110 protein-coding genes, 3 tRNA genes, 1 pseudogene, 1 riboswitch and 1 other annotated feature (2 of these 116 only partly in view) are annotated in these 112,887 nt (G+C 72.4%); of the genes and pseudogenes, 74 read left to right on the forward strand and 40 right to left on the reverse strand.

Features of this window, described 5'->3' with window-relative positions:
* Positions 1-438 carry the 3' portion of an FABP family protein gene (locus DAA34_RS04715; RefSeq protein WP_106817827.1) on the forward strand. Its footprint begins 60 nt before the window's first position, so only the last 438 of its 498 coding nucleotides appear in the window; the start codon falls outside the window, past its left edge; it ends in the stop codon at positions 436-438.
* Between the two features lie 25 nt (positions 439-463).
* Here the strand turns inward: DAA34_RS04715 and DAA34_RS04720 are convergent, their stop codons facing one another.
* Positions 464-1,561: an LCP family protein gene (locus DAA34_RS04720; RefSeq protein ID WP_234354107.1), complete on the reverse strand. Its 1,098-nt coding sequence runs from the start codon at positions 1,559-1,561 to the stop codon at positions 464-466.
* 90 nt (positions 1,562-1,651) lie between these two features.
* Here DAA34_RS04720 and DAA34_RS04725 point away from each other — a divergent pair, with 90 nt between their 5' ends.
* Both DAA34_RS04725 and ygfZ read left to right on the forward strand, forming a co-directional pair.
* Positions 1,652-2,092 carry a Fur family transcriptional regulator gene (locus tag DAA34_RS04725; RefSeq protein WP_234354108.1) on the forward strand — a complete coding sequence of 147 codons (441 nt, stop codon included), beginning with the start codon at positions 1,652-1,654 and terminating at the stop codon, positions 2,090-2,092.
* On the forward strand, positions 2,089-3,048 hold the full coding sequence (gene ygfZ / locus DAA34_RS04730; protein WP_106817830.1) for a CAF17-like 4Fe-4S cluster assembly/insertion protein YgfZ: 960 nt from the start codon (positions 2,089-2,091) through the stop codon (positions 3,046-3,048). The genes DAA34_RS04725 and ygfZ overlap by 4 nt, the downstream gene beginning before the upstream one ends.
* Positions 3,049-3,059: 11 nt before the next feature.
* Here ygfZ and DAA34_RS04735 read toward each other — a convergent pair whose 3' ends face one another.
* On the reverse strand, positions 3,060-3,908 hold the full coding sequence (locus DAA34_RS04735; RefSeq protein ID WP_106817831.1) for a BKACE family enzyme: 849 nt from the start codon (positions 3,906-3,908) through the stop codon (positions 3,060-3,062).
* Between the two features lie 110 nt (positions 3,909-4,018).
* Here DAA34_RS04735 and DAA34_RS04740 point away from each other — a divergent pair, with 110 nt between their 5' ends.
* Genes DAA34_RS04740 through dtd form a run of 4 tightly spaced genes read left to right on the forward strand, consistent with a single transcriptional unit; the run spans position 4,019 to position 7,092 of the window.
* Positions 4,019-4,567 (forward strand): helix-turn-helix domain-containing protein, encoded by a 549-nt coding sequence (locus DAA34_RS04740; protein WP_106817832.1) that lies wholly within the window; start codon positions 4,019-4,021, stop codon positions 4,565-4,567.
* Between the two features lie 19 nt (positions 4,568-4,586).
* Positions 4,587-5,600: a hypothetical protein gene (locus DAA34_RS12265; protein WP_199847421.1), complete on the forward strand. Its 1,014-nt coding sequence runs from the start codon at positions 4,587-4,589 to the stop codon at positions 5,598-5,600.
* A 55-nt stretch (positions 5,601-5,655) separates the two neighbouring features.
* Positions 5,656-6,645: an asparaginase gene (locus DAA34_RS04750; RefSeq protein WP_234354109.1), complete on the forward strand. Its 990-nt coding sequence runs from the start codon at positions 5,656-5,658 to the stop codon at positions 6,643-6,645.
* A complete protein-coding gene (gene dtd, locus DAA34_RS04755; RefSeq protein ID WP_106817834.1) occupies positions 6,646-7,092 on the forward strand; it encodes a D-aminoacyl-tRNA deacylase in 447 nt (148 codons plus the stop codon). It begins immediately after the preceding gene.
* A 6-nt stretch (positions 7,093-7,098) separates the two neighbouring features.
* Here dtd and DAA34_RS04760 read toward each other — a convergent pair whose 3' ends face one another.
* Entirely contained in the window at positions 7,099-7,998 is a 900-nt protein-coding gene (locus DAA34_RS04760; protein ID WP_106817835.1) for an NAD(P)H-binding protein, read from the reverse strand.
* Positions 7,999-8,043: 45 nt separating this feature from the next.
* Between DAA34_RS04760 and DAA34_RS04765 the strand changes: the two genes are divergently transcribed.
* The gene (locus DAA34_RS04765) at positions 8,044-8,352 is read left to right on the forward strand and encodes a DUF2516 family protein (RefSeq protein ID WP_106817836.1); all 309 of its coding nucleotides are present in this window, start codon (positions 8,044-8,046) and stop codon (positions 8,350-8,352) included.
* A 15-nt stretch (positions 8,353-8,367) separates the two neighbouring features.
* Here the strand turns inward: DAA34_RS04765 and DAA34_RS04770 are convergent, their stop codons facing one another.
* Positions 8,368-8,913, reverse strand: a complete 546-nt coding sequence (locus tag DAA34_RS04770; protein ID WP_158707615.1) for a hypothetical protein — start codon at positions 8,911-8,913, stop codon at positions 8,368-8,370.
* Positions 8,914-9,499: 586 nt separating this feature from the next.
* Between DAA34_RS04770 and DAA34_RS04775 the strand changes: the two genes are divergently transcribed.
* Positions 9,500-9,865, forward strand: a complete 366-nt coding sequence (locus tag DAA34_RS04775; protein ID WP_106817838.1) for a phosphomannose isomerase type II C-terminal cupin domain — start codon at positions 9,500-9,502, stop codon at positions 9,863-9,865.
* A 13-nt stretch (positions 9,866-9,878) separates the two neighbouring features.
* On the opposite strand, the gene DAA34_RS04780 is transcribed toward DAA34_RS04775, so the two are convergent.
* A complete protein-coding gene (locus DAA34_RS04780; RefSeq protein WP_106817839.1) occupies positions 9,879-10,694 on the reverse strand; it encodes a class I SAM-dependent methyltransferase in 816 nt (271 codons plus the stop codon).
* 40 nt (positions 10,695-10,734) lie between these two features.
* On the opposite strand from DAA34_RS04780, the gene mshA reads away from it, so the two are divergent.
* The 3 genes from mshA to DAA34_RS04795 are packed head-to-tail and all read left to right on the forward strand — an operon-like array spanning position 10,735 to position 13,296.
* On the forward strand, positions 10,735-12,030 hold the full coding sequence (gene mshA, locus DAA34_RS04785) for a D-inositol-3-phosphate glycosyltransferase (protein WP_106817840.1): 1,296 nt from the start codon (positions 10,735-10,737) through the stop codon (positions 12,028-12,030).
* Complete coding sequence (locus DAA34_RS04790) at positions 12,027-12,542, forward strand: type III secretion system chaperone family protein (protein WP_106817841.1); 516 nt, start codon at positions 12,027-12,029, stop codon at positions 12,540-12,542. Before mshA ends, DAA34_RS04790 begins: the two co-directional genes overlap by 4 nt.
* 22 nt (positions 12,543-12,564) lie before the next feature.
* Entirely contained in the window at positions 12,565-13,296 is a 732-nt protein-coding gene (locus tag DAA34_RS04795) for a phosphoglyceromutase (protein WP_106817842.1), read from the forward strand.
* A gap of 257 nt (positions 13,297-13,553) precedes the next feature.
* Here the strand turns inward: DAA34_RS04795 and DAA34_RS04800 are convergent, their stop codons facing one another.
* Positions 13,554-13,949: a RidA family protein gene (locus DAA34_RS04800; protein ID WP_106817843.1), complete on the reverse strand. Its 396-nt coding sequence runs from the start codon at positions 13,947-13,949 to the stop codon at positions 13,554-13,556.
* A 150-nt stretch (positions 13,950-14,099) separates the two neighbouring features.
* Between DAA34_RS04800 and DAA34_RS04805 the strand changes: the two genes are divergently transcribed.
* The 4 genes from DAA34_RS04805 to DAA34_RS04820 all read left to right on the forward strand — a co-directional run bounded on the left by DAA34_RS04805 (position 14,100) and on the right by DAA34_RS04820 (position 16,385).
* Positions 14,100-15,050, forward strand: coding sequence for a helix-turn-helix transcriptional regulator (locus tag DAA34_RS04805; protein ID WP_267894606.1), 951 nt, complete (start codon positions 14,100-14,102; stop codon positions 15,048-15,050).
* 279 nt (positions 15,051-15,329) lie between these two features.
* Positions 15,330-15,494: a hypothetical protein gene (locus tag DAA34_RS04810; protein ID WP_234354111.1), complete on the forward strand. Its 165-nt coding sequence runs from the start codon at positions 15,330-15,332 to the stop codon at positions 15,492-15,494.
* 10 nt (positions 15,495-15,504) lie between these two features.
* A complete protein-coding gene (locus DAA34_RS04815; RefSeq protein WP_106819810.1) occupies positions 15,505-15,750 on the forward strand; it encodes a hypothetical protein in 246 nt (81 codons plus the stop codon).
* Between the two features lie 26 nt (positions 15,751-15,776).
* Positions 15,777-16,385: a hypothetical protein gene (locus DAA34_RS04820; protein WP_106817846.1), complete on the forward strand. Its 609-nt coding sequence runs from the start codon at positions 15,777-15,779 to the stop codon at positions 16,383-16,385.
* A gap of 7 nt (positions 16,386-16,392) precedes the next feature.
* On the opposite strand, the gene phoU is transcribed toward DAA34_RS04820, so the two are convergent.
* Positions 16,393-17,109: a phosphate signaling complex protein PhoU gene (phoU, locus tag DAA34_RS04825; RefSeq protein WP_234354112.1), complete on the reverse strand. Its 717-nt coding sequence runs from the start codon at positions 17,107-17,109 to the stop codon at positions 16,393-16,395.
* Positions 17,110-17,241: 132 nt separating this feature from the next.
* On the opposite strand from phoU, the gene DAA34_RS04830 reads away from it, so the two are divergent.
* Together DAA34_RS04830 and DAA34_RS04835 are read left to right on the forward strand one after the other, a co-directional pair.
* Positions 17,242-18,414 carry a sensor histidine kinase gene (locus DAA34_RS04830; RefSeq protein WP_106817847.1) on the forward strand — a complete coding sequence of 391 codons (1,173 nt, stop codon included), beginning with the start codon at positions 17,242-17,244 and terminating at the stop codon, positions 18,412-18,414.
* Positions 18,411-19,094 carry a response regulator transcription factor gene (locus DAA34_RS04835; RefSeq protein WP_106817848.1) on the forward strand — a complete coding sequence of 228 codons (684 nt, stop codon included), beginning with the start codon at positions 18,411-18,413 and terminating at the stop codon, positions 19,092-19,094. Before DAA34_RS04830 ends, DAA34_RS04835 begins: the two co-directional genes overlap by 4 nt.
* A gap of 74 nt (positions 19,095-19,168) precedes the next feature.
* Here DAA34_RS04835 and DAA34_RS04840 read toward each other — a convergent pair whose 3' ends face one another.
* Positions 19,169-19,747, reverse strand: a complete 579-nt coding sequence (locus DAA34_RS04840) for a hypothetical protein (protein ID WP_106817849.1) — start codon at positions 19,745-19,747, stop codon at positions 19,169-19,171.
* Positions 19,748-19,831: 84 nt separating this feature from the next.
* Between DAA34_RS04840 and DAA34_RS04845 the strand changes: the two genes are divergently transcribed.
* The 14 genes from DAA34_RS04845 (at position 19,832) to DAA34_RS04910 (ending at position 31,887) form a co-directional block, all read left to right on the forward strand.
* A complete protein-coding gene (locus tag DAA34_RS04845; RefSeq protein WP_106817850.1) occupies positions 19,832-20,314 on the forward strand; it encodes a CarD family transcriptional regulator in 483 nt (160 codons plus the stop codon).
* Between the two features lie 11 nt (positions 20,315-20,325).
* Positions 20,326-20,994 carry a 2-C-methyl-D-erythritol 4-phosphate cytidylyltransferase gene (gene ispD, locus DAA34_RS04850; protein WP_234354113.1) on the forward strand — a complete coding sequence of 223 codons (669 nt, stop codon included), beginning with the start codon at positions 20,326-20,328 and terminating at the stop codon, positions 20,992-20,994.
* A 70-nt stretch (positions 20,995-21,064) separates the two neighbouring features.
* Positions 21,065-22,561 (forward strand): C2 family cysteine protease, encoded by a 1,497-nt coding sequence (locus DAA34_RS04855; RefSeq protein WP_158707616.1) that lies wholly within the window; start codon positions 21,065-21,067, stop codon positions 22,559-22,561.
* The gene (locus tag DAA34_RS04860) at positions 22,558-22,953 is read left to right on the forward strand and encodes a hypothetical protein (RefSeq protein WP_158707617.1); all 396 of its coding nucleotides are present in this window, start codon (positions 22,558-22,560) and stop codon (positions 22,951-22,953) included. The genes DAA34_RS04855 and DAA34_RS04860 overlap by 4 nt, the downstream gene beginning before the upstream one ends.
* A gap of 1 nt (position 22,954) precedes the next feature.
* Positions 22,955-23,437: a 2-C-methyl-D-erythritol 2,4-cyclodiphosphate synthase gene (gene ispF / locus DAA34_RS04865; protein WP_106817853.1), complete on the forward strand. Its 483-nt coding sequence runs from the start codon at positions 22,955-22,957 to the stop codon at positions 23,435-23,437.
* Between the two features lie 372 nt (positions 23,438-23,809).
* Positions 23,810-24,898 carry an S-(hydroxymethyl)mycothiol dehydrogenase gene (locus DAA34_RS04870; protein ID WP_106817854.1) on the forward strand — a complete coding sequence of 363 codons (1,089 nt, stop codon included), beginning with the start codon at positions 23,810-23,812 and terminating at the stop codon, positions 24,896-24,898.
* On the forward strand, positions 24,898-25,530 hold the full coding sequence (locus tag DAA34_RS04875) for an MBL fold metallo-hydrolase (protein WP_106817855.1): 633 nt from the start codon (positions 24,898-24,900) through the stop codon (positions 25,528-25,530). Before DAA34_RS04870 ends, DAA34_RS04875 begins: the two co-directional genes overlap by 1 nt.
* Positions 25,531-25,610: 80 nt before the next feature.
* A complete protein-coding gene (locus DAA34_RS04880) occupies positions 25,611-26,507 on the forward strand; it encodes a hypothetical protein (RefSeq protein WP_106817856.1) in 897 nt (298 codons plus the stop codon).
* Positions 26,504-28,078, forward strand: a complete 1,575-nt coding sequence (locus DAA34_RS04885; protein WP_106817857.1) for a WXG100 family type VII secretion target — start codon at positions 26,504-26,506, stop codon at positions 28,076-28,078. Before DAA34_RS04880 ends, DAA34_RS04885 begins: the two co-directional genes overlap by 4 nt.
* A 20-nt stretch (positions 28,079-28,098) precedes the next feature.
* The gene (locus DAA34_RS04890; protein ID WP_106817858.1) at positions 28,099-28,521 is read left to right on the forward strand and encodes a hypothetical protein; all 423 of its coding nucleotides are present in this window, start codon (positions 28,099-28,101) and stop codon (positions 28,519-28,521) included.
* Between the two features lie 70 nt (positions 28,522-28,591).
* Positions 28,592-30,028 (forward strand): cysteine--tRNA ligase, encoded by a 1,437-nt coding sequence (cysS, locus tag DAA34_RS04895; RefSeq protein ID WP_106817859.1) that lies wholly within the window; start codon positions 28,592-28,594, stop codon positions 30,026-30,028.
* Complete coding sequence (gene rlmB / locus DAA34_RS04900) at positions 30,028-30,978, forward strand: 23S rRNA (guanosine(2251)-2'-O)-methyltransferase RlmB (RefSeq protein ID WP_106817860.1); 951 nt, start codon at positions 30,028-30,030, stop codon at positions 30,976-30,978. The genes cysS and rlmB overlap by 1 nt, the downstream gene beginning before the upstream one ends.
* Before the next feature lie 115 nt (positions 30,979-31,093).
* Positions 31,094-31,429, forward strand: coding sequence for a CD225/dispanin family protein (locus DAA34_RS04905; RefSeq protein ID WP_106817861.1), 336 nt, complete (start codon positions 31,094-31,096; stop codon positions 31,427-31,429).
* Between the two features lie 5 nt (positions 31,430-31,434).
* Complete coding sequence (locus tag DAA34_RS04910) at positions 31,435-31,887, forward strand: DUF2752 domain-containing protein (RefSeq protein ID WP_106817862.1); 453 nt, start codon at positions 31,435-31,437, stop codon at positions 31,885-31,887.
* Positions 31,888-31,894: 7 nt separating this feature from the next.
* Here the strand turns inward: DAA34_RS04910 and DAA34_RS04915 are convergent, their stop codons facing one another.
* Genes DAA34_RS04915 through DAA34_RS04935 form a run of 5 tightly spaced genes read right to left on the reverse strand, consistent with a single transcriptional unit; the run spans position 31,895 to position 36,796 of the window.
* Positions 31,895-32,515 carry an RDD family protein gene (locus DAA34_RS04915; protein ID WP_106817863.1) on the reverse strand — a complete coding sequence of 207 codons (621 nt, stop codon included), beginning with the start codon at positions 32,513-32,515 and terminating at the stop codon, positions 31,895-31,897.
* Positions 32,516-32,566: 51 nt separating this feature from the next.
* Positions 32,567-33,802, reverse strand: a complete 1,236-nt coding sequence (locus DAA34_RS04920; RefSeq protein ID WP_106819817.1) for a DUF4032 domain-containing protein — start codon at positions 33,800-33,802, stop codon at positions 32,567-32,569.
* A gap of 5 nt (positions 33,803-33,807) precedes the next feature.
* Positions 33,808-34,482 carry an ABC transporter ATP-binding protein gene (locus tag DAA34_RS04925; protein ID WP_158707618.1) on the reverse strand — a complete coding sequence of 225 codons (675 nt, stop codon included), beginning with the start codon at positions 34,480-34,482 and terminating at the stop codon, positions 33,808-33,810.
* 56 nt (positions 34,483-34,538) lie between these two features.
* Positions 34,539-35,318, reverse strand: a complete 780-nt coding sequence (gene otsB / locus DAA34_RS04930) for a trehalose-phosphatase (protein WP_106817865.1) — start codon at positions 35,316-35,318, stop codon at positions 34,539-34,541.
* Complete coding sequence (locus DAA34_RS04935) at positions 35,315-36,796, reverse strand: alpha,alpha-trehalose-phosphate synthase (UDP-forming) (RefSeq protein ID WP_106817866.1); 1,482 nt, start codon at positions 36,794-36,796, stop codon at positions 35,315-35,317. The genes otsB and DAA34_RS04935 overlap by 4 nt, the downstream gene beginning before the upstream one ends.
* Before the next feature lie 143 nt (positions 36,797-36,939).
* Between DAA34_RS04935 and DAA34_RS04940 the strand changes: the two genes are divergently transcribed.
* The 5 genes from DAA34_RS04940 (at position 36,940) to DAA34_RS04960 (ending at position 43,059) form a co-directional block, all read left to right on the forward strand.
* Positions 36,940-37,368: a CBS domain-containing protein gene (locus DAA34_RS04940; RefSeq protein ID WP_106817867.1), complete on the forward strand. Its 429-nt coding sequence runs from the start codon at positions 36,940-36,942 to the stop codon at positions 37,366-37,368.
* A gap of 56 nt (positions 37,369-37,424) precedes the next feature.
* Entirely contained in the window at positions 37,425-39,167 is a 1,743-nt protein-coding gene (locus DAA34_RS04945; protein WP_106817868.1) for a protein kinase domain-containing protein, read from the forward strand.
* Positions 39,164-40,693, forward strand: coding sequence for a threonine/serine exporter family protein (locus DAA34_RS04950; protein ID WP_106817869.1), 1,530 nt, complete (start codon positions 39,164-39,166; stop codon positions 40,691-40,693). The genes DAA34_RS04945 and DAA34_RS04950 overlap by 4 nt, the downstream gene beginning before the upstream one ends.
* Positions 40,694-40,906: 213 nt before the next feature.
* The gene (locus DAA34_RS12655; protein WP_106817870.1) at positions 40,907-41,629 is read left to right on the forward strand and encodes a transglycosylase family protein; all 723 of its coding nucleotides are present in this window, start codon (positions 40,907-40,909) and stop codon (positions 41,627-41,629) included.
* A gap of 68 nt (positions 41,630-41,697) precedes the next feature.
* A complete protein-coding gene (locus DAA34_RS04960) occupies positions 41,698-43,059 on the forward strand; it encodes an FAD-binding oxidoreductase (protein WP_106817871.1) in 1,362 nt (453 codons plus the stop codon).
* Between the two features lie 168 nt (positions 43,060-43,227).
* Here DAA34_RS04960 and DAA34_RS04965 read toward each other — a convergent pair whose 3' ends face one another.
* On the reverse strand, positions 43,228-43,815 hold the full coding sequence (locus DAA34_RS04965; RefSeq protein ID WP_234354114.1) for a DoxX family protein: 588 nt from the start codon (positions 43,813-43,815) through the stop codon (positions 43,228-43,230).
* A gap of 139 nt (positions 43,816-43,954) precedes the next feature.
* A tRNA-Thr gene (locus DAA34_RS04970) sits at positions 43,955-44,027 on the reverse strand.
* A 112-nt stretch (positions 44,028-44,139) separates the two neighbouring features.
* On the opposite strand from DAA34_RS04970, the gene DAA34_RS04975 reads away from it, so the two are divergent.
* Positions 44,140-45,006: a glycerophosphodiester phosphodiesterase gene (locus DAA34_RS04975; RefSeq protein WP_158707619.1), complete on the forward strand. Its 867-nt coding sequence runs from the start codon at positions 44,140-44,142 to the stop codon at positions 45,004-45,006.
* A gap of 56 nt (positions 45,007-45,062) precedes the next feature.
* On the forward strand, positions 45,063-46,394 hold the full coding sequence (gabT, locus tag DAA34_RS04980) for a 4-aminobutyrate--2-oxoglutarate transaminase (RefSeq protein ID WP_106817873.1): 1,332 nt from the start codon (positions 45,063-45,065) through the stop codon (positions 46,392-46,394).
* 22 nt (positions 46,395-46,416) lie between these two features.
* Here gabT and DAA34_RS04985 read toward each other — a convergent pair whose 3' ends face one another.
* Together DAA34_RS04985 and DAA34_RS04990 are read right to left on the reverse strand one after the other, a co-directional pair.
* Complete coding sequence (locus DAA34_RS04985; protein ID WP_106817874.1) at positions 46,417-47,181, reverse strand: SDR family NAD(P)-dependent oxidoreductase; 765 nt, start codon at positions 47,179-47,181, stop codon at positions 46,417-46,419.
* A gap of 28 nt (positions 47,182-47,209) precedes the next feature.
* Complete coding sequence (locus DAA34_RS04990) at positions 47,210-47,785, reverse strand: hypothetical protein (RefSeq protein ID WP_106819821.1); 576 nt, start codon at positions 47,783-47,785, stop codon at positions 47,210-47,212.
* 79 nt (positions 47,786-47,864) lie between these two features.
* Between DAA34_RS04990 and DAA34_RS04995 the strand changes: the two genes are divergently transcribed.
* Positions 47,865-48,971, forward strand: a complete 1,107-nt coding sequence (locus DAA34_RS04995) for an LCP family protein (protein WP_158707620.1) — start codon at positions 47,865-47,867, stop codon at positions 48,969-48,971.
* A gap of 22 nt (positions 48,972-48,993) precedes the next feature.
* Here the strand turns inward: DAA34_RS04995 and DAA34_RS05000 are convergent, their stop codons facing one another.
* The 6 genes from DAA34_RS05000 to DAA34_RS05025 all read right to left on the reverse strand — a co-directional run bounded on the left by DAA34_RS05000 (position 48,994) and on the right by DAA34_RS05025 (position 52,934).
* Positions 48,994-49,860, reverse strand: a complete 867-nt coding sequence (locus DAA34_RS05000; protein ID WP_407657005.1) for an SGNH/GDSL hydrolase family protein — start codon at positions 49,858-49,860, stop codon at positions 48,994-48,996.
* The gene (locus DAA34_RS05005) at positions 49,857-50,534 is read right to left on the reverse strand and encodes a uracil-DNA glycosylase (RefSeq protein WP_106817876.1); all 678 of its coding nucleotides are present in this window, start codon (positions 50,532-50,534) and stop codon (positions 49,857-49,859) included. Before DAA34_RS05005 ends, DAA34_RS05000 begins: the two co-directional genes overlap by 4 nt.
* A 102-nt stretch (positions 50,535-50,636) precedes the next feature.
* Entirely contained in the window at positions 50,637-50,858 is a 222-nt protein-coding gene (locus DAA34_RS05010; RefSeq protein ID WP_106817877.1) for a three-helix bundle dimerization domain-containing protein, read from the reverse strand.
* Between the two features lie 89 nt (positions 50,859-50,947).
* Positions 50,948-51,388, reverse strand: a complete 441-nt coding sequence (locus tag DAA34_RS05015; RefSeq protein WP_199847422.1) for an arsenate-mycothiol transferase ArsC — start codon at positions 51,386-51,388, stop codon at positions 50,948-50,950.
* A complete protein-coding gene (arsB, locus tag DAA34_RS05020) occupies positions 51,385-52,470 on the reverse strand; it encodes an ACR3 family arsenite efflux transporter (protein WP_106817878.1) in 1,086 nt (361 codons plus the stop codon). Before arsB ends, DAA34_RS05015 begins: the two co-directional genes overlap by 4 nt.
* On the reverse strand, positions 52,467-52,934 hold the full coding sequence (locus DAA34_RS05025) for an ArsI/CadI family heavy metal resistance metalloenzyme (RefSeq protein ID WP_106817879.1): 468 nt from the start codon (positions 52,932-52,934) through the stop codon (positions 52,467-52,469). The genes arsB and DAA34_RS05025 overlap by 4 nt, the downstream gene beginning before the upstream one ends.
* 81 nt (positions 52,935-53,015) lie before the next feature.
* On the opposite strand from DAA34_RS05025, the gene DAA34_RS05030 reads away from it, so the two are divergent.
* The 8 genes from DAA34_RS05030 (at position 53,016) to DAA34_RS05065 (ending at position 62,331) form a co-directional block, all read left to right on the forward strand.
* Positions 53,016-53,354 (forward strand): ArsR/SmtB family transcription factor, encoded by a 339-nt coding sequence (locus DAA34_RS05030; protein ID WP_234354115.1) that lies wholly within the window; start codon positions 53,016-53,018, stop codon positions 53,352-53,354.
* An 18-nt stretch (positions 53,355-53,372) separates the two neighbouring features.
* Positions 53,373-54,254: an N-acetylglucosamine-6-phosphate deacetylase gene (locus DAA34_RS05035; protein WP_106817880.1), complete on the forward strand. Its 882-nt coding sequence runs from the start codon at positions 53,373-53,375 to the stop codon at positions 54,252-54,254.
* Positions 54,255-54,264: 10 nt separating this feature from the next.
* Entirely contained in the window at positions 54,265-54,924 is a 660-nt protein-coding gene (locus DAA34_RS05040) for an HAD family hydrolase (protein WP_106817881.1), read from the forward strand.
* A 126-nt stretch (positions 54,925-55,050) separates the two neighbouring features.
* The gene (locus DAA34_RS05045) at positions 55,051-56,394 is read left to right on the forward strand and encodes a pyridoxal phosphate-dependent decarboxylase family protein (RefSeq protein WP_234354256.1); all 1,344 of its coding nucleotides are present in this window, start codon (positions 55,051-55,053) and stop codon (positions 56,392-56,394) included.
* A gap of 165 nt (positions 56,395-56,559) precedes the next feature.
* The gene (locus DAA34_RS05050) at positions 56,560-56,856 is read left to right on the forward strand and encodes a DUF3263 domain-containing protein (RefSeq protein WP_106817883.1); all 297 of its coding nucleotides are present in this window, start codon (positions 56,560-56,562) and stop codon (positions 56,854-56,856) included.
* Positions 56,857-57,086: 230 nt separating this feature from the next.
* Positions 57,087-58,712, forward strand: a complete 1,626-nt coding sequence (gene groL, locus DAA34_RS05055) for a chaperonin GroEL (RefSeq protein WP_106817884.1) — start codon at positions 57,087-57,089, stop codon at positions 58,710-58,712.
* A 290-nt stretch (positions 58,713-59,002) separates the two neighbouring features.
* Positions 59,003-59,782 carry an ABC transporter ATP-binding protein gene (locus DAA34_RS05060; RefSeq protein WP_106817885.1) on the forward strand — a complete coding sequence of 260 codons (780 nt, stop codon included), beginning with the start codon at positions 59,003-59,005 and terminating at the stop codon, positions 59,780-59,782.
* A gap of 2 nt (positions 59,783-59,784) precedes the next feature.
* On the forward strand, positions 59,785-62,331 hold the full coding sequence (locus tag DAA34_RS05065) for an ABC transporter permease (protein ID WP_106817886.1): 2,547 nt from the start codon (positions 59,785-59,787) through the stop codon (positions 62,329-62,331).
* 60 nt (positions 62,332-62,391) lie between these two features.
* Here DAA34_RS05065 and DAA34_RS05070 read toward each other — a convergent pair whose 3' ends face one another.
* The 8 genes from DAA34_RS05070 to DAA34_RS05105 all read right to left on the reverse strand — a co-directional run bounded on the left by DAA34_RS05070 (position 62,392) and on the right by DAA34_RS05105 (position 72,113).
* Entirely contained in the window at positions 62,392-62,691 is a 300-nt protein-coding gene (locus DAA34_RS05070) for a WXG100 family type VII secretion target (protein WP_106817887.1), read from the reverse strand.
* Positions 62,692-62,704: 13 nt separating this feature from the next.
* Positions 62,705-64,606 (reverse strand): DUF2339 domain-containing protein, encoded by a 1,902-nt coding sequence (locus tag DAA34_RS05075; RefSeq protein ID WP_106817888.1) that lies wholly within the window; start codon positions 64,604-64,606, stop codon positions 62,705-62,707.
* Between the two features lie 105 nt (positions 64,607-64,711).
* Complete coding sequence (locus DAA34_RS05080) at positions 64,712-66,184, reverse strand: sensor histidine kinase (protein WP_234354116.1); 1,473 nt, start codon at positions 66,182-66,184, stop codon at positions 64,712-64,714.
* The gene (locus tag DAA34_RS05085; protein ID WP_106817889.1) at positions 66,181-66,924 is read right to left on the reverse strand and encodes a response regulator transcription factor; all 744 of its coding nucleotides are present in this window, start codon (positions 66,922-66,924) and stop codon (positions 66,181-66,183) included. Before DAA34_RS05085 ends, DAA34_RS05080 begins: the two co-directional genes overlap by 4 nt.
* 187 nt (positions 66,925-67,111) lie before the next feature.
* Positions 67,112-67,762 carry an HAD family hydrolase gene (locus tag DAA34_RS05090; protein ID WP_106817890.1) on the reverse strand — a complete coding sequence of 217 codons (651 nt, stop codon included), beginning with the start codon at positions 67,760-67,762 and terminating at the stop codon, positions 67,112-67,114.
* 51 nt (positions 67,763-67,813) lie between these two features.
* Positions 67,814-69,445: a DNA repair helicase XPB gene (locus DAA34_RS05095; RefSeq protein WP_106817891.1), complete on the reverse strand. Its 1,632-nt coding sequence runs from the start codon at positions 69,443-69,445 to the stop codon at positions 67,814-67,816.
* Between the two features lie 4 nt (positions 69,446-69,449).
* The gene (locus tag DAA34_RS05100) at positions 69,450-69,815 is read right to left on the reverse strand and encodes a hypothetical protein (protein WP_158707621.1); all 366 of its coding nucleotides are present in this window, start codon (positions 69,813-69,815) and stop codon (positions 69,450-69,452) included.
* 57 nt (positions 69,816-69,872) lie between these two features.
* Positions 69,873-72,113, reverse strand: a complete 2,241-nt coding sequence (locus DAA34_RS05105) for a helicase-associated domain-containing protein (RefSeq protein WP_106817893.1) — start codon at positions 72,111-72,113, stop codon at positions 69,873-69,875.
* Positions 72,114-72,252: 139 nt separating this feature from the next.
* On the opposite strand from DAA34_RS05105, the gene DAA34_RS05110 reads away from it, so the two are divergent.
* The 4 genes and pseudogenes from DAA34_RS05110 (at position 72,253) to DAA34_RS05125 (ending at position 76,283) form a co-directional block, all read left to right on the forward strand.
* A complete protein-coding gene (locus DAA34_RS05110) occupies positions 72,253-72,648 on the forward strand; it encodes a cold-shock protein (protein WP_106817894.1) in 396 nt (131 codons plus the stop codon).
* 1 nt (position 72,649) lies between these two features.
* Positions 72,650-73,390, forward strand: a complete 741-nt coding sequence (locus DAA34_RS05115) for a DUF3027 domain-containing protein (protein ID WP_106817895.1) — start codon at positions 72,650-72,652, stop codon at positions 73,388-73,390.
* A 26-nt stretch (positions 73,391-73,416) separates the two neighbouring features.
* A pseudogene (locus DAA34_RS05120) lies at positions 73,417-74,915 on the forward strand (NCS2 family permease).
* Positions 74,916-74,984: 69 nt separating this feature from the next.
* The gene (locus DAA34_RS05125; protein WP_106817896.1) at positions 74,985-76,283 is read left to right on the forward strand and encodes an MFS transporter; all 1,299 of its coding nucleotides are present in this window, start codon (positions 74,985-74,987) and stop codon (positions 76,281-76,283) included.
* A 204-nt stretch (positions 76,284-76,487) separates the two neighbouring features.
* Here the strand turns inward: DAA34_RS05125 and serC are convergent, their stop codons facing one another.
* Complete coding sequence (gene serC / locus DAA34_RS05130; protein ID WP_234354117.1) at positions 76,488-77,624, reverse strand: phosphoserine transaminase; 1,137 nt, start codon at positions 77,622-77,624, stop codon at positions 76,488-76,490.
* Between the two features lie 224 nt (positions 77,625-77,848).
* Here serC and DAA34_RS05135 point away from each other — a divergent pair, with 224 nt between their 5' ends.
* Entirely contained in the window at positions 77,849-78,853 is a 1,005-nt protein-coding gene (locus DAA34_RS05135) for a PDDEXK family nuclease (RefSeq protein ID WP_106817898.1), read from the forward strand.
* 118 nt (positions 78,854-78,971) lie between these two features.
* On the opposite strand, the gene DAA34_RS05140 is transcribed toward DAA34_RS05135, so the two are convergent.
* Positions 78,972-80,087, reverse strand: a complete 1,116-nt coding sequence (locus DAA34_RS05140; RefSeq protein WP_106817899.1) for a citrate synthase 2 — start codon at positions 80,085-80,087, stop codon at positions 78,972-78,974.
* A gap of 204 nt (positions 80,088-80,291) precedes the next feature.
* Between DAA34_RS05140 and DAA34_RS05145 the strand changes: the two genes are divergently transcribed.
* The 12 genes from DAA34_RS05145 (at position 80,292) to DAA34_RS12440 (ending at position 96,894) form a co-directional block, all read left to right on the forward strand.
* Positions 80,292-82,379 (forward strand): acyltransferase family protein, encoded by a 2,088-nt coding sequence (locus DAA34_RS05145; protein WP_106817900.1) that lies wholly within the window; start codon positions 80,292-80,294, stop codon positions 82,377-82,379.
* Between the two features lie 43 nt (positions 82,380-82,422).
* Positions 82,423-83,160, forward strand: coding sequence for a pyridoxine/pyridoxamine 5'-phosphate oxidase (locus tag DAA34_RS05150; RefSeq protein WP_106817901.1), 738 nt, complete (start codon positions 82,423-82,425; stop codon positions 83,158-83,160).
* Positions 83,157-84,356, forward strand: a complete 1,200-nt coding sequence (locus tag DAA34_RS05155; RefSeq protein WP_158707622.1) for an MFS transporter — start codon at positions 83,157-83,159, stop codon at positions 84,354-84,356. The genes DAA34_RS05150 and DAA34_RS05155 overlap by 4 nt, the downstream gene beginning before the upstream one ends.
* Positions 84,357-84,369: 13 nt before the next feature.
* Positions 84,370-85,074: a metal-dependent transcriptional regulator gene (locus DAA34_RS05160; RefSeq protein ID WP_106817903.1), complete on the forward strand. Its 705-nt coding sequence runs from the start codon at positions 84,370-84,372 to the stop codon at positions 85,072-85,074.
* Positions 85,075-85,235: 161 nt separating this feature from the next.
* Positions 85,236-85,408, forward strand: a riboswitch (cyclic di-AMP (ydaO/yuaA leader).
* A gap of 2 nt (positions 85,409-85,410) precedes the next feature.
* Positions 85,411-86,313 carry a C40 family peptidase gene (locus DAA34_RS05165; protein WP_106817904.1) on the forward strand — a complete coding sequence of 301 codons (903 nt, stop codon included), beginning with the start codon at positions 85,411-85,413 and terminating at the stop codon, positions 86,311-86,313.
* Positions 86,314-86,597: 284 nt separating this feature from the next.
* Positions 86,598-87,278 carry a 4a-hydroxytetrahydrobiopterin dehydratase gene (locus DAA34_RS05170; protein ID WP_106817905.1) on the forward strand — a complete coding sequence of 227 codons (681 nt, stop codon included), beginning with the start codon at positions 86,598-86,600 and terminating at the stop codon, positions 87,276-87,278.
* A 179-nt stretch (positions 87,279-87,457) separates the two neighbouring features.
* Positions 87,458-88,333 carry an Abi family protein gene (locus DAA34_RS05175; protein WP_234354118.1) on the forward strand — a complete coding sequence of 292 codons (876 nt, stop codon included), beginning with the start codon at positions 87,458-87,460 and terminating at the stop codon, positions 88,331-88,333.
* Between the two features lie 100 nt (positions 88,334-88,433).
* Positions 88,434-90,374 (forward strand): type I restriction-modification system subunit M, encoded by a 1,941-nt coding sequence (locus tag DAA34_RS05180; protein ID WP_106819832.1) that lies wholly within the window; start codon positions 88,434-88,436, stop codon positions 90,372-90,374.
* A gap of 29 nt (positions 90,375-90,403) precedes the next feature.
* Entirely contained in the window at positions 90,404-91,606 is a 1,203-nt protein-coding gene (locus tag DAA34_RS05185) for a restriction endonuclease subunit S (protein WP_158707623.1), read from the forward strand.
* Positions 91,606-94,626: a type I restriction endonuclease subunit R gene (locus tag DAA34_RS05190; protein ID WP_106817907.1), complete on the forward strand. Its 3,021-nt coding sequence runs from the start codon at positions 91,606-91,608 to the stop codon at positions 94,624-94,626. The genes DAA34_RS05185 and DAA34_RS05190 overlap by 1 nt, the downstream gene beginning before the upstream one ends.
* Before the next feature lie 164 nt (positions 94,627-94,790).
* A protein-coding gene (locus DAA34_RS05195) for an IS3 family transposase (protein ID WP_234354119.1) occupies positions 94,791-96,046 on the forward strand; the annotation gives its coding sequence in 2 pieces (ribosomal slippage) (positions 94,791-95,076 and positions 95,076-96,046; 1,257 coding nt in all).
* A 476-nt stretch (positions 96,047-96,522) separates the two neighbouring features.
* A complete protein-coding gene (locus DAA34_RS12440; protein WP_234354120.1) occupies positions 96,523-96,894 on the forward strand; it encodes a PIN domain-containing protein in 372 nt (123 codons plus the stop codon).
* 186 nt (positions 96,895-97,080) lie between these two features.
* On the opposite strand, the gene DAA34_RS05205 is transcribed toward DAA34_RS12440, so the two are convergent.
* Positions 97,081-97,152: transfer RNA gene (locus DAA34_RS05205), tRNA-Arg, on the reverse strand.
* 59 nt (positions 97,153-97,211) lie between these two features.
* On the opposite strand from DAA34_RS05205, the gene DAA34_RS05210 reads away from it, so the two are divergent.
* Genes DAA34_RS05210 through DAA34_RS05220 form a run of 3 tightly spaced genes read left to right on the forward strand, consistent with a single transcriptional unit; the run spans position 97,212 to position 102,363 of the window.
* Complete coding sequence (locus DAA34_RS05210) at positions 97,212-98,447, forward strand: MFS transporter (RefSeq protein ID WP_234354121.1); 1,236 nt, start codon at positions 97,212-97,214, stop codon at positions 98,445-98,447.
* Between the two features lie 59 nt (positions 98,448-98,506).
* Positions 98,507-102,085, forward strand: a complete 3,579-nt coding sequence (locus DAA34_RS05215; protein WP_106817909.1) for an AAA domain-containing protein — start codon at positions 98,507-98,509, stop codon at positions 102,083-102,085.
* The gene (locus DAA34_RS05220) at positions 102,085-102,363 is read left to right on the forward strand and encodes a hypothetical protein (protein WP_106817910.1); all 279 of its coding nucleotides are present in this window, start codon (positions 102,085-102,087) and stop codon (positions 102,361-102,363) included. The genes DAA34_RS05215 and DAA34_RS05220 overlap by 1 nt, the downstream gene beginning before the upstream one ends.
* A gap of 79 nt (positions 102,364-102,442) precedes the next feature.
* Here the strand turns inward: DAA34_RS05220 and DAA34_RS05225 are convergent, their stop codons facing one another.
* The 5 genes from DAA34_RS05225 to DAA34_RS05245 form a co-directional block, all read right to left on the reverse strand.
* On the reverse strand, positions 102,443-102,802 hold the full coding sequence (locus DAA34_RS05225) for an MscL family protein (RefSeq protein ID WP_106817911.1): 360 nt from the start codon (positions 102,800-102,802) through the stop codon (positions 102,443-102,445).
* A gap of 170 nt (positions 102,803-102,972) precedes the next feature.
* On the reverse strand, positions 102,973-103,605 hold the full coding sequence (locus DAA34_RS05230) for an SAF domain-containing protein (RefSeq protein WP_106817912.1): 633 nt from the start codon (positions 103,603-103,605) through the stop codon (positions 102,973-102,975).
* Positions 103,606-103,647: 42 nt separating this feature from the next.
* Complete coding sequence (locus DAA34_RS05235) at positions 103,648-103,878, reverse strand: FmdB family zinc ribbon protein (protein WP_106819834.1); 231 nt, start codon at positions 103,876-103,878, stop codon at positions 103,648-103,650.
* A gap of 2 nt (positions 103,879-103,880) precedes the next feature.
* On the reverse strand, positions 103,881-105,476 hold the full coding sequence (locus tag DAA34_RS05240; RefSeq protein WP_106817913.1) for a potassium/proton antiporter: 1,596 nt from the start codon (positions 105,474-105,476) through the stop codon (positions 103,881-103,883).
* A 44-nt stretch (positions 105,477-105,520) separates the two neighbouring features.
* Positions 105,521-106,138, reverse strand: a complete 618-nt coding sequence (locus tag DAA34_RS05245) for a 5-formyltetrahydrofolate cyclo-ligase (RefSeq protein WP_234354122.1) — start codon at positions 106,136-106,138, stop codon at positions 105,521-105,523.
* A gap of 64 nt (positions 106,139-106,202) precedes the next feature.
* Here DAA34_RS05245 and DAA34_RS05250 point away from each other — a divergent pair, with 64 nt between their 5' ends.
* Genes DAA34_RS05250 through DAA34_RS05260 form a run of 3 tightly spaced genes read left to right on the forward strand, consistent with a single transcriptional unit; the run spans position 106,203 to position 109,304 of the window.
* A complete protein-coding gene (locus tag DAA34_RS05250) occupies positions 106,203-107,591 on the forward strand; it encodes a UTP--glucose-1-phosphate uridylyltransferase (protein ID WP_106817914.1) in 1,389 nt (462 codons plus the stop codon).
* Positions 107,588-108,283 (forward strand): GNAT family N-acetyltransferase, encoded by a 696-nt coding sequence (locus DAA34_RS05255; RefSeq protein WP_106817915.1) that lies wholly within the window; start codon positions 107,588-107,590, stop codon positions 108,281-108,283. Before DAA34_RS05250 ends, DAA34_RS05255 begins: the two co-directional genes overlap by 4 nt.
* 40 nt (positions 108,284-108,323) lie before the next feature.
* A complete protein-coding gene (locus DAA34_RS05260) occupies positions 108,324-109,304 on the forward strand; it encodes a hypothetical protein (protein WP_106817916.1) in 981 nt (326 codons plus the stop codon).
* Positions 109,305-109,327: 23 nt separating this feature from the next.
* Here the strand turns inward: DAA34_RS05260 and DAA34_RS05265 are convergent, their stop codons facing one another.
* Positions 109,328-110,569 (reverse strand): AI-2E family transporter, encoded by a 1,242-nt coding sequence (locus DAA34_RS05265; RefSeq protein ID WP_106817917.1) that lies wholly within the window; start codon positions 110,567-110,569, stop codon positions 109,328-109,330.
* 97 nt (positions 110,570-110,666) lie between these two features.
* Here DAA34_RS05265 and DAA34_RS05270 point away from each other — a divergent pair.
* From DAA34_RS05270 to DAA34_RS05285, 3 genes are all read left to right on the forward strand, one after another.
* Positions 110,667-110,739: transfer RNA gene (locus DAA34_RS05270), tRNA-Ala, on the forward strand.
* 255 nt (positions 110,740-110,994) lie between these two features.
* Positions 110,995-112,262, forward strand: a protein-coding gene (locus tag DAA34_RS05280) for an IS3-like element ISTesp1 family transposase (protein WP_106817918.1) whose coding sequence is annotated in 2 segments (ribosomal slippage) — positions 110,995-111,304 and positions 111,304-112,262 — 1,269 coding nt in all. Because the reading frame shifts where the segments join, the coding sequence is not laid out codon by codon here.
* Positions 111,298-111,428, forward strand: a sequence feature (AL1L pseudoknot). (Overlaps the previous gene by 131 nt.)
* Before the next feature lie 398 nt (positions 112,263-112,660).
* Positions 112,661-112,887, forward strand: the 5' portion of a protein-coding gene (locus tag DAA34_RS05285; RefSeq protein ID WP_158707624.1) for a hypothetical protein. The gene runs 172 nt beyond the window's last position; only the first 227 of its 399 coding nucleotides appear in the window; the start codon lies at positions 112,661-112,663; its stop codon lies beyond the right edge, outside the window.

A 112,887-nucleotide genomic window follows, 5' to 3' on the forward strand; every position in this document is an offset into this window, starting at 1 on the left:
CGGTGGGAGGGTGCCGGTGTCGTCGGCTACCCGACGATGGAGGAGTCGGCGAACTTCGGCCAGGAGCTGGTCGTCGAGCACGACGGGCGGCCGTTCCTGTCGTGGACGAGCCGGACGTGGATCCTCGACGAGTCCGGTCAGAAGGTCCGCCCGTCCGCCAGCGAGTCGGGCTACTGGCGCGCGGCGGGGGAGGGCGAGGTCGAGCTGCTCCTGGCCCACCCGACGGGGATCGTCGAGATGTACTACGGCACGGTCGAGCCCGCCAGGATCCAGGTGCGCACCGACTCCGTCGTGCGCAGCCCGTCCGCCAAGGAGTACACCGCCGCGGCCCGGATGTACGGGCTCGTCGGCGGGAACCTCATGTGGGTGATGGACATGGCGGCGATGGGCGAGACGACGACGAGCCACGTCTCCGCCGAGCTCAAGCGCGTCGGCTGACGGGGCCTGCCCCCGCGGTGGCCCCTCAGCGCGACCGCGCCTCGTACGTCGACATCGAGTCCTTCCGCAGGGCGACGGCGAGGTCGTGCATGCCGGCGTCGTCCATGACGACGATCGACATCCCGCGCGCCGTGCCGAGCCCGCTGTAGGGGGCGGTGACGAAGTGGATGTCCTCGCCTCGCACCTTGCGCATCGACAGGGCCTGCGAGCGCAGCGTCGACCGGTCGAAGCTCTCGTCGACCGTCGTGTTCTTCGTCCCGACGTCGACGAGCCGGCTGAACTTCACGGGGTTGAGCAGGGTGTCGCGGTCGAGCACCTTGAGCATGAGCGCCTTGAGGAAGGCCTGCTGGCGGCGCCCGCGGGAGATGTCGCCCTGGCTCAGCTGGTAGCGCTCCCGGACGAAGGCGAGGGCCTGCTCGCCGTTCAGGTCGTTCCAGCCCTGACGGATGGCGACCGGCCCGCCGTTGCCGCGGCCGTTGCTCGCCTCCTCGGCGTACACCCGGACCCCACCGACCGCGTCGGTGATGTTCTTGAAGCCCTCGAAGTCCGTCTTGACGACGTGGTCGACCTTGACACCGACGAGGTTCTCTAGCGTGCGCACGAGCAGCGGCGCGCCGCCGTAGGCGAAGGAGTGGTTGATCTTGTCGCGCCCGGCCCGGCCCGGTATCGGGACGAAGAGGTCGCGCGGGAAGTGGATGAGGTCGACCCGGGTGCGGGCGTCGTTCACGTGCGCCAGGACGATGACGTCGGAGCGGCTGACGGTCTCGCCGGGACGCGCGTCGGACCCCAGGAAGAGGATGTTCTCGCCCTCGCCGGTGACCAGCGTCCCTGCCTTCTTGCCACTCCTCGGGTCCCGCCAGCCGGCGCCGCCGCCGGTCGAGTCGTCGGGCAGCATCGCCTCGCGCCGGAGGTTGTCGTTCGCCGTCGACTCGACGTAGTAGCCGTAGCTGACGAATGCGACGAGCAGTGCCGTCCCTGCGCACAGCAGCGCGATGAGGGCACGGCGCAGCCGCCGACGTCGGGGCGGCTCGGCGTCGCTCGCGGAGCGACGGCTCGCGCGGGTCACGACCGGCGCGAGCGGGTCCTCCGGTCGGTCGAGGTCGTCGAGACGGTCGCTGCGCACGGGCGTCATCGTACGGCGGGGATGCTGGACGAACCCCGTGATCGACGGTGCCGTGACCACGCCCACGGCGCCGCTGCCTACAGTGACCGGGTGGGCGAGCACGACGAGGCGTTGCGGGCGGCCGGGCTGCGGGCGACGCTGCCGCGCCGCCGGGTGCTCGAGGTCCTCGCCGACCGCGCGCACCTCACCCCCGACGAGATCGCCCGCGCCGTCCCCGACCGGGAGTGCGGCCCCGTCCCGCCCTCGACGGTCTACCGCGCGCTCGACGCGCTCGAGGGGGCCGGGCTCGTCGACCACACCCACCTCGACCACGGGCCGCCGACGTACCACCTCGCCGACCACGAGGGACACCTGCACCTCGTGTGCCGGACGTGCGGGACCGTCACCGAGCTCGCGGCGGGGCTCGCCGCCGACCTCGCCGCCCGCCTGCGGCGCGAGACCGGGTTCGACGCCGACCTCACCCACATGGCGATCCACGGCCGCTGCGCCTCCTGCGCCGACGAGCTCCACCGGAAGGACCCCGCAACATGACCGTCCCCCACCACGGCGACCCCGCCCGCGAGCAGCGTCTCCTCGAGGAGGGACTGGCCGTCGTCGACCTGTCCGACCGCGGTGTCGTCACCGTCTCCGGGCCCGACCGACTCTCGTGGCTGCACTCGCTGACGACCCAGCACCTCCTCGACCTGCCGCCGCGCACCTCGCGCGAGTCGCTGATCCTCAGCCCGAAGGGACACGTCGAGCACGCCCTGCACGTCGTCGACGACGGCGAGCGGACGTGGCTGCTCACCGAGCCCGAGGCCGCCGCGCCGGTCGTGGCCTGGCTCGACTCGATGCGCTTCATGCTGCGGGTCGAGGTCGAGGACGTCTCCGACCGGTACGTCGTCCTCGGGGAGCCGATCGGGCGGGAGTCGGTCGACGGCGAGGACGTCGCGTGGGTCGACCCGTGGCCGGGCCCGGTCGGGGACACGGCGCTCTACGGGCCGGCGACGGAGGACCACCCTGCGCGGGGTCGGGCCTGGCGGGAGCTCGTCGTGCCGCGGGACCGGTTCGATGAGGCCGTCGCCGGTCGACCGCTCGCCGGGACGTGGGCCGCGGAGGCGCTGCGGGTCGCCGCGTGGCGGCCGCGGGTCGGTGCCGAGACCGACCACCGGACGATCCCGCACGAGCTCGACTGGCTGCGCACGGCCGTGCACCTGCACAAGGGCTGCTACCGCGGGCAGGAGACGATCGCGCGGGTGCACAACCTCGGTCGGCCGCCGCGTCGGCTGGCCTTCCTCCACCTCGACGGGTCCGAGCACGTCCTGCCCGACCCCGGCGCGGAGGTGACGCTCGAGGGGCGCACCGTCGGTCGGCTCACGTCGGTCGCGCGGCACCGCCTCGACGGTCCCATCGCGCTCGCCGTGCTCAAGCGGTCGACGCCGGTCGGTGTCGACCTCCTCGTCGGCACGACGACCGCCGCCCAGACGGAGATCGTCCCCCGCGACTGACGGGGTCCCGCTCAGCGGGTGCCGAGCAGGCGGCGCGCCTGGTCCGGCGTCATCGCCGGGCGCTGCAGGAGCGTCGCCAGCTCCGCGGCCCGCTGCACGAGTCGGACGTTGTCGGCCTTCTCGCCCCGCGCGAAGGTCGTGACGTCCTCGATCCCGACGCGTGCGTGGCCGCCGGCGGCGAGCGCCGTCGCCATCACCGGCAGGTGCGAGCGGCCCACGCCCGTCGCCGACCACGTCGTCACCTCGGGCGGGAACGCGGCGAGCGCGGCCATGAGGGCCTGCGGCGTGCCGGGCAGGCCGCCGGGGACACCGAGGACGAGGTCGACGTGGACACCTTCGCCGAACGGCAGGCCGTGGGTGTCGAGGAGCCGGCGCAGGGTCCACAGGTGGCCGACGTCGAAGACCTCGAACTCGGGGACGACCCGGCGCTCGCGGGCGAGGAGGAAGAGGTCCTGGATGAAGCCCCACGGGTTGTGGAAGACGTCGTCGCCGAAGTTCAGGGTGCCAAGGGTGAGGCTGCACGAGTCCGGTGCGGTGTCGAGGACGGCGAGCCGGGCGGCGAAGGGGTCATGGACGCCGCCGCCCGTCGAGAGCTGGACGACGAGGTCGCTCGCCTCGCGGATCGCGGCCACGCACTCGCGCAGCAGCCCCGGGTCGAGCGAGGGTGCGTGCTGCTCGTCCCGGGCGTGGACGTGGATCATCGCCGCGCCCGCGGCCTGGCACGCCGCCGCGGTGGATGCGAGCTCCTCCGGTCCGGACGCGATGGCGGGGACGGCGGCTCGATCGTGCTCGGCGCCGGTCGGCGCGACGGTGAGGAGGGTGCCGTCGACGGGGGGTGAGGCCGAAGGATCTGCGGTCATGCACGGAGTCTGGCAGGAGATCGTTCGGCGCACGAGCGTGTTTGGTCCGTACCGGGTGATGCTAACCACAATGGTTTGCACTGCTAACCAAAGTTAGCAATACTGGAGGCATGCCCAAGGACCTTCTCGGCGCCTACCTGCGGGAGCAGCGCCTCTCCGCCCGGCTGTCGGTACGGCAGCTGTCGGAGCTCGCGGGCATCTCCAACCCCTATCTCTCGCAGATCGAGCGCGGCCTCAAGCGGCCGAGCGCCGAGATCCTCCAGCGGATCGCGACCGGGCTCCACATCTCGGCCGAGACGCTCTACGTCCAGGCGGGGCTCCTCGACCCCGAGGACCACATCCGGACCGACCGGCCCACGACCAGGGATGCCATCCGCGCCGACCAGGCGCTGACGGCCAAGCAGCGGCAGGTGCTGCTCGACGTCTACGACTCGTTCGTCGGCAGCGAGGAGGACGCTCCCGAGGGTGCGTCGGCACCGGAGCCGCAGCCCGCCGAGGCGAGCGCCGTCGAGAAGAAGGCCCCCGCCAGGAAGACCACCCAGAAGAAGGCGACGGCGAAGAAGGCCGCGCCCAGGAAGACCGCGGCGAAGAAGGCCGCCACCAAGAAGACCGCGGCGAAGAAGACCGTCGCGACCAAGACCACCCGACCGGACGCCTGACCCGACCCCAGGAGAGATCATGGCTGACACCACCACCGCCAAGAAGACGACCACCAAGCGCACGACCGCGCGCACCACGGCGGCGAAGAAGCCTGCCACGAAGACGGCCCCCAAGAAGACGACGACCCGCAAGGCGGCGACGCGCACGACGACGGCGGGCAAGGCGACGGAGACCGCCGCGCAGAAGGCGGCTCGTCGGACGCGCACCGCGAAGAGCGCATCGAAGGCCACGACCTCGCGCTCGACCACCCGCACCACGACGACCCGCACGGCCGCCGTGAGCACGCCGGAGACGTCGGTCGAGGCGAAGGTCACGACCCCGCGCGTCGACCTCGGCCGCGTCACCACGCCGACCTACGCCCTCATCGGCGCGACCGACCTCGCCGTCGAGCGCGCGCGCCGCCTCACGGCGGACCTCGTCGCCCTCCCGGGCCGGACGGTCAACGGGATCATCTCCGCGCCGGGCGCCGTCCTCGCCGCCGGCCTCACCTCGGTCAGCCGCGCGCAGCGCGGGTACGAGGATCTCGCCGAGCGCGGCGAGAACCTCACGACCCGCGTCGTCGAGCAGACCGCGACCCAGCAGCTCGCCTCCCAGGCCGGCGCCACCCTCGCCCTCGGCAAGGGGGCCGTCACCTCGGCCCGCCGGTCGGCCAGCGAGGTCGAGCGCTCGGCGAAGGCACTCCTGACGACGACGCGCAACGAGACCGCGCACGCCGCCGAGGCCATCGCCGGGTCCGTCCACCTCTCGGTCGACACCGACGCCGCGGCGAAGGCCGTCAAGGACTCGGCCCGCCGCACGAAGTCGGCCGCCAAGCGCACCGCGACGACGGCCCGCACGTCCGCCGCCCGCACGAAGTCGGCCGCCAAGCGCGTGACGACCGGCGCGACCAACACCGCGGACGCCGCGACGACGGCGACCGGTGCCGCCGCGGGCAAGGTCGGCGACCCGAAGAATGCGCCGGCCACCGCGGCCGACACGACGCCGGCGACCGCCGAGGTCGCCGTCGAGGCGAAGGTCGACGCGAAGGCCTGACGCACGACCGATCGGGCGCCGGGGCGCACGGAGCACGACCGTTAGGGTCGCCGCCGTGACCCCGGCGCCCGTTCCGTTCCCCGGCGAGCCCGACGCCCCGCCGTCGGCGCTGCACCGCACCGTCCCGATCGCCCGCGTGACCCGCGGTGGGTTCGTCGAGTCCGTCCACCACGGCCTCGCTGTCGTCACCGAGCCCGACGGCGGGACGTTGCTCGCCCTGGGTGACACCACCGCACCCGTGCTCCCGCGCTCGTGCCTCAAGCCGGTGCAGGCCCTGGCGATGGTGCGGCTGGGCCTCGACCTCCCGCCCGAGCAGCTCGCCCTCGTGTGCTCGAGCCACTCGGGCGACCCCGGTCACCTCGACGGGGTCCGGGCGATCCTCGCCGCCGGCGGTCTGCGGGCCGGCGATCTCGAGACGACCCCGTCGTTCCCGTACGGCGTGGCGGAGCGGGACGCCTGGGTCGCTGCCGGGCGGGGCCCGGAGCCGATCGGCCACGACTGCTCGGGCAAGCACGCCGGGATGCTGCGGACGTGCCTGGTCAACGGGTGGCCGACCCGCGGGTACCTCGAGCCGTCCCACCCCCTCCAGCGGGCGATCCTCGCCACCGTCGCGGACGAGGTGGGGCCGTGCGGCGGCGTCCTCACCGTCGACGGGTGCGGGGCGCCGGTCCCCGCCGTCCCGCTCGACGGGCTGGCCCGCGCCATCGGACGGATCGCCGCCGGTGCCGACGACCCCGACCGGCGCCGGGTCGCCGACGCGATGCGGGCGCACCCCCACCTCGTCGGAGGTGCCGGGCGCGAGGCGACGGTCCTCATGGAGGCCCTGCCGGGTGTGCTCGCCAAGGACGGGGCGGAGGCGGTGTTCGTCGTCGGCCTGCCCGACGGCCGGGGCATCGCGGTGAAGGTCGCCGACGGGTCGACGCGGGCGTTCCGTGCCGTGCTCCGGGCTGTCCTCGCCCGGCTCGACCTGGACGGCGCCGCCCTCGGCGAGGTCGAGATCCTCGGGCACGGGCAGCCGGTCGGGACGATCGAGGCGGTGGTCTGAGTGCGCACCGTCCTGCAGCGGGCGGACGGCGCGAGCGTCACCGTCGACGGTGAGGTCGTCGCCGCGTTCGAGGGCCAGGGGCTCGTCGCGCTCGTCGGGGTGACCCACGGTGACGGGCCGCAGGAGGTCGCGACGACCGTGCGGAAGATCGCCGAGCTGCGCATCCTCGACGGCGAGCGCTCCGTGCTCGATGCCGGAGCCCCGGTCATCGTCGTCAGCCAGTTCACCCTTCACGCCGACGTCCGGAAGGGACGTCGCCCGTCGTGGAACGCCGCCGCGCCGGGGTCGGTCGCCGAGCCGGTCGTCGCGCAGGTGTGCGCGCAGCTGCGCGAGCGCGGGATCGAGGTCGGGAGCGGCGTGTTCGGTGCCGACATGCGGGTCGCGCTCGTCAACGACGGCCCGGTGACGATCGTCCTCGACGTCCCGCCGTCGCAGCCGGCGGGCTGACCGGCCTCAGGTCGTCGCGTCGGCGTCCCGGTCGGCGAGGGCGCGTTCGACCGCCGCGCGGTAGTCCATCGGCTCGAACGGGACGACCTGCCGGATCGAGTCGTCGGTGACGAGCACCTCGACGTCCATGGAGTCGATGAGGTTGCGGCCCGTGGTCGTGTCTACGTCGGTGACGAGCGAGAGCCACCGCGCGGACAGCTGCGGGGTGAGGACCGGGACGGGGACGATCGGCGGCTGGCGACGGCCCTCGACCTGCGCGGCGACCTTGAGCATCTCGGTGTACGTCAGCCGGTCCGGCCCGCCGACCTCGAAGACCTTCCCGATGGCGCCCTCGTTGTCGGCGACCCCGACGAGGTACCGGACGATGTCGTCGAGGGCGATGGGCTGGGTCCGGGTCTGCGCCCACCGTGGGACGACCATCGCCGGGAGGTTCTTCACCAGCTGCCGGGTGATCTCCCACGAGATGCCACCGTCCCCGACGATGACGGCCGCGCGCAGCACGGTGACGGGGACGCCGGCCTCGCCGAGAAGGGTCTCGACGGCCCGCCGGGAGCGCAGGTGCGTCGACAGCTCGTCGTCGTCCGACCCCAGGCCCCCGAGGAAGACGATCTGCCGCACGCCCCCGCGCGCCGCGGCCTCGCCGAAAGCGCGCGCCGAGGCCGCCTCGGTCTCCTCGAAGTCGTCCTGGTCGAGGGAGTGGACGAGGTAGTACGCGACCTCGACGCCCTGCAGCGCCGGGCCGAGCGTGTCGGGATCCTGGACGTCGGCCCTCACCGGCTCGCCGGGGCCGTCGTAGCGCTCGGGGTGCCGGGTCATCGCTCGGACGTCGTGGCCGGCCTCGACCAGCGCGGGGACGAGTCGGCGTCCGACGAAACCGGTCGCACCGGCGACGAGCATGCGGGTCATGGCACCAACCTAGCGACCCCCGGCGGACCCCCTAGGCTCTCGGCCATGCAGATCCTCCTCGGCGTGCAGAACCTCGTAGCCCTCGTCCTCGGGGTGACCGCGTTCGCCGTCGAGGTCTTCGCGCTCGTCCACGCCGCGCGGCAGCGGCCCGACGCCTTCGTCGCGGCCGGGAAGTTGACGAAGAAGGTGTGGCTGCTCATCCTCGGGGTGTGTGCGCTCGTCGGCTTCGTCTCGTTGTGGAACGTGCTCTCGCTCTTCGGGCTGCTCGCGATCGTCGGCGCGGGGGTCTACCTGGCCGACGTGCGCCCGGCGATCGCCCAGGTCCTCGGCCGCGCCCGCGCCAACCGCTGGTAGCGGGAGCCGAGCCGATCAGCCCGCGGTCGGCCGGACGCCGGGGTCCGTCCCCCTGTTGGCGCCAGTCGAGGTGTTGTAGAGCATGAAGGTGCCGATGATGACTCCGCCCTGGATGACCTCGAACACCGTTCCGACGGGGCGACCGTCCGAACCGTGCCGGAGATAGCCCGAGGCTGAACCGTCGTTGAGGCGGATCTGGCCGTTTGCGTCCGTCGTGAGCGTGACGCTCTGCAGCTGATTCGCGCGCTGCTGCGCGACGGTGGAGGAGATTTTCGGGTCGGGCACGAACCAGAACGTGTCGTAGTTGTTCGCCAGCGGACGCTGCCAGTTGTCGTCCTTCACCTTGATGGTGAGCTGTGCCCCAGAGATCGTCGACTGGCCGGTCGAGTTCGTGAGGGTGATGACCACGCCCTGGGCGATGTATCCGTCTCCCGCGTTGTCGGTCCACTTGCCGCCGGTCGGACCGACGTCGACCTTGATCGAACGGGGGGACGCGGCAAACGCCGGCGCTGCTGCGGCCACGGTGATAGTGGGAACGGTCCACGCGGCGCCGATGGCCACGGACCGGCGCGAGATGGACGACGTCATGGGTGTTCCTTTGCCTCGGGGAGGACCGCAGCTCCTCTGCTGACTCTGCGGTCGGCGGATCGCGGAGGCGACCGCCTGGATACCAATGGTAACCCCGCGGCCGGCGGCGCGTGGGCCGTTCGAAATCCGCATGCCGAACCGTCCGCCTCACCTCCTACATTCGCCGCACCTCCTGCATTTGCGCGCGCAATTGCCATCTGCGCGCGATATCTCACGCGCAGATGCACCATGTGACGCGCGGATTCACGAGGGTCGGGCGGGCGGCTGCGACGTGGACCGGGAGGACGCGGCGGTCGCCTGCGCGTCGCGCGCGTCGCCGGCCACGTGGCGGTCTCGTCCCACGGGCAGGCAGTTCGCCTAGCGGGCGACGCAGCCGAGCGGGTTCGGGGTGCTCGAGGGTGCGAACTGCCTGTCGCACGCACTGCTCCGCGCCAGGACCGTCCCCCGCGACGGCGGACCGCTCGGGGGTGAGCGCTCGCACCACCCGCGCAGCCGGGCGAGGGTGGGCCACAATGGAGAGGGGCGCACCGCCCGAGCCGCAGCACGACGAGAGGGAAGCATGAGCCAGCCGTCCGACCCGCGCGGGTCGATCTTCACCAGCCAGCGGCCCTGGGGTGGCTTCGAGCAGTTCACCCTCAACGAGCCGACGACCGTGAAGATCATCACCGTGCAGCCCGGCCAGCGACTGTCGCTGCAGACCCACGAGCAGCGGGGCGAGCTGTGGCAGGTCCTCGACGGGACGTTCGAGATCACGCTCGACGACGAGGTCTTCCCCGCGGCCAAGGACGACCGCATCTGGGTCGCCCGCGGCGCGCGCCACCGGATGCACAACACGGGTGAGACGCCCGCCCGCATCCTCGAGATCGCGTACGGCACGTTCGACGAGGACGACATCGTCCGCATCGAGGACGACTACCAGCGCTGACCCGCGGCCCCGGTCACCCGGGCGGTGCGGGGGCGACGGCCGCCCACGGGAGGGTGATCTCCCCCAGGCGCCACCGGCTGGGGCCGGGTTCGACGGGCCACCGGCCGCGGACGTCGTCGACCGTCGCGAGGAAGCGCTGCCGCACGCCGAACCCGCCGTGCCCGGCGGCCCGCTCCCACGCCGCGTCGAGGTCGCGCAGGAGGGCGTGCACGGGCTCACCGTCGACGTTGTGGTGGATGAGCGCCTTCGGCAGGCGTTCGGCGATGACCGACGGGCGGCCCAGCCCCCGCAGCCGCCACGAGAGGGTGAGCGAGCGCGGGCCGTGCACGGTCACCTCGACCCAGGTCGCCAGCCGGCCGAGCTCGTCGCACGTGCCGTCGACGAGCACCCCGCCGGGGGCCAGGCGGTCGGCGGTCGTCGCCCAGGCGCCGGGGACCTGCGACTCGTCGTACTGCCGCAGGACGTTGAAGGCGCGCACCAGGCCCGGACGCCGCCCGTCGAGCGGCACCTCGAAGCCCCCGCGACGAAACGTCAGCCCGGGCCGCTCGAGGGGGCGCGCCGCCGCGACCCGCGCCGGGTCGATCTCGATGCCGACGACCTCCAGCCCCGGGACGTGCGGCCGGAGGCGGTCATCGAGCTCGAGCGCGGTGACCGGGCTCGCGCCGTACCCGAGGTCGACGACGACCGGCTCGGGCAGGCCGCGCAGGTAGCGGGCGTGCCGGGCGACGATCCACCGGTCGCAGCGGCGGAGGCGGTTGGGGTTCGTCGTGCCGCGCGTGACCGTGCCGACGACCGCGCCGGGGCGTGAGGTCAGCGGGCGGCCGGGCACCGGTCGATCGTAGGCGGGCGCCGACTACCGTGGGCACACCATGACCGGTGCCCCTCCGACCGACGAGACCCTGCGGCGCGTCGTCATGCTCAGCGTCCACACCTCGCCGTTGGCGCAGCCGGGCACGGGAGACGCCGGCGGGCTCAACGTGTACGTCGTCGAGTCGGCGCGCGAGCTCGCGCGGCGGGGGACCGAGGTCGAGATCCTCACCCGCCGGACCGCGGGGGACCAGCCGGACCGGGTCGAGCTCACCGACGGGGTGGTCGTCCGGCACGTCGACGCCGGGCCGTACGAGGGGCTGGCCAAGGAGGACCTGCCGGGGCAGCTGTGCGCGTTCACCGCGGGGACGATGCGGCTGCTCGCGCACGAGCCGGAGGGTGCGTGGGACGTCGTCCACTCGCACTACTGGCTGTCCGGGCAGGTGGGGTGGGTGCTCTCCCAGCAGTGGGACGTGCCGCTCGTCCACACGATGCACACGATGGCGCGGGTGAAGAACCTCCACCTCGCCGACGGCGACGCCCCCGAGCCGCCCGGGCGGGAGATCGGCGAGGCGCAGGTCGTCGGCACCGCCGACCGGCTCGTCGCGAACACCCCGACCGAGGCGCGCGAGCTGATCGACCTCTACGAGGCCGATCCCGACCGGGTCGTCGTCGTCCCGCCCGGTGTCGACCTGGGCACCTTCCACCCGGCGGACCGGGCCGGCGCCCGGGCCGCGGTCGGCATCGCCCCCGACGCGGTGCTCCTGCTGTTCGTCGGGCGTATCCAGCCGCTCAAGGCGCCGGACGTCCTCGTCCGGGCCGCCGCGGACCTCCTGGCCCGCCGGCCGGAGCTGCGCGACCGGCTCGTCGTCGGGATCCTCGGCGGGGGAAGCGGATCGGGTCTGGCGATGCCCCGCGCGCTGGCCGACCTGGCCCGGGACCTCGGCGTGCCCGTCCGGTTCGAGCCGCCGGTCGACCGCCCCACCCTCGCCCAGTGGTACCGCGCGGCGGACCTCGTCGCGGTGCCCAGCCACAGCGAGTCGTTCGGGCTCGTCGCCGTCGAGGCACAGGCGTGCGGGACGCCGGTGGTGGCCGCCGACGTCGGGGGGCTGTCGCTCGCCGTCGGTGACGCCGGGGTGCTCGTCGACGGGCACGACCCGGCGCGCTGGTCGGCGGAGATCGAGGGCCTGCTCGGACGGCTGTCGGACCAGGCGCAGGCGCGACGGCTGCGGGCGGAGGCCGCCGAGCACGCGCGCACCTTCGGGTGGGACCGGACCGCCGGGCGGCTGCTCGACGTCTACCGTGGAGCGGTCCGCGAGCGCGCGAGACGGGAGCACCGACGATGGGAGCACCGATGACCGGGTCCGAGCGGGAGCGGGTGGTACGGCTGCTGCAGGAGCACCTCGACCAGGCCGAGCTGCCGTGGGAGGCCGGCAGCCGGGACGGCGAGGTCGTCGTCACCCTGCCGGGCGAGAAGAAGCTGAAGACCGTGGTCTCGCTGCGGGTGGGTGAGCACGACCTGTCGGTGTCCGCGTTCGTCATCCGCAACGCGGACGAGAACCACGCCGAGTACCACCGCTTCCTCCTGCGCCGGAACCTGCGGATGCGGGCGCTCGCGTACGCCATCGACAGCGCGGGCGACGTCTACGTCACGGGGCGTTTCGCGCTCGCCGGGGTCGACGCCGACCGGCTCGACGAGATCCTCGGCGGGGTGCTCGAGGCGGCCGACCAGCCGTTCAACGAGCTGCTGCTCATCGGGTTCCGCACGTCGATGCAGAAGGAGTGGGACTGGCGGGTGAAGAACGGGGAGTCGCTGCGCAACCTCGAGGCCTTCCGCCGGTTCCTCGACCACGGGGACGCCACGGGCTGAGCGGCAGCTCTAGGGTGGGGCCATGGCCACTCTCATCCTGCTGCGTCATGGTCGTTCCGACTGGAACGAGAAGAACCTCTTCACCGGCTGGGTCGACGTCGACCTCATCGACCGGGGCCGTGAGGAGGCGGTCCGTGGCGGCGAGCTGATGAAGGAGGCGCAGGTCCTGCCCGACGTGGTCCACACGTCGCTGCTGCGCCGCGCGATCACCACGGCGAACATCGCGCTCGATGCGTGCGACCGGCACTGGATCCCCGCCCGCCGTGACTGGCGGCTCAACGAGCGGCACTACGGCGCGCTGCAGGGCCTGGACAAGGCGGCCACCCGCGAGAAGTACGGCGACGAGCAGTTCATGCTGTGGCGCCGGTCGTTCGACACCCCGCCGCCGGAGATCGACCCGGGCAGCGAGTGGTCGCAGACGGACGACCCGCGGTACGCGGGCATCGACGTCCCGCGCACCGAGTGCCTCAAGGACGTCATCGAGCGGCTCATGCCCTACTGGGAGGGCCCGATCGCCGAGGACCTGCGCGCCGGGAAGACCGTGCTCGTCGCGGCGCACGGCAACAGCCTCCGGGCGCTGGTCAAGCACCTCGACGGGATCAGCGACGAGGACATCGCCGGCCTGAACATCCCGACGGGCATGCCGCTCGTCTACGACCTGGGCGACGACCTCATGCCGACGAAGCCGGCGGAGTACCTCGACCCCGAGGCCGCCGCTGCCGAGGCCGCGAAGGTCGCCAACCAGGGCAAGTGATCGTCGGTCGGCTCGTTCCAGTGGGTAGGGCCCCGACTTGATGGCCTCAGATGAAGGGCCCCCAACGAGTTCCAAGCACTTCACACCACGCCGCTGACCGCGGCATGATCACTACACCAAGAATGTCCGGGAAACCGGGTCAGGATCCGAAGCCGTAGACGCCGATCGTCATGGTTGTGGGCATTGGACGTTCCCCCGTCTGCCTGCTGCTCGCGTGGACTAGGCCGACGCGAGCAGCAGGAGCGGCAAGGGTCGCCTTACGCGACGGCGGTTCCTTCGAGCTCGACCATCTGGCCGGGGATTGCGAGACGGGTGACCCCGAGCATCGTCGTGGTGGGCGCGACTCCTGCTGCTCCGAGCCGTCCGGCTAGAACGCCGTAGTGCGGGAACAGCGCGTCCACATCGGTGGTGTAGACGTTGAGGCGGACGAGGTTCGCCAGCGACATGCCGGCCTCGGCCAGGACGGCTTCGAGGTTGTCTACCGCGAGGGCGAGCTGGGCTGCGATGTCCCCGTCGTGCTCGGGACGTCCGTCGGTGCTCATCGCGGTCTGCCCCGAGATGTAGAGGGTCCGGGTCTCTCCTGAGATGACCTCGCCCTGGTTGAAGCCCATCTCCAGCGACCACGTCACCGGGTTGACTGCTGTCCGTTCCATTGCCACTCCAATCGTTGCGAATGCGGGCGCCCGGCGATCTGGTGACCACCGTCATCGACGCCCGCATGACCAGCCTTTCAACAAATCACGACACCTTGTGTCGTGATTTTTGATATGAATGAAACTATGCGTGCGGATCGGTTGGTCTCGATGGTGCTGCTGCTGCGCCAACGAGGTCGGATGACCGCGGACGAGCTGGCCGGCGAGCTGGAAGTGTCCGCGCGCACCGTGCTGCGCGACATCGATGCCCTGTCCACGGCCGGTGTCCCGGTGTACGCCGACCGTGGCCGGCGCGGTGGGTTCTCCCTGCTGCCGGGGTTTCGCACCGAGCTGACCGGCCTGAACCACGATGAAGCTCTCGCGCTGCTCACTGCCGGCTCGGGACGCGGCGAGAAGGTCTTCGGCCTCAGCACGGCGCTTGCCTCCGCAATGCGCAAGGTGGTCGACGCGCTGCCCGAAGGGCACCGTGCAAACTTGGACGACGCCGCCCGGCGGTTCCTGGTCGAGCCCGAGACAGACCTGCTCTCCCGGCGACTGACAACCGAGGACATGGCCGACGGGGTGATGAGTGAGGTCCGCCACGCGTTGCTCACCGGGCACAAGCTCCGCTTCGACTACGCCGCCCCCGACAAGAAGCCTCGCTCCCACACTGTCGACCCGATCGGTCTGGTCACGGTCCGCGACAGGACCTATCTGCTGGCTGCCAAGGCCGGTGAGGACCGCACCTACCGGCTGTCGCGGATGCTGACCGCCGAGGAGCTTCCCGAACTGGCAGAACGTCCCGCGCAGGTCGATCTCGACCGCATCTGGGCCGAGCGCAGCGCCCAGTTCCTCTCGGAGAACCACATCCCCGTTCTCGTCAGGGTCGCGCCATCAAGACGAGAAGAACTGCTGAACGCCGCGCGCGCCGTTCGCGCCGAAGAGTCAGAAGCAGATGGCTGGGCCCGACTCGACGTGACCTTCGAGGACCTGCGACACGCCGTATGGGCGATCTGGCAACTCGACACCGCCGCCGAAGTCCTCGCCCCAGACTCGTTGCGCCTGGCGCTCCACGATCGCGCCAAGATCCTCGCAGCCCGGTACGAGATCTCCCGAGGTTAAGTCACCCAGACCTTCAGCAGTCCCGGCCCGCTCCGGGGAGCGGGCGACCGGCCCGCACGAGTTGTCCACCTGCTCCTGCGACCCCTCAATGAAGGGCCCGCTCCGAGGAGCGGGCGACTCGGACTTCCGGCAGGTCCAGATGCGCCCGGCGACGTCACAGTGGGGGTGGCTTTCGGGGAGGGAGTGTTGTCAAGTATGATTGACAGTCCAGCGGTGTTGAGATCTGCGCTCAAGCATGGAGTCGATTCAGCGGACGTTCACCACGCATGGGTCAATGCAGTGCGGTTGGTCGAGTACGAGTACGACGGCGAGGAGCGCCTCCTCGTCATCGGACCGGATCGGCTCGGGCGCCTGCTGGAGCTCGTGGCGGTCCCGGTGACGGAACCGTCGAGGATTATCCACGCCGACCGGCTACGACCGAAGTTCTTCGACTACCTGAGGTGAGGTGAGCACGATGACCGGACCACGGATCGCCATCGAGGAGACGGGCCTCGACCTGATCGACCCTGCCACGCATCCCGCCCGCGATGCCGCCGCGTTTCGGCGGATCGTTGCCGCCCGCGCGGCTCTCGAGCGGGACGAGACGGAGCTGCGGGACGCCGTTGCTGCGGCGCGCGCGGCCGGTGACTCGTGGACGGTCATCGGTGCGGCACTCGGCGTCTCGCGCCAAGCAGCGCAGCAGAGGTTCCGGGACATCTGAGCTGCCCCTTCGGCCATGCTCGACGCATGACGAGCGCCGAGCAGGGGCCCCACCCCGAGATCGTCCTGCGGACGACCGCCTGGAGCGTGCTCCGCGCCGGTGGCGCGGGCGTGCTGCTGTGGACCGCCATCGCGCTCGCCGGTCTCCTCGCGTGGCGGCTGGCGGGGAGCGACGCGGGCCTGCTCGTCGCCCTCGCGGCCGGGTGGTTTGCGGTCGGGACCGGCGTCGCGATGGCCGCCTACCTCGGCTACGTCACGGTCCGCCGCCGGCCGGTCCTCGTTCTCGGCCCCCACGGCGTCACCCTGCGCACGGTGCCTGGCGAGATCCCCTACGACCGGGTGCGGCTCATCCTCACGTGGTGCGTCGTCAACCACGCCCTGGAGACCGGGCCGTTCCACTACCTGGCCGTCGTCCCCGAGGAAGCCATCCCCGCGGTCTACGCCGCCCCCCGCCCACGGATGCCGGACCTCCTCGGGCCGTACTGCGTCAGCGGCGCCCCGCCGGTCCTCCACGCGTGGACCGTCCGCATCCCCGGCATCCTCCTCGCCCGCCGTGACGAGATCGTCGCCGAGCTCGCCCGTCGCTGCCCGACCGCCCGGGTCGAGGACCTCGGCGACCTCCCTTACGCCGAGTGAGCCAGCGCTACTGCCCGCCCCGCGCTACGACCTCACCGACCGTTCCCTCGAGCCATCCGTCCCGCTCGCCCGTGACGAGGTAGCGCACCCGCCGCGCGACGGACACCCCGTGGTCACCGAAGCGTTCGTAGTACCGGCTGAGCAGCGTGACGTCGACCGCGGCCTGGGTGCCGTGCGTCCAGTCCGGCCCGAGCATCCGCGTGAACAGCTCCCGGTGCCGGTGGTCGAGCTCGTCGTCGACCGCCTCGATCCCGTCCACGGCCGACCCGTCGCGGCTGGCGATGACGTCCCCGGCCATGCCGACGATCCGCCCGCACGCATCGGCCATCTCGAGGATGGTCGCCGTGAGCTCGTCCGGCACCGCGCGCTCGGGGTAGCGCATCCGCGTCACCAGCGCGACGTGCCGAGCGAGGTCGCCCATCCGCTCGAGGTCCGCCGACATGCGCATCGACGTGACGATCGTCCGTAGGTCCGTCGCGACCGGCGCCTGCCGCGCAAGGAGGTCGATCGAGCGGGCGTCGACGTCTTCCCGGAGCGCGTCGAGCTCGACGTCGGCCGCGATGACGGCGTCCGCCAGCGTCACGTCCGCCTCGACCAGGCTGCGCGTGGCGCGCTCGATCGCCGTCCCCGCCATCCGCGTCATGACGACGAGGTCGTCGAGGACGGCACGCAGATCCGCGTGAAAGGTCGATCGCATGAAGGTCCTCGTCGTCGTGGTGGGCATCGATCCTGCCCCCCTCGGGACCGGGGTTCGGTGAACTGCAGCCGACCTCCCGGTGAACACGATTGTCCCACCCCTGAGGGGAGAGCGGCCCCCTCGCCTGCTGCGCCCGCCGAGCACCTACCCTGAGCCACTGTGGAACCCACGGTCGCGGCAGTCCTCGGTGTGGTCGCCGGGCTCGGCGTGGCGCTCCTGGCGATCGCGGCGATCTGGCTGTCCGACCGCGGCCAGGACGAGGACGACCCGGGGACGAGCAGACGGATCCCCGACGGGGTCGCCGACGTGCTCGCCGTCCTCCGCTCCAGCGGGATCGTCCTCGATTCCGACGGCACGGTCGTCAACAACTCCCCACCGGCCGTCGCCTACGGCCTCGTCCGACGGGGGCAGCTCGTGCCCGAGGAGCTGCGCGACCTCGCGCGCCGCACCCGCGAGGACGGCGTCATCCGCGAGGTGGAGCTCGACCTGCCGCGCGGCCCCGTCGGCCGGGGGATGGTCAACGTCCGCGCCCGCATCGCCCCGCTCGGCGCCCACCACGTCCTCGTCCTCGTCGAGGACCACACCCAGGCCAAGCGCGTCGAGGCCACCCGCCGCGACTTCGTCGCCAACGTCAGCCACGAGCTGAAGACCCCCGTCGGCGGCATCTCCCTCCTCGCCGAGGCCGTCCTCGACGCCAAGGACGACCCCGAGGCCGTCAGCCGCTTCGCCGCCCGGATGAAGATCGAGAGCGAGCGACTGGTCAAGCTCGTCCAGGAGATCGTCGATCTGTCCCGGCTGCAGGCGAACGAGAACGTCGGCGAGCCCGAGCTCGTCGACATCGAGGCCGTGATCCGAGAGGCGGTCGACCACCAGAACGTCGCGTCCACGGCGAAGGACATCGACGTGCGTGACCGCGTCGAGGGCGACGTGCACGTCTACGGGGACCGCAACCTCCTGGTCACCGCGGTCGGCAACCTCGTCGGCAACGCGATCGCGTACTCGGGGGAGGGCACGCGCGTCGGTGTCGGTGCCCGCCGCACGGAGGACGTCATCGAGATCTCCGTGACCGACCAGGGCCCCGGCATCGCGGCCGAGGAGCAGGAGCGGATCTTCGAGCGTTTCTACCGTGTCGACAGCGCTCGCTCCCGGTCGACGGGCGGTACGGGACTGGGCCTGTCCATCGTCAAGCACATCTGCGCCAACCACGGCGGGGACGTGTCCGTGTGGAGCGAGGAGGGCCACGGCTCCACCTTCACCATCCGACTGCCCGCTGCACCCGACCGGGTGGAGCACACTGAGGACATCACCGCACAAGGAGATCCGAACCGATGACGCGCATCCTGGTCGTGGAGGACGAGCAGTCCTTCTCGGACCCCCTGTCCTACCTCCTGGTGAAGGAGGGGTACGACGTCTCCGTGGCGGAGAACGGGCCGGACGCCCTGATCGACTTCGACAAGGAGGGGGCGGACCTGGTCCTGCTCGACCTCATGCTCCCCGGACTCTCCGGTGTCGACGTGTGCCGCGCCCTGCGCCAGCGCTCGAGCGTCCCCGTCATCATGCTCACCGCCAAGGACAGCGAGATCGACAAGGTCGTCGGTCTCGAGATCGGCGCGGACGACTACGTGACGAAACCGTACTCCTCCCGCGAGCTGCTCGCCCGGATCAAGGCGGTCCTGCGCCGCAACAGCGAGCCGGAGGACCTCGTCCCCTCCACGCTGGAGTCCGGCCCGGTCCGGATGGACGTCGAGCGGCACGTCGTCACCGTCAACGGGACGCACGCGCAGCTGCCGCTCAAGGAGTTCGAGCTGCTCGAGATGCTCCTGCGCAACGCCGGGCGCGTGCTCACCCGGATGCAGCTCATCGACCGCGTGTGGGGCAGTGACTACGTCGGCGACACCAAGACGCTCGACGTCCACATCAAGCGGCTGCGCGCAAAGCTCGAGCCGGACCCGGCCGCGCCGAAGCACATCGTCACCGTGCGCGGGCTGGGCTACAAGTTCGAGGCGCACTGACGGCTGGCGCACCCACGGACGACGGCGGCCCGACCCCGGGATGGGGTCGGGCCGCCGTCGTTCTGCGGGGAGCGTCAGCTCGCGGGGCTCGTCTGCGACGTCGGCTCGGCGCCGGGCGTCTCGTCGGTGCCCTGGTCGGTGCTCGCCTTCTTCCGCGGCGCGGACGGGGAGGAGGTCGGCGAGAGGGACGTGTAGTACCCGTCGGCCTCGACGACCGGCACCTCGACGGGGCTGCCGTCGGTGCTCGTCGACGACACGGTGAGCGTCGCGAGCTCGCCCGGCGTGGCCTCACCCGGGTCGACCTGGACCTGCGCGCCCTTGCCGGGCAGCACGGTCGACTGACCGGGCGCGACCTTCACCGACGCCGGGGCGCCGCCCTTTTCGGAGGCGATCTCGACCGTCTCGGCCCTGTCCCCGTTGTTCACCACCTGCGCGGAGACCGTCGCGGGGCCGTCCTGCTCGCCGGCGACGAGGACGAGGTTGCGGACCTCGACGTCCCCGAGGTCGACGGCGACACCGTCGGCCGGCTGGTAGGGGACGTCCGTCTGGCGCGGCGAGAACGCGGCGCAGCCGGAGAGGACGAGGAGGGCGACCGGGGCGCTCGCCAGCGCACGGCGCGCGCGGCCGGATCGGGTGAGGGCGTCGAGGATCACGCCGTGATCGTACCGGGGGTCTCGACCGGACCGGCCGCGCGGCCCCGTGTTAACCTGATGCCCCGCGAAAGGGGATAACACCACATGGTCTTCAAGGTCGGCGAGACGGTCGTGTACCCGCACCACGGGGCGGCCAAGATCGAGGAAATCAAGGCGCGCACCATCAAGGGCGTCGAGAAGCTCTACCTCAAGCTCAAGGTCGCCCAGGGCGACCTGACGATCGAGGTCCCGGCGGAGAACTGCGACCTCGTCGGTGTGCGGGACGTCGTCGGCCAGGAGGGGCTCGACAAGGTCTTCGAGGTCCTGCGCCGGGAGCACGTCGAGGAGCCGACCAACTGGTCGCGCCGGTACAAGGCCAACCTCGAGAAGCTCGCCTCCGGTGACGTCATCAAGGTCGCCGAGATCGTCCGCGACCTGTGGCGCCGGGAGCAGGACCGCGGCCTGTCCGCCGGCGAGAAGCGCATGCTGGCCAAGGCCCGCCAGATCCTCGTCTCCGAGCTCGCCCTCGCCGAGAAGACCGACGAGGACAAGGCCGAGGTCATGCTCGACGAGGTCCTCGCGTCCTGAGCGCCGATGCCGTGACCGACGCCCACCCCGTGCACGGGGTGGGCGTCGTCGTCGTTGCCGCCGGTGCGGGCACGCGCCTCGGCGCGGGGATCCCCAAGGCGTTCGTCGAGATCGCCGGGCGGACGATCCTCGACCGAGCCCTCGACGGGGTCGAGGCCGCCTGCCCGGGGGCGTCCGTCGTCGCCGTCGTCCCCCCGGACCGCGTCGACGCCTGCGCGGCCGTTCGTGCCGGGGTGACCTTCGTCGCGGGCGGTGCCGCGCGGTCCCGGTCGGTCGCGCAAGGCCTCGCGGCCCTCGGCGACGGCGTCGACGTCGTCCTCGTCCACGACGCGGCCCGGTGCCTCACCCCGCCGGAGGTCTTCGCGCGCGTCATCGACGCCGTCCGGTCCGGGGCCGCGGGCGCGATCCCCGGCCTGCCCGTCACCGACACGATCAAGGTCGTCGACGACCGGGGCGTCGTCACGACGACCCCGCCGCGGGCGAGCCTGCGCGCGGTGCAGACCCCCCAGGGGTTCGACCGTGCGGTCCTCGACGAGGCGCACGCGAGCGGCGCCGACGCCACGGACGACGCGGCGCTCGTCGAGCAGCTCGGCCGCGCGATCGTCGTCGTCGACGGTCACGCCGCTGCGCTGAAGGTGACGACCCCGGCCGACCTCCGGGCGATCACCCACCATCTCTGAGGGGACCGCTCCCCATGGCCCGGGCGACGGACCCGACCTACGGTCGGACATGCTGCGAAAGGGGATCGGCATGGGACTGACGCACGGCGCCGACGTCGAGCGGCTGCGCGGGGTCGCAGACCGGATGGACGGGATCGTCCGGCTGGTGGCTCAGACGGCTGGGGATGTGCGCGCCACCGGATCGATGATCCTCGCTGCCTGGGACGGCCCGGACAGCGAGGAGTTCGAGCGCAGCGGGGACCACGCGGCGCGGACCCTCGAGCACGCGGGCGAGCGTCTGGCTGCCTTCGCGCTCGTCCTCCGCTCGAACGCCGACCAGCAGGAGCGGACGAGCGGCGGAGGCGGGCTCGGGTCCACCGGGGCGCCGGGGGGCCCGCTACCCGACGGCCCCGGGCGCGGCGGCGACTCGAAGGAGCCTGTCCGGTACGTGCCGCCCGGCCCTCTCGATCAGGGAAAGGTCGACGACCTGGCCCGGGACATCAGGGCTTTCGACCGCGACGGGGGTTTCAACGGCAACCGCGACGAGCTCGAGAGGCTGGCCGAACGGATCCGCAGCCTCAGCCCGGCGGAGGCGGAGTCGCTCGTGAGGTCGCTGAGCCCGGAGGAGCTCGCTGCGCTCAACGCGGTCATCACGGACACCGGCGACACCTGGCTGAACCCGATCGACCACAACGGCCTCGAACCCTGGCAGCGCCAAGAGCTCTCGAGCTCGCTGCTGGCGAAGCTCACCCCGGAGCAGCAGGCGAAGCTCCAGGCGGCGATGCCGTGGACGCAGCCCGGGTTCGACACGACGGACGTCGCCCTCGACGGGCAGAACTCCCAGACGGGGGAGCAGGCCGACGGCATGCGCTACGGCCCGCCGCCGGACAAGCCCCTCTTCCACGACGGCGTGGCCGGGACGGACATCAACCAGGGCAGCTTCGCCGACTGCTGGGCGCTGGCCTCCCTCGCCGCCCTCGCGCAGCAGGACCCGGCGTACGTGCAGTCCGGCTTCCGGGAGAACCCGAACGGGACGATCTCCGTCCGGCTCTTCGACAAGGACGGCCACGAGCGCTGGGTGACGGTGACGCGCGACCTCCCCGTCACCGCGGACGGATCGCTCGCGGGCGCGCAGAACGGCAGCTCGAACGAGCTCTGGCCCGCGTACTACGAGAAGGCCTTGGCGCAGATGTACCAGGACGACACCGGGGGGGCTCCCGACGGCCGGGCGGGCAACCCCGTGTACGACCGCGCCGAGAACGGCACGTACGCCGGTCTCGAGTGGGACTACACCGACAAGGCCCCGCCGTACATCACCGGGCAGGCCTCCCATGACGTCCACGGGTTCGACGGGGTGCGTGAGGCGATCGCGAGCCAGGAGGGCGTCCTCGTCGCGACCCTGGGCAGCAAGCCGGACGGTGCCCCGGGCGCGTACCACGCCCGCCACGTGTACTACGTCAAGGGCTTCGAGGGTGACAAGATCGTGCTCGGCAACCCGTGGGGCCCCGGCCACCCGGACATGACGCTGACGGAGGACGAGTACACCCGGTGGATGACGGACGCGCAGGGCATCGGACCACGCCGGTGAGACCGTGGACGAGGCGCGCCGTCCGGGTGGTGCTCGCGCTCGGCCTGACGACGGCGGGCCTGACGGCCTGCGGAGGGAGCACGACCGTGGAAGAGACCTCGACAGCCGCATCGTCGGGCGGACGGTGCACCCCCGAGCCCGGGCAGACGCTCCTGGCTCCGGGGTCCAACCGGCCGGTGGACGGGGTGGCGGGATTGCGGGGCATCTACACCGATGCCCCCTCCTCGACCGACCCCTTGGCGTACGACGTCGCGTTCACGATGGACGGCGCCGGACCCGGCACCGCGCAGACGGTGACCCTCCGGGAGGGCGAGACGGTCACCGTCTTCGAGACGCGTCTGCAGGTCGTGTGCGTCGAGCCCAGCGCCATCGTCGTCGCACCGCAGGCCTGACGTGGTCGCGCTGCCCCGCACCGGCATCGGCGTCGACGTCCACGCCCTGTCCGACGACCCCGACCGGGTGTGCATGGTCGCCGGGCTCGCCTGGCCCGGTGAGCGGGCCCTCGAGGGTCACTCGGATGCCGACGTCGCCTGCCATGCCGCGTGCGACGCGTTGTTCTCCGCCGCGGGGATCGGCGACCTCGGCGCCCACTTCGGCACCGACCGCCCCGAGCTGTCCGGGGCCAGCGGCCTGACGCTGCTCGCCGAGGCGGCCCGGCTCGTGCGGGAGGCCGGCTTCGAGATCGGCAACGTCGCCGTCCAGGTCGTCGGCAACCGCCCGAAGATCGGCGCCCGACGCGAGCAGGCGCAGGCCGCGATGTCCGACGCCTGCGGAGCCCCGGTGTCCGTCGCCGGGACGACCACGGACGGACTCGGTCTCACCGGCCGGGGTGAGGGAGCTGCCGCCATCGCGACCGCGCTCGTCGTCGCCCGCTGACGGGGACCTCTCCCCGTCGCCCACCCCCGGCTGCCTCCCTACGGTGGCACGCTGGAGGAGAACGCCCGTCAGCAGGAGGACGCCTCGGGCGGAGGCGGTGGCGTCAGTGGCGTCAGTGGCCTCGGTGGCGGGACCGGTGGTCCGCCGCCGGGTGCCACGGCGGACAACAACGATGCGCGCGACGCCGATTGGTGGGCACTGCGCAAGAAGAACCCGGGCGACTACGAGAGTCGGCGCACGGTGGTCGAGGAGAACCTGCCCGGGCCGATCCCGCTCTGACCTCTCGCGGATCACCCTTTCGGGTGCCGCGGGCGCCGGGGAAGAATGGTGCCCGCCGAGGACCAACCGCGGCGTTCGCAGAGAGGGGTACCCGTGCCGCAGACCGTCAAGGGCGTCGTCGCCCGCCGCAAGGGAGCCGACGTCGAGGTGCTCGACATCGTCGTCCCCGACCCCGGTCCGGGCGAGGCTCTCGTCGCCGTCGAGACGTGCGGGGTGTGCCACACCGACCTCCACTACCGCGAGGGCGGGATCAACGACGAGTTCCCCTTCCTCTTGGGCCACGAGGCCGCCGGACGGGTCGAGGCCGTCGGCGAGGGCGTGACGAACGTCGAGCCGGGGGACTTCGTCGTCCTCAACTGGCGGGCGGTGTGCGGTCAGTGCCGCGCGTGCCGCAAGGGCCGTCCGCACCTGTGCTTCGACACCCACAACGCGACCCAGCCGATGACGATCGCCGAGACGGGTGAGGCCCTCACCCCCGCCCTGGGGATCGGGGCCTTCGCCGAGAAGACCCTCGTCGCGGCCGGTCAGTGCACGAAGGTCGACCCCGCGGCGGACGCTGCCGCCGTCGGGCTCATCGGGTGCGGCGTCATGGCCGGTTTCGGCGCCGCGGTGAACACCGGCGGCGTCACCCGCGGCGACAGCGTCGCCGTCATCGGCTGCGGCGGGGTCGGGGACGCCGCGATCGCCGGCGCCGCCGTCGCCGGCGCGACGACGATCATCGCCGTCGACCTCGACGCCCGGAAGCTGGAGACGGCGCGCCGCTTCGGCGCCACCCACACGGTCGACGCCTCGAACGAGGACGTCGTCGACCGCATCCGGGAGCTCACCGGCGGCTTCGGCGCCGACGTCGTCATCGAGGCCTGCGGCCTGCCGCAGACCTACGAGCAGGCCTTCTACGCCCGGGACCTCGCCGGGACCGTCGTCCTCGTCGGGGTGCCCACGCCCGAGAAGGAGGTCACCCTCCCGATGATCGAGATCTTCGGCCGCGGTGGGGCGCTGAAGTCGAGCTGGTACGGCGACTGCCTGCCCGAGCGGGACTTCCCGATGCTCGTCGACCTCTACCGCCAGGGCCGGTTCGACCTCGACGCCTTCGTCACCGAGCGCATCGGCATCGGGGACGTCGAGGCGGCCTTCGAGAAGATGCACGGCGGGGACGTGCTGCGATCGGTCGTGGTGCTCTGATGGCTGCGCGCATCGAGAAGGTCGTCACCTCCGGCACCTTCGAGCTCGACGGCGGCTCGTGGGGGGTCGAGAACAACGTCTGGATCATCGGCGACGACGAGGAGTGCATCGTCCTCGACCCGGGTCACGAGCTCATGCCGATCCTCGACGGCCTCGCCGAGCGAGCCCTCCTCGCGATCGTCTGCACCCACGCCCACAACGACCACATCGACGTCGCCGCCGAGCTGTCCCGGGCCACGGGAGCGCCCATCTGGGTGCACCCGGCCGAGCAGCCGCTGTGGGAGATGACCTATCCCGACCGGGTGCCGGACGCCGAGCTCGCCCACGGTCAGGTCTTCGAGGTGGGGGGCGTCGAGCTGACGGTGCTGCACACCCCGGGGCACTCGCCCGGCGCCTGCTGCCTGCACGCTCCCGAGCTCGGTGCCCTCTTCTCCGGGGACACGCTCTTCAACGGCGGGCCCGGCGCGACGGGCCGCTCGTTCAGCGACTTCGGGACGATCATCGACTCCATCACCTCCCAGCTGCTCGTCCTGCCGGAGGGGACCGTCGTCCACACCGGCCACGGCGATGACACGACGATCGGCGCGGAGAAGCCGCACCGTCAGCGCTGGGTCGACGAGCACGAGGACTGACCCCTGCGGGGAGTGCTCCCCATTCCGCGGGCACCGCCGCGCCCCTAGCCTGTGACACGCCACACGGAGAGGGGCAGGTCATGGCAGAGGGTGCCGGGCGTCCGGAGTCGGACGGGTTGACGATCAGGCGGATCAGCGCGCGGGCGATGCACGTGCTGTCCGAGGCCTTGGGCACGCTCAGCGCGCGCAGCGACGCCGCCGTGACGACGACCGACGAGGCCGCCGGGTGGCGCAGCGCGGTCGTCGCCGCCGGCGCCCAGCCGCAGGAGACGAGCGGCGCAGCGCAGGGGAGCGCCCCGGTCGTCGACTCCGACGCCGCCTGGGACGAGCTCGTCCGGGCCGGCCTGGCGACGGCCCGCGGCACGGTCGACCCGCGGTGGGCGCAGGTGCTGCGCGGCGCGGCCGCCGCCGACCACACCTACCGCGTCGTCGCGCGCCAGGGGGAGCTCGGGACGGCGACGAGCATCTCGCTCATGCCCGCCGCCGGGCTCGGCGTGAGCGTGACGGAGCGCCGCCGCCTGCAGGTCACCGACGCCGAGGTCGTCGTCGCGGCCGTGGAGGACGCGGTCGAGATCGCGCTCTTCCGCGCCAAGGACCTGTGGGGCGCCGTCCGCCGGGTCCTGCCGCAGGTCGAGCAGGTCGTCGCCGACCCCGCGCCGACGCTCCCGCGCGACGAGGTGAGCGTCGCCGAGGTCGACCTCGCCGCGGGCGAGACCCGCATCCCGGAGATGCTGCACGAGGCCCTCGCCGGGGCCCAGGTCGAGGTGAGCCTGGGCATGCTCGTCCTGCTCGAGGACGACCGGTCGGTCTCGGCCCAGCGGCACTGGGCGCTCACCGACCAGGGCCTGCTCGAGGTCCGGGTCCGTCCCACCGACGTCGAGGTGGTCCGCGTCGAGCCCGGCGCGATCGGTCACGAGCTCGTGTGGATCACGACCGGCGCGCTCCAGGTGCAGTCCGAGGGGCGGCGGTCGGCATGAGCCTGACGCACGGGATGGACCCCGGCCGGGTCCGCGAGGTCGCCGGCCGGATGAAGGTCGTCGCGAACAGCACCCGCGAGGTCCGCGAGGGCGCCGACTCCACCGTCTCGGACCTCTCGCAGGTCTGGGAGGGCGCCGACCTCGAGCAGTTCACCTCCGACTGGGGCGTCCATGCCCGCACCCTCGACCACGTCGGTGACCAGCTCCAGCAGTTCGCCGACCTCCTCGAGAAGCAGGCCGGCGAGCAGGAGGAGGCCAGCGGCGGCGGTGGTGCCGGCGGCAGCAGCGGCGGCCGTGGCCCGAGCCTGCTCGACCGGCTCCGCCAGGCGGGCGAGGACCTCCTCGAGGGTGTCGACGACGTCATCGACACCGTCGGCGACGCGGTCTCGGACGGCATCGACTGGGTCGGTGACCGGCTGTCGGACCTCTGGGACGGCGCCAAGGACTTCTGGAACGAGCAGGTCGTCACCCGGTGGAACGCCGGCATGGCGGCGCTTGAGCGGCTCGGCCCCTCGCTGGCGAACATCGGCCGCCAGTTCACGCAGATCTTCACCGAGGGTCGCTGGCCCCGCTTCGGGGAGGCTCTCACCTCGGCCACGCTCCTGCTGGGCCGGGTGGGCGGCGTCCTCGCGAACGTCGTCACCGGGGAGGACCAGGGGATCTTCGCCCACGGCACCGGCGGCGTCGACCCCGGTGGCCGGGAGGTCCCGATCGGCGACGGCAGGGGCCAGCAGCCGGTCCCGGCGACGCTGCCCGACCTGATCAACTCCATCAACGAGACGTACGACGGCCAGCGACCGGGGGAGAACCGGAACATCCGGATCACCGAGGTCACGACGACCGACGCGAACGGGAACCCGCGGACGGCGTACATCGTCAACGTCCCGGGCACCGACGGGCTCGGCGAGTTCCCCGGATCGATCACCGGCTCGGACAACCCCTTCGACAACACCTCCAACCTCGAGCTGCAGGCCGGCGAGCGCAGCGCCTCGATGGAGGCCGTCGAGGCCGCGATGCGCGAGGCGGGCATCCCGCCCGGCGCTCCCGTGCTGCTCAACGGGCACTCCCAGGGCGGCATGGTGACCAGCGCACTGCTGCAGGACCCCGCGTTCCGCGAGCGCTACAACGTGACGCACATGATCACCGAGGGGTCCCCGAACGACAGCCGACAGGTGCCGGCGGGCGTCAACTACCTCGCGCTGGAGCACACGAACGACGCCGTCCCCAAGCTCGACTTCGGCGATGCGCTCCTGGGGCCGGTCCCCAACCCGTTCCCGCTCGGGCCGCCGGTGCTGCCCGGCCCGATCCCGCACCCGACGACGGACCTGCAGGGCTCCCCGGGCAACGTCACCCAGGTCCGGCTCGATCCGCCGCCCGGGGTGACGATGACCGGTGGCAGCGCGCAGAACGCGCACCACTACGACAACTACGACGTGTCGATCCGTCGCGAGCTCGCCAACGGCAACCCGCAGCTGACGAGCTACGCGAACGATCCGGGGCTGTCGGTGTTCATGACCGACGACCCCAGCCGGGTGAGGTCGCGCGAGTACCAGTCCCACCGACGGCCGTGACCAGGTGGCAGGCTGACGCCATGCGTCACGTCGTCGCGCTCGCGCTGTGCCTCGTCACCCTCTCGGCCTGCGGCCTGCTCGGTCGGGGCTCGAAGCCGGAGCGCTCCCCGGGCTGGGAGGCCCGGGCCGTCGCCGCGGTCGAGTCCTCGCCCGGGATCACCAACCCGGACGTCGAGGTCTTCACGGTCGACGCGGGGATGGGTGACGCGACGAAGATCGGCGGCACGGTCGACCTCACCGGTGCCGACCCGAGGGCTGACTACGAGCGGATGCTCCGCAACCTCACCGCGGCGCTCGGCCCGTCGGCGAACATCGGTGTCGACATCAAGGGCAGGGTCCCGGGACAGCGCACGATCTCCCAGACCGACCTCGGCATCTACGTCGCGACCTCGGACGAGCTCTACCGCCACTTCCACGGCGGCGGGTCCGCGCCCTCGTCCTGAGCCGGCGCGCGGCGGCCTCGACCCGTCCGTCGTGCGAGGTGCCCCCGTCCGCCGCGGGTAGCCTTGCCCGGTGACACTCCGCCTGTTCGACACCGCCACCCGGCAGCTGCGCGACTTCGAGCCCGTCGTGCCCGGACGTGTCGGGATGTACATCTGCGGCCTGACGACCCAGGGGGAGCCGCACATCGGGCACATCCGGTTCGCCGTCGCCTTCGACGTCCTGCGCCGCTGGCTGACCCGAGGGCACGGCTACGAGGTCGAGCTCATCCGCAACGTCACGGACATCGACGACAAGATCCTCCGCAAGGCCGCCGAGACCGGTGAGGACTGGTACGCGCTGTCCTACCGCAACGAGCGGGCGACCTCCGAGGCCCTCGACCTCCTCGGCGTCCTGCCGGCGACCTACGAGCCGCGCGCCACCGGCCACGTCCCGGCGATGGTCGAGCTCATCGACCTGCTCGTCGAGCGGGGCCACGCCTACCCCGCGCCGGACGGCAGCGGCGACGTCTACTTCGACGTCCGCAGCTGGCCCTCCTACGGCGAGCTGTCGAACCAGTCCCTCGACGACATGGCCGCAGCCGAGGACGCGGACCCCCGCGGCAAGCGGGACCCGCGCGACTTTGCCCTGTGGAAGGGCGCGAAGCCGGACGAGCCGGCGAGCGCGAGCTGGCCGACCCCCTACGGTCGCGGCCGCCCCGGCTGGCACCTGGAGTGCTCGGCGATGGCCCGCACGTACCTCGGCAGCGCGTTCGACATCCACGGCGGCGGCATCGACCTGCGCTTCCCCCACCACGAGAACGAGCAGGCCCAGTCCCGCGCCGCGGGCGACGAGTTCGCCCGCTTCTGGCTCCACAACGGCTGGGTCACCGTCAAGGGCCAGAAGATGGGCAAGTCCCTCGGCAACGCCCTGGGCATCCACCACCTCGCCCGGTCCGTGCGTCCGCTGACGATCCGCTACTTCCTCACCGCCGCGCACTACCGGTCGATGATCGAGTACCACGACGGCTCGCTCGCCGAGGCGCAGGCCGCGGTCGAGCGGATCGAGGGCTTCCTCGACCGGGCGCTGCCCGACACCGACACCCTCGAGCCGACCGGGGACGAGGAGCTGCCCGAGCAGTTCGCCGCGGCGCTCGACGACGACCTCGGCGTCTCCGGTGCGCTCGCCGTCGTCCACGACCACGTCCGCCGGGGCAACACCCAGCTCGACGACGGCGAGCGCGAGGCGGCGGCGGCCACGGCACGGACCGTCGTCGCGATGACCGACGTCCTCGGGGTCAACCCGCTGTCGCCGGCGTGGCACCGCTCGGGCGGCGGCCAGGAGCAGGCTCTCGAGTCCGCGCTCGACGTCCTCGTCCGGCGCCTCGTAGACGACCGCGCCGCCGCGCGGGCCGCGCGGGACTTCGCCACCGCCGACGCGATCCGCGACACCCTCGCCGGGGCCGGGATCCTCGTCGAGGACACCCCCTCGGGCGCCCGCTGGTCGCTCGCCAAGGACGGAGCAGCCTGATGGCCGGGAACTCGCAGCGCCGTGGAGCGGTCCGCCGGACCGGCTCGAAGAAGGGCGCCCAGGTCGGGTCCGGCGGGCAGCGCCGCCGGGGGCTGGAGGGCAAGGGCCCCACGCCGAAGGCCGCGGACCGCCCGAACCACAAGGCGTACGCGGGCGGGAAGTCCGCGACCCGTCCGACCGCGCGCGGCGGGCAGCGGCGCTCGAAGGCAAGCAGCGAGGTCGTCGCGGGACGCAACTCCGTCGTCGAGGCCCTGCGGGCCGACGTCCCCGCGAGCACGATGTACGTCGCCGGTCGCATCGAGTCCGACGACCGCGTCAAGGAGGCCCTGACGATCGCCGCCGAGCGGGGGATCGCCATCCTCGAGACGCCGCGTGGCGAGCTCGACCGGCTCACCGACGGCGCGGTCCACCAGGGGCTCGCGCTCCAGGTCCCGCCGTACGAGTACGCCCACCCCGCCGATCTCCTCGACAGCGAGATCCCCGGGCAGCCGCTCATCGTCGCGCTCGACGGGATCACCGACCCGCGCAACCTCGGCGCGATCGTCCGTTCGGTCGGGGCCTTCGGCGGCCACGGGGTGCTCGTCCCGGCCAGACGCTCGGCGGGGATGACCGCGAGCGCGTGGAAGACGAGCGCCGGCGCCGCCGCTCGCATCCCCGTCGCGCAGGCGACCAACCTCACCCGCGCGCTCGAGGACTACCGCAAGGCGGGCCTGTTCGTCGTCGGGCTCGACATGGACGGCGACGTCGCGCTGCCGGGCCTGGAGCTCGCGAGCGGACCCCTCGTCGTCGTCGTCGGCTCCGAGGGCAAGGGCCTGTCCCGGCTCGTCGCGCAGACGTGCGACCAGATCGTCTCGATCCCGATGAGCGCCGCCACCGAGAGCCTCAACGCGGGCATGGCGGCCGCCGTGACGTTGTACGAGGTCGCGCGGCTTCGGGCCCAGGAGCGCTGACGCCGGACGGGGAGTGCTCCCCTCCGCCGAACCGGGGCGTGCCGCGGTCTCGAACCGCTAGGCTACGCGCGTCAGGATCACCGGCGGGGACCCGCCATCACCCAAGGGGAAGCACATGTCCTACCAGGCGCCGCAGGGCTCGATGACGGCCGTGACCGACGCCCCGCCGAACAACAACCTCGGTCTGGCGATCGCGTCGATCTTCTGCTGCTGGCCGGCCGCGATCTTTGCGATCCTCGAGGCCAACAAGGTCAACACGCTGTGGGCGCAGGGCGACCGCAACGGTGCGCACGCCGCCGCGGCCAAGGCGAAGAAGATCGCGATGTGGGCCATCATCGGTGGCCTCGTCCTCACGGTGCTGTTCATCATCGGGTACTTCCTCCTCTTCGCCGCCGTGCTGAGCGCGAGCGACGGCGCCTCGTCGACGTACTCGTTCTCGAGCTCCTACTGAGCCCCATGACGACGGGACTCCTCCCGTCGAGCGCGGCCTCGACGACCCCGGGACAGCCGTCCCGGGGTCGTCGGCTGCTCGAGCCCGGTCTGTGGCTCGCCGGTGCCAGCGTGTGGTTCACGGCCCTCTACGTCGTCGACCCGAACGAGCCCGGCCACTTCCCCACGTGCCCCTTCCTCTGGCTCACCGGCTTCTACTGCCCGGGGTGCGGATCGATGCGCTGCACGCACGACCTGCTCCACGGCGACCTCGCCGGGGCCTTCGCCCGCAATCCGGTCCTGCCGATCGTCTACGTCGCCCTGGCCATCGGGTTCACCCGCTGGACGATCCGGCTCTGGCGCGGTCTGCCCCGGACCCATCTGGCGCCCCCGTGGCGGATCCAGGCGATCGCCTGGGCCTACGTCGCCTTCTTCGTGCTGCGGAACGTCCCGGGCTGGACCTGGCTCTCGCCGGCCTGAGCGGGGCTCAGCGAAGCAGGCCGGGCGGGGTGGGGTTCGCGGGGTCCACGGGCCGGGTGACCTTGACGACGTGGCAGCTCGTCGCCTTCTCGCCGAGAGTCTGGCCGCGCTCGTCCCAGAGCATCCACAGCCACCCGAGGTACATGACGTTGTTCGCCAGCGAGTTGAGGAACAGGCGCACGAACATCTGACCGGCGCCGATCGGGCGGCCGGTCTCGGTCCCGACGACGGCGATCCCGACCTTCTGCCGGCCGAGCGTCTGGCCGGTGCGGCCCGCGCGGAGGAACGAGTTCCAGATCGAGAACGCGGCGAGCCACACCACGGCGGCACCCATGAGGAGCGCGCCGAGGGCCATGAGGATGGTCCCGGTGGTGCTCCCGTCGGCCTCCCCGCTCATCGACGCTCCGACGACGAGCAGGATCCCGCCGAGGAGGTAGAGCGGGAGGAAGCGGAGCATCGCGTGGAGGGTGTCCCACAGACGCGCGACGACACGGTCGAGCGGGTCGGCCAGGGGGCCGATCCGTTGCGCGAGGAGGGCCTTCTGGTCGACGTACCCAGCGCCGTACCCCGCGGGGACCTGAGTCGCGGCCGGCGCTCCCGGCGGGAGCTGCTGGGGGTGCTGGGACATCGTCGCTCCTGGACCAGCTCGGCTCGGCTCGTTCGCGGCCAGCGTAGCCAGTCAGTCGTGGAGCGGGGCGACAGGTCCCAGGATCGTCGCCTCGTACGGCTTGCCCGGCAGCACGTGGGCGACGTAGTCGCCGATCGCGTCCTCGATGCGGATGTCGTGGCCGGCCCGTTCGGCCATGTACCAGCGGTGCTCGAGCACCTCGTGGAAGAGCTCGGCGGGCTCGAGCCGACCGGCGAGCTCGTGCGGCACGGTCCGGGTGATCGGCTCGTAGATCTGGGTGAGCCAGTCGTGGGCGACGAGGTCCTCGGCGTCGTTCTGCCGCCCTTGGCTCGCCCGGAAGGCGTCGAGGTCGTTGAGCAGCCGTCGCGCCTGGTTCTCCCCGACGTCGAGGCCCGTGAGGCGCATGAGGCGGCGGCTGTGGTGGCCCGCGTCGACGACCTTCGGCTGGATCTGCAGGGTCGCGCCGTCGATGTCCGTCGTGATCGCCAGCTCGTCGACGTCGAAGCCGAGCGCGTTGAGGCGGCGGATGCGCTCGTCGACCCGCCACCGCTCGCCCGAGTCGAACTCCTCGGGCACGGTGAGCTCGGACCACAGCTCGCGGTAGCGGTCGATGATGCGCTGGGAGACGGCCACCGGGTCGAGGGAGTCCTGGAGCAGCCCGCCCGCCAGGAGGTCCATGAGCTCGCCGGCGATGTTGACGCGGGCGATGTCGAGGTCGTGCTCGCGCTGTCCGTCGGTGAGACGGTCGTGCAGCTCGCCCGTCTCGGCGTCGACGAGGTAGGCGGCGAACTCGCCCGCGTCGCGGCGGAAGAGCGCGTTCGACAAGGAGACGTCACCCCACCAGTACCCGGTGAGGTGGAGCCGGACGAGGAGGACGGCCAGGGCGTCGATGATCCGCACGCCGGTGTCGTGCCGCAGGTGCTGGCTGAACAGCGCGCGGTAGGGGAGGGAGAAGCGGAGGTGGCGGGTGACCAGGCACGCGTCGAGGGGCTCCCCGGCCGCGTCGCACCGCCCGCTGACGACGGCGAGGGGCTCGACCGCCGGCTGGTCGAGGCGTCGCAGCGACCGCAGCAGGTGGTACTCCCGCTGGGCCAGCTCGGTGCGGATCTCCTTGACGGCGACGAGGCCGGAGCCGACCCGGACGAACCGGACGACGTGCCGGGAGATGCCGCGGGGCAGCGCGGCGATGAGCTCCGCGGGCCAGTCCTCGAGCCGCGTCGACCACGGCAGGTCGAGCAGCCCCGGGTCCGGCCGGGCCGCCGTGAGGGTGAGCGAGCGCGGTGCCACCGGGATCACCCCAGCTCGGCCGGGGGCACGCAGCGCACGAGCCGCCCGCCGGCCATCTGCGCCACGCGGTCCCCGATCGCGGCGGCCTCGGCGAGGTCGTCGGTGACGTACAGGGTCGTGATCGCCAGGTGCTGCTGCAGGTCCCGGATCTGATCCCGGGTGCGCTCGCGGACGGGTGCGGACAGGCTGGAGAGGGGCTCGTCCATGAGGAACACCTTCGGTCGCCGCACGATCGCCCGCCCCATCGACACCCGCTGCCGCTCGTCGCCGCCGAGGTCCTGCGGACGCGCGTCGAGGCGGTCGCCGAGGTCGAGCAGGTCGGCCGCGTCCCGCACCCGGCGGTCGATCTCGGCGTCGTCGACCCCGGCGAGCCGGAGCGCGAAGCCCATGTTGTCGGCGACGGACAGGTGGGGGTACAGCGCGTAGTTCTGCAGGACCATGACGGCACCACGGGCACTCGGCGGGGCGTCGGTGACGTCCGTGCCGTCGATGAGGATCCGGCCCGCCGTCGCCTCCTCGAGCCCGGCGACCATCCGCAGCAGCGTCGAGCGACCGGAACCGACCTCGCCGACGAAGGTGACGAGCTCACCGGAGGCGATGTCGAGGTCGACGTCCGTGATCCCGGCGCCCTCGGTCCCGGCGTAGTGGCACGAGGCGTGCTCGATTCGGACGGACGACACGGCTCCTCGCCTTCGCTCGCACCCGGACCGGCCGCCCCGGCCGGGTGCCGCCAAGACTAGCGAGCGCGCAGCTCCCGCACGCGGTCGAGCACCGCCGGGACCTTGCTCGGGCCGGAGACCCGGTGGGCGGCGGCGGTCGCACCCTCACCCACCTTGATCGAGACGTCCGGGGGCGCCATCACCTCGAAGGCGTGCTCGTCCGTGACGTCGTCGCCCAGGTACAGGACCGCGTCCGCGCCGAGCTCCTCCGCGAGCGCCCGCAGCGCGCTGCCCTTGTCCGCGTGCACCACCCCGAGCTCGACGACGTGCTTGCCGCGCAGGACGGAGAGCCCGTCGGTGCTCGACCCGAGCGCCTCGGCGGCATCCTCCGCGGCACGCGCCTGCTCCGCGGGCAGCCCTCGGGTGTGGACGACGACGGCCGTCGGCTTGTGCTCGAGCCGGACGCCGGGGTGGCCGGCCAGCAACGGGGCGAGCAGGTCGGGCAACCGGTCCAGGAGGGCGGCCGCGTCGTCGTCGAGATGCCACGTCAGCGCCCGGCTCGTCGGGGCCCCGTGCCCGCCGATCCGGCCGATCGCCGAGCCCTCGGTCCCGGACAGGCGGGGGAGGGGCTCGAGGGCACGTCCGGGGACGATCGCCGCGTGGGGGCCGGGCATCGCCGCGAGCGCGGGGAGCGTCTCGACCGTGCCCTCCTGCGGGCGGGCGTCGAGCGGGTCGAGGACGAACGGGGCGAGGACACCGTCGAAGTCGGTCGCGACGAGGACGGTCGGCAGCTCGGCGAACGCGGCGAGGGCGCCCGCGAGGGTCGGGTCGATCCCGGTCTCGCCCGGCGTGCTCATGCCGTGCCCTCCGTCTGCTCGTCGAGCTCGCGCCGGACCCGGCGCTGCGGCCGGCGCGGCGCGATGTCGAGCGACTCGAGGAACATCGACGCCCACCGCTGGACGTCGTGGTCGTGGACCCTCCGGCGCAGCGCTCGCATCGTCCGGCGCCGCTCGGCGGGGTCGGAGTCGACGGCCCGCAGGATCGCCTGCTTCATCCCCTCGATGTCGTGCGGGTTGACCATCGACGCCTGGTGCAGCTCGTGGGCGGCGCCGGTGAACTCCGACAGGACGAGCGTCCCGCCGAGGTCGTGCCGGCAGGCCACGTACTCCTTCGCCACGAGGTTCATCCCGTCCCGCAGCGGGGTGACGAGCATGATGTCGGCCGCCTGGAACAGCGCCGCCATCTCCTCGCGCGGGTACGACTGGTGGAGGTACTGGATCGCCGGCGACCCGATCGAGCCGTGGTCGCCGTTGATGCGCCCGACGGTCGTCTCGACCTCGGTCCGCAGGCGTCGGTAGGCCTCGACCCGTTCACGGCTCGGGGTCGCCACCTGGATGAACGTGACGTCGGGCGGGGAGAACGCCCCGTCGACGAGCAGCTCCTCGTACGCCTTGAGCCGGTGCCGGATGCCCTTGGTGTAGTCGAGCCGGTCGACACCGAGCAGGAGCGTGCGCGGGTTCCCCAGCGAGGCGCGGATCTCCTTGGCCCGCGCCCGCACCGCGGGGGTCTTCGCGAGCTTCTCCAGCCCCTTGGTGTCGATGCTGATCGGCACGGAGGCGGCGCGCACGACCCGGTCCGGCGCTCCGTCCTCGCTGGCGACGTGGACGGTGTCGGTCCGGGTCTGCAGGTGGAGCATCTGGCGGCACGCGCGGATGAAGTTCTGGGCGTCGGCGGTGCGCTGGAAGCCGAGGAAGTCGGCCCCGAGCAGGCCCCGGAGGAGGTGCTCGCGCCACGGCAGCTGGGCGAAGAGCTCGACGGCGGGCCACGGGATGTGGTTGAACCAGCCGATCCGCACGTCGGGTCGGCGCTCGCGGACGAGGGCCGGGACGAGCTGGAGCTGGTAGTCGTGGATCCACACGCGGGCGCCCGGCGAGGCGACCGAGCAGATGGCCTCGGCGAAGCGCTCGTTCACCTCGCGGTAGGACTGCCACCACCCCCGGTGGAAGGTCGCCGGCACGATGACGTCGTGGTAGATCGGCCACAGGGTGTCGTTGCTGAACCCCTCGTAGTAGGAGGCGATCTCCGGTGCCGACAGCGGGACGGGCACGAGGTGCATGCCGTCCTCGTCGAAGGGCTCGGGTGCCTCCCCGGCCTCGCCGGCCCACCCGACCCAGGCACCCTCGCGGCCGCGCATCACCGACTCCATCGCGGTGACGAGGCCGCCGGGGCTGCGCCGCCACTCGGTGCTGCCGTCGGGGAGCACCTGTCGGTCGACCGGCAGGCGGTTCGCGGCGATGACGAGGTCGTACGTCCGGGCGGCCGGCGCGGGGTCCATCGGGGTCGATCTCCTTCCGGGCGCGCCCGGGTGGCACGCAGGGCGGCGGTCTGGGCGGTGCACCTCCAACCCTAGTGCGGCCACCGCCGACCGCCCGCCGCCGAACTCTTCCCCGTGGCCGCCGAGGTGGCTACCGTCGATGCATGAGGATCCGTGAGGTCATCTCGAGGAAGGGCGACGCCGTCGTCACCTGCCAGCCCGGGACCACGGTCGGGGAGCTGCTGGGGCTGCTCGCCGAGCACGGGATCGGCGCCGTCGTCGTCAGCGGCGACGGGCGGGCCGTCGACGGGATCGTCAGCGAGCGCGACGTCGTCCGCCGGCTCCACGAGCGGGGCGCGGCCGTCCTCACGGCGTCGGTGCAGGAGGTCATGACCGCAGCGGTCCACACGACCTCACCCGACACCGAGGTCGCCGAGCTGGCCGGGGCGATGACCGAGGGCCGGTTCCGGCACGTGCCGCTCGTCGAGGACGGTGCGCTCGTCGGGATCGTGAGCATCGGCGACGTCGTCCGCAGCCGCATCGAGGCCCTCGCCGCCGAGCGCGACCACCTCCAGGCGTACATCCAGCAGTGACCCCTGGGCGCCACGGCGCCCAGCCACGGCCCAGCGTCCTCCCATACGGTGGGCGTGTGACGGGAACGGTGACGCTCGGGGAGGGGGACGTGGGGGCGTCCGTCCGGCTGGGCCCCTACCGGCTCCTGCAGCGCCTGGGATCCGGCGGCATGGGCGTCGTCCACCTCGCGGTCGACCGGCGGGGGCGCGCCGTCGCCGTGAAGGTCCTGCGGGAGCACGTCGCCGCCGACCCCGACGCCCGCGCGCGCCTCGCGCGCGAGGTGGCGACGCAGCGGCGGATCGACGACCGCCGCGTGGCCGCGGTCCTCGACGCCGACACCCGCGGTCCGCGCCCGTACGTCGTCACCCGCTTCGTCGACGGCGCCTCGCTCGACGAGGTCGTCCGCGACGGCGGCCCCCTCGGCCCCGCCGCGCTGCACCGCCTCGCCTCGGGTCTCGCCGGTGCGCTGCACGCCATCCACGCGGCCGGGGTGACCCACCGCGACGTCAAGCCCGGGAACATCCTCGTCGAGGACGGGGAGCCGGTCCTCATCGACTTCGGCATCGCGCACCTCGTCGACGACCACCGCCTGACGATGACGGGCCTGGTGATGGGCACCCCCGGGTACCTCGCGCCGGAGATCGTCGAGGGGGCCGAGGTCAGCGACGCCACCGACTGGTGGGGATGGGCCGCGAGCCTGCTCTTCGCCGCCACCGGCCGTCCCCCGTTCGGCACGGGCCCGATGGACGCCGTGCTCACCCGGGTCTGCCAGGGCAGGCCGGACCTCGAGGGCGTGGACCCTGCGCTGGCGCCGCTGCTCGCGGCGGCGCTGTCCCCGACGGCGGCCGACCGCCCCACGGACACCGAGGTGGTCGACGCCCTCGAGCGGCTCTCGCGCGGGGAACCGGTCGCGCCGGCGCTGCGCGTGGTGCCCGAGACCTCGACCCTCGCCCCCGCGGCGACCAGGGCCATCGACGAGGTGCCCGCCGCCTCCGGCACGTCGGTCATCACCGTCCCGGAGACCCGCGCCCAGCAGCAGGCGCCGCGAACCGCGGTGATGCCGCTGCGGGCGGCCGAGCCGGCCCCCCAGCCCGCGCCCGCGCCGGTCCCCGCGCCGATGATGTGGGAGCCGGCCCCGCAGCCGGTCCCGGTCGTCTGGCAGCCGCCGCCACCCGTGCCGCAGCCTCACCAGCCCGGCGGCGCGACGGTGTGGGCGCCGCAGGACGCCCGCACCGGCCGACCGAACCGGTCCGGCCTCCTCGCGTCGGTCCTCGCCCTCGTCGTCGTCGGCGCCTGCGTCCTGCCCGTCGTCACGCTCGCCGCCGCCCTCGTCGCCGGATCGCTCGCGCGGACCGTCGACCGGACGACGACCGGCCTCGCCCTTCGACGTCACCGCTACGGCGCCCGCGGCAGCGACGTGGCCGTGGCGTTCGCCGCGAGCCCGTGGAACCTCCTGATCAGCACGCTCGCCACCGCCTTCTGGGCCGTGATCCCGCTCGTCCTCGGCGTGGGAGCCGCGCTGCTCGCGGGTGCCGTGGTGGTCGCCGGGATCGGCCGTGGCGGTGTCGCGACGGCGGTCGCTGCGGCCGCGGGGTCGGTGGTCGCCCTCCTGGCCGCGTGGTGGGGTCCCGGCGGGGGTGCGCTGCGGCGGGGGTCCCGGAGCGTGGCCCGCGTCGTCGCACCGACCGCGTGGGTGTCGGTCATCCTGTCGGTCCTCGTGCTCGGGGCTGCCGCCGTGCTCGGTCTCAGCGACGCGGTGGAACAGCTCGGGCCCTCGCTGTGGCCGGTCGGCGGACCGGTCGAGCGCGTCCTGCCATGACCGGGCCCGACGACCGCTCACCGGAGCGGCCCACCCGTCCGCACCGGCAGGTGTTCCGCCGTCCCGCCGTCCGCGAGGCCCGGGTCCAGCACCTCCTGCGACGCCCCAGCCTGCGGGGCGAGGCGCCGACGGAGACGCTCCCCGTCGCGGCCGTCCTCAAGGGCACGCCCTACCGCGACCCGCGCGTCAGCCGATCCGTCGCCGAGGAGCGGGAGGCGCAGTCGGCGATGGACCTCGCCCTGCGGGTCGCGGAGGTGATGCTGCGCTCGGGCGCGGGCGCCCCCGACGTCGAGACGGCGGTCGTCGCCGTCGCGGCGAGCGCAGGTCTCGAGCAGCTCGACATCGACATCACCGTGCAGTCGGTCATCATGCAGACGGTGACCCCCTCGGGGCACGTCATCACCCGGATGCGGGTGGTCCGCCGGGCCCGGGACGACTTCGCCCGGCTCGCGGCGGTCCACGACCTCGTCGGGCAGCTGACGCGCGGCGAGGTCGACCCCGGGGACGCCCTGCCGAGGATCAAGGCGATCGCCCGTCGGCGCCGCACGTGGTCCCGTTGGGTCGTCGCGCTCGGCCGTGGCGCCGTCTCGGCGGGCGTGGCGATCGGGCTCGGTGCCGGTCCGGTCGCCGTGGCTCTGTCGATGGTCATCGGCGTGCTCACCGAGCTGGCGGTCGAGGCCGTGCAGCGCCGAGGCCTGCCCGCCTTCTACGTCGGGACCGCGGGCGGCCTCGTCGCGACGATCCTGGCGTGGCTCGCGCACGTCCTCGGGCGATACCGGGTCGTCGACCTCAGCTCGACCGAGTTCGCGTTCCTCGTCGCCGGGGGGATCGTCGCCCTGCTGCCGTCCCGGACCATCGCGTCGGCGATGGAGGACCTGATCACCGGGTATCCCGTGACCGGGACTGCGCGCATCGTCGGCGTCCTGTTCAACACCTTCGGGCTCATCGTCGGCGTCGCCGCCGGGCTCGCGGCGACGGCCGCCGTCGCGACGCGGCTCGGCCTCAACCTCGAGCCGCCCCCGATCGGCCGGATGGCCTGGGCCTCGGGGTCGCCGCCGCTCGTCATCCTCGGCGCCGCCCTCGTCGGGATGGCAGCGGCCGTGACGGCCCAGAGCCGCCGGCGGATGCTCCTGCCGTCCGCGGCCCTCTCGACGCTCACCGTCGGGGTCGCGTGGCTGCTCGACGCGCGCGGGTTCGATCGGATCACCTCGGCCGCGCTCGCCGCCGTCGTCCTGGGGTTCGTCGGCCGGTACGTCTCGTTGCGCCTGACCGCCCCGCCGGTCGTCCTCACCTCGCCTGCGTCGCTCGGTCTCATGCCCGGTCTGTCGATCCTCGTCGCCCTCCAGCGGCTCACCGTCGAGCGCACCGAGAGCGCTGTCCAGCTCGGGACGCACGGCATGTTCACGGCCCTCGGGGTCCTCATGGCCGTCGCGACGGGGACCGTGCTGGGCTCCGTCCTCGCCTCGCCGCTGGACACCTGGGTGCAGAATCGGTCACGACGCGGTCGCGAGGCTCGGCGCACGTGACCCGTGCGCGGAGGCAGCAGCGCCGCGAACTCTGATGCGGGGACACAATTCAACGCGGTTCCTGCGAGGCGTCGTTCCCCGATGTTCTCCTCGGAGGACATGGTCTCGCGCGGCCGGGTGGACGCGGGGTTGATCCGCGAGGTCACGGGAACGTAACGTTCGAGCGGCGCACCCCCGGCGCCCAGGCGGACACCCCGGAAGGACCCCCTCCTCATGAGCTACTCGCCCAAGCACGCTGCCCCGAAGACGCCGTCGACCACCCGCCGCCGCGTGACCGGCGCCGCCGTCGCCGGCATGGCCGTCATCGGCGGTGGCACGGCCCTCGCCCCGAGCTCCGCCCACGCCGGGTCCGGCGGTGTCTGGGACCGCGTCGCGGCCTGCGAGAGCGGTGGCAACTGGAGCATCAGCACGGGCAACGGCTACTACGGCGGCCTGCAGTTCTCCGCGCAGACGTGGCTCGGCTTCGGCGGTGGCAAGTACGCCCGCTACGCCAACCAGGCGACGAAGGCCCAGCAGATCGCCATCGCCCAGAAGGTCCTGCGGGTGCAGGGTCCGGGCGCGTGGCCGGTGTGCTCGCGCCGTGCGGGCCTCACCGTCGCCAACGGCACCGCGGTGCAGGTCGGCGCGACGACCGCGCGCGCGTCGCGGACGGCCACCCGGACGATGGTCGCCAACGGTGACCTCGTCGTCGACGGCAAGCGTGGCGCGCGGACCAACGCCCGCCTCGAGCGGTGGAGCGGCTCGGGTCGGATCAACGGCTGGTTCTCGCACTACGACGTGAAGAACATGCAGCGCAAGCTCGACGTCCCGGTGACCGGGCGCACGGACGCGCGCACGGTTCGCGCCCTCCAGCGCACGGTCGGCACCCGCGTCGACGGTCAGTGGGGCCCGCGCACGACGAAGGCGGTCCAGCGCTACCTCAACCGGATCTACTGAGCCGCTTCGACGACGCCCGCCAGCGGCCCGGTCCCCCGTGGACCGGGCCGCTGGTGTGTCATGGGGGTGTGGACCTCGGCGAGCTGCGGGCGGCGGTCGGCGACGCGCTCGTCGTCGCCCCCGACGTGGTGGACGGCTACCGCCTGGACCGCGCGCACTTCTGCCCGGCGGGCGTGCCGCTCGGGCTCGTCCGCGCCCGGTCCAGGGACGACGTCGTCGCCACCCTGCGCTGGGCGAGCGCCCACCGGGTGCCGGTCGTCCCGCAGGGCGCGCGGACCGGCCTGTCCGGAGGCGCGAACGCCGTCGACGGCTGTCTCCTGCTCTCGCTCGACCAGATGACGGCGATCCGCGCCATCGACCCCGTCGAGCGGATCGCCGTGGTCGAGCCGGGCGTGCGCAACGCCGACCTCACGCGGGCGTGCTGGGAGCACGGGCTGACCTACCCGCCGGATCCGTCGAGCTGGGAGATCAGCACGATCGGCGGGAACGTCGCGACGAACGCCGGGGGACTGTGCTGCGTCAAGTACGGCGTGACCCGGGAGTACGTCCGGGCCCTCGAGGTGGTCCTCGCCGACGGGCGGGTCCTGCGGACCGGGACCGCGACGGCCAAGGGGGTCGCGGGCTACGACCTCACCTCGCTGCTCGTGGGATCCGAGGGCACGCTCGGGGTCGTCACGGAGGTGACGGTCCGGCTCGTCCCCCGTCCGGCGGACCCGCTGACGGCCGTCGCCTTCTTCGGGTCGGCGCGAGGTGCGTGCGAGACGGTGCTCGACCACCGCGCGAGCGGGGCGCGGCCGTCGATGCTCGAGCTCATGGACCGCGGATCGCTCGAGGCGGTCGCGCGCCTGAAGGACCTGGGGTTCCCCGAGGGGACCGGTGCGATGCTCCTCGTCCAGAGCGACGACCCGGACCGTGCGGGCGCGGAGCTGGATGCCTTCGCCGAGGTCGCCCGGCGGCGCGGCGGCGAGGTCGTCGTCGCCGAGGACCGGGAGGAGGCCGAGCTGCTCGTCGAGGCGCGCCGGCTGTTCTCCCCGGCCCACGCGGCGCTGGGGACGGACCTCGTCGACGACGTCTGCGTGCCGCTGACGCGCCTGGCGGACCTCGTCGACGGGGTCGAGGCGATCGGCCGGGAGCGCGACGTCGCCGTCATGACCTCCGGGCACGCCGGGGACGGGAACATGCACCCGGTCGTCGTCTTCGACGGGGGCGACCCGGCGTCGGCGGCGAGGGCGGAGGCGGCGTTCGCGGCGATCATGCGGCTGGGGATCGCGCTCGGCGGGACGATCACCGGCGAGCACGGGGTCGGGCGCCTCAAGGTTCCCTTCCTGGGCGAGGAGGTCGGCAGCGCGTCCGTCGACGTCCACCGGTCGATCAAGGCGGCCCTCGACCCCCTCGGCATCCTCAACCCCGGCGTCGTGCTCGGCCCCTGACCCGGCGGGATCGATTCCTGCGACGTGCAGTTCGTACCCGACTGGCCCCTCGACCGCGAGAACCCGGGCCTCGTGCGGCGCGGCGGGCGCGAACTGCATGTGGGAAGGACCGCCAGCACACGCACGAAGGGGCCCGCACCGCACGGTGCGAGCCCCTTCGGTCCGTGGTCAGCGGAGCGGGCCGTTGCCGACCTTGCGTCCCCACCAGCGGCCGAGTCCGAAGGTGTCACCGCTGAGCGTGTAGGCGAGCGCGAGGAGGGCGAGCGCCTCGATCCAGTGGGAGTCGACGAGGGGGTTGACGAAGCCCTCGTTGGCGCGACCGATCGGGAACTCGGCGAGGTACATGAGGAAGAGCAGGAGCGATCCCAACCACGCGGCGATCTTCATCCCCGCGCCGAGGAGCACGGCGACGCCGATCCCGAGCAGACCAGCCATGAACAGCCAGTCCCAGAAGCCGCCGGCGAAGTTCTTGAAGAACCCACCGAGCGGTCCGTCGACCACGGTCGGGTTCTTCGTGAGGAAGCCCGTCGTCGGGGATCCTCCGTCGACCCAGCCCTTGTCGGCGGGGGTGGAGTACCCGAGGCCGAACAACTTGTCGAGGAAGGGCCACAGGAAGGTGAACCCGAGGACCACCCGCAGCGCGGCGAGCAACCCGCGCGCGAGGGGGGAGCGAACGATGTCCTCCTGGAAGGTGACGTCGCGGCGGTCGGCAGTACGTTCCCTGCCGGCATCGTCGTGGGTCGCGGTGTGGCTCATGCTGATCGACCTCCGAACTGCGCCCGTCGGGCCCGTCCCGCGGGCAATCTCAGGATACGCCCGGGAATCTCCGAAAGATGTTCGCCACCGGTGTGATCCGCGGAACGCCGACCACGGACCGGATGCCTCGATCGTTCAGAGCTGGAGATGGGACTCGAACCCACAACCACCTGTTTACAAGACAGGTGCGCTACCAGTTGCGCCACTCCAGCCCGGTCGGGCGGGTGCCCGACGGCCAGCCCATGGTACGGGCGGGCCTCTCGCACCCTCGTCGGTCACCGGGTGTTCACCCGGCCGTCGCTCCCGCGGGGCACCATCGGCGGCATGCGCGCCAACTCCTCCCGTCGAGCCGTCCTCGCTGCCGTCGCGGCCGCTCCCGTCATGGCTGCCGGGGTCTCCGCGGCGCCGGCACCCGCCGAGGCAGCGAGCGAGCGGCCCCTCGTCATCGCCCACCGCGGCGCGTCGCACTATGCGCCCGAGAACACGATGGCGGCCTTCGACCTCGCGATGGACCTGCGGTCCGACCTCGTCGAGACGGACGTGCAGCGGACGAAGGACGGGGTCCTCGTCCTGGTCCACGACACCGACCTGAAGCGCACGACGAACATCGAGCAGCGCTACCCCGGTCGCCGGTCGTACGCTGTGAAGGACACGACGTGGGCGGAGATCAAGACGCTCGACGCCGGCTCGTGGAAGGCGGCGAAGTACCGAGGCGAGCGCATCCCGACCCTGTCCTCCCTCGTCCGTCGGGTGAAGGAGCGCCGCAGCGGTCTGCTCCTCGAGCTGAAGTCGCCCTCCCTCTACCCGGGGATCGAGCAGCAGATCGACCGGATCTTCCGTGCCTCCGGGTTCGTCTCCTACGGCCGGGCGACCGGCAAGGTCCAGGTGCAGTCGTTCGACTTCACCTCGATGAAGCGCTACCACGCCATCGACCCGTGGATGCCGGTCGGACTGCTCGGTCGCCCCTACCGCTGGGAGCTCGACGACCTCACGTGGGCCGACCAGGTGAATCCGAACTACCTCGCCTCCGACGCGACGTACGTCCGAGACCTGCACGCCCAGGGGTTCGTGAGCTACACGTGGACGGTCAACGACGAGATCGGCATGAACATGGTCCTCGACCGCGGCCATGACGGGATCATCACCAACCGCCCCGACCTGGCGCACAGCGTCCTGCTCACGCGCGGCTGACAGCTGCCCCCGACGCGGTTCGCCGTGACCCGGGTCACGCCCACTAGAGTGCGCGCGTGATCGAGCAGAAGCGCATCCTCTCCACGCCCATCCCGGGTCCCCGTTCCGTCGAGCTCCAGCAGCGGAAGACCGCGGCCGTGGGCGCCGGCGTCTCCACGGGCCTGCCGGTCTACGTCGAGCAGGCGCGGGACGGGATCCTGCGGGACGTCGACGGCAACCAGCTCATCGACTTCGGGTCCGGGATCGCGGTGACGAACGTCGGCAACGGCAACCCGGCCGTCGTCAAGGCCGTCCAGCAGCAGGTCGAGCGCTTCACCCACACGTGCTTTATGGTCACCCCGTACGAGGGGTACGTCGCCGTGTGCGAGCGGCTGGCCGAGCTCACCCCCGGCGACCACGAGAAGCGCAGCGCGCTGTTCAACTCCGGCGCCGAGGCGGTCGAGAACGCCGTGAAGATCGCCCGCCACGCGACCGGCAAGGACGGCATCGTCGCCTTCGACCACGCCTACCACGGGCGGACGAACCTCACCATGGCGATGACGGCGAAGAACATGCCGTACAAGCACCGCTTCGGCCCCTTCGCGGGCGAGCTCTACCGCGTGCCGATGGCCTACCCCTACCGCTGGCCCGGGGGCCCCGAGCACTGCGAGAAGGAGGCCTTCTCCTACATCACCGACCAGATCCACGCGCAGGTCGGGGAGGAGAGCACCGCCGCGGTCATCATCGAGCCGATCCAGGGCGAGGGCGGGTTCATCGTCCCGCCGAAGGGCTTCTTGCCGCGGCTGGCGGACTGGTGCCGGGAGCACGACATCCTCTTCATCGCCGACGAGGTGCAGTCCGGCTTCTGCCGTTCCGGCGACTGGTTCGCCTGTGACGACGAGGGTGTCGTCCCCGACCTCATCACGACGGCGAAGGGGATCGCCGGTGGCATGCCGCTCGCCGCGGTCACCGGCCGGGCCGAGCTGCTCGACGGCGTCCACCCCGGTGGTCTCGGCGGGACGTACGGCGGTAACCCGGTCGCGTGCGCCGCGGCGCTGGCGTCGATGGACTTCATGGCCGAGCACGACCTGGCCGGACGGGCCCGGGCGATCGGGGAGCGCCTCACCGGTCGGCTCACCTCGATGGCCGAGCGCTTCCCGCAGATCGGCGAGGTCCGCGGTCGTGGCGCGATGATCGCCGCCGAGCTGGTCACCGACCGGGAGACGAAGGAGCCCGCCGCCGCGCTCGCGGGCGCGGTGAACAAGGCCTGCCACGAGCGCGGCCTGGTCACCCTCACGTGCGGGACGCTCGGCAACGTCTTCCGTTTCCTCCCGCCGCTGACGATCACCGACGAGCTCCTCGACGAGGGCCTCGACGTCTTCGAGGAGGCCTTCGCCGCGTCGGTCTGACCCGGCGCGGCAGGGGCGCCCGTCAGCGCGGCGGCATCCGCAGGGCGCCGTCGAGCCGGACGACCTCGCCGTTGAGCATCGGGTTGTCGACGACGTGCGCGACGAGACTCGCGTACTCGCGTGGGTCGCCGAGCCGGCTCGGGTGCGGCACCTGCGCCTCGAGCACCCGACGGGTCTCCTCGGGCAGCCCGGCGAGCATCGGCGTGGCGAACGTGCCGGGCGCGATCGTCATGACGCGCACGCCGGTCTCGGCGAGGTCCCGCGCCGCCGGGAGGGTGAGCCCGACGACCCCGCCCTTGCTCGCGGCGTACGCGGCCTGGCCGACCTGGCCGTCGTAGGCGGCGATCGAGGCGGTCATGACGACGACCCCACGGTCGCCGTCGACGGGCTCGTTGTCGGCCATCGCGGCCGCGGCGAGCCGGAGGACGTTGAACGACCCGACGAGGTTGATGTCGACGACGGTGCGGAAGGTGTCGAGGTCGAGCGGGCCCTTGCGGCCGACGACCCGTCCCGGGGTGGCGACCCCGGCGCAGGTCACGGCGACGCGCAGCTCGCCGAGCTCGCGAGCGGCCTCGACCGCGGCGGCGATCTCCTCGGGGGAGCGGACGTCAGTGCGGACGAACCGGGCGCGCTCGCCCAGCTCGTCGACGAGGGCCGAGCCGCGGGCCGGGTCGAGGTCGGCGACGACGACGGCGGCCCCGGCGGCGTGGAGACGACGGACGGTGGCCTCACCCAGGCCCGAGGCGCCCCCGGTGACGAGGGCGACGGACGACGACGTGAGCTTCATGGGCCCAGCCAACCAGACCCGGCGGGGGTCACCCCGTCGGGCTGTCGGCACGCGCCGGGGCGCGGCGGCGCCAGTAGCCGACGAGGGCGACCGCGAGGAGCGCCGGCCACAGGGCCATCGGCCCGTACGTCACACCCAGGACGACGCGCTGCCAGAGGTTCATCCCGTCCGCGGGGGTCCAGGCGCCGGTGCCAGCGAGCCACGCGCCGCCGAACTGCACCGCGAGCGAGACGACGAACAGCGTCACGACCGCCCAGCCGAGCCACCCGGCGGCGGTCGGCAGGAGGCGGTGGATGCGCCGCCCGCGGAGCCCCGGAACCCAGCGAGGGACCCTCTCGCCCCACGGCCGTGCGAGCCCGACGCACAGCGTCGCGGCGACGAGCTCGACGGCGTCGAGGCCGAGCACGTACCCGACGAGCGCCGGGTCGGACCGGAACTCGTCGGCCTCGGCGAAACCGAGGGGTGCTCCAGCGAGCATGAGGACCCGCCACAGCATCGACGGGAGCAGGCAGAGCAGGCACCCCCACGCCGCGATGCGGGCCCACCGCTGGGGCGGTGTCCCCGTCGAGCCCGGGTCAAGAAGCGCTGCCGTTCCAGAACCCATGCCCATGACCGTAGCGGGGCTCCCGGGGCGGGCTATCCGCCTCGGCGCGACGTCGGACCGCGCGGTTAGCGTGGAACGCATGCCCGCTCGCTCCCGCGCCGTTCTCGTCCCGATGTCGCTCCTCGGCGCCGCCGCACTCGTGGTCGCCGGGTGCTCGGCCGCCCCGGAGCCGAAGCCCGCGCCCGCGCCCGGGTCCTCGAGCCCGCCGACGACCGCTGGGACATCGGTGACCGTCGCGGGCGCCCCGGCCGCCCTGCGTCGCGTCGTCGAGAAGGTGTACGCGAAGTCCGACCGGCCCGTGACCGCGAAGGCCCACCTCGGACGGTGGAAGGGCGAGAAGATCGCCGTCGTCGTCGCCGGTGACGACGTCACCCTGCTCACCGGGCCGCGATGGACGGTCGTCGGCGGGTGGTGGCCCTCCTTGGGGAAGGCGCGGCCCGAGCTCGGCGGGGCGATCCACGTCCTGCTCATCGGTTCGGACGCCCGCCCGGGCCAGGACCACGACCACGCCCGTGGGGATGCGCTCCAGCTCGTCGGGCTCGACGGGGCCGGGGGCGGCGGGGTCGTCGGCATCCCGCGCGACTCGTGGGTCACGCTGCCGAACGGCTCGAAGGGGAAGATCAACGCGGCGCTCACCTCGGGCGGGCCCGCGGGGCAGACGGCCGCCGTCGAGTCCCTCTCGGGCATCCGCACGACGGGCTACCTGTGCACCGGCTTCGGGGGGTTCAAGCGGATCGTCGAGCAGCTCGGTGGGATCGACTACACGGCGCCGAAGGCGGTGTCGGGCGAGGCGTCCGGCGCGAAGGTCAGGGCGGGGCGGCAGCGGCTGGGCCCCGAGCAGGCGCTCGCCTACGCGCGCGAGCGCAAGACCCTGCCCGACGGCGACTTCGGACGCTCCCGCAACCAGGGCCTGCTCCTCGTCGGCGCGTTCCTCGACGCCCGGCGGCGCGGCCCCAGCGAGCTCGCGCGGGCCCTCACCGTCGTGCAGTCCCAGTCGAGCAGCGACCTCACCGCGGCCGAGGCGCTGCGGTTCGGCGCGTGGATCTACAAGATCTCCCCGATGCGCGTCGGCCACGAGGTCGTTACCGGTTCGACCCCGACGATCGGCGGTCAGTCCGTCGTCGTCCTCGGCGATGACGCGCGGGCGACCTTCCGCGACTTCGAGGACGCCCGGCTGGGGGGCTGAGCCGCCCCCGCGGCCGGTCTTCTCAGGGTAGGGGAGCGGGCTGCACCGGGGCGAGCGTGGGTCGCTTCGGCGTGCGCCCGTCGCCGGAGGAGCGGCCCGTGACGCGCCGCTGGACCCACGGCGCGACATGGGTGCGGACCCACGCGCCGTGCTCGCGCAGCTCGTCGATCCGACGGCCGGCCGTCGGTGCGTCCGGGCGGGTCAGCCACGCCTCGTCGACACCCTCGACGCCGAGCGCCTGCGCCGCCGCGTGCGCGACCCGGCGGTGGCCCTCGGTCGTGAGGTGGATACGGTCCTCCGCCCACTGCGACCAGCCCCGCAGCGCGGCGAGCTGCCACAGGTTGAGGACGTGGCAGCCGTGCCGCTGGGCGATGCTGAAGAGGTTGGCCGTGTGGATGCCGTGCCGACCGCGCAGCGAGGACAGCAGGCCGGCCTCGGCCGGGTCTGCGGGGGTGGCGAGCAGGACGTCCGCACCGGTGGCCCGGATCCGCTCCACGGCGGACTCCAGCCGGGCGGCGAGCGCGTCGAGGTCGACCTTGGGGCGCAGGATGTCGTTGCCGCCGCCGACCATCGAGACCAGGTCGGGGGAGAGCTCGAGCGCCGCGTCGAGCTGCTGCCCGACGATGTCGTCGAGCTTCCTGCCGCGGACGGCGAGGTTGGCGTAGCCGAAGTCGACCCCGGCGGCCGCGGCGCGGGCCGACAGGTGCCCGGCGAGGACGTCCGCCCACCCCCGGTAGGCGTCACCGGAGGGGTCGCTCGGGTCGAGGTCGCTCATGCCCTCGGTGAACGAGTCCCCGATCGCGACGTACCGCTGCCACGTCCGGTGCGGCTCGGTCGTCGTCGGGGTGCTCGCGTCAGGGATGTGGGCGGGGGTGGTCGGGTCGGTCACGGCAGGCTCCAGTCGATCGGGTCGGCGCCCTGCTGGACGAGGAGGGCGTTGGCGCGCGAGAAGGGCTTGGAGCCGAAGAAGCCCGAGCGGGCCGACAGCGGCGAGGGGTGCGCGCTCTCGATGGCGGGGACCTCGCCGAGCCGTGGGCGCAGCGAGCGGGCGCCACGACCCCACAGGATCGCCACGAGCGGCCCGCCGCGCTCCGCGAGCACCTCGATGGCGCGGTCGGTGACCGCCTCCCAGCCGATGCCCTGGTGGCTCGCCGGGGCACCCGGGCGCACGGTGAGGACGCGGTTGAGCAGCATGACCCCCTGCTGCGCCCACGGGGTGAGGTCGCCGTTCGTCGGGGCGGGGACGCCCACGTCGTCGACGAGCTCGCGGAAGATGTTGCGCAGGCTCGGCGGCAGGGGACGGACGTCGGGCGCGACGGCGAACGACAGCCCGATCGGGTGGCCGGGCGTGGGGTAGGGGTCCTGCCCGACGACGAGGACGCGCACCGACTCCAGGGGGATGGTGAACGCCCGCAGGACCTTCTCGCCGGCCGGGAGGTAGCCGCGACCGGCGGCGATCTCGGCGCGCAGGAAGTCCCCCGCGCGCGCGATGTCCTCGGCCACCGGGTCGAGCGCCTGCGCCCACCCGGGGTCGACGATCTCGGCGAGCGGGCGGGGCTTCACGACGCCGACGTTACCGGCGGGACGGCGACGGGCCCGTCACCGGGAGCGGTGACGGGCCCGTCGGCGCGGCCTGCCGTGGGGCAGGTGCGTGGTGCCGGTGCCTCAGACGAGGTCGGCGAGGATCTGCTTGGCCGCGTGCTCGATGAGCCCGGCCTTGAACTCGGGGTGCTGGTTGCCCGGCTCGATGACGGCGCGGGCCTCGTGGACCGCGGCCTGGATCGTGTCGATCGGGAGGATGCCGGCGTAGCGGGCGGCCAGGTCCTCGGTGATGTGGTCGACGACGTGCTCGAAGGCGATGGGGGACAGGACGGGGGATGCGCTCATGGTCGTGCTCCTTTGTTCAAGGTGAACAGTAGGTTAACAAAAGGTGAAGCGCAAACTGTTCCCTGGTTAACGCGGGTAGGTGCGGGAGTTCACCCGCGGGGCTCGACCCCGAGCTCGGCGAGCAAGCCGCGGACCCGGGCGTCGATGTCGTCGCGGATCAGGTCCATGCGCTCCGAGCCTTCGATGCCGCGCAACGACGGCTCGTCCGTGTCCCAGCGCTCGACCGCCCGGAGCGAGGTCTCGTCGATGCCCGCGTCCGCCAGCTGGGCCTTGGACCCGAGGATCACGACCCGGTCCGCCCGGGCGGCCAGATCGGCGTCGATCCCCTTGGGGTGCTCGCCCTCGACCGAGGCGCCCAGCGCGGCCAGCGAGGTCGCGGACTCGGGGTTGACCCGCCCGTCGAGCTTCGGCTTCGTCCCCGCCGAGACGACCTCGACGGCGTCTCCGGCGTGCAGCCGCGCCAGGGAGGCGGCCATCTGGGACTTGCCCTGGTTGGACTGGCAGACGAAGACGACGGTGGGGCGGTTCACGAGGTGATCCTCTCGGGGGTGGTGTCGGGGAAGAAGCGTCGGCGGAGGCCGAGGCTGACGTACACGAGGGCCACGAGGACGGGGACCTCGATGAGGGGGCCGACGACGCCGGCGAGCGCCTCGCCGGAGGTGACCCCGAAGGTCGCGATCGCGACGGCGATGGCGAGCTCGAAGTTGTTGCCGGCCGCGGTGAAGGCGAGCGTCGTCGTCCGCTCGTACCCCAGGCCGATCGCCCGTCCGAGGGCGAATCCGCCGCCCCACATCAGGGCGAAGTAGGCCAGGAGGGGGAGGGCGATCCGTGCGACGTCGAGGGGTCGGGAGGTGATCTGGTCCCCCTGGAGAGCGAACAGCAGGACGATGGTGAAGAGCAGCCCGATGAGCGCCCACGGGGAGATCCGGGGCAGGAAGGTGTCCTCGTACCAACGCCGGCCCTTCGTCGCCTCGCCGATGCGGCGCGAGAGGTAGCCCGCGAGCAGCGGCACCCCGAGGAACACCAGGACGCTCACCGCGATGTCCCAGAAGGAGATCGCCAGGTGGGACTGCTCGAGGCCGAGCCAGCCGGGGAGGACCTCGAGGTAGAACCACCCGAGCCCGGCGAAGGCGAGGATCTGGAACACGGAGTTCAGTGCGACGAGCACGGCCGCCGCCTCGCGGTCGCCGCAGGCGAGGTCGTTCCAGATGATGACCATCGCGATGCAGCGGGCGAGCCCGACGATGATCAGGCCGGTGCGGTACTGCGGCAGGTCGGGCAGGAAGAGCCACGCGAGAGCGAACATCAGCGCCGGGCCGAGCACCCAGTTGAGGACGAGGCTGGCGAGCATCATCCGCCGGTCGCCGGTGACGGTCCCGAGGCGGTCGTAGCGGACCTTCGCCAGCGGCGGGTACATCATCACGAGCAGGCCGATGGCGATCGGCAGCGAGATGCCGTGGAGGTCGACCGCCTCGAGCGCGGGGGCCAGGCTCGGGACGAGGCGGCCCAGGAGGAGCCCGGCGACCATCGCGACGCCGATCCACACGGGCAGGAAGCGATCGAGCATCGACAGCCGGGCTGCGACCGGCGCGGACGGGGTGGCCGCGCTCATCGCTGCGCCGCCTGGGTGCAGCACGCGCTCTGCCCGCTCGGGGCGAGGGGGATCTGGCTGGCCGGCGGGCTCGCATCTGCCGGGTCGTCGTCGGTGACGACGTAGACCTCCCACGGCGCGCCGGCGGGGTCGTGGACCCAGACCTTGTCCTGGCGGGCGTAGCAGCAGGTCGTGTCGTTCTCGTCGAACGTCGCGAGGCCGGCGGCGGTGAGACGCTCGCGGTGGGCGTCGACCGCGACGGCGTCGGTGACCTCGATGCCGAGGTGGTTGAGCGCTCCCGCGGCGCCGGAGCCGCGGTGCTCGGCCGGCTGCTCGATGAGCACGAGCTTCAGCGCCGGGTCCTCGACGACGAAGTTCGCGTACCCCGGGCGCCGCTTGTGCGGCTCGACGCCGAGCAGGGTGGAGTAGAAGGTGATCGAGGCCTCGAGGTCCGAGACGTCGATCGCCAGCTGGATGCGGGACATGAGTCCTCCATATCGATGTCGTTCGATGTAAATCGTCCCGGCCACATCGACATGTGTCAATATGGCGTGGAGGTGATGACGATGACCGACGTGGCCGCCCCTGACGCGCTGTGCTGCATCCGACCGGGGAGCGCACCCCTGGCTCGGTCGGACGCCGACGCGCTCGCGGCGACGCTCAAGGCGGTCGCCGACCCCGTCCGGCTCCAGATCATCTCCGCCCTGCGGTGTGCCGACGGGATGAGCCTGTGCGCGTGCGACATCGCCCCGGCCCTCGACGTCTCCCAGCCGACGATGAGCCACCATCTCAAGATCCTCACCGAGGCGGGCATCCTCACCCGCGAGCGCAAGGGCTCGTGGGCCTGGTTCACCCTCGTGCCCGCCCGGCTCGAGGAGATCGCCGCCGCGCTGCGGGTCGACTGAGGTGGGGAGGGCCGGGTCGTGATCGACCTTCACGGCCACGGCGGGCTCGGCGTCACGTTCGACCGCCCCGACCCGGACGGGATCCGGCGCGCGGCCGGGTTCCACCGCGAGGCAGGGGTCGACCGGCTCCTCGCGAGCGTCGTCTCCCTGCCCGCCGATCGGCTCGCCCCGCAGGTCTCGCTCCTGGCGGGCCTCGTCGACGAGGGCGTCGTCGACGGCATCCACCTCGAGGGGCCGTGGCTCGCGCCGGGGCGGGGCGGTGCCCATGACGCGACAACGCTGCGCGACCCGTCGCCCGCCGAGGTCGACGCGGTGCTCGAGGCCGGACGGGGTCACCTGCGGATGGTCACGCTCGCGCCGGAACGGCCCGGCGCGTTCGAGGCGATCCGCCGGTTCGTCGACGCCGGGGTCGTCGTCGCGCTCGGCCACACCGACGCCGGTCCCGACGACGTCCGCGCGGCGATCGACGCCGGCGCCACCCACGTCACCCACCTGTTCAACGCGATGCCGCCCTGGCGCCACCGCGATCCCGGGCCGGTGCCCGTCCTCCTCGCGGCGGCGGCCCGTGGCGAGGTGACGCTCGAGCTCATCGCCGACGGGGTCCACCTGGCCGACGAGACCGTGATGGCGGTGCTCGACCTCGTCGGACCGGACGCGATCGTGCTCGTCTCCGACGCGGCGGGCGGCACCGGACTCGGTGACGGCGAGCACACGCTCGGCGGGGTGCGCACGCGCGTGCGCGACGGCGTCTCGCGGGTCGTCCGTCCCGACGGCGCCGATGGTCCGATCGCCGGCGGATGCCGCGCGCTCCCGCAGATCGCCGCGCGGCTCGAGCCGCTGCTGGGTGCCGAGGTCGTACGCGTGATGAGCGTGGCGACCCCTGCGCGGGTCCTCGGTTAGCGTCGCGGTCATGCCGACGCCCCGCTGGTCCACCGTCGTCCTCGACTTCGACGGCACCATCGCCGACACGACCGAGCTCATCGTCGAGGCGTTCCAGCACGCGACGACGCAGGTCCTCGGGTTCGCCGAGCCGCCCGAGGTCATCCGCCGTGGGATCGGCCGGACCCTGCCCGACCGCATGGGCGACCTCGCCCCCGACCGGATCGACGAGCTCACCGCGGCGTACGTCCCGCGGATCGAGCAGCTCCTGGCGACGCGACTGGCGGCCTGCCCCGGTGTCGACGACGTCGTCCGCGAACTCGCCACGCACGGCGTCTCCTGCGGCGTCGCGACGTCCCGCCGCCGTGCGCAGGCCGCGCCCGCCCTCGCGCGCCTGGGACTTGCGGACGCCCTGCCCGTCGTCATCGGCCTCGAGGACTGCGAGCGCCACAAGCCCCATGCCGAGCCGATCGAGCGGGCACTCGCCGCGCTCGGTCGCGCCGGTGCGCCGGCCGGGTCGGTCGTCTACGTCGGGGACGCCGTCGTCGACGTCGAGGCGAGCCGGGCCGCGGGCGTCGACTCGATCGCCGTCACGTGGGGCGCGGGGGAGCGGGCCGCCCTCGAGGCCGCCGCCCCCGACCACCTCGTGACGACGGCCGACGAGCTGCGAGAGCTGCTCCTCCCCCGCTGACCCCCTCCCAATATTCCTGCAATTGCGCGCGCAATTGCCATCTGCGCGCGAAATATCGCGCGCGGATGGCAGTTGCGCGCGCAAATGCGAGCCGGGAGGGGCACCTATGCTCCCTGCGTGCACGGCATGAGCGACGCCTCGATCGAGGCACTGGGCAAGCTGGTCCTCGACTACGCCGAGGAGCGGCTCAAGCTCGACCCGGTGCCGCTGGACTACACGCTCACGTCGGACCAGCTGTTCGACCGCGTGGGGAACACCATCACCGAGGACGGCCTCGGCGGCGACCGGGCGATGGACATCTTCGCCGAGGTCCTCGCGCCCGCCTGCCTGTCGATCGACCACCCGCGCTACCTGTCGTTCGTCCCGTGCGCGCCCAGCGAGGCGGCGGCGATGTTCGACCTCGTCGTCGGGGCGAGCTCGATCTACGCCGGGTCGTGGCTCGAGGGGTCGGGCGCCGTCTTCGCCGAGAACCAGGCCCTGCGGTGGATCGCCGACCTCGTCGGCCTGCCGCGAGAGGCCGGAGGCGTCTTCGTCCCCGGAGGCACGATCGGCAACCTCTCCGCGCTCGTCGCCGCCCGGCACCGCGCGCGGCGGACCGCCGCCGACGGTGCCCGGCCGTTCCGCATCGCCGCGACGACCGGGGCGCACTCGTCGATCAAGTCCGCCTGCGACGTCATGGACGCCGAGTTCGTCGGCGTCGAGGCGGACGAGCGCGGCCGGCTCACGGGGCCAGCGCTCGAGGCGGTCCTGCGTGAGCACGGACCGGAGTCCTTCATCGCCGTCGTCGCCACGGCCGGAACGACGAACTTCGGGATCATCGACGACCTCACGGGGGTCGCCGAGGTCTGCGAGCGGTACGGCCTGTGGTTCCACGTGGACGGCGCCTACGGCGGCGCCGCTCTCGCCGCGCCGAGCGTCCGGCACCTCTTCGCAGGGGTCGAACGCGCCGACTCGTTCATCGTCGACCCGCACAAGTGGCTCTTCGCGCCGTTCGACTGCTGCGCGCTGCTCTACCGATCGCCCGCGGACGCTCGCGCCGCGCACACCCAGAAGGCGAGCTACCTCGACGTCCTCACCGAGGCACCGGAGTGGAACCCGACCGACTACTCGGTCGGCCTGACCCGCCGGGCGCGCGGCCTGCCGCTGTGGTTCTCCCTCGCGACGAACGGGTCGAAGGCGTACACGGCCGCCGTCGAGCGGACCCTCGAGGTCGCGCGGTTCGCGATCGAGGAGATCCGCTCGCGCCCCTACCTCGAGCTGGCCCACGACCCGCAGCTGTCGGTCGTCGTCTTCCGCCGGCTGGGCTGGTCCGCGGAGGACTACCGCCGCTGGTCGGACCACCTGCTCGAGATGGAGACGGCCTTCGTCGTGCCGACCTCCCACGACGGGGAGACGCTCGCCCGGTTCGCCATCGTCAACCCGCAGACGACCGAGGACGACATCCGGACGATCCTCGACACGATGGCCTGACGGCGCCCAGCCGAGCGGATGACACGCCTCATCCGTCCCTTCCGTCACGGGCGTCCCCGCTGCCCCGCGGCGAATGACACGGCTGTCATTCCGGTCGTACAGTGGGGGTCAGCCCGTCGGGCGCGCCGCGCCCGTCCACCCGCCCGTCACGCCAGGAGCCGCCGAATGCCTGCAGCCGCCGACCTCGCCGCTGGCGTCGACCGCGAGCGCGAAGGCCTGTCCGAGCGCGACCTCAAGGTCCTCGAGTTCGAGCGCCACTGGTGGAAGTACGACGGCTCGAAGGAGCAGGCGATCAAGGAGCTGTTCGGGATGAGCAGCACCCGCTACTACCAGGTGCTCAACGGCCTGCTCGACGACCCGCGCGCCCTCGCGACCGACCCGCTGCTGGTGAAGCGGCTGCGACGGCTGCGCGCCCAGCGCCAGCGCTCCCGCAGCGCGCGCCGCTTCGGCGTCGACGGCTGACTCGGCCTCGGCAGCGCCCCCGCCGTCGGCTCCTCCGCGCCCGCCCGAGGCGTTTGCACTCGGTGGGGCCGAGTGCCAATATGACGCTTAGCACTCTCCCCGAGAGAGTGACAGCAATCCTGATCGGCCGGTGAGGCCCGGTCCCGCGCGGTGACGTGAGCCGCGCGCCCGGTCCGTCCGTCGCGGGCGCCGTCCGGTCTCCCCTTCGATTCGTGTGGAGGAACCACCGAATGGCCAAGCTCATCGCATTCGACGAGGAGGCCCGTCGCGGTCTCGAGCGCGGGATGAACACCCTCGCCGACGCCGTCAAGGTCACCCTCGGCCCCAAGGGCCGCAACGTCGTCCTCGAGAAGAAGTGGGGCGCCCCCACGATCACCAACGACGGCGTCTCCATCGCCAAGGAGATCGAGCTCGACGACCCGTACGAGAAGATCGGCGCGGAGCTCGTCAAGGAGGTCGCGAAGAAGACCGACGACGTCGCCGGTGACGGCACGACGACGGCCACCGTCCTCGCCCAGGCGCTCGTCCGCGAGGGCCTGCGCAACGTCGCCGCGGGTGCGAACCCGATGGCCCTCAAGCGCGGCATCGAGAAGGCGACCTCCGCCGTCTCCGAGCAGCTGCTGTCGATGGCCAAGGAGATCGAGACCAAGGAGCAGATCGCCGCCACCGCGTCGATCTCCGCCGCCGACGCCGAGATCGGGTCCCAGATCGCCGAGGCGATGGACAAGGTCGGCAAGGAGGGCGTGATCACGGTCGAGGAGAGCAACACCTTCGGCCTCGAGCTCGAGCTCACCGAGGGCATGCGCTTCGACAAGGGCTACATCTCGGGCTACTTCGTCACGGACACCGAGCGCATGGAGGCCGTGCTCGAGGACCCGTACGTCCTCATCGCGAACTCGAAGATCGGCTCGATCAAGGACCTGCTGCCGCTGCTGGAGAAGGTCATGCAGTCCGGCAAGCCGCTGCTCATCATCGCCGAGGACGTCGAGGGCGAGGCGCTGAGCACGCTCGTCGTCAACAAGATCCGCGGCACGTTCAGGTCGGTCGCCGTCAAGGCCCCCGGCTTCGGCGACCGCCGCAAGGCGATGCTCGCGGACATCGCGATCCTCACCGGCGGTCAGGTCATCTCCGAGGAGGTCGGCCTCTCGCTCGAGACGGCGGACCTCGACCTCCTGGGCCGCGCGCGCAAGGTCGTCGTCACCAAGGACGAGACGACGATCGTCGAGGGCGCGGGCGACGAGGACCAGATCAACGGTCGCGTCAACCAGATCAAGGCCGAGATCGAGAACTCCGACTCCGACTACGACCGCGAGAAGCTCCAGGAGCGCCTGGCCAAGCTCGCCGGTGGCGTCGCCGTCATCAAGGCGGGGGCGGCCACCGAGGTCGAGCTCAAGGAGCGCAAGCACCGCATCGAGGACGCCGTCCGCAACGCGAAGGCCGCCGTCGAGGAGGGCATCGTCGCCGGTGGTGGCGTCGCGCTCCTGCAGGCGACCAAGGCCGCGTTCGACTCCCTCGAGCTCGAGGGTGACGAGGCGACCGGCGCGAACATCGTCCGCGTCGCCGCCGAGGCGCCGCTGAAGCAGATCGCCGTCAACGCCGGCCTCGAGGGCGGGGTCGTCGCGGAGAAGGTCGCGAACCTCCCCGCGGGCCAGGGCCTCAACGCCGCGACCGGCGAGTACGTCGACATGATCGAGGCGGGCATCATCGACCCGGCCAAGGTCACGCGCTCGGCGCTGCAGAACGCCGCGTCCATCGCCGCGCTGTTCCTCACGACGGAGGCCGTCGTCGCGGACAAGCCGGAGAAGGCCGCGCCCGCGATGCCGGGTGGCGACGAGATGGGCGGCATGGGCTTCTGACGAAGCGTGCAGCGAAGGTTGGCGGCGAGGAACGAGCCGCCGGCCGGAGCGGAGCGCGAGGAGGGAGCCCGAGAAGGATGGGCTTCTGACGAAGCGTGCAGCGAAGGTTGGCGGCGAGGAACGAGCCGCTGGCGTGACTAACGGCCCCACCCCGTGCAGGGTGGGGCCGTTAGTCGTACCGAGGGCATGACAGGTGGCACACGCCGCTGTCGGGGCGAGCCCGTAGGTTGTCCATGGCGCGGCCTGCAGGGGGGTCGCGCCACCCACCACCTCAGGGAAGGCACCAGCTGATGAGCTCCGTCGCTCAGCACCACGAGCACACCCCGACGCACGCGCGGCCGATCGCCGCCCGCACCGTCGGGCTGTCGAAGACCTACGGCAAGGGGGACGCGCAGGTCGTCGCCCTCGACGACGTCTCGGTCGACTTCGAGCAGGGGCGCTTCACCGCGGTCATGGGCCCGTCCGGATCGGGCAAGTCGACGCTCATGCACTGCGCCGCGGCGCTCGACCGCGCCGACCGCGGCCAGGTCTTCATCGGCGAGCAGGAGATCACGGGCCTGAAGGACAAGGCGCTGACGAGGCTGCGTCGCGACCGCATCGGGTTCATCTTCCAGGCGTTCAACCTCGTCCCGACCCTCTCGGCGAAGGAGAACATCCTCCTGCCGCTGGCCATCGCCGGCCGCAAGCCGGACCAGGCCTGGTACGACACCGTCATCTCGACGACGGGCCTGGGCGACCGGCTCCGTCACCGTCCGAGCGAGCTGTCCGGCGGCCAGCAGCAGCGCGTCGCGTGCGCGCGGGCGCTCGTCAGCCGGCCGGAGATCATCTTCGCCGACGAGCCGACCGGCAACCTCGACTCGCGCTCCGGCGCAGAGGTGCTCGACTTCCTCCAGCGCAGCGTCGAGGAGTTCGGCCAGACGATCGTCATGGTGACGCACGACCCGATGGCGGCGAGCCACACCCACCGGGCCGTCTTCCTCGCCGACGGTCAGATCCGGGACGACCTCGCCGACCCGACGGCGGACTCCGTCCTCGACCGGATGCGCTCGCTCGACACCCGGGCGGCCTGAGCATGCTGCGCGCATCCCTGAAGAACCTGCTGTCGCGCAAGATCCGGCTCGTCATGAGCTCGATCGCGATCGTCCTGGGCGTCGGCTTCGTCGTCGGGTCGCTCATCTTCGGCGACATGCTCAAGGCGACCTTCGACAACATCATGCGCGGGAGCGTCGGCGACGTCGTCGTCGCCCTGCCTGCCCAGCAGGGCGGTGGCGGCGCCCCGGTGGGGGTCAACCGGACGATCCCGACAGCGACCGTCAAGAAGATGTCGCAGGTCGACGGCGCAGCGCGGGCCGACGGCTGGGTGACCGACTCGTCGACCTTCGTCGTCGACAAGGACGGCAAGCTCGTCGGCGGCAACGGCGCGCCGGGGCTGGCCTTCAACTACAGCGACGTCCCGTCGGTCACGCAGGACCACGTCGTCGCCCTCGTCGGGGGCCGCGCCCCGACGAAGAAGGGCGAGGTCGCCCTCGACGAGGGCACCGCGAAGAAGGCGGGATACGAGATCGGTGACGAGGTCACCTTCGTCACCTCGGGGGCGACGCCGCGGCTCACCTCGACGCTCGTCGGCACGGTCGAGTTCGGCGGTGGCGGCCTCGCCGGCGCATCCCTGACCTTCTTCGACACCGCCTCGGCGCAGGAGTACTACCTCGGCGGCAAGGACGCGTACACCGAGGTCTGGGTCACCACCGAGGACGGCGTCAGCCAGGACGACCTCGCGAAGGAGGTCGCCCCGCTCGCACCGAAGGGCTTCGAGACCAAGACGGGGCAGAAGGCGGGTGACGACGCCGCGGCGTCGATCGGTGACGCGCTGAAGTTCGTCAACTACTTCCTGCTCGTCTTCGCCGGGATCTCCCTGTTCGTCGGCGCCTTCCTCATCGTCAACACCTTCAACATCCTCGTCGGCCAGCGGGTCAAGGAGCTCGCGCTCTTCCGCGCCATGGGCGCCTCGCGCGGTCAGGTGACGCGCAGCGTCCTCCTCGAGGCGCTCATCGTCGGCCTCATCGGGTCGGCCATCGGGGTGCTCGTCGGGATCCTGCTCGCGATGCTCATCTCCGCGCTGTTCGCGGCGTTCGGGCTCGACCTGTCGGGGACCGGTCTCGTCATCAAGCCGCGCACGATCATCACCGCCTTCCTCATCGGCGTCCCGGTGACGATGCTCGCGGCCTACCTGCCCGCGCGGAAGGCCGGCCGGGTGGCACCAGTGCAGGCCATGGGCGACGACCCCGCGATGCCGAAGGAATCGGCCATCCGGACCCTCGTCATCGGGTCGGTCCTCACCGCGCTCGGCGTCGTGGGCATGGTCTTGGGGCTGTTCACCGACATCTCGAACCCGGTGATCTACCTCGGGCTCGGGATCCTCCTGGTGATGCTCGGCGTCGCCGTCGTCAGCCCGGTGTTCGGGCGGCCGTTCATCGTCGCCATCGGTGGCCTGTACCGCGCCGTGTTCGGGCAGGTCGGCACGATGGCCGAGCGGAACTCGGTGCGGAACCCGGGCCGGACGGCGGCGACCGCGTCGGCGCTGATGATCGGCGTCACGCTGGTGACGATGATGAGCGTCTTCGGGGCGTCGGCGAAGAAGAGCATCGAGGCGACGATCAGCGAGGGCTTCACGGGCGACTACGTCGTCAGCAACGCCATCGGCCAGCCGTTCTCGCCCGAGATCACGAAGGAGGTCGCAAAGGTCGACGGGATCGCCGCGGCCTCGCCCCTCCGCTTCGCGCCGGTCCAGCTCGCTGGTGGGCAGACGATGGTCGTCGGTGTCGACCCGAAGATCTACCCGGCGTTCGACGACGTGACGGTCGAGGGCGGATCCCTCTCGGAGCTCGGGCCCGGCGAGGTCCTCCTCGACAAGCCGCAGAGCGCTGGGCACAAGGTCGGCGACGAGCTGACGGTCGCGGTTGGCGGGAGCGAGTCGACCGTGCGCGTCGCCGGCTTCTTCGAGCCGGAGGGCCTGCTGCAGGACACGAAGGCGCTCATGTCGCTCGACGGCCTCGATGCCCTGTCGATCAGGCCGCAGGACGCGCTCGTCTACGTCCAGCGTGAGCCCGGCGCCGACCCGGCGGCGACGAAGGCCGACCTCGACGCGATCGTCAAGGACCTGCCGACGGTGACGATCAAGTCCAAGTCGGAGTTCGTCGACGAGCAGTCGAAGCAGATCGACCAGCTGCTCTACATGATCTACGCATTGCTCGGCCTCGCACTCGTCATCGCGATCCTCGGCGTCGTCAACACGCTCGGGCTCTCGACCATCGAGCGGACCCGGGAGATCGGCCTGCTGCGGGCCGTCGGGCTCAGCCGCCGCCAGCTGGCGGGGATGATCACGCTCGAGTCGGTCGTCATCTCGCTGCTCGGTGCCGTGCTTGGCGTCGGCCTGGGGGTCGTCTTCGGCGTCGCCCTGCAGCGGGCGTTGCGGGACGACGGCATCGGTCAGCTGGCGATCCCGTGGGCGCCGATCGTCGTGGTCCTCGTGGCGTCGGTGATCGTCGGACTCATCGCGGCGATCGTCCCGGCGATCCGCGCCGCCCGGATGGACGTCCTCAAGGCCATCCAGACGGTCTGACCCGCCCGGCACCGGACGGGGCCCCCGGAGCAACGCGCTCCGGGGGCCCCGTCGGGTCGGTCAGCGGCCGCGGCCGAAGCTGCGGGTGTTCGCGTCCTCGACCTCGGCGTACTGGTCGCCGACCTGGCCGAGCACCTGCCCGATCGAGTCGAGCGACTCGCGCACCTGCCGTGCGGTGTCCTTCCACTCGAGAAGGACCTCCTGGAAGCTCGTCGACGCCGAGCCCTTCCACGAGTCCTCGAGCGCCTTCAGGCGGCCGGTCATGGACCCGACGAGGGACTCGATCTCCCCGGACATCCGGCCGATGTCGCCGGAGCCGTCCTTGATGCGGGAGGTGTCGACCTGGAACTGCGTGCTCATGGGATTCCCCTTCTCACGGTGTGGGCCCGGTGGTCGGGCCCGCCACGTCGACGCTAGGGATGTCGGGGGATCCGGCCGGGCGGTTCTCCACAGGGGTGCCGGGAGCGCCGTCCTCGGACGACTCGCGGCGAGCGGCCGCGAGCGCCCTCGCGTAGACGACGCCCATCGTCAGGAGGATCGGGCCGGCGGCGAGGAACCCGCCGACGAGGAACAGGCCGGAAAGCGCGGTCGCGTCGAACAGGACGAGCTTGAGCACCGCGACCGACGCGAGCCCGATCGACACGTGCACCCGAGCCGTGCCGCGCAGCACCCGGCGGGTCAGGAGCAGGGCGACGGCGCAGGCGAGGAGGAGCACGCTCGCGAGGGCGTGCCCGGCGACGAAGCCCGAGTGCGGCATCCCGAGGCGGACGCCCAGGGCGGTGACGGCCGCGGTGATCGCCGCGAGGGTCCAGCCGAGCGCGGCGATGCCCACCGGCACGGCCCACGGCCGGTTCGTCCGGCGGCCGTCCTGCAGCCGGGTCGCGACGGCGCAGGTCGCCGCGACGAGACCGAGCGCGAGCGGCTCGGCGACGCCGAAGTCGCCGGCCCAGCCGCGGTAGGCGAGCAGGCCGATGAACGGCGTCGTCGTGGCGGCTGCCGTCACGCCGGTCGTCGCTGCCGCGAGGCTGACCCAGCGGTCCCGCACGACGAGCGCCGCGAGGACCAGGACGAGGGCCCCGAGGGCGAGGCGGGCCGGCACCCAGTGCCCCGGGCCGTCGTGGACGGCCGCGACGTGGACGCCCAGGGCGACCGCGGCGGCGAGGTACGGGGTGAGGCGGTGCAGCGGCGCGGCGGCGTCGTCGGGACGCGCCACGAGCCACGCCAGCGCGGCGAGCCCGGTCGCGCCGACGACGAGGGCGAGCCCGAGCCAGCCGGGCACGTGGGCGCTCGCGACGAGCAGGGGCAGCCACCCGAGGACGGCGAGGACACCGACCTGGCGGGGAGCCACCCGCGTGCGGAACGCCGCGGCGCTCGTGCCGAGGATGAGCACCGCGAGGACGAGGGCGAGCGCGACGTGCCCGAGCTGCTCGCTCCGGCCGGTCGCCTCGAGCGCGGCGAGGGTGACCATGATCGCGGTCGGGACGACCCGCGCCAGCTCGAGGACGTGCCACCGGCGACCGACCTGCGCCGGCCACGAGGCGAGGGTGAGCACGACGAAGAACGCGCTCGTGACGAGACCGGGGCCGTGCGCGAGCCCGGGACCGAGGAGCGCGACCCCGAGCACGGCGACGCACCCGAGGAACTCGCTGCGCCACCACCGCGCGACGGACAGCCCGAGCGCCCCGACGAGGGTGGCGAGGGCGAGCCCGACGACGTCCGGGAGGAAGTGGTACGTCAGGGTCGCGCCCATGATGTCCAGGTAGGCGGCGGCGACGGAGGTCGCGGCGAGGGCGAGCGACCCGGTGTGGTTGCGCCGCCGGACGAGCGCCGCCGCGACGGCGAGCGCCACGGCGACGAGCGCCCCGGCGATCACCCGGGGCAACGGGCCGAAGATGCCGACCGCGATCGCCAGCTGGATGAGGAAGACGACACCGAGGAGGGTGACGAGCGCGCCGGCCCCACCGATCAGAAGGGACACCAAGGACGTGCGCTGCCACCACGGCTCGCGCGAAGGAGCCGTCTGCACCGGGGCCATGGGCGGGAGCGGCGAACCGTGGCCGGGCGTACGCGGCGGCGGTGGGACGACCCGCGGCTGCGCCGGGGTCGGGACCGCCGGGGCCGGGAGCGAGGATGGCGCCGGGGACGCCACGGTTGCGCCCTCCCGCTCCAGCTGGGCGCGCAGCCGCGCGAGGCCGTTCCCGACGGCGTACATCTGGGCCATCGCGGCGGCGAACTCGGACTCGAGACGTCGAACGTCCTCGGTGTGCGTGGTCATGCCACCAGCATCGGCCGGAGGCGTCGGCGGGGGCTGAGACGCCGTACTCAGCGTCCTACTCAACCCTGCCCGGCACCTCGAGGCGCGAGCTCGTCCGCCGCGCGCTCAGCTCGGGGACAGCGGGAGCCGGACGCGGAAGGTCGCCCCGCCGCCGTCGGTCTCGAGGACCTCGACACGGCCGTGGTGGTGACCGACGATCGCCGCGACGATCGCGAGTCCCAGACCGCTGCCGCCGCGCTCGCGGGATCGGGCCTTGTCGGCGCGGAAGAAGCGTTCGAAGACGCGCTGCGCGGTCGCCTCGTCGATGCCCGGGCCGTGGTCGCGCACCTCGAGGATCGCGTCCGTGCCGGTCGTCCCGATGGCGACCTCGATCGGGGTCCCGTCCGGGGTGTGGGTGATCGCATTCGTCAGCAGGTTGCCCAGGACCTGGCGCAGCCGTGCGTCGTCGCCGGGGACGACGACGGGCTCGAGCTCCCCGTCGAGCCCGACGAGCCGGATCGTGCGGCGCGGTGCGCGCGCCCCGGCGTCCGTCGTCGCCTCGGCGGCGAGGACGAGGAGGTCGACGCTGCCGATGAGCAGCGGCCGCTCCTCGTCGAGCCGGGCGAGCATGAGGAGGTCGTCCACGAGCGTCGACATCCTTCCGGCCTCGCCCTCGATGCGTGCCATGACCTGGCTCAGCCGCTCCGGCCCGGACACCGCGCCCTGCCGGTACAGCTCGGCGTAGCCCTTGACGGTCGCCAGGGGGGTGCGCAGCTCGTGGCTGGCGTCGGCGACGAACTGCCGCATCTTCGCCTCGGAGGCCTCGCGCGCGGCGAACGAGTTCTCGATGCGGCCGAGCATGACGTTGAGCGAGTGCGACAGGCTCGCGACCTCGTCGTCGTTGCTGCGCACCGGGATGCGTCGGGTGAGGTCGCCGCCGGCGATGGCGGCCGCGACGTCCTCGATCCGGCGCAGGGGCCGGAACGCGCGGTGGATCGCGAACCACCCCAGGAGCAGCGTGAGGACGAGCGCCGTCAGCCCGACGAACCACGTGAGCGTGACGAGCCGGCGCACCGTCGTCTCGGTGTCGTCGAGGCTGACCCCGACGGCGAAGGTCGCGTCGTCGCCGCGGATCGTTCCGGCGATGAACCGCCACCGGTGCTGCCCGTCGACGGAGGTCACGGTGAACGGCTGCCCGCCGCGCTCGACGACGTCCTCGCGGCTCAACGGCGGGAGGGCCGGGGGCGAGGACGACCCGCGCGGCACGATGAGGCTCGGGTCGTTGCCGTCGGTCGGGATGTAGGCGAAGGCGTAGGTCGTCGGGACGTCCTCGATGCTGCCGGTGCGGATGCCGGCGACGCCCTGCTGGCCCACGGGCTCGGCGGCGGCGCGCAGCTCGTCGTCGATGCGGCGGTGCAGGTCGCGGTCGAGCAGCCACGCCGAGGCGGTGCTCGTCACCGCCAGCGCACCGATGAGCAGGACGGCGAGGATGAGGACGAGCCGCTCGCGCAGCGGGACGGCCTCGAGGGCCCGGACGAGCCGGTCCGGCAGGGGCGCCCGGCGCGAGAGCGAGGGGTCGACCGGCTCCCGCGAGCTCACTCCTGGCCCGGCGGCACGCGCAGGACGTACCCGACCCCGCGCTTGGTGTGGATGAGCGCGGGCGCGCCGTCGGCGTCGATCTTGCGGCGGAGGTAGGAGATGTAGGACTCGACGATGCCGGGCTCGCCGCGGAAGTCGTAGTCCCACACGTGGTCGAGGATCTGGCTCTTGGACAGCACCCGGTTGGGGTTGAGCATGAGGTACCGCATGAGCTTGAACTCGGTGGGGGACACGGAGATCGGGCGGCCGCCGCGGCGCAGCTCGTGCGCCTCCTCGTCGAGCTCGAGGTCGTGGAAGCGCAGGACGGCGCTGTCGTCGACCTCGCCGCGGGTGCGCCGGAGGACGGCGCGGATGCGGGCGATGACCTCCTCGAGCGAGAACGGCTTCGTCACGTAGTCGTCCCCGCCGACGGTCAGACCCTTGACCTTGTCGTCGAGCGAGTCGCGGGCCGTGAGGAAGAGCACCGGCGCGTGGATGCCCTTGCCGCGGAGCATCTGGGTCACGGTGAACCCGTCGAGGTCGGGGAGCATGACGTCGAGGACGACGAGATCGATGTCGTTCTTCGTTGCCAGGTGCAGCGCGGTCGCGCCGTTCTCCGCGGCGAGGACCTCGAAGCCGGCGAACCGCAGCGAGGTGCCGAGCAGGTCCCGGATGTTCGGTTCGTCCTCGACGACGAGGAGCCGCGCCTCGGGGACGCCCGAGCCGGTGGTGGGGGCGGTGGTCTCGGCGGGAGGGCTCACCACACCAGTGTCCGACCGTTCGCTGGGAGGCCGCTGGACGGTGCTGGCGTGTGGCAGCCGCGTCTGCCGCGGCTCTGGCCACCTGCCGCGGCCACGGTCGCGGCGTCCGGCCCGAACTGCGGCGCGGGGGTGCGCGACGGATCGAGGCCGAGAAGGAGGCCCGAGAGGGCCGGGGCGCGGAGCCGGGTCAGACGACGTCCCGCAGGACGACCCCGGCGAGGTCGTCGACGACGTCGATCGCTCCGGCCTCGCGGAGCTCTGCGTCGGCGAAACCGCCGGAGCGGACGCCGATCATCGGGGCGCCGAGCCGTCCGGCGGCCTCCGCGTCCCACGTCGTGTCGCCGATGACGAGGGCGTGGCGACCCCCGCTGCGCTCGAGGGCGATCCCCAGGATGTCCGGGTCGGGCTTGCTCGCGTCCGCGTCGTCGCTCGTCGTCACGGCGTCGAGCTCGACCCCCGGCAGCATCTCGAGGACGCCGTCGACATAGCTCTGCTTGCCGCTCGAGGCAAGGGCGACCTTGAGGCCCAGGGCCTTCGCGTCGTCGATGACCTGCCGCGCGCCGGGCAGGAGCCGGACGGCCGAGCGCATCGGCTCGTACTCCTCCTCCCACCGCTGCCGCAGGGCGTCGCCGAGCTCGTCCTCGACCGACTGCCCGGCGACGTGCGCGGGCAGCTTGTCCCCGCCCATGCCGATGGCCTTGTGGACCCGCCACAGCTGGACGTCGACCCCGTGCGCGCCGAAGGCCCGGAACCACGCGACGGCATGGTGGTACGTCGAGTCGATGATCGTGCCGTCGACGTCGAGGAGGAGGGTGTCGATCCGCGGTGAGTCGGTCATGCCGTCATCCTCCCGCGTCCCGCCGCCGCGCACCGACCCGGCGGGCCGGCCTCAGACGTCGTCGGCGTCGACGATCCGGTAGGCGTAGCCCTGCTCGGCGAGGAAGCGCTGGCGGTGCGCGGCGAAGTCGGCGTCGACGGTGTCGCGCGCGACGATCGTGTAGAAGTGCGCGGTCCGACCGTCGCCCTTGGGGCGCATGACCCGGCCCAGGCGCTGGGCCTCCTCCTGGCGCGAGCCGAACGTCCCGCTCACCTGGATGGCGACCGACGCCTCCGGCAGGTCGACCGAGAAGTTTGCGACCTTGCTCACGACGAGCAGGTCGATCTCGCCCGTGCGGAACGCCGCGAACAGCCGCTGCCGCTCGGTGACGGACGTCTCGCCGGTGATGAGGTCGGCGCCGAGCCGGTCGACGATCTCGTCGAGCTGGTCGAGGTACTGCCCGATGACGAGCGTCGGCTCACCCCGGTGCCGTTCCACGAGCCGCTCGACGACCGGCAGCTTCTCCGCGGCGCACGCCGCGAGCCGGTACCGCTCGTCGGGCTCGGCGGTCGCGTACGCCATGCGCATCGCGTCCGACAGCCCGACCCGGACCTCGACGCAGTCGGCCGGGGCGATCCATCCCTGGGCCTCGATGTCCTTCCACGGCGCGTCGTAGCGCTTGGGCCCGATGAGCGAGAACACGTCGCCTTCACGACCGTCCTCGCGCACGAGCGTCGCGGTGAGGCCGAGCCGCCGCCGGGCCTGGAGGTCGGCCGTCATCCGGAAGATCGGTGCGGGCAGCAGATGGACCTCGTCGTAGACGATGAGTCCCCAGTCCCGGGCGTCGAGGAGCTCCAGGTGCGGGTGGATGCCCTTCCGCTTGAGCGTGAGGACCTGGTACGTCGCGATCGTCACGGGGCGGATCTCCTTGCGGGCCCCGGAGTACTCGCCGATCTCGTCCTCGGTGAGGGTCGTCCGGCGGAGCAGCTCGTCGCGCCACTGCCGTGCCGAGACCGTGTTCGTCACGAGGATGAGCGTCGTCGACCGGGCCTTGGCCATCGCGCCGGCGCCGACGATCGTCTTGCCCGCCCCGCACGGGAGGACGACGACGCCCGAGCCGCCGTCCCAGAACCCGTCGACGGCCTGCTCCTGGTACGGCCGCATCGACCACCCGTCGCGGGTCAGGTCGATCGGGTGGGCCTCGCCGTCGACGTACCCCGCCTCGTCCTCGGCCGGCCAGCCGAGGGTGAGCAGCTGCTGCTTGAGGTGGCCGCGCTCCGAGGGGTGGACGAGGACGGTGTCGTCGTCGACCCGGTCGCCGAGCAGGCCCTTCACCTTCTTGTGCCGCGCGACCTCGGTGAGCACCGCGCGGTCGGTCGTCACGAGGACGAGCCGGCCCTGCTCGTCCTTGCGCAGCGTGAGCCGCCCGTAGCGGGCCATCGTCTCCGCGACGTCGACGAGCAGCGCCTGCGGGACGGGGAAGCGGCTGTGCGTGACGAGCGCGTCGACGACCTGCTCGGCGTCGAACCCCGCGGCCCGCGCGTTCCACAGCCCCAGCGGCGTCAGCCGGTAGGTGTGGATGTGCTCGGGGGCGCGTTCGAGCTCGGCGAAGGGGGCGATCGCCCGGCGCGCGGCGGGCGCGTCCGGGTGGTCGACCTCGAGCAGGAGCGTCTTGTCGCTCTGGACGATGAGGGGGCCGGTCACCCGGTCAGGATCCTCCTGCGCCGAGGAGCCCGATGGCCCCGAACATCAGCGCGAAGTAGGCCACGAAGAACAGGATGCCGAGGGCGATCGTCGCGATGAGCGAGGTCCAGAACCAGCGCCAGCCGCGCCTCACCTGCGCGGCGTACTCCGTCCGGTCGTACGGCGCGATGCTCATCGCGCGGGTCGTCGGGACGAGCGCGAAGAGCACGGGGTACATGCCGCACACGACGGAGACCACGAGGATGACGATGAGCAGCGTCGTGGCCTCGGACTTGTCGACGTACGGCGCGACGTAGACGGGCTGCCCCGGCAGGGGCGTGAACCCCGGGGCGGGCGGGGTCGTGCGCGGCTCGCTCTCGTGCTCGGTCATGTGGTCCCCCTTGGTCGTGTCGTCCTGCACCACGAAACTACCGTGCGGGCTCCGGTCTCATTCCCACGCGGCCGCCGTGATCCGGTGGACGGAGAGGGTCCGGGGCGAGCCGTCGGCCCGGCCGAGGATGCGCCCGCCCTCGATCCGTTCGGGGTGGAAGAGGATGCGCGAGACGGCGCCGGCGGAGTCGGCGTACCCGACCCACACCGCCCGACGGTCGGCCGCGGCGTCCCGCAGCACGGCGATCGCCGTCGCCGGGTCCGTCGGACGGAGCGCGGGCCGGCCGCGCTCGTCCCGTGCGGCGGCCTCGGTCCGTTCCTGCCCGGTGCGCATCGCCGCCACGACCTCGGCGACGAGCGCGTCGTCGACCCTGCGCACGGTCACCTCGGCCGCTCGCGGGACGGCCGCGCGCCGGGCCCGGCCGGGCAGCAGGAGCTCGCCGCCGCTGGACTCGGAGACGTTGGCGATCCCCAGGTCGGAGAGCAGGTCGGACAGGACGCCCGGGGCCAGGGGGCTGACGAGGACGGTCGGGGCGATGCGGCGCAGCTGGGCCGGCGCGGCGTCGGCCGATCGGACCAGCGCCTCGAGCGCGGTCTCGTCGTCGCTGCGGACGTACGAGCCGACCCCGCCGACACGGATCGCGCCGTGCCGCCGGGCGGTGTCGCGCACGAGGTAGTCGAGCGGCTGCGGCAGCGGGGTGGGCGAGTGCTCGGCGAGCACCGCCAGGACATGGTCGGCGCTCGTCCCCGCGTCGAGCGCGCGGGTGATCGACGCGCGGGAGAACCGGAAGACCGTCGCACCGCCGCGGGACTCGACGTCGGCCGCGGCGTGCATGAGCCGGGCGAGCTCGGGGACGAGCGGGCCGGGGGCGATCGCGGTGAGGTCGCCCTGGAGGATGAGCTGGTCGATCGGTTGCGGCGCGACGGCCGCACAGGCGGTCTCGAGGTCCTCCTCGTCGGCCCCGTCGGCGAGGGCGGCGGCGACGGTCCCGGCGGCGCCGCGGGCGAGGACGCCGAGCAGCTCCCCCTCGAGGAGGACGGCGTCGACGAGCTCGCGCGCCCCGGCGGGGACGCGCCGCGGGGCGAGGTCGGCCAGGTGCTGCAGGAGACGGTCGAGGGGCGGGGCGACCGGGCGGGCCGCGACGAGCGCGGCGACGACGGAGCGGCGCAGGGAGCGAGCCGCCGGGCGGCGCGCCTGGTCGGACAGCAGGCCGATGGTCCCGCCCCGCCCGGGGGTGCCGACGAGGTGGCCCACGTGGTCGCTGCGCCACCACGTCCGCACGAGGAGGGCCCACCGCCGGGCGAGCCCGGCGGCGAGGAAGGCGTCGGCGAGCGGGGTGAGCCGGAACGCCGGGTCGGGGTCGTGGTCGTCGGCGACGAGACCGGCGTCGAGGAGCAGACCGAGCACGGTCGCGGCGCGGCGGTCGTCGAGCTCGAGGGCGCCGGCCGCGCGCCGCAGGTCACGCACGCCGAGGTCGCCCGAGCGCAGCACCCGCGGAGGCTCGGCGTCCCACGCCCGCAGCAGCTCCTCGACGACGGCGACGAGGTCGGCCGCGGCGAGGCCGCCGGCGGCGTCGACGTCGGGGACGAGGGGCAAGGGGCCGTCGGCGTCCGCTGCAGTGACGTCCGGGGGCGCGGGGGCGCGGTCGGTGAGGTGCCCCCGCAGGGCCAGACCGTGCTCGCGGGGCAGGACGACGGTGGCGCTCCCCGCGCTGCCGTCGGTCGCGAGGACGCCCGCGGCGACGAGCGCCTCGACGGCCGCCGCGGACGCGCCGCCGGGGTCGGGCCGGTGCGCGACCGGCGGGCCGGCGGCCAGACGTGCGGCGATGGCCCCACCCGGGGCGGGCGCCGCAGCGATCGCCGACTCGAGGTCCGACGGCGCGAGAACCGCCACGCCGAGGGCGGCGGCGGGCGGGCCGAGCTCACCGGGGTGGGGACCGAGCAGCGGCTCGATGCCCCGGACGACCTCGTACCCGTCGGCGGGGCGCCACAGCAGCGACCGCAGCCACAGCCGGGCCAGACCGGAATCGAGGTCGTCCCGCGTCCACGCGGGCAGCAGCGGGGCGAGGACCGCGGAGTCGATCGCCGTCCCGCCGACGAGGACCGCTGCGGTGAGGAGGTCGAGATCGGCGCGGGGCAGGTCGTCGAGCGCCCGGGTCAGGCTCGCCGTCGTCGTCGCGCGGGAGGCGAGGGTCGTCACGTCGGCCGGCGCCGGACGGGCGAGGTCCGGGCGGTCGAGCAGGAGGGCCGCGAGCTCGGCGTCGGACCGGCCGCGCAGGTCCTGCGCGAAGTACCTCATCCGGTCCGCTCCATCCGGCCACGGTAACCCCGCGGCCGTCTCGTCCTCCGCGGCCGTCCGGGGTCGGCGGCCGTCCGGGGTCGGCGCAGCCGGTAAACTCGGTGGGTCCCCCCGCACGACGAGCCCCGAGGAAGACCCAGTGCCCACAGGCAAGGTGAAGTGGTACGACGCGGAGAAGGGCTTCGGCTTCATCTCCGGCGACGAGGGGACCGACGTCTTCCTCCACGCCCAGGCGCTGCCCGCCGGCACGACGACGCTCAAGGGCGGGACGCGGGTCGAGTACGGGATCGTCGAGGGGCGCCGCGGCGCCCAGGCGCTCTCCGTCCGGGTCCTCGACGCCCCGCAGTCGGTCGAGGCGAACCGTCGCGTGCGCGACCGCAAGCCCGCGGACGAGATGGTCGTCATCGTCGAGGACCTCATCCGTCTGCTCGACGACGTCGAGGGGTCGCTGCGCCGGGGTCGCTACCCCGACAAGCAGTTCGGCTCCAAGGTCGCCCAGGTGCTGCGGGCCGTCGCCGCCGACCTCGAGGTCTGAGATGCCGGTCCCGGTGAAGACGGACACGACGCTCTCCTCCTCCGTCGAGCTCGCCCACGCGGCCGCGGCGTCCATCGCGGAGGCCGGCACCGTCGGCGAGCACATCGGCTTCGTCATGGACGGCGAGCGGATCGGCACGCACTCGTTCGTGTGCACCTCTCGCGCGTACCGCGGGTGGCGCTGGGCCGTGACCGTCGCCCGCGCCCCGCGGAGCAAGACGGTGACCGTCTGCGAGACGCACCTGCTGCCGACCGAGGACGCGGTGCTGGCCCCCGAGTGGGTGCCCTACGAGGAGCGGCTGGCGCCCGGGGACATCGGTCCCGGGGACGTCACCCCGTACGTCGAGGCCGACCCGCTGCTCGAGGAGGGCTGGGAGGCCACCGGCGACGAGGACGTCGACCGGATGGCGCAGTGGGAGCTCGGCCTCGGTCGCCCGCGCGTGCTGTCCGCCGAAGGACGTGAGGTCGCGGCCCAGCGGTGGTACGACGGGGAGCAGGGCCCGTCCGCGGCGGTCGCCGTGAAGGCCCCGGCCCAGTGCTCGACCTGCGGCTTCCTCCTGCCGGTCGCCGGGGTGCTCCGGTCCACCTTCGGGATCTGCGCGAACGCGTGGTCCCCCTCCGACGGGTCCGTCGTCAGCCTCGACCACGGCTGCGGCGCGCACTCCGAGGTCGACATCGACAAGCCGGCCCCGGAGACCCCGCCGGCCCCGATGCTCGACGACTTCGAGCTCGACCCCGCCTGAGCCCCACCTCGCAGGAGAACGACCCCATGCCGAACGTCACGGACGGCGCGACCGTCCCCGCCCCGTCGCGTCCGAGCGGCCCCGGCGCCCTCGACCGCTACTTCCGGATCACCGAGCGCGGCTCGACCGTCGCCCAGGAGGTCCGCGGCGGGCTCGCGACCTTCTTCACGATGGCGTACATCGTCGTCCTCAACCCGCTGATCATCGGCACGGTCAAGGACGGCTCCGGCCAGTACCTCGGCGGGGGTGACGCCCCGAACCTGGCGATGGTCGCCGCGGCCACGGCGCTCGTCGCCGGCGTGATGACGATCCTCATGGGCGTCGTCGCGAACTACCCGCTGGCGCTCGCCACCGGCCTGGGGCTCAACGCCGTCGTCGCCTTCAGCATCGCCGCCCTGCCGGGGATGACGTGGGCCGACGCGATGGGCCTCGTCGTCCTCGAGGGCCTCATCATCCTCGTGCTCGTCCTCACCGGCTTCCGCACCGCGGTCCTGCACGCGGTCCCGCCGCAGCTGAAGACCGCGATCTCCGTCGGGATCGGCCTGTTCATCACGATCGTCGGACTGGTCGACGCGGGCTTCGTCCGCAAGACCGAGGCCGGGCCCCTCGGTGAGCTCGGCGTCGGCGGGTTCCTCGCCGGCTGGCCGCTGCTCGTCTTCGTCCTCGGGCTCGCCGCGATCATCGTCCTGCTCGTCCGCGGGGTGCGATCCTCACGGGCATCGTCGGCGCCACCGTCCTTGCCCTGATCGTCGAGGCCGTCTTCGACGTCGGGCCGCAGCGGGACGCGACCGGGAAGCTGACGAACCCGACGGGCTGGGGCCTCAACGTCCCGACCTTCCCCGACCGGTTCGTCGAGGTGCCGGACCTGGGCCTCCTGGGTCAGTTCGACCTGCTCGGGTCGTTCTCCCGCATCGGCATCGTCGCTGCGCTCCTGCTCGTCTTCACCCTCCTGCTCGCCGACTTCTTCGACACGATGGGGACGATGGTCGCCGTCGGCGCCGAGGCCGGGCTGCTCGACGAGGCCGGCGACCCGCCGAACGCCCAGCGGATCCTCCTCGTCGACTCCGTCGCGGCCGCCGCCGGCGGCGCGGCCGGAGTCTCCTCGAACACCTCGTACATCGAGTCCGCCTCCGGTGTCGGCGAGGGTGCCCGGACCGGGCTGGCCTCGGTCGTCACGGGCGTGCTCTTCCTGCTCGCGATGTTCGTCGCGCCGCTCGTCGCCGTCGTGCCGTACGAAGCGGCGACGCCCGCGCTCGTCGTCGTCGGCTTCCTCATGATGCAGCAGGTCAAGGGGATCGACTGGGACGACATCGACATCGCGCTGCCGGCCTTCCTCACGATCGTCCTCATGCCGTTCACGTACTCGATCACCGCCGGGATCGGTGCCGGGTTCGTCGTCTGGTGCCTCATCAAGGTCGTTCGGGGCCGGGCTCGGGAGATCCACCCGCTCATGTGGATCGTCGCCGCACTGTTCGTCGTCTACTTCGCGATGGACCCGATCCAGCGGCTGCTCGGCGTGCGCTGAGGCCCGGAATAGCAGGGCCCGGCGGGGCGTTGGACGACGTGTACCCGACCCTGCTGGAGGCCTGATCGCGTGAGCCCGACGTTCCGATCCCTGGAGAATCCCAACTACCGGATCTGGTTCGCGGCAGCGCTCGTCTCCAACATCGGCACGTGGATGGGCCGCGTGGCTCAGGACTGGGTCGTCCTCACCGAGGTCACCGACCGCTCGGCCGCCGCGCTCGGGATCGTCACCGGGCTGCAGTTCCTGCCCTTCCTCCTGCTCTTCCCGATCGCCGGCACGATCGCCGACCGCTTCCCCAAGCGCACGGTCCTCGCGGTGACGCAGGCGGTCCTCGGGCTGACCGCTCTCGCCCTCGCGCTCCTGGTCGCGGCCGACGCCGCCCAGCTGTGGCACGTGTACGCGATCGCCCTCGTCTCCGGGGTCGCCACCGCGATCGACAACCCGACCCGGCAGGCGTTCGTCTCGGAGATGGTGCCCGCCCGCGGGCTGTCGAACGCGGTGGCGCTCAACAGCGCCTCGTTCAACCTCGGGCGGCTGGCCGGTCCCGCGGCGGCCGGGCTGACGATCGCGGCGTGGGGCTCGACGGTGGCGCTGGCGACGAACGCCCTGTCGTTCGTCGCGGTCCTCGTCGCGCTGGCGATGATCGACGGGTCCGCGCTGCGACCGGCGCCCCGCCCGCGCACGCGACCGAGGGTGCTCGACGGCGTCCGGTACGTCCGCCGCCGTCCGGACATCCTTCTCGTCCTCGCGCTCGTGTTCGTCCTGGGCACCTTCGGGATGAACTTCCAGATCACGATGGCGCTCATGGCGACCGAGGAGTTCGGCAAGGGGGCCGGGGAGTTCGGACTGCTCGGATCGGTGATGGCGATCGGCTCGCTGTCGGCCGCGCTGCTCTCCGCCCGGCGCGAGCGACCCCGGATGCGGGTGCTGCTGCTCTCGCTCGCAGCCTTCGTCGGAGCGAGCGGGCTCGCCGCTCTCGCCCCGACCTACCCCCTGTTCGCCCTCTCGCTGGTGCCCGTCGGGCTGTCCGCGCTCACCGCGATGACGACGGCCAACGCGATGGTCCAGCTCCGGTCCGACGCAGCCGTGCGCGGACGCGTCATGGCGCTCTACACCGCGGTCTTCTTCGGCGGGACCCCGATCGGTGCGCCGGTGGTCGGGTGGATCGGTGAGGTCCTCGGGCCGCGGTGGACGATCGGGATCGGGTCGATCGCCGTCGGGGTCGCGCTGGTCGGTGCCTGGGTCTGGCTTCGGATGGTGCACGATCTGAGCGTGACCTTCGACCGCCACCGCCCGTGGATCACCGTCGCCGTGCCGGCGCCGAGCATGCCGGTGCGCCGGGCGCTCGACCCGGAGCCCGTCCGATGACCCCGCGGTTCCGCCGCTGGGCGACGATCGTCGTCCTCGTCGCGCTCGTCGTCGTCACCGCCCTCGGCGCGTTCCTCTGACGAGCACTCCCTCGGCCTTTTCTCCCTCACCCTTTTCGCATTTGCGCGCGCAAATGACATCTGCGCGTGAAATATCGCGCGCGTCTGTCACTTGCGCGCGCAAATGCAGGGGTGTGAGCGGGCGTCAGAGGTGGTCGACGACGTACTCGATGCAGCCGGTGAGGGCGCTGATGTCGTCCGGCTCGATCGCCGGGAAGCAGGCGATCCGCAGCTGGTTGCGGCCGAGCTTGCGGTACGGCTCGACGTCGACGACACCGTTGGCGCGCAGCGCCTTGGCCACGGCCGCGCCGTCGATCCGGTCGTCGAGGTCGATCGTCGCGACGACGTCGCTGCGGTGCGCGGGGTCGGCGACGTACGGGGTCGTCCACTCGGTCTTCTCGGCCCACGCGTAGAGGCGGCCGCTGCTGTCGGCCGTCCGACCGGTCGTGAACGCCATGCCGCCGTTGTCGTTCATCCACTGCAGCTGGTCGGCCATCATCGCGAGCGTCGCGACCGCCGGCGTGTTGTACGTCTGGTCCTTGCGGCTGTTGTCCAGTGCCGTCTTGAGGTTGAGGAAGTCGGGGACCCACCGGTCGCCGCCCGCGATCTCCTCGATGCGCTCGATCGCGGCGGGCGAGCAGATGGCGAACCAGATGCCGCCGTCGGAGGCGAAGCACTTCTGCGGGGCGAAGTAGTAGACGTCCGTCTCGGCGATGTCGACCGGCAGGCCGCCGGCGCCCGAGGTCGCGTCGATGAGGACGAGCGCGCCGTCGTCGGCGCCCTGGACGCGGGCGATCGGGGCCATCGCGCCCGTCGAGGTCTCGTTGTGCGCCCAGCCGTAGACGTCGACGCCCGCCGTCGCGGTCTGCGTCGGGACGGTGCCGGGCTCGCCCTTGACGACGACGGAGTCGCCCAGGAACGGCGCGCCGTCGGTGACCTTGGCGAACTTGCTCGAGAACTCGCCGAACGCGAGGTGCTGGGCGCGCTCGCGGACGAGGCCGAAGGCTGCGGCGTCCCAGAACGCGGTGGTGCCACCGTTGCCCAGGAGGACCTCGTAGCCGTCGGGAAGGCCGAAGAGGGTGGACAGGCCCTCGCGGCACGCCTTGACGAGGTTCTTCACCGGCGCCTGGCGGTGGGAGGTGCCCAGGACGGTCTTCTCGATGCGGGTGAGGGCCTCGACCTGCGACGGGCGGATCTTGCTCGGTCCGCAGCCGAAGCGGCCGTCGCCCGGCAGGAGGTCGGCAGGGATGGTCACGGCGGGGGTGTCAGGGTTCGCGCTCACCCGGCCATCCTCCCGCAGCCCCCCGGCCGCCCGCGAGCGGTGTCCACGAACCGCCCGGCACGCCGGGCCCTCACCCCCCATCCTCCAAACCCCTTCTGCAATTGCGCGCGCAATTGACATCTGCGCGCCGAATATCGCGCGCAGATGCACCCTTTGGCGCGCAGATTCGTGGGCTGTGGAAAACCGCGCACCCGGTGGTGCCCGGGTCGGCCACGATCGGCCCCATGACTTCCGAAGCCCTCGCGGGCGATCTGCTGCGGCTACGCCACGACCCGCCGTGCCCCTCGACCGACGACCCCGGCATGGCGGCGCGGGTCGAGCGGGCGCGCCGCCTCCTGCAGGACGTCCCCACGGACCTCATCTCGACCGACGGAGCGCGCGAGCTGGGCATCGGCTGCCGGGAGCTACGCGTCCTCGGCGCCCGCGGCGAGCTCACCCGCCTCACCCACGGGTGGTACGCGCTCAGCGCACCCGCGACCCGCGAGGAGCTCCACGCGCTGCGGGCCGTCGCCCACCTTCGCCGGGTGCGCGAGGGGTCGGCGCTGAGCCACCAGAGCGCGGCCATCGCCCACGGGCTGCCGGTGCTCGACGCCTCCCTCGACCGGGTGTGGCTCGCGGTGCCTCCGCCGGAGAGCCGGCGCGTGCTGAAGGACGTGGTCCACACCGACCTACGGGTCGAGAGCGTGCGGGCCGTCGCGCCGGGCACGGTCTCGCCGGTCCTCGCGGTCCCCGCGGCGCACGCGATCGTCGGCACGGGTCTCAACGGGGGAGCGCGGGCGTTCCTCGCAGCGGGGGACGCCGCGCTGCGGCTCGGCCTCGTCACCCGGGGGTCGATCGAGGCCGCGGTGGGGAGTGCCCGGGGGCTGCGGGGTGTGGGGTCGGTGCGGGCCGCGGTGGCCCATCTCGACGGGCGCCACGAGTCGGTCGGGGAGACGCTCACGCGGTTCGCGCTGCGACTCCTGGGCGTCGCGGCCGAGCCGCAGGTCACGATCAGCGGCAGCGACTGGAGCTACCGGGTCGACTTCGTCGTCGACGGGGACCTCGTCATCGAGTTCGATGGAGCGGTGAAGTACGACGGGGCCGAGGGGCGGGACGCGCTCGTCGCCGAGAAGGTCCGGGAGGACCGGATCCGATCGGCGGGCTACCGCGTCCTGCGGGTGACGTGGGCCGACGTCATGGATCCCCGTCGACTCGCGGGCCTGGTCGCGGCCGCGCGGGACATGGGCTGAGCCCGCGTGTCCGACCGGGGCCCCGACCGAATCTGCGCGTCATCGGTGACATCTGCGCGCGATATTCGGCGCGCAGATGGCAATCGCGCGCGCAATTGCGGTGGAGGGGGCGGAGGGGTCAGGCGGTGGTGGTCTCGCCCTCGCGGAAGCCCTTGACCTGCTCGATGCCTCGGCTCGCCTCGCCGACGTAGCGGCTGCTCGGGCGGATGAGGCGACCGGTCTTCTTCTGCTCGAGGATGTGCGCCGACCAGCCGGCGGTCCGCGCGCACGTGAACATCGGGGTGAACATCGACGCCGGGACCTCGGCGAAGTCGAGCAGCACCGCCGCCCAGAACTCGACGTTCGTCGCGAGCACCCGGTCCGGACGCCGCGCGTGCAGCTCCTCCAGCGCCGCCTTCTCCAGCGCCGCGGCGGTCTCGAAGCGCGGGGCCCCGAGCCGCTCGCACGTCGCGCGCAGCACGCGCGCCCGCGGGTCCTCGGCACGGTAGACGCGGTGGCCGAAGCCCATGAGGCGCTCGCCCTTGTCGAGCACGTCCTTGACGTACCCGAGCGCGTCACCCGACCTCTCGACGGCCTCGATCATGTGCAGCACCCGCGAGGGCGCACCGCCGTGCAGCGGCCCCGACATCGCGCCGACCGCCCCGGACAGGCACGCCGCGACGTCCGCGCCGGTCGAGGCGATGACCCGGCTGGTGAACGTCGAGGCGTTCATCCCGTGCTCCGCGGCGGAGATCCAGTAGGCGTCGACGGCCTCGACGTGGCGCGGGTCCGGCTCGCCCCGCCAGCGGATCATGAAGCGCTCGACGATCGTGCGGCCCTCGTCGACACGGGACTGCGGGACCATCGCCTCACCCTGCCCGCGGGCGGACTGCGCGACGAACGACAGCGCGGTCACCGACGCCTGGGCGAGGTTCTCCCGGGCTTCCTCCGGGTCGATGTCGAGCAGCGGCTTGAAGCCCCACAGCGGCGCCAGCTGCGCGAGCGCCGACTGCACGTCGACCCGCACGTCACCGGAGTGGACCGGGATCGGGAACTGCTGCGCGGGCGGCAGACCCGGGTCGAACTCGTTGTCGACGAGCAGACCCCACACCTGGCCGAACGACACCCGGCCCACGAGGTCGTTGATGTCGACGCCGCGGTAGCGCAGCGCGCCGCCCTCCTTGTCCGGCTCGGCGATCGCGGACTCGAAGGCGATGACGCCCTCGAGCCCCGGCTTGAAGTCGCTGTCGCTCATCGTGCTCCCGTGTCCCGGACGCCGGCGGCGTCACCTCGTGGTCTCTGGCCCGACGTCGCCGCGCGGTCACTGGCGCGGGCGGGCGTCGGCCGGGTGACATTGTGCACGTCTCGAGGGACACAGGCGAGACGGCGGCGGCGCCGCTAAGATTCGGCCGCCGGGGACGCGGGTGACGCTGCCCCGCCGGAGAAGGAGCACGATGACGTGACGCGACCCCCCACCGGGCGACGGGCGACGGAGCGCCCCCGCGGGGCGAGTGCCGCGTCGGCGCGCGCCGACCTGCCCCACCTCGACTCGATCGACGGCGTGCGCGGCATCGGCGTCACCATCGTCCTGCTGTTCCACTCCGGCGTCTCCGCCCTCACCGGCGCCTTCCTCAACATCGACATGTTCTTCGTGACGTCGGGAGCGCTGATCACGCTCATCCTCCTCGGCGAGCACGACCGGCGCGGCCGGATCGACCTCCCACGGTTCTGGATGAACCGCGCACGCCGCCTGCTGCCGGCCCTCTTCGGGATGCTGCTGCTCGTCGCCGTCTACGCCCGCTTCATCGCCGACCCGACGACGGTCGGCGGTATCCGCAAGGACATGCTCGCGACCCTCGGGTTCTACGCGAACTGGCACTTCATCCGGGACGGCGAGCCCTACTTCGCGACGGCGCAGACGGTCTCGCCGCTCCTGCACACCTGGTCGCTGGCGATCGAGGAGCAGTTCTACCTCGCGTGGCCGATCCTGCTGTCCCTGTGGCTGTGGCTGCGCCGCGGATCGACGAGGTTCCTCGCGCCGGTGCTCTTCCTTCTCTCCGTCGCGTCGGCGGTGTGGATGGGGGTCAGCTTCGACCCGTACCTCGACCCCTCGCGCTACTACTACGACACGTTCATGCGTGCCCAGGCCCTGCTGCTGGGGTGCGCGACGGCGGTGTGGCTCCATGCCCACCGGTCCCGCCTCGGCCGCCGCACCGGTCGGAAACCGCGCGCATACGTGCGGATCGCCGGGCGCGATGTCGTTCTCCCCGACGCCATGGGGTGGGCCGGCATCGCCGGGCTGCTCGTCATGCTCGTCCTCCCGTTCCTCGTGAACGAGCGGAGCACGTGGGTCTTCAAGGGCGGGTTCTTCATCGCCAGCGCTGCCGCCGCGCTGGTCGGTGTCTCGCTCCTCACCGACGGGAGGACGTGGCTCTCCCGGTCGCTCGCCAGCGGCCCCCTGCCGGTGATCGGCAAGTGCAGCTACGGCCTCTACGTGTGGCACTTCCCGATCGTCGTCATCCTCGACGAGACCCGGACGGGCCTGACGGGGTGGGCGCTCGTCGCGCTGCGCATGGCCGTCGTGTTCGCCGTCGCCTTCCCCTACGACCGGTTCGTCGAACGGCCGATCCGTCGCGGGGCGCTGAAGCGGCTCCCGTCGCCGATGGGCGGGATCAGCGCCGTCGCGAGCGCGATGGCGATGGTCATGGTGACGATCGCGTCCACGGCGCACGCCCAGCCGCAGGTCTTCGGCACGGCGTTGCCGGGGTTCATCTCGACGGTCACGGGCCCCATCAAGCCCGATCAGCGACGGGTGGTCATCCTCGGCGACAGCGTTGCCTTCACCCTCTGGAAGTTCTTCCCCCAGGAGCAGCACCCCGGCATCAGCGTCGGGTCCTCGACGCAGCTCGGGTGCGGTGTCGCCATCCCGCAGCACCTGTACATCGGTACGTACCTCGCTCCGGACTCGACCCACTGCGCCGGGTACGAGACGCGGTGGCGCAAGCTCGTCGAGGCCGCCGACCCCGAGGCCGTGGTGCTGCTGTCCGGGAGCGCCGAGCTCTTCGACCGGAAGGTCGATGGCCACCGGGTGCGCAACCCGTCACCCGAGTACGACCGGATCATGTACCGGGCGTACTCCCACGCGGTGGACGTCGCGGGGGGGCCCGAGAAACGGCTCGTGCTGCTCGCGGACATCCCGTGCTACGGGCGCCGAGACAAGGTCGACGCCGGGATGGCGCAGCGGCTGGGCATCCCGGCTGACCAGCTCGACGCGGCCGAGCGGACGCAGAACGACCCGGTCCGGCAGGAGCGGCTCAACAGGGTGCTGGCGCGGATCGACCGCGAGCGGGACAACGTGCAGATCCTCGGCATGCGCGACTGGCTGTGCCCGTCCGGTCAGTTCCAGGAGGAGATCGACGGGGTCGTCGTGCGGCCCGACGGCGTCCACCTCGACGAGCAGTCGGTGCCGATGTGGTGGAACCGGTTCTGGCCGGAGATGGAGGCAGCCATGGGGCCGCACCGCCGGCGCGAGGTCATCGGACCCTGATCGGGGCGATCCCGCTCGGACGGCCCGGCGTAACGTCAGGCTCATGCCTGAGCACGCCCCGCGCCGCCTGCCGACGATCGAGTACGCGGGGGAGGGGCTGGCCGAGGACGACCTCGCGCCCACTCCTTACCGCCAGGTACGCGCCTGGGTCGACGAGGCGCTCGCCCGGCAGGAGCAGCGTGGCGACGTCCCGGAGCCGCTCGCGCTCTCGGTCGCGACGGTTGACGCGCAGGGGCGCCCGAACGTCCGCACGGTCCTCATGCGCTTCCTCGACGAGCGGGGTCCGGGGTTCGTCACGAACCTGACGTCGATCAAGGGACGCGAGCTGGGCGCGACCGGCGGGGTGATCGCCGCGTCGCTCACGTGGCCCTCGATGTTCCGGGCCGTCCGCTTCCGCGGCCGGGCGGTGGAGCTGACGCGCGAGGAGGTCGCCGGCTACTTCGACCAGCGTCCGTACGGCTCGCGGCTGTCGGCATGGGCGTCCGACCAGTCGGCGCCGATCCCCGACCGGGCCGCCCTGGAAGCGCGGTGGCAGGCCGTGCTCGAGCGGTTCGGCCCGGAGCCGACGGACGACGGGGCCGACGCGCACGGCACCGTGCCCGTCCCGGACTTCTGGGGCGGGTACCGGATCGTCGTCGACGAGGTCGAGCTGTGGGGCGGGCGACGCTCCCGGCTGCACGACCGCATCGTCTTCGAACGGATCGGCGAGGCGAGCCTCGACGGGACCGACGCGGCGCTCGACGACGCGGCGTCGTGGCGGCGGTTCCGACGACAGCCGTGACGGGGGAGGCCGCCGCCTTCTCCTGGGGCCGGGTCTGGCGCGCCGCGTACCTGCCGATCATGCTCACGGGCGCGGCCGTCGGGGCGGCGACGCCGGTCGCGGCCCTGCGCGCGAGCGAGCTCGGGGCCGACCTGCGGACCGCGGCGCTCATCGTCGCGCTCGTCGGGGTCGGGCAGCTGCTCGGGGCGGTGCCGAGCGGGGCGCTCGTCGCCCGCATCGGGGAGCGGGCGACCCTCGTCCGGGCCGGTGCGCTCGACGCGGCCGCGCTGCTCGTCGTCGTCCTTGCTCAGGACCGGTGGGTGCTCGCGGCGGCACTGCTCGCCTCCGGGCTGGCTTCGAGCGCGTTCTTCGTCGCCCGGCAGGGGTTCATGATCGACGTCCTGCCGCCGGAGCGGCTGGCGCGGGGGATGTCGCTGCTCGGCGGGTCGATGCGGGTGGGCTTCCTCCTCGGGCCGCTCGTGGGTGCGATCGCGGCGCACCTCTGGGGGACCCGGGGAGCGCTCGCCGCGGCGTTCGTCTTCTCGCTGGGCTCGGTGGTCCTCATCGCGACCGGCCCGTCGCTGGGGCGGCACGACCGGGGGAGCGGCGGCCCGACCCCCATCGGCGCCGTGCTGCGTCGGCACGCCCGCACGTTCCTCACCGTCGGGACGGTCGCGCTGGTCATCGCCGGTCTGCGGCAGTCCCGGTCGGTCCTGCTACCCCTGTGGGCGACGTTCATCGGCCTCGACGGCGCCCGGACCTCGCTCGCGTTCGTCCTCGCCGGCATCGTCGAGGTCGCGGTCGTCTACCCGGCGGGGTGGCTCATGGACCACCGGGGGCGGACCGTCGTCGCGGGCGCCCTCGTCGCGATGGTCTCGACGGCGCTCGTCCTCCTGCCTGCGGTCGGGGGCTTCACGGGGTTCGCGCTCGTCGCGTCGCTCGTGGGGATCGGCAACGGCCTCGGATCGGGGATCCTCATGACGCTCGGCGCGGATGCTGCGCCCGCCGCCGACCGGGCGCAGTTCCTCGGCGGCTGGCGGTTGTGCGGCGAGGCCGGGAACGCCGCGGCGCCGCTGGTCGTCACGGCCGTCACCGCCGTGGCTTCGCTGTCGGCGGCCGCGTGGGTGCTCGGCGGCATCGGGCTGGTGTCGCTGCCGTGGGTCGTCGGGGTGACCCGTCGGCTCGACGCGCGCCGCCACCGGGCCGGTGCGGGATGAGAGGATCACCCGCGTGAGCGACCTCATCGACACCACGGAGATGTATCTCCGGACGGTCTTCGAGCTCGAGGAGGAGGGGATCCCGGCGCTGCGGGCGCGGATCGCCGAGCGCCTCGGGCACTCTGGGCCGACCGTGTCGCAGACGGTGGCGCGGATGGAGCGCGACGGGCTGCTGTGCGTCGCGGACGACCGGCACCTCGAGCTCACCGTGGAGGGCCGCCGCCGCGCGACCCGTGTCATGCGCAAGCACCGGCTCGCCGAGCGGCTGCTGGCCGACGTCATCGGGCTCGAGTGGCAGCTCGTCCACGACGAGGCGTGCCGCTGGGAACACGTCATCTCGGACGAGGTCGAGCGGAAGATCGTCGAGCTCATTGGCGGGCTGGAGGAGTCCCCGTACGGCAACCCGATCCCGGGGTTGGACGAGCTCATGGCCCGCTCTCCGGCCGAGCCGGGTCCGCGCACCGCCCGGCCGGCGACGACCCTCGACCTCGTCCCGGACGGTGGACGCGTCGTCGTGCGACGGATCGGGGAGCCCGTGCAGGTCGACCCGGAGAACCTCGCCGTCTTCCGGGACGGGGGGATCGTGCCCGGCGCGACCGTGGCCGTCGAGCGGGACAGCGACGAGGTCCTCTGCCGCGCGATCGACGCCGAGGCCGACGTGACATCTGTCACGGTCCCCGTGGCCTTGGCCCGCCACGTGTACGTCGAGACCGCCTGAGTCGCGGGCCCGCGCGGTCACGGCTGGGGCGCTCGAGATGCGTCTGGTGACGCGTCGTGACCGGAACGTGACATGACCGTGATCGTTGTGTACCTTCGACGCGTCCGGCCCCCCTGGCCGGATCGCCGTGACGGTCTGCCGAGTCCTGCCGCCGTCGCGCACGGCGAGAACAGCCACCGCCCGGCAGGAGCGGGGGACCCACTTCCGGGGCGTCAGGGACGCTCCTCGGGGTGAAGTCCGGTCGGAGCGAGCCGCTGGGTCGGTTCGGTCGACCGGGCCGGGTAGCACCTCCACCCGAACCCGACAGCTCACCCCGTAGGCATCGAGAGGTCACCTGTGTCCCAGAGCACTGTCGGGCGTCACCGCGCCCCCGGTCGGTACAACCCCCTCAACGAGCTCGGTACGGTCGTCGGCCGCACCTCGCAGCCGCTCGCGAAGTCCTCGGCGCTCCTGGCAGCGTCGGGTGGCCTCGTCGCCGCCATCGCCCTCCCGGCCTCGGCCGCCCAGGGTGACGCCTCCACCACCTCCGGCCAGGGCACCGACGCGCGCGCGGTCTCGGCGCCGGTCGCCGTCACCGCCCCGAAGACCGCCCCCGCCGAGGTCACGGCGGAGGTCAAGGCGTTCGGTGCGCAGGACGTCGTCGCCGTCGCCAAGCCGGTCGGCCTCCGCCCGTGGCAGATCGAGGCCCGCCGCGAGCGCGACGCCCGCATCCAGGCAGAGCGCGAGGAGGCCGAGCGCGAGGAGGCCGAGCGCGAGGAGGCCCAGCGCCGCGAGCAGGCCGCCCAGGCCGCCGCCGCGCAGCCCCGCGCCGAGGCCCCGGCCAGCCGGTCGAACGACCGGGCTGCCGCCCCGGCGCCCGCGCAGCCCGCCGCCAAGCCCGCCGCCGCCCCTGCGAACGACGCCCCGGCCGCGGGTGGCGTCCTCGCCATCGCTGCGCAGTTCGCCGGACTCCCCTACGTCTACGGAGGCTCGACGCCGGCCGGCTTCGACTGCTCGGGCTTCACGATGTACGTCTTCGGCAAGGCCGGCATCTCCCTGCCGCGCACGGCCGCCGCGCAGCAGGCCGCCGTGACGCCGGTGTCCGACCCGCAGCCGGGCGACCTCGTGTTCTTCGGCTCGCCCGCCTGGCACGTCGGCATCTACGCGGGCAACGGCATGATGTGGGACTCCCCGCGCACCGGCTCGGTCGTCTCCAAGCGCCCGGTGTTCGGCGGCGTCTCGGGCTACGGCCGCCCGTGACCTGCGCTGATCCCCGCCCCGGCCCGTCCGGAGATGCGAAGAAGGCCCTGACCTCGCGGTCAGGGCCTTCTTGCATGCCTTCGGGCCCCTGTTCCCTCCGGCATCCCCGTGCACCACCGAACGTAGGGCGTCGCGCCGGGGCCGGTCCATGGGGAGAACTACCCATCTTCGAGCGTGCCGATCCTCACGCCGACCCTCCCGTCGAGATATCGATATCGGTCCTCATCGGCGCGGGATGCGCGCCGAAACCGATATCTCGCGTGATGCTCTGGGAGGGTTGACGCATGAATCGATCGACGGACGACAGGCGGATCCTCGGGGGTCAGGAGATCCTCGACGCGGGGCTGCCGGACTGGCGGATGCTCCGGGAGACGATCCAGGCGCGCTTCGAGACCGATGGCTACGGCACGAGCGTCGCCCTGGTGAACCGGATTGCCGAGCTCGCGCAGGAGGCCGACCACCACCCCGACGTCGACCTGCGGTGGGGATGGGTCGGCGTGCGGCTGTGGAGCCACGACGTGCACGGGGTGACCAAGCGCGACGTCGACCTCGCTCGCCGGATCAGCGAGGCGGCCGCCGCGGTCGGAGCCACCCCCGCGCCGCACAAGGTCCAGCTCGTCGAGCTCGGTATCGACACGGCCGACCACGAGCGGATCGCCCCGTTCTGGCGGGCGCTCATGGGCCTGGTACCCAACCCGCTCATGGAGGACGGCCACGACCTGATCGACCCCGACGGCGTCCTGCCAGCCGTGTGGTTCCAGCAGTCGGAGGAGCGGGACGGCGTCGACCGCGCGCACGTCGACGTCTGCGTCCCGCACGACGTCGCCCTGAACCGGGTCGCGGCGGCGATCGCGGCCGGGGGCCGGCTCGTGACCGACGAGTTCGCCCCGGCGTGGTGGGTCGTCGCCGACCCCGACGGCAACCTCGCCTGCGTCTGCACCTGGCAGGAGACCGACGCGGATTGACCGCTCGGGCAGGCACTTGCCGTACTTGGCTGCTTCAGCCCTCTTCTGTCATGTCGTGATACGCTATGACTCATCACGACCGGTTCCGCCTGCTTCGGTAGGTCCAGGGCCGGTCTTCATTTTCATAGGGGCTCGTGGTGTGTGCTGATGTGAAGGCGTACCGAACCTACGAAGGCCAGGTGGACCTCCTCGTCAGCCGCGGGATGGCAGTTGGGGACCGCGAGCAGGCGGTCGACACGCTGAGGCGAATCAACTACTACCGCCTCAGCGGCTATTGGTATCCCTTCCGCCACCAGGTAGGGGATCAGCGCGGGGACAGCTTCTACCCGGGAACGCACCTCGACGACGTGGTCGCCCTCCACGACTTTGATGCTCGTCTCAGGGCGGCAACGTTCTCGGTGCTGGCTCCGATCGAACTAGCGTTGCGCGCTCATCTTGGCCACGAACTTGGTCGCGTCGACCCATGCGCTCATCTTGACCCCATGATGCTCGGGCCGGCGGCGCGCGGCGGTGATGGGTACGCAACCTGGCTCGAGAGCTACGAGCGAGAGATCGCCCGCTCTCGCGAAGACTTCGTCGCGCACCATGAGGCCAAGTACGGTGGTCGGCTCCCGGTATGGGCGGCGGTGGAGGTGCTGGACTGGGGCGGACTCACGCGGTTGTACGGTTTCGCTCCCCGCGCGGCGCAGGACGCCGTCGCCGACGCATGCGGTCTTCGGGCACCACAGCTCCGGAGCTGGATGAAGGCCCTCAACATCGTCCGCAACACATGCGCTCATCACGGGCGACTGTTCAACCGAGTTCACGCACTGACACCTAAGTTGCCGAGCCCGGGCATCCATCCAGACCTGGATGCAGTCGCGACCGACTGGTCGAGAACCTTCGGGCAGCTGACATTGATCCAGTTCCTGCTCGACCGGTTCGACCTCGGTCGGACCACGCTGCTGCCAGCCGTCATGAGGTCCTACCCGGCGGTGCGCGCGGTTCCGATCACGCACACAGGCGCCCCGGCCGACTGGGGGACGGTGAGCGCACTCTGGACCGGTGCCCCGTGAGCGCGACGGCGTTGATCCCCCGTCCGCGCGTGGAGGTTCCCCACCCGTTGCGGCGAAATGGCTAGGTTGTCTCCGACCTGACGCCGGGGAAGGGATGGGCATGCCGCCGAAGGGCTTCGAGGACAAGGTTGCCTTCGTGTGGCGGGTGGCCGACAAGCTGCGCGGCACGTTCAAGCAGCACGAGTACGGGTCGGTCATGCTTCCCCTGCTCGTCCTCCGTCGGATGGACGCGGTCCTCGCGGACTCCAAGGAGGCCCTCCTCGCGAAGGTCGTCACCTTCTCCGAGATCCGACAGGCGCAGGCCGAGCAGCTGAAGCGGATCACCGGCCAGCGGTTCTACAACGTCTCCCGGTTCACCTTCACCAGCCTGCTCAACGACGACAAGGCCCTGGCAGCGAACCTTGCCGACTACGTCCGCGGCCTCTCCCCGGAGGCGTACGCCGTCATGGAGGCGTACAACCTCGACGACAAGATCGCCCGGATGGATCGTGCCGGGATCCTCTACCAGGTGCTCGCGGACTTCGCCGACCTCGACCTGCGCCCGTCGCAGGTGAGCAACGAGGCGATGGGGTACATCTTCGAGGACCTGCTCCGTCGCTTCTCCGAGATGAGCAACGAGACCGCGGGTGAGCACTACACCCCGCGCGAGGTCATCAAGCTCATGGTCGAGCTGCTGGTGGGCGGGAAGGCGTACCGGGAGATCGTCGAGAACCCTGCGCCGGTCCGCCGGGTGTACGACCCGGCGGCCGGGACGGGCGGGATGCTCATGACGGCGATGGAGCACATGAAAGAGCTCAACCCGGGCACAATCGTCGAGGTGTCCGGCCAAGAGCTCAACGACGAGACGTGGGCCATCGCGCAGTCGGACCTGATGATGCAGGACATCGACCCGCGGCAGATGCGCAACGGCAACTCGCTGACGCAGGACGCGTTCCCGTTCGAGAAGTTCGACTTCATCCTCGCCAACCCGCCGTACGGGGTCGACTGGAAGCAGTACGCGCAGCCGATCAGGGACGAGCACGAGAAGCAGGGGATGTCGGGGCGGTTCGGCGCCGGGCTGCCGCGGGTGTCCGACGGCTCGTTGCTGTTCCTTCAGCACATGCTGAGCAAGATGAAGCCGTCGGGCGGCCGGGTGGGGATCGTCCTGTCCGGGTCGCCGCTGTTCTCGGGGCAGGCCGGGTCGGGGGAGTCGGAGATTCGGCGGTGGATCTTGGAGAACGACTGGCTCGAGGGGATCGTCGCGCTGCCGGACCAGATGTTCTACAACACCGGCATCTCGACGTACGTGTGGATCGTCACGAACGACAAGGCCGAGGCGGACCGAGGGGTCGTCACGCTGATCGACGCCCGCGAGCTCGGGACGAAGATGCGCAAGTCCCTCGGCGACAAGCGCAAGGAGCTGACCGAGGAGGCGATTGTCGAGATCGGACGGCTCTACGGGGACGCGCACGGTGACTCGGCCGGCGACGCGCGGGTGAAGGTGCTGCCGCGGGAGGCGTTCGGCTTCCAGCGGGTGACCGTCGAGCGACCGATGCGCCGCCGCTGGGAGGTCACGGCCGGGGCGGTCGCGGAGGCGCCGTTCGACCGGTACGCGAACCTCGTCGGGGAGCGCTTCGAGACCGAGAAGGCGCTGACGAGCCGGGTGCCGGAGCTGACGACCGCGCAGAAGAAGAAGTTCGCGAACGCGTGCGCCATCGCCGACCCGGACGCGCCCGTCGTCACGAAGAAGGGCAGCCCGGAGCCGGACCCCGACCTGCGCGACCAGGAGAACATCCCGCTGCCGGAGGGATGGTTCGGCCTCGACCCGACGGAGCGAAAGGCGGTGCTGCGGGACACGGCGGAGGCGCACCTGACGGAGGAGATTCACCCGTACGTCCCGGACGCGTGGATCGACCACACGAAGACGAAGCTCGGGTTTGAGATCCCCTTCACCCGTCAGTTCTACGTCTACACGCCGCCTCGGCCGGTCGAGGAGATCGCCTCCGAGATCCGTGATCTGGAGACCCAGATCCAGGGCTGGATGAAGGACCTCGGACTGTGAGAACAACCCCCCTGCGGCACGTCGCCACCGTGTGGACGAGCAACGTAGACAAGCTGAGCAGCGAGGGGGAGCAGCCCGTTCGCTTGTGCAACTACGTCGACGTTTACCGCAACGACGAGATCCGGCTCAATGACACCCTCATGCTGGCTACCGCGCGTCCAGACGAGATCGATCGCTTCCACCTCGAAGTCGGCGACACGGTCCTCACCAAGGACTCTGAGGACCCCACGGATATCGGCGTCTCGGCCTATGTCGGGGAGACGGCGCCAGATCTCCTGTGCGGATACCACCTCGCAATCGCACGTCCCAGGGCGGGGGTGCATCCGAAGTATTTGAGCTGGTCCGTGCGCAGCAGGCCAGTACTGGCACACTTCACCAAGTATGCGAGTGGAATATCTCGATACGGTTTGACGACGTCGGGCCTCCTGTCTGCGCCGATCCCAATGGTCGGGGCCTCTGAGCAGCGGCGGATCGCGGACTTCCTCGACGACCGTGTCGCCCGCATCGACCACGTGATTTTTGCCAGGCAAGAGCAGTTCCACCTGACGGCGGGTATGCGCCAGTCTGAGTTGCAGGCCATAATCGATGAATACTCGATCAACCTGCGACGTAGGCTGCAGGATTTCACCGACCCGTCGCGGCCTATCCAGTACGGGATCGTCCTTCCGGGCCCGCACTTTCCGGGGGGCGTCCCGATCATCAAGGGTGGCGATATCGCGTCCGGACGACTAGAACGCGGAGAACTCAGCCTCACTGATCCTGTAATCGAGGCCAAATATGCTCGAAGTCGTGTCCACCCGGGCGACTACGTCATCGCGATCAGGGGCAGTGTCGGGGAAGTAGCAGCCGTACCCGAGGACCTCAAGACTGCAAATCTGACCCAGGACTCAGCGAGGATCGCATCGCATGGGTGCAATCCTCAGTGGCTGCGCTTGGTGCTCGAGAGTGCGCGGGTGCAGGGGGAAATGGAGGCTCTGATGACAGGGTCGACCGTCAGGGGCATCAACATCGAATCGCTGCGACGGGTGCAGATTCCCGTGGCGACTCCGTCGGGGCAGGAAACGATTGCACGACAGGGTGCCCGACTTCTCGAGATCCATCGTGGGCTTCAGCAAGGACTTCGAGACTCGGTCCGTCTGCTGCAGGAATACAAGCAGTCCTTGATCACGGCCGCCGTGACCGGGCAGATTGATGTGACGACCGCGTCGTCGAGGATCCCGGGGGTGTCGTGATGGCCGTGACGCACGAGGTGACGTTCGAGGCGAACATCGAGTCGCACCTAACCACTCACGGGTGGTCGAGCGTCGCGCCCGTCGGGTACGACCGCAAGCGCGGGATCTTCCCCAACGAGGTCATCGCCTTCGTCCAGGCATCCCAGCCGAAGGCGTGGAATCAGCTGAAGGCCCGGCACGGGTCCGAGGGCGTCGCCGTCGACAAGTTCCTCGCCGTGGTCGTCAAGGAGCTCGACCGGCGGGGTGTGCTCGACGTGCTTCGCAACGGGGTGAAGGACTCCGGCGTGCGGGTCGCGCTGTGCTACTTCAAGCCCGCCTCCGGCCTCAACGAGGACCTGCGGGTGAAGTACGAGGCGAACGGGCTCGCCGTCGTCCGGCAGCTCCACCACTCCGAGACGCGCCCGCAGGACTCGCTCGACCTGACCCTCGTCGTCAACGGGGTCCCCGTCGCGACCGCCGAGCTGAAGAACCCGCTGTCCGGGCAGGGCATCGAGCAGGCGATGGACCAGTACCGCGCCGACCGCAACCCGGCCGACCTCATCTTCCGCGCGCGCACCCTCGTCCACTTCGCGGTCGACCCACACCAGGTCGCGATGACGACCCGACTCGCCGGCGACGACACCCGCTTCCTCCCGTTCAACCAGGGCACCGCCGGCCCCGGCAACCCCGGCGCTGCGGGCAACCCGCCCGCCACGTCCGGGTACCAGACCGCCTACCTGTGGGAGCAGGTCTGGCAGCGTGACGCGTGGCTCGACCTCCTCGGGTCCTTCATCCACGTCTCGGACGGGAAGGTGCTCTTCCCCCGCTTCCACCAGTGGCACGCCGTCCGCTCCCTGCTCGCCGCGACGCGCCGCGACGGGGCCGGCGTCGACCGGCTCGTCCAGCACTCCGCCGGGTCGGGCAAGTCGAACACCATAGCGTGGGCCGCCCACGCGCTCTCCCGGCTCCACGGGACCGATGACCGGCCGATCTTCGACAAGGTCGTCGTCATCACCGACCGGACCGTCCTCGACCGGCAGCTGCAGGACACCGTCGCCGGGCTCGAGCACACCCCCGGCACGATCCTCCGCGTCGACAAGAACTCCGCCCAGCTCAAGGAAGCGCTCGAAGGCAACGCCGCGCGCGTCATCATCGCCACGCTGCAGAAGTTCCCCGTCGTCATCGAGCTGGCCCGCAAGGCCGCGGCCGAGGGCGGGTCGAGCGAGGTCGCCGGTCGCCGGTTCGCCGTCATCGTCGACGAGGCCCACTCCTCGACCGGTGGCGATGCCGTCAAGCAGCTCAAGCGGGTGCTCACCGGCACAGCCGCGACGGACGAGGATGCGCTGGAAGATGCTGAGGCTGCGCAGGCCCAGGCGGAGGAGGCCGAGGAGGCGCACGACCTCGTCATCGCATCCGCCCAGGCGCGCGGCAAGCAGAAGAACCTGTCGTTCTTCGCCTTCACAGCGACGCCGAAACCGAAGACTCTCGAGCTCTTCGGCCAGCGCGACGCCCAGGGCGATCTCCGGCCGTTCCACACGTACTCGATGCGCCAGGCCATCGACGAGGGGTTCATCCACGACGTTCTCGCCTCCTACACGACGTACGGCGTGTACTACCGGCTCGCGAACAGCGACCCGGCGAGTCCCGCGGCGGACATCGAGGTCGACAAGGGCAAGGGACGCGCAGCGCTCGCGCGGTTCGCCTCGCTCCACCCGCACGAGATGGAGGCCAAGGCCGAGGTCATCGTCGAGCACTTCCGGCAAAAGGCGATGGGCAAGATCAACGGGCAGGCCAAGGCCATGGTCGTCACCCGTTCCCGACTCCACGCGGTGCGCACTCACGAGGCGATCCAGCGGTACATCACGCGGATGGGGTACGACCACGGCCCGCAGCCGCTGCAGGCGCTCATCGCGTTTTCCGGGTCGATCGCCGAGGACGACGCGCCGGACGTCGTCCTCACCGAGGCGTCGATCAACGGGTTCCCGGAGTCGCAGCTGCCGAAGCGGTTCAAGGAGCCGGACGCGAGGTTCCTCGTCGTCGCCGAGAAGTACCAGACCGGGTTCGACGAGCCGCTGCTCCACACGATGTACGTCGACAAGAAGCTCGCCGGGGTCAAGGCCGTGCAGACGCTGTCCCGGCTGAACCGGACCGCCCCCGGCAAGGCCGACACCTTCGTCCTCGACTTCGCGAACACCGCCGAGGAGATCCGCGAGGCGTTCTCGGACTTCTACGAGCAGTCCGTCGCGGCGCCGACCGACCCGAACATGCTTTACACCTTGCAGCACGACCTGGAGTCCGCCGGGGTGCTGTCCACGGCCGAGATGGACGCCGCGGTCGAGCTGCTGCTCAGCGGTGGGGACGGTGACCAGCCGGGCATCTACGCCAACGTCGACCCGGCCGCCGGACGATGGATCGGGCTCGACGACGAGACCGCCGAGGAGTTCCGTGGCCGGCTCGACCAGTTCGTCCGCGCGTATGGCTTCCTCGCGCAGGTCGTGCCGTGGACCGACCCGAGCCTCGAACGGCTCTACCTCTACGGGCGGCTGCTGCTCGCGCTCCTGCCGTCCCGGGAGTCCGACCCGATGCCGCAGCTGTCGAGCTCGGTCCAGCTGACCCACCTGCGGCTGGCCGTGACCCACGAGGGCCGGGTCGAGCTCGAGGTCACCGACGAGCCGGGGGTCGCGCTGCCGGGCGAGGGGAAGGGCCGTCAGGCCGAGCCCGAGAAGGACAAGCTCTCCGCGCTCATCGAGGCGATGAACGAGAAGTTCGGCGCCGACCTCGGCAACGCGGACAAGATCTGGGTCGAGCAGCAGACGGCGGTCGTGCTCGACGACGACCACCTGCGCGATGTCGCGAGGAACAACGACCGCTCGGCGTACGAGCTGGTGCTGGAGCGACAGCTGGCCGAGCTCCTGCTCGACCGCCACAGCGACAACACCGCCCTGCTCGACATGTTCTTCGAGAAGCCCGGCTTCAAGCAGCTCGTCGTCGGTTACCTGGCCGACCAGACCTACACCGAGTTCCGGCGCGCAGCCGTCTGATCGTGGGTGCGGCTCCCGTGATGGCCGTCGCGCTCGTCGGCGGACGGGAGGGAATGCGTCCCGTCCGATCAGGCATGCTTGACACATGCGGGTGGGGGCGTACATCGATGGGTACAACCTGTACTATGAATCGCACTGGGTTGAGTTCCGCTTGATCAGTCAGGATGGGAACGATGGCCAGGTACACGAACGAGATGCGTGAGCGCGCGGTCCGGATGGTCGCCGAGGTTCGCTCCGAGCACCCGCACGAGACGGCCGCTCTGCGGCATGTGTCGGGGCTGTTGGGGATGAACGTCGAGACTCTTCGGCTCTGGGTGCATCGTGCCGAGATCGACAGCGGACAACGCGCGGGGACGACGTCGCAGGAGGCTGATGAGATCAAGCGGCTCAAGCGTGAGGTGGCAGAGCTTCGCCGGGCGAACGAGATCTTGAAGTCCGCTTCGGTGTTTTTCGCCAAGGAGCTCGACCGTCCCACGACGAGATGATCCGCTACATCGACGAGCACAAGGATCAGTTCGGGGTCGAGGCCATCTGCCGGGTGCTGCGCCCGGCAGTTCGTGGGTTCATCACCTCCCGCGGCTACCGGGCCGCCAAGACCAGGCCACCTTCGGCCCGGTCGCTCAAGGACGAGCTGCTGGTGCCCGAGATCCTCCGGCTGCACGGCGAGAACTACGGCGTCTACGGCGTGCGGAAGATGCACGCCCTGATGCGGCGCCAGGGATGGGAAGTCGGTCGCGACCAGACCGCCCGGCTCATGGGGATCGCGGGCGTGCGGGGCGTGAAGCGGTCGAAGAAGGTCTTCACCACCAAGTCCGACCCCGCGGCGGTGAAGCCGGCTGACTTGGTCCAACGCCGCCTTCAGGCGCCTGCACCGCGCCGGCTGTGGGTTGCCGACATCACCTACGTCGCGACCTGGTCGGGGTTCGCCTACGTCGCGTTCGTGACCGACGTCTACTCGCGGCGGATCGTGGGATGGAACGTCGCTGCGACGTTGAAGTCCGACGTCCTCCCGCTACAAGCCCTCGACATGGCCGCCTGGGAAGCCAAGCGCGAGGGCGCGGTCGACCTCACGGGCCTGGTCCACCACGCCGACCACGGGTCGAACTACCTCTCGATCGTCTACACCGACCGCATCGGCCAGCTCGGCGCGAAGCCATCCACGGGAACCGTCGGGGACTCCTTCGATAACGCGCTCGCCGAGGCCGTCAATGGGCTCTACAAGACCGAGCTCATCAGACGGCGCGGACCGTGGCGCACGATCGAGCAGGTCGAGCTCGCGACCTTGGAGTACGTGTGGTGGTGGAACAACCAGCGCCTGCACGGGGAGCTAGAGATGCGCACCCCGCTCGAGGTCGAGGCGGCGTACTACGCTGCCCAAGAATCAGCCCAGCCGGCACTCGCTGGCCAAGGGAACGCATAGGAACTCAACCCAGTGCGATTCACNAACCAGCGCCTGCACGGGGAGCTAGAGATGCGCACCCCGCTCGAGGTCGAGGCGGCGTACTACGCTGCCCAAGAATCAGCCCAGCCGGCACTCGCTGGCCAAGGGAACGCATAGGAACTCAACCCAGTGCGATTCACTACGGAGGTCGCGGCATCTGTGGCCGCGGAACCGCCGGCTGGCGGTGGCTCGACCTCAGGCGCCTGCTGACCGATGTCGTGTGTCGAGAGTCTGGCTGGGGTAGCGTCGAGCACCTCCATGTGGTCTTCTGCACGGCTCGGGTTCGTGAGGCTGGACAGAGCCAGCACGACCAGGACGCCTACCTGCGGGCTCTAAAACGCAGCGGATCAGCCAACATCATCGAGTACGGGAAGTACGTGTCCCGTTGCGCCACGGCGCCACTCGCTGTGGCGGGTAGGCGAGGACGCCCCCAGATCACCCAGTCAGCGTGGCCCGTGCAGGTTCGTAACTCTGAGGATCATGACGTACCCGGCGCGACCTTCATGGTGTCTATTGCCCGGCGGGAGGAGAAGGGCAGCGACGTGAATGTTGCCGCCCATCTCCTGCATGACGTCCTGACAGGGGCTGTCGAGGCGGCCGTCGTGGTCAGCAACGACAGCGATCTCAAGCTACCGGTGCAGATTGCCAAAGAGCGTGTGCCGGTCGGCGTAGTTAACCCGACGAAGGGTCATCCGGCGCGCGACTTGAGCGGAGCACCGGGCGCCGGAGTCGGAGGGCACTGGTGGTACCAGTTGACTGTCCCGGACTTCATCGGCGCCCAACTGCCGACGGTGGTCGGAACCCTTCGGAAGCCAGCCGGGTGGTAGCAAGAGTAAAGCCGCCCCCAGAGGGGGCGGCTGGTATGGCTCCGTACTGTAGCCGGACTGCGGCAGGACGTCAAATTCGTCCTGCCGGCTAGGCTGCCCAAACCGCAGGTCCGGGCAAAGCCCGGGGGCAGCCTAGCCGGCAGGACCAAATCCACCAACGCGGATCGTCGACAAACTGCATCTCGGTGCCCCCGGCAAGATTCGAACTTGCGACACCTTCTTTAGGAGAGAAGTGCTCTTCCCCTGAGCTACGAGGGCGTGGCCCGTGATCGGGCCGCGGGCCATCGTACCGGCGGGGCATGCGCCACACTGTCGCCGTGCCAGCCACCCCCGACGCCCTCGCCCCGCTCCAGCGTCGCACCGTGCGCACCCTTGCGGCGAGCCAGACCCTGGGCGCGATCGGGCAGCTCGCCGGTGTCGCGGTCGCCACGCTCCTGGCCGAGGAGCTCTCCGGCAGCGAGGAGTACGCCGGGCTCGGCGGCACCTTCCAGACCCTCGGCAGCGCCCTCGCGGCCGTCCTCCTCGCCCGCATCGCCTCCCGCCGGGGCCGCCGCGCCGCCCTCGTCACCGGCTATGCCCTCGGCGTCATCGGCGCGGTCGGTACCGTCGCCGCCGCGGTCACCGGCAGCTTCACCCTGCTCCTCGCCTCCGCGCTGCTCTTCGGCGGCGCCACCGCGTCGAACAACGCCGCCCGCTACGCCGCCACCGACCTCGCGACCCCCGAGCACCGCGGCCGGGACCTCTCCACCGTCGTCTGGGCGACGACCATCGGCGCCGTCGCCGGTCCCAACCTCGTCGGGCCCGGTGGGCGCGTCGCCGAGCTGCTCGGTCTGCCACCGCTGAGCGGCACCTTCGTCTTCTCGATCGTCGGTTTCGCCCTCGCCATCGGCGCGCTCACCGCGCTGCTCCGCCCCGACCCGCTCCTCGAGGCCCGCAGCCTCGCCCTCGCGACCGGCGGCCCCGCGCACGTCCACGGCTCCTTCGCCTCGGGCCTGCGCGCGATCGGCGCGCACCCCGCCGCGCTCCTGGGCCTGATCGTCGTCGCGATCGGCCACGCCGTCATGGTCTCGGTCATGGTGATGACCCCCCTGCACATGAAGCACGGGCACGCGTCGCTGTCCGTCGTCGGGTTCGTCATCTCCATCCACGTCCTGGGGATGTTCGCGTTCTCCCCGCTCGTCGGCCGCGCCGTCGACCGGCTCGGTGGCCGGACCGTCGCGCTCGTCGGCAGCGCGATCCTCCTGGCCGCCACCCTGCTCGCGGCCTCGACCGACCCCGGCGCGAGCCACCTCCTCGAGCTCGCCCTCTTCCTCCTCGGCCTCGGCTGGTCGTGCACCCTCGTCTCCGGCTCGACCCTCCTCACCGGGGCCCTGCCGACCTCGGACGCCCCGGCCGCCCAAGGGGTCTCGGACGCCGCGATGGGCGTCGCCGGCGGCGGAGGAGCTGCGCTCGCCGGGGTCGTCGTCGCCCAGGCCGGCTACTCCGCTCTCGCCCTCGGTGCTGCCGTCCTCGCAGCCCTCGTCGCGGTCGCCGTCGGGATCGTGCGCGTCTGACCGTCCGACACGCTCCCGCACGCCCGACACCCCCGGGCGCCCTTGTTAGCGTGTCGTCGGTGAGCGAGATCGACGGCCCCGGGGACCCGAGCGCGGTCGACCGGGCCCGCTCCCGCTGGCAGCACGAGCTCGCCGCTCTCGGTGGCCGCAACACCCTTCTGTGGTTCGACGTGCAGACCGACACCGTCCTCGACCTCACGCACGCCCACCCCGGTGGGGTCGCCATGCTGCTGGCCGGGCGCGACACCCGCCTGAGCGACCTCGTCCGCGAGCCCGACGCGCTCGACGCCGCCGGTCGCCGCGCGCGTCACGTGCGCGACGCGGCCGACGACGCCCTCGACGCCACCGGCATCCGCTCGTGCTTCCTCGTCCTCGGCCTCGCGTCGTGGACGATCCCCGGCTCGGAGCGCCACCCCGTCGCCCCGGTGCTCCTGCGGCGCTGCACTCTCCGGCCCGTCGTCGCCGGGGGCCGCGACCACGTCCTGGACCTCTCCGACGTCGTCGAGATCAACCCGGTCCTCGTCGGCTACCTCCGCAGCCAAGCCGGTCTGAGCATCGACCCCGACGACATCGTCGACCGCGCTCACGACCGCAGCGGCTTCAACCCCGCGCTCGTCTGGGAGCGGCTGCGCCGCGAGTGCGCGGGCCTGCCCGACCTCGTCGTCGAACCCAGCCTCGCCGTCGCCGTCGTGCCCTACGGCAAGGCCGACCGGGTCGCCGACGTCACCGACCCCGCCGTGCCCCTCGAGCGCAGCGACCTGCTCGCGGCGGCCGCGGGCGACGAGACCGCCCGCGAGCGGCTCCTGGCCCGACGCGACGGTCTGGCCGACGAGGCCGACAAGGCTGGCATCACCGACGACGCCGAACCCTCCGTCCTCGAGCTCGACCCGCAGCAGCACGCGGCCGCGACCCTCGTCGACGATGGCGCCGACCTCGCCGTCCGTGCCCCCGTCGGCACCGGCGCGAGCACCCTCGTCGCCGACGTCGTCGCCCGGGCCGTCGGGGCCGGCCGCACCGTCCTGCTCGTCAGCGAGTCGGGCGCCGCGATCCGCGCCGTGGGGCGCCGCCTCGCCGGGGTCGGTCTCGACGACGCGCTGCTGCACCTCGACGACCCGGCTGGGGCTTTTGACGCCCGGACGTTCATCGAGCGGTGGAGCGACGTCGAGGTCCCCGACCGCAAGGAGCTCGCCGCGATCGAGGCCGACGCGCAGGCCCGCGCCGACCGGGTCACCGCGCTCGCGGAGGTCCTCGCCGACCACGTCCGCGCCCTGCACGCCCCGCGCGAGCCGTGGGGATGCTCGATGCACGAGGCGCAGGAGGAGATCGTCGGGCTCTCCCAGCTGGAGCACCCTCCGCGCGCCCGCTTCCGGCTCTCCGACGACGTCCTGCTGCGAACCACCCCCACCTCCGTCGACGAGATCGGCCCGCGGGTCCGCGCGGTCGTGGAGGACGCCGCTGGAGCGGGGGAGGACCTCGACCCGTGGCACCGGGCCGACCTCGTCGACGCCGACGAGGCCCGCGCCGCCGTCGCCGCCGTGTCGCGCCTTCGCTCCAGCCTCGACGAGCTGCGTGCCGTCTTCGACGAGGTGTTCTCCGGCCTGCGGCTGCCCGAGCAGGACACCGTCGCCCAGCGGGGCATCCTCCTGTCGACCCTCGAGCAGGTTCGCGACAGCCTGGAGGTCTTCCGCCCCGAGGTCTTCGACCAGCCGCTGACGGACATGGTCGCCGCGACCGGCCCTCGCGAGGCCGCGCCCGCCCTCTCCCGGCGGGACCGGTGGCGCCTGACGAACCAGGCCAAGGGCTTCCTGCGGCCCGGCCCGCCCCCGCAGGACCTGCACGAGGCGCTGCGCCGGGCGCAGCAGCAGCGGACCGTGTGGTTCTCCGTCGCCGGCGCCGGCGGCCGCCCGCGGGTTCCCGAAGACATCGACCGCGCTCACGAGGTCTACGAGGAGGTCCACGACGACCTCGTCCACCTCTCGCGGGTCCTCGCCGGCACCCGCGCAGGCGGGGACCTCCTCGAGATGCCCGAGGTCGAGCTCCGCCGGCTGCTGGCCGACCTCGCCGAGCATCCCGAGCGTGCCGTCGTCGCCGCGACGGTCCGCAGCCGGCTGCGCGCGCTCGACGAGGACGGCTGGGGCGGCCTCGTGGACGAGCTGCTGCGCCGCGGCACGCCCGCCGCGCACGTCCCCACCGAGGTGCGCTTCGTCTGGTGGGCCTCGCTCGCCGATCACGTCTCTCGCACCGACCCGTCCTACGGCGGCCACGACGGCGCCCGGCTGCGGCGGGCCGCGGTCGAGTACGACGGGCTCATCGACGAGGTGCGCCTCGACGTCGCCGGCGGCATCGCCCGTCGGGTTCGGTCGACGATGCGCGAGCGCGCGAGGGAGCTGCGCCGCGAGGCCCGATGGGTCGGGGGTCTCGCGACCGGCAGGACGGCGCCCGTCGCGACCTCCGACGTCACCGCCGGCGCCCCGCGGCTGCTGTCGACGCTCGCTCCGTGCTGGGCGTGCTCGCCGCTGGCGGTCCCCTCGCTCGTGCCTCCGGACCAGCGTTTCGACCTCGTCGTCGTCGACGACGCGGCCCGGACGACGACGGCGCGCATCGCGTCCGCGCTCGCCCGTGCCGACCGGGTGCTCCTCGTCGGTGACCCCGACCAGCTCGGGCCGGCCGGCGTCGAACGCACCACCCCGTCCGCGTGGGACGAGCTCGCCCCGCTGCTGCCGCAGGTGACGCTCGAGCGGCTCGAGGGTCAGGCACCCGAGAGCCTCGATCTCGTCCGTGCACGGCGCGAGGGTGCTGGCGACCGGGCGCTGTGGGGGGTGCCGGGCCGCTCGACCTCGCCCCGCCTGTGGGTCGACCCCGCCGAGGCGTCGATCGAGGCGGTCCTGTCCGCGCTGCGACGCCACGTCGCCGCGACCCCGTCGCTGAGCCTGGCCGTCCTCACCATCGACGACGCCTCCGCCCGTGCGATCGAGTCGGCGGTCGCCGAGGCCGCGGGCGGCGACGACGCGCTCCGTCGCTGGCTCGACGAGGTCGACGAGCCGCTGCTCGTCCGCGCCGCCGACCGGATGCACCGTCGCCAGCGCGATCTCGCCGTCATCGCGCTCGCACCGCTGGCCGACGCGGCCTGGCCGAGCCTGGTCGAGCGGGACGCGTGGGCCGTCGTCGCGACCTCCCGCGGGCGGTACGGCTGCGTCGTCCTCCCCCCGGCCGGGGACGCGCCCGAGCCGGTCGTCGAGCTCGTCGAGGAGGTCCGCCGCGCCGCGCAGGGGGCGCCCGCGCCCGACGACGCGGCGACCCGCTCGGCCGCCGGGGCGATGGCCGACCTCCTCGCCCGACGCCTGCGGGACGCCGACGTCACCGTCCGGGTCGACCACGGCACCGGCGCCCACACGATCGACCTCGCCGTCTCGGTCGACGACGGCCCGCCCGTGCTCGCCGTCGACCTCGACGGACCCGGGTACGCGGCGCAACGCCACCCCCGGTTCCGCGACCGGTGGTGGACCCGCTCGCTCGAGAGCCGCGGGTGGCGCCACCTGCGGATCTGGTCGATCGACGTCTACCGTGACCCCGCCCGCGAGGAGGCCCGGGTGCGCGAGGTCCTCGCGGCGCTCCAAGCCACGAAGGAGCAGCGCTGATGGTCACCCCATCGACCGAGCCGGGCCAGCCCGCCGCAACCGAGGCCGTCCGCCGCGACCGTGGCCGCGGCGAACGACCAGAACCGCGGCTGACGGAGCCAGTTCGGTCCGCGCCCGCAGAGGACCCCGCAGGCCCGGCGGCCGGCCGGGCGCCTCGGGTCCGGCGCGTCCGGCCCGAGCAGACGAGCGACGACACCGACCGCGGCTGGGGCGAGCGCCCCGACGAGGACTCCCACGACCGCTGGCTGCAGGAGCAGCGGCCCCCGCACTGGGAGTGACCCGCCGGCGGTCGCCGGTACGACGACGCCCCGGCCACCGTGACGGTGGACCGGGGCGTCGGTCGTGCGGGGGTTGGGATCAGCGGCCGGCGCGGAGGCTGTCGCGGATCTCGCGGAGCAGCTCGACGGACTCCTCCGTCGTCTCCTCCTCGGCGGCGATGAAGCGCTCGCGCATCTTCTGGTACGGCTTGACGACGAAGAAGTAGACGATGAACGCGAGGATGAGGAACGCGACGAGGGCCGTGAGGAACTGGCCGACCGGGAGGCCCCACGGCTCAAAAGCGTTGAAGTTCGGGTTCGCGCCGAACGCCTTCGAGATCGCCGACAGCAGAAGGTTGGTGAACGCGGTGACGACGAGGCCGAACGAGCTGGCGATGATCAGACCGACGGCGATCTCGACGAGATTGCCGCGCATGAGGAAGTCCTTGAAGCCCTTCACGGGTTTCTCCTGGTTCTGTGAGTCGTGCCGGGCAGCAGAACGCTGGACCGGCTCCGGGTGAGGACCCGGCCCGGGGGAGCAGCCGTGATGCCACCCCTGCCCGGGATCTGGCACCGACGATAACTGCTGAACGGCTCCTGAGCGACATTCGACTCACCCGTGGGGGTGTATCAGCGCGTCCCGACCAGCGCCACGAGGTACCCGCGGACGGCCCCGGTGTCGTCCTCGGCGGCCAGCGCGCCGACCTGCGACGCGGGGGCGGCGACCTGGAGGTGGTCGGGGCCGACGGCGTTCGCCGCGGGCTGCGGCACCGACAGGACGAGAGCGCCCCGCAGGACCGGCTCGCTCCGCCCCGGCCGGTAGAGGTCGACCCGGTTGCCGGCGACGACCGCCCGGGCCGCGGCCGGGTCGGCGACGGGGACGGACACCGCCCGGCGACCCGCCGGCAGCCGGTCGAGCGCGCCCGCGCCGACGACCCGGGCCGGCACGAGGACCTCACCGCGGGAGATGGCCCCGGTGACGGGCCGCCCGACGAGCTCCGCCGGCGCCCTCGCCGCGTCGGCGGGCACGTGGGCGACGGGCCGGGGCACGACCCGCACGTCGGCCGCGGTCAGGGTGGCCCCGGCAGGCACGTCGCCCGCGGCGACGAGAACCTCCGTCGTCCGGGCGCTGCGGCTGCTCGCCGCGGACAGCGCCCACGCCGCGGCGGCGAGCGCGAGAAAGGCCAACCCGCGCCGCAGCAGGCGGCGGGCGTTCGCGGCGCGGCGTCCGGGTCCGGACAGGGGGAGGCGGTCGAGCGGCATGCCGACGACGCTAGGGACGGGGCGTCGCCCCGTCGCGGGTCGTCAGGAGTCGGTGGACGACGAGCTGGCCGAGGACGTGCTTGTGGAGGACGAGGACCCGGCGCTGTCGGTCTTGTAGAACCCGCTGCCCTTGAACTGGACGCCGACGGCGTTGAACACCTTGCGCAGGCGACCGTGGCACCGGGGGCACTCGGTGAGCGCGTCCTCGCTGAACGACTGGACGGTCTCGAAGGTGTGGCCGCACTCCGTGCACGCGTAGTCGTACTTCGGCATCGTCACTCTTTCGACGGGACTTCTCGGATGGCCGTCGGAGTATAGGTCCGGCGCGATCCGTCGCCGCCGCGGTCCCAGCCCGCCAGCCGGCCGTGCTCCCCGACCGCCACGATCCGCTTCTCCGCCGCGTCCTTGACGTCCTCGGCCGCGACGACGAGCAGCTGGTCGCCGTGCTCGAGCCGGGTCGTCGGGCGCGGCACGAAGCCGTCGCCGTCGCGCACGAGGAGGGAGACGTGCGAACGCTGCGGCAGCCGCAGCTCGTGGACCTCGAGACCGTGCAGGAGGGAGGCGCGGCCGACCTCGACCTGGATCAGCTCGGCGTGGAGCGTCTCCAGCGGTGCCGACTCGATCTGCACGCCGAGCGCGGTGTTCGGGTCGAGCACCCGCAGCCGGCGGGCGACGAAGGGCAGCAGCGGCCCCTGCACGAGGGTGAAGACGACGACGAGGACGAGGACGAGGTCGTAGACCCACTCGACGTCGGGGACGCCCGCGGTGATGGGCACCGTCGCGAGCACGACGGGCACCGCTCCGCGCAGGCCGGCCCATGACAGGAACGCCTGCTCGCGCAAGGGCACGCGGAACGGCGTGAGGGAGACGAGGACCGACAGCGGGCGGGCGAGCAGGAGCAGGACGAGCCCGAGGACGACGGCCGGCACGAGCTGCGTCGCGAAGCCGGACGGCGAGGCGACGATCCCGAGGAGGACGAAGAGCCCGATCTGCGCGAGCCACCCGATCGACGCCGAGAACCCCTCGACGGCGCTGCGATGGGGAAGGCCGCTGTTGCCCAGGACGAGCGCGGCGAGGTAGCACGCGATGAACCCCGAGGCGTGGATGCTCGCCGCCGCGGCGAAGGCGAGGACGCCGATGGCGACGATCCCGAGCGAGAACAGGCCCGAGGTCCCGGACGCGACCCGCCGCATGAGCCGGCCGCCGCCCCAGCCGATGGCCAGGCCCAGCGCGGCTCCGACGGCGAGCTCGAAGACTGCCGTGCCGACGATCGTGGCGAGGTCGATCCCGTCACCGGGGGTGCTCGCCACGGCCGACAGCGCCGTGACCGCGATGACGACCGGCGCGTCGTTGAACCCCGCCTCGGCCTCGAGCATCCCGGTCACCCGGCGGGGCAGGGGCACGCTGCGCAGGACGGAGAACACGGCAGCGGCGTCGGTGCTGGTGAGGATCGCGCCGACGAGGAAGGCCGTGGTCCACGACCAGCCGAGCAGCACGACGGTGGCGGAGGCGACGACGACGATGGAGACGATCACGCCGACGGTCGCCAGGACCGCCGCTGGGGCGACCGACGCCTTGATGGCCGACCAGCGCGTGGTCAGGCCACCCTCGATGAGGATGAGGATGAGCGCGCAGTAGCCCAGGACCTGGGTGAGCGCCGGGTCGTCGATGTCGTTGGGGACGAGGGCGTTGAACGCGAGCCCGACGCCGAGGTACGCGAGCAGCGACGGCAGCCCCGTCCGTTCCGAGACCTTGACGGCCGCGACGCAGACGACGAACACGAGGGAACCGATGAGGAGGACCGGGGTGAGGTCCTGGAGGCCGAACGACCCACCGGTGGTGTCGACACCGGGCCAGAGCGTGAGGGTCATCGCCACCTCCTCGTTCGGCCAGCCGGTCGGACTGCGTCAGTGTCTCAGGCGGGGGTGCCCGGCGGGTCGGCGGTCCACGGCGGCGTCGAGACGGGCAGCGCGGTGCACCCGTCGGCGGTGACGACGGCGTCGACGGCCCGGTCGTGGGGCTCGAGCGGCAGGGGATCCGCGAGCAGCTCACCGGGGTGGAGCAGGGTCACGACGGGCACGTCCCCCCGCCCGGCGGCCGCCAGCCGCGCCAGGACCCTGTCGTAGCAGCCACCGCCCTGCCCGAGCCGGGTGCCACCCCCGTCGACGCTCAACCCGGGGGCGAGGACGACATTGGCGGCCAGGACGGCGTCGGGCCCGAGCGTGGTGCGGTCCGGGTCGCCCGCGTCGCACCAGTCGAGGTCGAGGTCGGGGAGGGTGATCGGCACGAGCACCCGCACGTCCCGGGCGGCCAGCATCGCGACCAGGTCGGCCGTCGGCGGCTCGATCGGGGTCGACTCGTACGCGGTGACGGTGGCCCCCGCGCCGATCCCCAGCCGGTCGAGGAGGTCGAGGACGTGGGCCGCGAGGCGGGGTCCGTCGGCGTCGAGGTCGCGGGCGGCGGTGATCCGTCGGCGCTCCTCACGGCGCTGCGCTCGGACGAGTCGCTTGTCGGCGGCTGTGGGGTGCGTCACGGGGTCCCTCCTCGCGCGGGTGCTCCGCGGCAGGCCACGGGCGGCCCATCGTAGGCTCGGGTCCATGAGCGCGTCAGCCCGGTCCGCCCTCGAGAAGATGCGCGCCCGGGGCGTCGATGCCCGCGCGGTGCGCACCTTCGAGCACTACTGGAACGAGCTCGCGGCGGGCGCCCAGGGCGTCGTCCACGAGTCCGAGATCGCGCCGCTGGACCGGGTCCCGGAGCTCGACGACGTCGAGTGCACGGAGGAGGAGGCGCGCGAGGCGCTGACCCGCACGGCCATCGTCAAGCTCAACGGTGGGCTCGGGACGAGCATGGGGATGACGGGGCCGAAGTCGGCGCTCGTCGTCCACGACGGGCTGTCCTTCCTCGACCTCACCGCCCGCCAGGTCCGGGCGCTGCGGCACGAGCACGGGGTCGAGGTGCCGCTCGTCCTCATGAACTCGTTCCGCACGCGCGCAGCCTCGCTCGAGATCCTCGGGCGCTATCCCGACCTCGCGGTGGAGGGCATGCCCGCGGACTTCCTCCAGAACGCGGAGCCGAAGCTGCGCGCCGACGACCTCGAGCCGGTCGAGTGGCCCGCCGACCCCGATCTCGAGTGGTGCCCGCCGGGCCACGGTGACGTCTACGTGGCGCTCGCGGGGTCGGGGCTGCTCGACGCGCTGCGCGAGCGCGGCGTGCGGTACGCCTTCATCTCCAACGCCGACAACCTCGGCGCGACGTGCGACCCGACGATCGCCGCGTGGCTGCACCGCGAGTCGATCCCGTTCGCGATGGAGGTCTGCGAGCGCACCCGCAACGACCGCAAGGGCGGGCACGTCGCGCGGCGGATGGCCGACGACCGGCTCGTCCTGCGGGAGATCGCGATGGTGGCCGAGGGTGAGGAGGACCTCTTCCAGGACACCGCGCGGCACCGGTACTTCAACACGAACAGCATCTGGATCGACCTCGACGTCCTCGCCGCCGTCCTCGGCGAGCGCGACGGCGTGCTCGGGCTGCCGATCGTCGTCAACCGCAAGACGGTCGACCCGAGCGATCCCGGGTCGACGCCGGTCATCCAGATCGAGTCGGCGATGGGGAGCGCGATCGAATCCTTCGACGACGCCCGGGTCGTCGAGGTCCCCCGCACCCGCTTCCGCCCCGTGAAGACGACGAACGAGCTGCTGCTCCTGCGCTCGGACGTCTTCGAGGTCGACGAGCACGGTCGGGTGCACGGCACGAGCGAGCGACCCGACCCGAAGGTCAGCCTGTCGAGCGCGTACAAGCTCGTACGCGACTTCGAGGCGCGGTTCCCGCACGGGGCGCCGTCGCTGCGGCGGTGCGACTCGCTCACGGTCGAGGGGGACGTCGTCTTCGGCGCCGGCGTCGAGTGCGTCGGGGACGTCGTCGTCGTGGGCGACGGACGGATCGCCGACGGCGCGGTCCTCCAGGGACGCGTCAAGGCGGCCGGATGACCGACGGGCCGTCGCTGCGCCGGGGTCTGCGGATCGGTCGGTCGGGCGAGCACTGGCCCGTCGTGCTGCGCGGGTCGAGCCCGGCGGGCGACCTCGTCACGGTCCGCCCCATCGCCAAGGAGGACGAGCGGTCCTACCGGCGGGTGCGGCGCGACAGTCGCGAGTGGCTCGCCCCGTGGGAGGCGACCTCGCCGGTGCGGCCCGGCCCGCCGACGCCGTTCGGGGCGTTCGTGCGCGCCCAGCACGCCGAGGCCGAGGAGGGGCGCAGCCTGCCGTTCGTCTTCACCGTCGGGCGTCGGGGGGTCAGCGCTCCGCTCGCCGGGCAGCTCACCGTCTCGAACATCGTCGAGGGCGCGTCCTGGTCGTGCGCGATCGGCTACTGGATCGGGCAGGGCTACGCCGGTCGCTGGATCACGCCCACCGCGGTCGCGCTCGTCGGGGACCACCTGTTCCGGGACCGGCGGATGCACCGCATCGAGATCAACATCCGCCCCGAGAACGCCGCGAGCCTGGCCGTCGTGCGCAAGCTCGGGTTCCGCGAGGAGGGGCCCCGGCCGGCGTTCCTCCACATCGCGGGGGCGTGGCGCGACCACCTGTCGTTCGCGCTGACGACGGAGGATCTCGCGGGCGGGAGCCTCATGGACCGCCTGTCACGTGCGTATCAGGTGTCCCACCCACGACACACCGGCTGACGTCCGAGGTGGGGGCGCCGCGCGTCCCTACCGTGGGTCCGTGCAGCCCAGCAGCCTCGTCTTCGTCGTCGTCGTGGTGGCGTGGGCTGCCTACGTCGCGATGCACTGGGCCCGCCGCCGCGAGGAGCTCGCGACCGCGCGCACGATGGACCGCTTCACCGAGACCATGCGCGTCCTCGACCACCGCTCGGCCCTGGCCGGCGCCGATGACGGGCGCGTCGTCCACCGTTCCTACGTCGGCAGCCCCGCGCGTGCGGCATCGCCGACCCGACCTACGGAGGCCGTCCCCGTGCCGATGCCTGCGCACCAGTCCGAGTCCTCCGTCACCGCAGGGCCCCGACCTCCGCGCGCCGTCCGAGGCGTCACCTTCCTCGTCGCCCTTGCGGCGGTCGTCCTCTCTCCGCTGCTCGCCGCGTTCGGCGCCGTGCAGTGGTGGGTCGTCCCGGTCGCGCTCGTCGCGCTCGCCGGGTCGGTCGTGTGGCTGCGCACGGCGGTCGTCGCCGAGCGGGCCGCCCGTCGGGAGCGGCGTCGTCTGGCGCGGGAGCGGCGGTCGGTCGGCACGCGGTCGGCTGACGCTGGGCGACGGGTCGTCCGCCCCGCGGCTCCGGCGCCTCGCCGGGTCGCGCGCCCGGCGGACCTGCCGACGGCCTCGGTCGAGCCGACCACGGAAGAGACCAGCTCCGACCACGAGGTGACCGACACGAGCCCGGCGGCCGACGAGGTCTTCGACGTCGCCCGTCCGGTCGTCGTCGAGAGCGACGCGCCGGACGTCGACACGTCTGTGGCCGCCGACCCGGGTGTCGTTGCCACGGAGACCGCCGACGAGGTCGTGGTGCCCGTCGCCCGTCTCGACGAGGACGACGTCCCCGACACGTGGGACCCGCGCCCCGTGCCGCGGCCGACGTACACGATGAAGGCCCGCGCGCCGCAGCGCCCGGCGGTCGCACCGCAGGTCGAGGAGCTCGACGCGATGCTGTGGCAGGAGCAGCAGGCCGCGCGCCTGCGCGCCGTCAACGACTGAGGTCGCTCACCGACTGACGTCGCTCACCGACTGACGTCGGGGTTCGTCAGCTCGGAACCGTCCTCTCGCAGGTCGTCGGCGTGCTCCTCGACCTCCCGCTCGACGGCCGACCGCTCGGCCGGGGCCAGCAGGTCCTCGGCGTCCTCCACCGGTGGGTCGTCCTCGACGATGTGGTGGGTCACCGCGTTGAGCACCGCCACGATGGGGACCGCGACGAGGGCACCGACAATGCCGCCCATGATGATCCCGGCCGCGATGGCGAGGATGACGGCGAGCGGGTGCACGGCGACGGCGCGGCCCAGGAGGAACGGCTGGAGCACGTGCGACTCGAGCTGCTGCACGCCGACGACGACCGCGAGCATGATGAGCGCGGTGACCGGCCCCTTGGCGACGAGTGCGAGGAGCACCGCGACGGTGCCGCTGACCCCGGCGCCGACGACGGGGATGAACGCGCCGAAGAAGACGAGCAGGGCGATGCCCGCGGCGAACGGGACCCCGAGGACCACGGCGCCGAGCCCGATGCCGGCGGCATCGGCGGCGGCGACGACGAGGGTGGCGCGGCTGTAGGCACCGAGCTGGTTCCACGCGATGAGGCCGGAGGACACGGCGCGGGCCCGGACGTGGCGCGGCAGGATCCGCACGAACCACGCGAAGATCCGCTCGCCCTCGTGGAGGAAGAAGAAGAGCGAGAACAACGCGATGAAGAATCCCGCGACGATCTGGGTCACGGTGGTCCCGGCCTTCGTGGCCGCCTCGCCAGCGCTCCCGCCGCCGGAGGACTGGGACGCCGCCTCCTTCGCCCGTCGGACGTACTCCGTGAGCTGGGTGTCGCTGATGCCGAAGGTGGACCGCACCCAGTCCCGGATCTGGTTGAACCCCTGGAGCACCTGGCCGGAGAGGTCGTCGAACTGGTCGACGAGCTGGGTGCCGACGATGGTGAACAGGCCGATGATCGCGGCGAGTGTGCCGAGCACCGTGAGCCCCGCCGCGAGGCCCGAGGGCATGACGCTGCGCATCCGGCGGTAGACAGGGTGGAGCAGGGCGGAGAGGAGGATCGCGACGACGACGGGGATCGTGATCTCGGAGAAGTACCCCAGGACGCGCAGGAGGACCCAGATGCCGACGCCGACGACGAGGAGCCGGACGGTCCACTCCGATGCCGCGCGCAGACCGGGCGGGGTCCACGACGTGTCCCGCTTGAGCGGGTAGGTGGCGGCGTCGCCCGGGACCTCGTGGTCGGGGCAGGCGCTGGCGGCGGGCTTCACGTGTCTGACCTCGTGCTCTCGTCTGGGGGGCCGACGGTAGCCCCAGCCCTCAGTTTCGGTGCCGGTGCGCCGGGGTGCTACCCTGACCGACGCACTTGGGGCTGTGGCGCAGTTGGTAGCGCGTCTCGTTCGCAATGAGAAGGCCAGGGGTTCGAATCCCCTCAGCTCCACCGCACGCACAAGGCTCGAACCCTTGCCAACGGAAACGTTGGTCGAGGTTCGGGCCTTGTTCGCGTCTGCGGCCCAGGTCAGGGCGTTGGCGTTGACCAGCGGATCGAGGAGCATCTCGAAGGGCCGGTTGTGCTCGACGCGCAGCTCGTTGTCCTCGTCGATGAAGACCTTGGTGAAGAAGGCCTGGTTGCACAGGCGCCTGAACCGCACTGGATTGGTTGGAGTCTCCATCGTTTGGAAACGAGGATGTACTCATGCCGAAGGACACCACCCCGGGGAAGCCGACCACGCGTCGCTACAGCCCCGACGAGAAGGCCGCTGCGGTGCGGATGGTCAGGACTCTGCGCGCAGAGCTAGGCACAGAGCACGGCACGGTCCAGCGCGTCGCCCAGCAGTTGGGGTACGGCACCGAGTCGGTCCGGCCCTGGGTCCGTCAAGCTGATATCGACGAGGGCCACGTCGCGGGCATCAGTACCAGTGACGCGGCGAAGATGAAGGCTCTGGAGCAGGAGAACCGTGAGCTCAAGCGCGCCAACGAAATCTTGAAGAGGGCCGCCAGCTTCTTCGGGGCGGAGCTCGACCGCCAGCACAAGAAGTAGCCGCGTTCATCGACGCCAACCGCGACGACGTCGTCGCGGGTCGGCGGCTGGGGGTCGAGCTCATCTGCAGCGTGCTGCAGGTGGCCCCCAGCAGCTACTACCAGGTCAAGAGCCGGCAGCCATCGGCCCGTGCCCGACGTGACGCGGTGATGGGCCCGGTGGTGCGGCAGCTGTGGGAAGCCAACTACCGGGTCTACGGGGCACGGAAGATCTGGAAGGCCGCGCGACGCTCTGGTCACGACATCGGCCGCGACCAGGTCGCCCGGCTGATGCGCGCCGAGGGTATCGAGGGCGTGCGGCGCACCAAGCGGGTGCGCACCACCACGCCAGACCCGGGCATGCCGCGGCACCCGGACCTGGTGGGCCGCGACTTCACCGCCACCGCGCCGAACCAGTTGTGGGTCACAGATCTGACCTTCGTGCCGACCTGGGCCGGCGTCGCCTACGTCTGCTTCATCATCGACGCCTCCTCCCGCACGATCGTCGGGTGGCGAGTCGCCTCGCACATGAGGACCACGATGGTCCTCGACGCCATCGAGATGGCCAGGTGGTCACGCGGCACCCAGCTCGACGGGCTGCGGTGTCACAGCGACGCGGGCAGCCAATTCACGTCGATTCGCTACGGAGAACGACTGGCTGAGATCGGTGCGGTGCCCTCGATCGGCACCGTCGGGGATTCGTACGATAACGCCCTTGCCGAGACCGTGAACGGCTACTACAAGGCCGAGCTAATCCGCGGCCCCGCACGCCAGGGACGGCCCTGGAAGAGCATCGAGGATGTCGAGCTCGCCACCCTGTCCTGGGTCCACTGGCACAACCACGACCGCCTCCACGGCTACCTGGGCGACGTCCCGCCAGCAGAGTTCGAGGAAGCGTTCTACGCTACGCAACGGTCCGACCACCCCTTGGTCGGAATCCAATAGCCCGAGCCTCCACCAGACCCNCACTGGCACAACCACGACCGCCTCCACGGCTACCTGGGCGACGTCCCGCCAGCAGAGTTCGAGGAAGCGTTCTACGCTACGCAACGGTCCGACCACCCCTTGGTCGGAATCCAATAGCCCGAGCCTCCACCAGACCCAGTGCGGTTCAACCAGTCGGGCGTCGACCTCCGCCGAGGTGTGTTGCCAGAAGCCCACGTCGAGGAGCGTACGTGGCAACCGGGCACGCGCACCCCCGATCCACGGCGAGGCGTCAGGCCGCGTGAACTTCCTGGCGGAAGCACTTGCATTCGATGTCGGAAAAATGCGACATTGAAGTCATGACATCGGACGTAGCGTCGGACGCGAAGGCGGGCGGAGGGAACTTCTTTCCTGCGTCGGTGTCCGCCGTGTCCAGCATTCCTGCGCCGACGACGAAGGCTGCTCGGCCTGGCCTGACCTTGGCACAGCGCGTAGCCGCAGTGCCGGGGCTCGGGCGCGCCGATCTACGGACCGCGGATGCAACCGCGATGTCCGCCACCCTGCTGGATCTTTGGGCCGCGATGACGAACCGCCCCGCGCAGGAGCTTGCGGCGGGGGAGATGCATCCCGATGGAACCGCGCGGAT

Origin of the sequence: Janibacter massiliensis (assembly GCF_900289115.1) — a bacterium.
GTDB lineage: Bacteria > Actinomycetota > Actinomycetes > Actinomycetales > Dermatophilaceae > Janibacter_A > Janibacter_A massiliensis.

Excerpts from the sequence above, each read along its gene's own strand:
- ygfZ (WP_106817830.1), top strand. The coding sequence starts at position 2,089 with ATGACCGTCCCCCACCACGGCGACCCCGCCCGCGAGCAGCGTCTCCTC.
- DAA34_RS04735 (WP_106817831.1), bottom strand. The coding sequence starts at position 3,908 with ATGACCGCAGATCCTTCGGCCTCACCCCCCGTCGACGGCACCCTCCTC.
- DAA34_RS04740 (WP_106817832.1), top strand. The coding sequence starts at position 4,019 with ATGCCCAAGGACCTTCTCGGCGCCTACCTGCGGGAGCAGCGCCTCTCC.
- DAA34_RS12265 (WP_199847421.1), top strand. The coding sequence starts at position 4,587 with ATGGCTGACACCACCACCGCCAAGAAGACGACCACCAAGCGCACGACC.
- DAA34_RS04760 (WP_106817835.1), bottom strand. The coding sequence starts at position 7,998 with ATGACCCGCATGCTCGTCGCCGGTGCGACCGGTTTCGTCGGACGCCGA.
- DAA34_RS04765 (WP_106817836.1), top strand. The coding sequence starts at position 8,044 with ATGCAGATCCTCCTCGGCGTGCAGAACCTCGTAGCCCTCGTCCTCGGG.
- DAA34_RS04775 (WP_106817838.1), top strand. The coding sequence starts at position 9,500 with ATGAGCCAGCCGTCCGACCCGCGCGGGTCGATCTTCACCAGCCAGCGG.
- mshA (WP_106817840.1), top strand. The coding sequence starts at position 10,735 with ATGACCGGTGCCCCTCCGACCGACGAGACCCTGCGGCGCGTCGTCATG.
- DAA34_RS04790 (WP_106817841.1), top strand. The coding sequence starts at position 12,027 with ATGACCGGGTCCGAGCGGGAGCGGGTGGTACGGCTGCTGCAGGAGCAC.
- DAA34_RS04795 (WP_106817842.1), top strand. The coding sequence starts at position 12,565 with ATGGCCACTCTCATCCTGCTGCGTCATGGTCGTTCCGACTGGAACGAG.
- DAA34_RS04800 (WP_106817843.1), bottom strand. The coding sequence starts at position 13,949 with ATGGAACGGACAGCAGTCAACCCGGTGACGTGGTCGCTGGAGATGGGC.
- DAA34_RS04805 (WP_267894606.1), top strand. The coding sequence starts at position 14,100 with ATGGTGCTGCTGCTGCGCCAACGAGGTCGGATGACCGCGGACGAGCTG.
- DAA34_RS04815 (WP_106819810.1), top strand. The coding sequence starts at position 15,505 with ATGACCGGACCACGGATCGCCATCGAGGAGACGGGCCTCGACCTGATC.
- DAA34_RS04820 (WP_106817846.1), top strand. The coding sequence starts at position 15,777 with ATGACGAGCGCCGAGCAGGGGCCCCACCCCGAGATCGTCCTGCGGACG.
- phoU (WP_234354112.1), bottom strand. The coding sequence starts at position 17,109 with ATGCCCACCACGACGACGAGGACCTTCATGCGATCGACCTTTCACGCG.
- DAA34_RS04835 (WP_106817848.1), top strand. The coding sequence starts at position 18,411 with ATGACGCGCATCCTGGTCGTGGAGGACGAGCAGTCCTTCTCGGACCCC.
- DAA34_RS04845 (WP_106817850.1), top strand. The coding sequence starts at position 19,832 with ATGGTCTTCAAGGTCGGCGAGACGGTCGTGTACCCGCACCACGGGGCG.
- DAA34_RS04855 (WP_158707616.1), top strand. The coding sequence starts at position 21,065 with ATGGGACTGACGCACGGCGCCGACGTCGAGCGGCTGCGCGGGGTCGCA.
- DAA34_RS04875 (WP_106817855.1), top strand. The coding sequence starts at position 24,898 with ATGGCTGCGCGCATCGAGAAGGTCGTCACCTCCGGCACCTTCGAGCTC.
- DAA34_RS04880 (WP_106817856.1), top strand. The coding sequence starts at position 25,611 with ATGGCAGAGGGTGCCGGGCGTCCGGAGTCGGACGGGTTGACGATCAGG.
- DAA34_RS04885 (WP_106817857.1), top strand. The coding sequence starts at position 26,504 with ATGAGCCTGACGCACGGGATGGACCCCGGCCGGGTCCGCGAGGTCGCC.
- DAA34_RS04890 (WP_106817858.1), top strand. The coding sequence starts at position 28,099 with ATGCGTCACGTCGTCGCGCTCGCGCTGTGCCTCGTCACCCTCTCGGCC.
- rlmB (WP_106817860.1), top strand. The coding sequence starts at position 30,028 with ATGGCCGGGAACTCGCAGCGCCGTGGAGCGGTCCGCCGGACCGGCTCG.
- DAA34_RS04905 (WP_106817861.1), top strand. The coding sequence starts at position 31,094 with ATGTCCTACCAGGCGCCGCAGGGCTCGATGACGGCCGTGACCGACGCC.
- DAA34_RS04910 (WP_106817862.1), top strand. The coding sequence starts at position 31,435 with ATGACGACGGGACTCCTCCCGTCGAGCGCGGCCTCGACGACCCCGGGA.
- DAA34_RS04915 (WP_106817863.1), bottom strand. The coding sequence starts at position 32,515 with ATGTCCCAGCACCCCCAGCAGCTCCCGCCGGGAGCGCCGGCCGCGACT.
- otsB (WP_106817865.1), bottom strand. The coding sequence starts at position 35,318 with ATGAGCACGCCGGGCGAGACCGGGATCGACCCGACCCTCGCGGGCGCC.
- DAA34_RS04935 (WP_106817866.1), bottom strand. The coding sequence starts at position 36,796 with ATGGACCCCGCGCCGGCCGCCCGGACGTACGACCTCGTCATCGCCGCG.
- DAA34_RS04940 (WP_106817867.1), top strand. The coding sequence starts at position 36,940 with ATGAGGATCCGTGAGGTCATCTCGAGGAAGGGCGACGCCGTCGTCACC.
- DAA34_RS04950 (WP_106817869.1), top strand. The coding sequence starts at position 39,164 with ATGACCGGGCCCGACGACCGCTCACCGGAGCGGCCCACCCGTCCGCAC.
- DAA34_RS12655 (WP_106817870.1), top strand. The coding sequence starts at position 40,907 with ATGAGCTACTCGCCCAAGCACGCTGCCCCGAAGACGCCGTCGACCACC.
- DAA34_RS04965 (WP_234354114.1), bottom strand. The coding sequence starts at position 43,815 with ATGAGCCACACCGCGACCCACGACGATGCCGGCAGGGAACGTACTGCC.
- DAA34_RS04975 (WP_158707619.1), top strand. The coding sequence starts at position 44,140 with ATGCGCGCCAACTCCTCCCGTCGAGCCGTCCTCGCTGCCGTCGCGGCC.
- DAA34_RS04985 (WP_106817874.1), bottom strand. The coding sequence starts at position 47,181 with ATGAAGCTCACGTCGTCGTCCGTCGCCCTCGTCACCGGGGGCGCCTCG.
- DAA34_RS04990 (WP_106819821.1), bottom strand. The coding sequence starts at position 47,785 with ATGGGTTCTGGAACGGCAGCGCTTCTTGACCCGGGCTCGACGGGGACA.
- DAA34_RS04995 (WP_158707620.1), top strand. The coding sequence starts at position 47,865 with ATGCCCGCTCGCTCCCGCGCCGTTCTCGTCCCGATGTCGCTCCTCGGC.
- DAA34_RS05010 (WP_106817877.1), bottom strand. The coding sequence starts at position 50,858 with ATGAGCGCATCCCCCGTCCTGTCCCCCATCGCCTTCGAGCACGTCGTC.
- arsB (WP_106817878.1), bottom strand. The coding sequence starts at position 52,470 with ATGAGCGCGGCCACCCCGTCCGCGCCGGTCGCAGCCCGGCTGTCGATG.
- DAA34_RS05025 (WP_106817879.1), bottom strand. The coding sequence starts at position 52,934 with ATGTCCCGCATCCAGCTGGCGATCGACGTCTCGGACCTCGAGGCCTCG.
- DAA34_RS05030 (WP_234354115.1), top strand. The coding sequence starts at position 53,016 with ATGACCGACGTGGCCGCCCCTGACGCGCTGTGCTGCATCCGACCGGGG.
- DAA34_RS05040 (WP_106817881.1), top strand. The coding sequence starts at position 54,265 with ATGCCGACGCCCCGCTGGTCCACCGTCGTCCTCGACTTCGACGGCACC.
- DAA34_RS05045 (WP_234354256.1), top strand. The coding sequence starts at position 55,051 with ATGAGCGACGCCTCGATCGAGGCACTGGGCAAGCTGGTCCTCGACTAC.
- DAA34_RS05050 (WP_106817883.1), top strand. The coding sequence starts at position 56,560 with ATGCCTGCAGCCGCCGACCTCGCCGCTGGCGTCGACCGCGAGCGCGAA.
- groL (WP_106817884.1), top strand. The coding sequence starts at position 57,087 with ATGGCCAAGCTCATCGCATTCGACGAGGAGGCCCGTCGCGGTCTCGAG.
- DAA34_RS05060 (WP_106817885.1), top strand. The coding sequence starts at position 59,003 with ATGAGCTCCGTCGCTCAGCACCACGAGCACACCCCGACGCACGCGCGG.
- DAA34_RS05065 (WP_106817886.1), top strand. The coding sequence starts at position 59,785 with ATGCTGCGCGCATCCCTGAAGAACCTGCTGTCGCGCAAGATCCGGCTC.
- DAA34_RS05070 (WP_106817887.1), bottom strand. The coding sequence starts at position 62,691 with ATGAGCACGCAGTTCCAGGTCGACACCTCCCGCATCAAGGACGGCTCC.
- DAA34_RS05075 (WP_106817888.1), bottom strand. The coding sequence starts at position 64,606 with ATGACCACGCACACCGAGGACGTTCGACGTCTCGAGTCCGAGTTCGCC.
- DAA34_RS05090 (WP_106817890.1), bottom strand. The coding sequence starts at position 67,762 with ATGACCGACTCACCGCGGATCGACACCCTCCTCCTCGACGTCGACGGC.
- DAA34_RS05100 (WP_158707621.1), bottom strand. The coding sequence starts at position 69,815 with ATGACCGAGCACGAGAGCGAGCCGCGCACGACCCCGCCCGCCCCGGGG.
- DAA34_RS05105 (WP_106817893.1), bottom strand. The coding sequence starts at position 72,113 with ATGAGGTACTTCGCGCAGGACCTGCGCGGCCGGTCCGACGCCGAGCTC.
- DAA34_RS05115 (WP_106817895.1), top strand. The coding sequence starts at position 72,650 with ATGCCGGTCCCGGTGAAGACGGACACGACGCTCTCCTCCTCCGTCGAG.
- DAA34_RS05135 (WP_106817898.1), top strand. The coding sequence starts at position 77,849 with ATGACTTCCGAAGCCCTCGCGGGCGATCTGCTGCGGCTACGCCACGAC.
- DAA34_RS05140 (WP_106817899.1), bottom strand. The coding sequence starts at position 80,087 with ATGAGCGACAGCGACTTCAAGCCGGGGCTCGAGGGCGTCATCGCCTTC.
- DAA34_RS05150 (WP_106817901.1), top strand. The coding sequence starts at position 82,423 with ATGCCTGAGCACGCCCCGCGCCGCCTGCCGACGATCGAGTACGCGGGG.
- DAA34_RS05170 (WP_106817905.1), top strand. The coding sequence starts at position 86,598 with ATGAATCGATCGACGGACGACAGGCGGATCCTCGGGGGTCAGGAGATC.
- DAA34_RS05180 (WP_106819832.1), top strand. The coding sequence starts at position 88,434 with ATGCCGCCGAAGGGCTTCGAGGACAAGGTTGCCTTCGTGTGGCGGGTG.
- DAA34_RS05190 (WP_106817907.1), top strand. The coding sequence starts at position 91,606 with ATGGCCGTGACGCACGAGGTGACGTTCGAGGCGAACATCGAGTCGCAC.
- DAA34_RS05220 (WP_106817910.1), top strand. The coding sequence starts at position 102,085 with ATGGTCACCCCATCGACCGAGCCGGGCCAGCCCGCCGCAACCGAGGCC.
- DAA34_RS05230 (WP_106817912.1), bottom strand. The coding sequence starts at position 103,605 with ATGCCGCTCGACCGCCTCCCCCTGTCCGGACCCGGACGCCGCGCCGCG.
- DAA34_RS05235 (WP_106819834.1), bottom strand. The coding sequence starts at position 103,878 with ATGCCGAAGTACGACTACGCGTGCACGGAGTGCGGCCACACCTTCGAG.
- DAA34_RS05240 (WP_106817913.1), bottom strand. The coding sequence starts at position 105,476 with ATGACCCTCACGCTCTGGCCCGGTGTCGACACCACCGGTGGGTCGTTC.
- DAA34_RS05250 (WP_106817914.1), top strand. The coding sequence starts at position 106,203 with ATGAGCGCGTCAGCCCGGTCCGCCCTCGAGAAGATGCGCGCCCGGGGC.
- DAA34_RS05255 (WP_106817915.1), top strand. The coding sequence starts at position 107,588 with ATGACCGACGGGCCGTCGCTGCGCCGGGGTCTGCGGATCGGTCGGTCG.